Consider the following 115,343-nt stretch of genomic DNA (forward strand, 5'->3'; position numbering starts at 1 on the left):
CCAGGTCATCCACATGCGCTTCGTCGAGGAGAGGACGCAGGCACAGATCGGCGAGATCCTCGGCTGCTCGCAGATGCACGTCTCCCGGCTCATCACCCGGATCGTCGCCAAGCTCCGCACCGGCCTGACCACCGACTGACATACCGCCCTAGGCGGGCCCCCGGTCGGAGGCCGGCCACACGTACGGCAGGTCGTCGGGGACACCGGGGAAGAGCACGGAGTAGAACTCCGGGGCCTTGCGCACCAGTGCCGAGCGATGGCTTCGGTGGAAGGCGGGGTCCCCCAACCAGTCAGGCAGCTCGCCGGCATCGGCGAGCTGCTTCTGCGTGCGTACGGTGGTGGCCTCCGGGCGGTGCCGGGCGAAGTCCGTGCGGAGCGTGGCGGCACAGGTGTCGGCGCGGCCCTCGGCCACCCACACCGCGCACACGTCCAGGCCGTAGCGGACCAGGGCCTCCTCGTACCCGAGCCACATCCGGACCGCTGGGTGGTGGCGCCAGCCGTAGCCGGGCACGGTCAGCCCGCGCAGCACCTGGAGGGCCTCGACCCGCTGCTTGCCCAGACGGGCCCGGTCCAGGACGGCGGCGGAGCGCGTGAAGTCGGAGTACGGAAGAAAGGTCTGCACCCCCGCATGCCTACCGCGGCGGGGGCTCGCGCATACGGTGACCCGACCGGGTGGCCTAGGGCATGTTTCGAAAGTCCCGTCTGCCTGGCGGCGCCTGGCACGCACGCTCGCCGCGTTGTCGGGATCGCCCCGATACCACCAGTATCGGGGCGACCCTCCGCCTTGCGATCGCACGCACCAGACGTCGCCAGGCCCGCCCTGCGGGCGGACGACGCTACTTTCGAAACACGCCCTAGTACCGCAACGGTGCCCGCCGTGACTGCCGGGCAGCTCTTCCAGGGGGTCGAGGACCAGTCCCCTCACGGGACACGAGAAGGCGCCTGCCCGGGCAATTGGCCCGGTCAGGCGCCTTCTTCACGTTCCCGTGCGAGGCCTCTCAGGCGGAGGCTCCCGCCGCCTCGGCCATCCGACGGCGCAGGCTGAGCGGCCGCATGTCCGTCCAGATCACGTCGATGTGGTCCAGGCACTCCTGCTTCGTCCCGGACGTGCCTTCCGCCCGCCAGCCGCCCGGCAGCTCCCGATCGAGCCGCCACACGGAGTACTGCTCTTCCTCATTGCACACGACCTGGTAGCCGCTCTCACCGCTGGCACTCATCGCTTGGGCCCTCCCGCGTTCGATCGCCTCGACGTGCCCAGCCTGCCCCGAGGCCGGCGGCCGCCATAGAGACAAACGCGCAGAAGCCGCGGCGCCCCGCGCTGCCCGTCCTTCCCTACTGCCGCCGGCCGCGCACCGGCAGTGTTCAGGGAGCCAGGGTGACCCCCCAGACGGTACCCGGCGCGGAGTCAGTACCGCCTGGAAGGAGCTCCGCCATGACGGACCACCCGGACCACGTGCACCTGCCCACCGGTGGGTGGCGCCTGTGGGAGCATTTCGCCCTGCGCGGGCCCGGTTTCCCCGCCGAAGGGGTGCTGCGCATGGCGCCCCCCGGCCTGGCCGTGGCCGCCGACAAGTTCGGCCCGCACGACCTGCTGGCCGGCCCCGAGTGGGATGCCTTCACCGAGACCTTCGACACCGACGCCGTGCGCACCGCCGGACTGCTGCAGGAGATCGCCGCCGCCCCGCGCTTCCGCGCCGCGGTGGCCTGGCAGAACCGGACCGTGCTGCGCACGGGCATCGCACCGTTCCTGAACTGGACGCCGACCGCCGCGGGCCGCACCAGCATGCCCCGCCAGCGCGAGGAACTCGTCGCCCACTACTGGCAGCGGTTCTGCGTCAAGAACGACACCATCGGGTTCTTCGGGCCCGTCGGCTGGGGCCGCTGGGACCTCGCGAGCGAGGGCATCACCGTCGATCCCGGCGAAGGTCTGCTCGACGAATCCCGCGTGTACTTCGCCAGTTGGGCCATCGACGCACTCGCAAGGACCCTGGGCGCCGACCCGGCCATGAAGGCGTGGATACCGCCGCGCCGGGTGTCCTTCGTCCGCGCCGAGGGCCGGACGGTACGGCTGCCCGGGCGGCCGCCGCAGCCCATCACCGACGCGGCGCGGGCCGTGCTGGACCTGTGTGACGGCACCCGGCCGCTCGCCGCGATCGCCGCGGCCGCCGGGATCACCGAGGCGGAGGCCGCCGACACCGTCGCGTGGCTCCAGTCGAAGCGGTGGGTGCACTGGCGCCTGGAGGTGCCGAGCAGCACCTACCCCGAGCGGGAGCTGCGGGCCATCCTGAAGCGCGTCGGCGACGCCGGGTTGCGGGAGTCCGCGCTGGAGCGCCTCGCGGTGCTGGAGCGCGGACGGGACGCGGTGCAGGCGGCCGGCCTGGACGCCGACGCGCTGGGCGAGGCGATGGGCGCGCTGGAGGCCGACTTCGCGCGGCTCACCGATACCGACGGCCAGCGCGCCAAGGGCGCCCGGACCGCGCCCTGCCGCGGCCTGGTGTACTCGGACTGCCGTCGCTCGGCGACGGCCACGCTGGGCACCGCGCTGCTCGACGAACTGACCCCGCTGGCCCAGTGCCTGGCCTCGGCCCGCTGGATGACCAACCGGTTCACCGAGCGGGCCGGAGCGCGGCTGCGCGAGGTGTACGAACGCCTGCGCGCCGACGGCCCGGTGGACCTGGGCGCGATGTGGCTGGCCTGCCTGCCGTCGCCGTACCCGCAGGCGAGCGCCGATCTGGACGTCATCCAGGCCGAGCTGCGGGCGAAGTGGGCCCGCATCCTGGAGGTGCCAAAGGGCGCGCGCAGCGTACGCGTCTCCTCGGCGGACATCGCCGAGCGGGTGCGGGCGGAGTTCGAGGAGCCGGGCGCGGGCTGGTCCCTGGCCCGCTACTTCAGCCCCGACGTGCTGGTCCTCGCCGAGGACGCGGCGGCGGTGTCCCGCGGCGACTTCGCGCTGGTGCTCGGCGAGATGCACAGCGCGCTCAACACCATGGGCGCCTCGCTCTTCGTCCACCAGCACCCCGACCGGGACCAGTTGATCGCCGAGACGACCCGGGACTTCCCCGGGCCCAGGCTGCTGCCGATGCTCCCCAAGGAGCTGCCGCTGAAGTGGTCCACGCGCAGCAGGCCCTCCCTGGACCGGCCGCAGGACTACTACGTCTCGCTGGTCGACGACACGGGCGACCCGCACCGGCCGCGCACCTTCCTCGGTGCGGACGTCGCCGTGGAGGACCGGGAGGGGACCCTGACGGCGGTGCTGCCGGACGGGGCCGCCTTCCCGCTGCTCGACGTCTACGCGAACACCCTGACCCAGCGGGTCATGGACCGCTTCACCCTCCGCCCCGAGGGCGGCCACACCCCCCGGATCAGCATCGACAAGATGATCGTGGCCCGCGAGACCTGGTCCTTCACGGCGGCCGAACTGGCCTTCGCCGACGAGAAGTCGGAGGCCAGGCGGTACGTACGGGCCCGGCACTGGCAGCGGGAACACGACCTGCCGCGCTTCGTGTTCGTGGTCTCTCCCACCGAACCCCGCCCCTTCTACGTCGACTTCGAGAGCCCGGTGTACCTGACCATCCTGGCCAAGGCGGCGCGCAGGCTGGCCCGCAAGGACCCGAAGGCGCGGCTGAAGGTCAGCGAGATGCTGCCGACGCCGGAACAGGCCTGGCTGACGGACGACGAGGGCAACTCCTTCACCTCCGAGCTGCGCTTCGTCGCCGTCGACCAGACCGCCGTACGCCCCGCCGGGGACGGGGACGCGTGATGCGGACCTTCGTCGACGACATCGCGGCGCACGCGGCCCGCCACCCCGGCCGGGTGGCGCTCACCACCCCGGCCGGCGAGCTGACGTACGAGGAACTGGCCGCCCGGATCGACGCGCTCGCCGCAGTGCTGCGGGCCCGGGGCGCGCGTCCCGAGGTGGTGTGCGCGGTGGCCGTGGAGCGCGGGGTGGACGCCGTGGTCGCGGTGGCGGCCGTACTGCGGTCCGGCGCCGCGTTCCTGGGCCTGGATCCGGAGCAGCCCGCGCCGCGGCTGGCGGCGCTGGCGCGCAGTGGCGGCGCCTCGATGCTGCTGACCTCCTCGGAGCTGTCGGCACGCCTGGACCTGCCCATCGAGGGTCCGCGGGTGCTGCTGGACCGGCCCGGCGCCGTCGGGACGGGTGGCCCCCCGGCCGGGGCGCCGGACGGGCGTGGACTCGCGTACGTCAGTCACACCTCGGGGACCACCGGGGAGCCGAGCGCGGTGCTGGTCGAGCACAGGGGTCTCGATTCATACCTGCGTTTCGTCGTCCGCGACTACGGTCTCGGGCCGGACACGGTCGGCCTCCAGGTCGCGCCGCCGGGTTACGACGCCTCCGTGCGCGACACCTTCGCCCCGCTGCTGGCGGGCGGGCGCCTGGTCGTCGTGCCGCGCTCGGCGCTGCTGCGGCCGGAGGAGTTCGGGGAGGTGGTGCGCACCGAGGGGGTCAACACGCTGCTGAGCGTGACGCCGTCCTTCCTCTCGTTCCTGGCGGGCCGGCCGGGCGCGGCCGCGCTGCTGGCGGGGCTGCGGCTGGTGGTCTCCAGCGGGGAGTCGCTGCGGCCGTTCCTCGCCGCGGGCGGCCGGGCGCTGGTGCCGGGCGCGTTGGTCAACCAGTACGGCCCGACCGAGTGCACGATGACCTCGACCCGCTACGCCGTCCCCGCCGCACCGGACCCGGCGGCCGACCTGATCGGGACCCCGATCGACGGGGTCGTCGTGCGGCTGCTGGACGAGGGCCTGGCGGAGGTCCCCGACGGGACCGTCGGGGAGGTGTACATCGGCGGGATCGGCGTGGCCCGGGGGTACCGGGGGCTGCCGGGCCGGACCGCCGAGCGTTTCGTGCCCGACCCGCTCGGGCCGCCCGGCGCCCGGCTGTACCGGACCAGGGACCTGGCCCGGCGCGGGCCCGGGGGCCTGAGCTACGTGGGCCGCGGGGACCGGCAGGTCAAGATCAGGGGCTACCGCGTCGACCCGGCGGAGGTGGAGGGCGCGCTGCTGGCCCACCCCGCGGTGACGGGCGCGGTGGTCACCTCCGCGGCCGACGCCCAGGGGCGGGTGTTCCTGACCGCCCACCTCACCGGCGACAGCGGTGTTCCGGACTCGGCGCTGCGGGCCCACCTGCTGACCACCCTGCCGCCGCACCTGATGCCGCGCCGGTTCGTCCGGCTCGACGCGCTGCCCACCACCCGCGGGGGCAAGGCCGACCGGCGCGCCCTGGCCGAAAGCGGAGGCACCCGATCATGAACGTCACCATCGACACGCTGGGCCCGGCCGACGTCGCCCGGGCCGCCGAACGGCTGGCGGGGTACGTACGGCGCACCCCGCTGCTGCCCGGTCTGGCCTCGCCGGGGCGGCTGCTGCCGGACTGCTCGCTGCTGCTGAAGGCCGAACACCTCCAGCACGGCGGCTCGTTCAAGGTGCGCGGGGCCGCCAACGCGGTCCTGGCCCTGGGCGCGGACCGGATCGTCACCGGCTCCTCCGGGAACCACGGCATCGCGCTGGCCCGGCTGGCCGCCCCGCTCGGGGTGCAGGTCACCGTGGTCATGGCGGCCGGGGCCAGTGCGGCCAAGGCCGCGCTGATCCGGGCGCTGGGCGGGCGGATCGTGTCCGTGCCGGGCGGGGTGGCCGAGCGGGACCGCCGGGCCCGGGAACTGGCCGGGGAGACGGGCGCGGTCCTCGTGCCCTCCTCGGACCACGAACTCGTGGTCGCCGGGCAGGGCACGGTCGGGGCGGAGGTCCTGGCCGAAGTGCCCGACGTCGAAACGCTCTACGTGCCGACCGGCGGGGGCGGGCTGCTGGCCGGGGTCTGCCTGGCCGCCCACGGCCACCGGGTCAGGGTGGTGGGCGTCGAGCCCGCCGCGACACCCCGGTACGCCCGTTCGCTGGCGGCGGGCCGCCCGGTCCGGCTGCCGCCGAGCGACACCGTCGCCGACGGGCTGCGCGCCCAGCAGCCGGGGACGGTGACCTTCCCGCTCGTCCGGGACCGGGTCGACGACCTGATCGCCGTGTCCGATGCCGAGATCCTGGCCGCCGCGGCCTTCCTGCGGCGGCTCGGGATCGAGGCCGAGCCCACCGGGGCCGTCGCCCTGGCCGGGGCGCTGCGCGCGGGCCGGGGCACCGGCCGCGCCGTCGCCATCGTGTCGGGCGGCAACTCCACCGCGGCGCTCACCGCCGCCGCGGCCACCGAACCGCTTCTGGAGGAGATCTCATGACCACGTCCCTGAACCCGACCCCGACCGCCGCCGGACTGACGGATCTGGTGCTCGGCATCTACCGCGACACCTTGGGCGAGGACCTGCACGAGGACAGCGACTTCTACGAGTGGGGCGGGGACTCGCTGACCGCCTTCCAGATCACCGCGCGGATCGAGGAGGCCCTGGGGGTCGAGGTGCCGGTCGCGCTGGTCTTCGCCTACCCCTCGCCCGCCGACCTCGCGTCCGTCGTCGACGCCGACCTCGTCCGGGCATGAGGGGCAGACCATGAGCGAGAACCATCTGCCGGGCGGCCGCTGGCGGCTGTGGGAGCAATTCGCGCTGCGCGGGCCGGGCTTCCCGGCCGAGGGCGTGCTGCGGCTGGCCCCCTCCGGACTGGCCGCGGCGGCCGACAAGTTCGCGGAGGGCGAGCAGCTCTCCGGGGAGCGCTGGGCCGAGTTCAAGGAGGTGTTCGCCGAAGCGGCCGTGGCGAACGCGCACGCGCTCCAGGACATCGCCCGGCTGCCCGCCTTCCGGGAGGCCGTGGCCTGGCAGAACCGGCCGGTGCTGTCCTCCGGGATCGCGCCGTTCCTGAAGTGGACGCCGAGCGCGGCGGGCCGCACCAGCATGCCCCGCCAGCGTGAGGAGCTCGTCGCCCACTACTGGCAGCGGTTCTGCGTCAAGAACGACACCATCGGGTTCTTCGGACCCGTCGGCTGGGGTCGCTGGGACCTGGGCGCCGACGGCCCGCGGGGCGTCGCCGTCGATCCGGGCACCGGGCTGGTCGCCGCCTCGCAGGTGTACTTCGCCAGCTGGGCCATCGACGCCCTCGCCGAGACGATCACGGCCGATCCGCGGCTGCGGGACTGGCTGGCCCCCCGGCGGGTGCCCTTCGTCCGCCTCCGGGACGTAGGGAGCGACCGGGACGACGGGAGCGGGGCCGGCGACGGCGCCGAGGTGCTGGTGCCGGGCCGCCCGCCGCAGCCCGCGGGGGCGGCGGCCGCGGCCGTACTGGCCCTGTGCGACGGGGTGCGGACCGCGCGGGAGATCGCGCAGGCGCTGCCCGGGACGGACGTGCCGGCCGAGCTGACGGCCCTGGTGGCCCGCCGGTGGGTGGTCTGGAAGCTGGAGGTGCCCGCCGACGCCCGGCCCGAGCGCTACCTGCGGGGCTGGCTGGAACGGATCGGGGACCCCGTGGTGCGCGGGCGCGCCGTGGCCGCCCTGGACGTGCTGGAGCGGGGCCGTGACCTCGTGGCGGCGGCCGAGGGCCCCGACGCCCTGGTCGAGGCGATGACCGCGCTGGAGGGCGAGTTCGTCGCCCTGACCGAGACCGCGGCCGTCCGCGAGAAGGCGGCCGGTACGGCGCCGTGTCGGGCTCTGGTGTACTCCGACTGCCGGCGCTCGGCGAGTGCCCGGCTGGGTGCGGTCGTGCACGAGGCGCTCGCCCCGCTGGCGCCGCTGCTCACCAGCGCCGGCTGGCTCACCGCGCGGCTGGCCGCCGCGGTCATGGCCAGGGCGAGCGAGGTGTACGAACGGCTCGCCGCGCGGGGGCCGGTGGACCTGGCCGCGTTCTGGTTCGCCTGCATGCCGATCCTGCACGGGGCGGCGCGCACCGAAACGGAGGCGCTGCAAAGGGAGTTCCGGTCGCGCTGGGCCGCGATCCTGTCACCGCCGCCGGACGCCCGGCGGGTCCAGGTGTCGCTGGCGGACATCGAGGGGCCGGTGGCCGAGCGCTTCGGCGCGGACTTCGGGGAGGGCGGGGGCGCGCGCGCCACCGGGGTGCGCGGTGGCTGGACGGCCGCCCGCTACCTCAGCCCCGACATCATGATCGCCGCTACCGGGGCGGACGCGGTGGCGCGCGGCGACTTCGCACTCGTACTGGGTGAACTGCACCTGGCGGCCAACACGCTGGGCTCCTCGCTCTTCGTCCACCAGCACCCCGACCCGGCGGAGCTGACGGCGCTCACCGACCGCGACCACCCGGGGCCCCGACTGATGCCGCTGCTGCCCAAGGAGCACCGCTCACGACTGTCCGTCCGTACCCGGCACGCCCTGGTGCGGCCGGAGGACTACCACGTGGCGCTGGTCGACTTCACCGCCGACCCGGCCCGGCCGCGCACGGTCCTCAGCGCCGACGTGGTGGTCGGCCGGGAGGACGACGGGGAGCTGTGGGTCACCCTGCCGGACGGCGCGCGGTTCGCGGCGGTGGACGTGTTCGCGCACGTCCTGACGACGCTCGCGATGGACCTGTTCCAGATCCTGCCGGACGACGCGGAGCACTCCCCGCGGGTCTCCGTGGACCGGCTGGTGGTGGCCAGGGAGACCTGGCGGCTGCCGCGGGAGAAGATCGACTTCGCGGATGAGAAGGACGAGGCCCGCCGGTTCGTGCGGGCCCGGCGCTGGCGCGAGCGGCACGGGCTGCCGCGGTTCGTGTTCGTGGTCCTGCCGAGCGAGACCCGTCCGTTCTACGTGGACTTCGACAGCCCGGTGTACCTCACCATCCTGGCCAAGGCGCTGCGCAGGATGGCCCGCAACGCCCCGGACGGACGCGCCGTGTTCACGGAGATGCTGCCCAGTCCGGAAGAGGCCTGGCTCACCGACGACCAGGGCTCCGTCTACACCTCCGAGCTGCGCTTCGTGGCGGTGGACGAGGGATAGGCATCTCGTAAAAGCGGCGTGGCCCACGGCGGCACGCCCGGCACGGTCGACGTGCCCGGGCGGGGCCGCCGTTGCGCGTTCTACCCCCGGCTGCTGCGCGCGCGGCTGCGTCTTCTTCCCTACTGACAGGCCTGCTCAGACAGCAGTGTTGAGGAAAACACCGCTTGGAGGCCCGCAGTGAAGGCATCATTCGCGCAGCGCAGGCTGTGGTTCCTCGACCAGCTCACCCGAGGGTCCACCGACTCCCTGCTTCCCCTGGCGCTCAGGATTCGGGGCGCCCTCGACGTCCCGGCCCTGGAACGCGCCCTGACGGGGATCGTCGCGCGGCACGAGGTGCTGCGCACCCGCTTCACCGCGGTGGACGGGGAGCCCGTGCCCCGGGTGGACCCGGCCGGCCCGGTCACCCTGGAGCGGGCGGAGGCGGCCGACGCCGCCGAGGTCTTCGCGCGGGAGCTGTCCCGGCCCCTGGACCTGGCCACGCAGCACCCGCTGCGCGCCTGCCTCGCCCGGCTCGGCCCCGAGGAGCACCTGCTTCTCGTCGTGGTCCACCACATCGCGGTCGACGGCTGGTCCTGGGCCGTGCTGCTGCGCGAACTGGACGCCGGCTACCGCGGGGAAGCGGTCGCCGCCCCCGAACTCCAGTACACCGACGTGGCCGCCGCCGAGGCGGAGCGGCTCAGCGGCCCGCGCATGGAGCGGCTGCTCGGGTACTGGCGCGAGCGGCTGGCCGGGGTGACCCCGCTGGCGCTGCCCGCCGACCGGCCCCGGCCCGCCTTCTGGGACGGCTCGGGGGACGTGGTCCGCTTCGAGCTGCCGGCCGCGCTGGTCGCCGAGGTCGACCGGGTCGCCCGGGAGCACCGGGCCACCCGCTACATGCTGCTGCTCGGCGTCTACCAGGCACTGCTGGGCCGCTACTCGGGCCGCCACGACATCGCCGTGTGCACCACCCTCGCAGACCGGGGACGGCCCGGTGTGGACGCGCTGATCGGCCCCTTCGTCAACACCATCGTGCTGCGCACCGACCTGTCCGGCGACCCGGCGTTCGGGGAGCTGCTGGCCCGGGTGCGGACGGGGGCCCTCAAGGACTTCTCGCACGCCGAGGCCCCCTTCGACCGGGTGGTCGGCGAGGTGGTCAGCGAGCGCGACCTGTCCCGGCACCCGCTCGCCCAGGCCTCCTTCACCCTGCTGAACAACGCACCCGCCGAGGCCCGGCTGGCGGACCTGGACGTGGCGCTCGTCCCCACTCCGCTCGGCGGCACCGGGCTCGACGTGTTCCTCGACCTGAGCCTGCGCGCCAACGGCGACATCGCGGCCCTGCTCCAGTACTCCACCACCCTCTTCGACGACGCGACGATGGAGCAGTTCGCCGCCGGTTACGTCGCCCTGCTGCGCGCGGTGGTGGCCTCGCCCGGGGCCTCGGTGGCCGCGCTCGCCCGGGAGCTGGAGCCGCTGCCCGGCTCGGAGGCCCGGCGCCTGGCCGCGCTGGCGGGCGGCCCGGGGGCCGGCGCCACCGCGTCGGATGGTCCGGCGGCGCCCTTCACCGTGTCCGGCACCCCGGATTCCGTGGCCCTGGTGTGCGGGGAGGAGTCCCTGACCTACGGGGCGCTGGACACACTGACCGGTGACCTCGCCGCGGCGCTGGCCGGGTCCGGGGTGCGCCCCGGTACCCCGGTGGGCGTGTGCATGCGGCGCGGGATCCCGTCCGTGGCGGCGATGGCCGCGATCTGGCGGGCGGGCGGGGTGTTCGTCCCGATGGACCGCGGACTCCCGCTGGAGCGCCTGCGGTTCATGGCCGCGGAGGCGGGGGTCGGGTGCGTGCTGACCGATGCCGAAACGCGCGGGACGGCGGAGGCGCTCGACAGGCCCGTGCTGGCCGTGGAGAGCGTACGGCCCGGTTCGGGTGCGCAGAGCGGTGCGCCGCGGCACACCCCGGACCCGCGGGAACTCGCGTACGTCATCTTCACCTCGGGTTCCACCGGCCGCCCCAAGGCGGTCGGCGTGGAGCACGGCGCGATGGCCGCCCATGTGGCGGCGGCGCGCGCCGAGTTCGGGATCACCGCGGACGACCGGGTGCTCGCCTTCTCCTCCTTCTCCTTCGACGCCTCCTTCGACCAGCTGCTGACGGCACTGGGCTGCGGGGCGAGCCTGGTCGTGCGGCCCGACGAGCAGTGGCTGCCCGGCCGGGTGCCCGGGCTCGTCGAGCGGTACGCGATCACCGTGCTGAACCTGCCGCCGACGTACTGGGCCGAGCTGGCCTTCTCCCTGACCGATGCCGACGCCACCGCGCTGGCCCGGCTGCGCCTGCTGATCCTCGGGGGCGAGTCCGTGCCGGCGGGGGCGCTGGCGGCCTGGCGGTCCCGGGTCCCCTGGGTGCGGGTGGTCAACGCCTACGGACCGACCGAGACCACCGTGACCGCGACGGTCCACGACATCACGGCCGAGGCCCCCGCCGACGACGGCGCGGGCGCTGCCCGGGTGCCGATCGGCCGCCCGCTGGGCGGGCGCCGGGCGTACGTCGTGGACGAGCGGGACGAGCAGGTCCCCGAGGGGGTCCCGGGCGAGCTGCTGATCGGCGGCCCGGAACTGGCCCGCGGCTACCTCGGCCGGCCGGCCCTGACCGCGCGGACGTTCGTCCCCGACCCGTTCGGCCCGGACGGCGGCCGCCTCTACCGCACCGGTGACCTGGTACGCCGACTGCCCGGCGGGGAGCTGGAGTTCCTGGGACGGACCGACGACCAGGTCAAGATCCGCGGATTCCGCATCGAACTCGGCGAGGTCGAGTCCGTCCTGCTCCAGTGCCCCGGAGTGGTGGCCGCCGCGGTGGCCACCGGGGAGGACGCCCAGGGCGGCACCACCCTCGCGGGCTACGTGGTGGCCGCCGACGGCCCCGTTCCCGCGGCGGTGCTGCGCGCCTTCTGCGCGGAGCGGCTGCCGCACCACGCGGTGCCGGCCGACTTCGTGACCCTGGACGCGCTCCCCGTGAACGCGTCCGGAAAGTTCGACCGGGCCGCGCTGCCCGCCGTCCGCCCGGACCGCGAACGCGCGCTGGGCGGGACCGAGTTCATCGCCCCGCGCAACGAGACCGAACGGGTCGTCGCCGAGATCTGGGCCGAGGTGCTGGGCGTGGACCGGGTCGGCATCGACGACGGGTTCTTCGACCTGGGCGGCCACTCGCTGCTGGCCACGATGGCGGTCTCGCGGATCGCCGAACGGCTCGGCCGCGAGGTGGAGCTGCGCACCCTGTTCGAGAACCCCGGCATCCGCGCCTTCGCACCGCTGGTGGCGGCGGCCCGGCAGGCCGGTGCGAGCGCGGTGGTCCCGGTGGACCGCTCCGGGCCGTTGCCGCAGTCCTTCGCCCAGGAGCGCATGTGGTTCCTGGACCGGATGTCGGACGCGGGCGACACGTACGTGCTGTGGTTCTCCTGGCGGATGCGCGGCGGCCTGGACCGGGCGGCCTGGCAGGGCGCCCTGGACGAGGTGGTCGCGCGGCACGAGGCCTTGCGCACCGCGCTGTCCGAGCTGGACGGGCGGCCCGTGCAGCGGGTGGTGGAGGGGATCGGCGTACCCCTGGAGTGGCACCAGGCCCCGCCGGGCGAGGAGTTGGCCCGGCTCGGGGAGGTCCGTGACCTGGCCTTCGCCTTCGCCACGCGCCGCTTCGACCTGGAGCGTCCACCGCTGGTACGGGCCGGGGTGTGGGAGCTGGGGCCCGAGGACCACGTCTCGGTCCTCTCCTTCCACCACGCGGCCACCGACGGCTGGTCCAAGGACATCATCATCGGCGAGCTGTCGGCCGCCTACCGGGCCCGGCTCGCCGGAGAGCCGTCGGCGCTGGCGCCGGTGCCGGTGCAGTACGGCGACTACGCGGTCTGGCAGCGCGACCGGCTGACCGGGGAGGTGCTGGACCGGCAGCTGGACTACTGGGAGCGGAACCTCGCCGGGCTGCCCGCACTGGAACTGGCGACGGACCGGCCGCGTCCGGCGGGCTGGTCGGGCCGCGGCGGCGCGGTGGAGGTGGACCTGCCGGCGGAGCTGGCGGCCGGGCTGGGCGAGCTGACCCGCCGGTTCGGGGTGAGCCGGTTCATGGTGCTGCTCGCGGTGACCCAGATCGTGCTGTCCCGCTGGTCGGGGCAGCGGGACCTGGCGGTGGGAACCCCGGTGGCGGGGCGCGGCCAGGCGGAGCTGGAACGGCTGGTGGGACTGCTGGTGAACACGGTCGTGCTGCGGGCGGACCTGACGGGCGAGCCCACCTTCGAGGAGTTCCTGGGCCAGGTCCGCGAATCGGTGCTCGGCGCCTTCGACCACCAGGAGGTGCCCTTCGAACGGCTGGTGGAGCAGCTGCGCCCGGAGCGCGACCCGTCGCGCAATCCGCTCTTCCAGGTGATGTTCGACGTACAGGAGAGCGCGACGGGCGGTCCGCGGGTCGAAGGACTGGAAGTGGAGCACTTCGTCCTGCCGTGGCGCTCGGCGAAGTTCGACCTGACGGTCACCTTCCTGCTCTACCCGGACCGGTTCGCGCTGAACGTCGAGTACGCGAGCGACCTCTTCGATCCCGGGACGGTGACGCGGTTCGCCGGGCACGTGGGCCGGGTCCTGGCCTCGGCCGCGGCGGACCCGGGACGCCCCGTGGCGCGCCTGGAACTCCTCTCGTCCGCCGAGCGCGCACAGCTCACCGGGGTGCCCGGAACCACTGCGACGGTGGCGCAGGCGCCGCCGTTCACGGTGCGGGGCGAGGCCGACGCGGTGGCCCTGGTCTGCGGGGAGCGGACCGTGCGCTACGCCGAACTGGACGCCCTGACCGGCGGACTGGCCGGCGCGCTGGCCGCGGCGGGAGCCGCGGTGCAGACCCCGGTGGGGGTGTGCCTGCGGCGCGGCACCTGGTCGGTCGCGGCGATGGCCGCGATCTGGCGGGCGGGCGGGGTGTACGTACCGCTGGATCCGCACCTGCCCGAGGAACGGCTGCGGTTCATGGTGGAGCAGGCCGGGGTGCGGTACGTCGTGACGGACGGCCCGACCGCCTCCCTGGCCGTAGCCCTGGGCCGGCCGGTCCTGCGGGTGGAGGACGTGCGGCCCGACCCGGACGGACCGCGCCGCGCGGCCGATCCCCGCGCGCTGGCCTACGTCATCTTCACCTCCGGCTCGACCGGCCTGCCCAAGGCGGTCGGGGTGGAGCACCACGCGCTGGCCGCGCACGCGCTGGCCGCCCGCGAGCGGTTCGCGCTCACGGCCGAGGACCGCGTGCTGAACTTCGCCTCCCACTCCTTCGACGCCTCCCTCGAACAGATCCTGCCCGCCCTCGGCGCGGGGGCCGCGGTGGTGGTCCGTCCGGACGAGGTGTGGACGGTGGAGGAACTCGCCGAGCAGGTGCGGGCGCGGGGCGTGACCGTCATGGAGGTCACCCCCTCGTACTGGGAGGAGATCGCCGCCCGCCTCGACACGGTGGCCGGGGACCTCAAGAGCCTGCGCCTGGTGGTGACCGGCGGGGAGGCACTCCCCTCGGCGCCCCTGGCGGCCTGGTTCGCCCACCTGCCGGACGTGCCCGTCGAGAACACCTACGGGCCCACCGAGTCCGTCATCTCGGCCACCTCCCACCGGGTCACCGGGCCGGTCGAGGGCCGGGTGCCGATCGGCCGGGCCTGGGGCGGGCGGCGGCTGTACGTCGTGGACGCGCACGACGAGCCGGTGCCGGTCGGCGTACCGGGCGAACTCCTGGTCGGGGGAGCGGAACTGGCCCGGGGCTACCTCGGCCGGAGCGCACTGACCGCCGAGCGGTTCGTGCCCGATCCGTACGGCGGCACGGGCGGCCGGCTCTACCGCACCGGGGACCTGGTGCGCCGACGCGCCGACGGGGAGCTGGAGTTCCTCGGCCGGACCGACCAGCAGGTCAAGATCCGCGGGTTCCGCATCGAGCCCGGCGAGATCGAGGCCGTCCTCGAACAGCACGGGGGCGTGCGCGGCGCCGCCGTCCTGGTCCGCGAACTCCGCGGCGACCGTGCCCTGGTGGGCTACGTCGCCGGGCCGGGCCTGAACCCCGAGGAGCTGGCCGCGTGGTGCCGTGACCGGCTGCCCGGCTACATGGTCCCGGCCGCCTTCGTGGTCCTGGACGCCCTGCCCCTGACCGTGCAGGGCAAGACCGACACCACGGCGCTGCCCGACCCCGAACTGCCCCCGCCGACCGCGTCCGTGGCCCCGAGGACCCCCACCGAAGAGGTGACGGCCCAGATCTGGGCCGAGGTCCTCGACCTGCCCGGGGTCGGGGTGTGCGAGGACTTCTTCGCCCTCGGCGGGCACTCCCTGCGCGCCGTCGCGGTGGCCTCCCGGCTCCGCGCCGCGTTCGACTGCCCGGTCCAGGTCCGCGACCTGTTCGAACACCCGACGGTCGAGCTGCTCGCCGCACTGGTGGAGCGCCGATTGTTCGAGGAGATCGCCGCAATGAGCGATGACGAGATCGACCTGTCCCTGACGGCTGACTTCTGAGACGAGATAGGACCGCATTGCCATGACCACTTCCCAGGTCGAGACCTCCACCGTTCAGCCCGGACTCTCCTCCGCCGCACGTGAGTTGCTGGAGCGCAGACTGCGGGGCCGCGCCGGCGCCCCGGCGGGCATCCCCCGCGTCTCGCCCCGTCCGGACCGCGTCCCGCTGTCCGCCGCGCAGCAGGGCCTCTACTTCCTCCACCGGCTCGACCCGCGGGGCACCGAGTACCTGATGCCCGCCGCCTGGCGGTTCACCGGCCCCCTCGACGTCCTCGCACTGGACGCGGCCGTCGGCGACCTGGTCGTGCGCCACGAGCAGCTGCGCGTGGTCTTCCCGGACGTGGACGGCGTACCGGCGCAAGAGGTGCGGTCCGCCGACGGCAGCGGCCTGGACCTGGTGGAACTGCCCGCGGGAGCGGATGCCCGGACCGTGGCCGAGGCCGTGCGCTCGGCGGCGCTGCGCCCCTTCGACCTGACCGTCGAGCCCGGTTTCCGGGCCACCTTGGTCCGCGTCTCGGCCGAGGACCACGTGCTCATCCTGGCCCTGCACCACATCGTCGCCGACGGCTGGTCCCTCGACCTCCTCATGCGGGACCTGCGCGCCTTCCACCGGGCCCGGTCCGAGGGCACCGCGCCGCCCGCCGACCCGGCGCCGATCGCCTACGCCGACTACGCGATCTGGCAGCGCGGCCGCGACGAGAGCGCCGACCTCGCCTACTGGCGGGCGGCCCTGGCCGGTCTGGTCCCGCTCGAACTGCCCCTGGACCACCCGCGCCCGGCCACCCGCTCCTACGCCGCGGCCGTGCACACCGTAGAGCTGCCCGAAGAGCTGACGCGGGCGCTGAGGGAGGTGGGCCGGCGGACCGACACCACCCCCTACATGACCACGATGGCCGCGTTCCAGGCCGCGCTGGGCTTCCACAGCGGACAGGACGACGTCGCGATCGGCACGGTCGTCGCCAACCGCGAACGGCCGGAGACCGAGCAACTGGTCGGGTTCTTCGTCAACACCCTGGTGGTACGGGCCGACCTGACGGGCGACCCGACCGGGGACGAGCTGCTCGCCCGGACCCGGGCGAGCGTGCTGGGGGCGCTCTCGCACCAGACGCTGCCCTTCGAGCGGGTGGTCGAGGAGCTGAGTCCCGAACGGGACCTGTCGCGCAACCCGCTCTTCCAGGTGCTGTTCACGTACAGCACGGCCGAGCGGGGCGAGTACGCCCTCGGCGGCGCCACCGGCACGGCCTTTCCGATCGACCTGGACACCGCCAAGTTCGACCTGACGCTGGACGTCCTGGACGACGCGGGCCGGCTCGGCCTGCGCTTCGTCTACCGCCCCGACCTGTTCGCGGCACAGTCGATGGCCCGGCTGGCGGAACACACCGTGGCGGTGCTGCGGGCCTTCACCCGGGCCCCCGCCCTCCCGCTGAGCCGGATGGAGCTGCTCACGGCGCCGGAGCGGGCCGAGCTGCTCGGCCCCGACGGCCCGGCGAACCGGCCCCTCACTACGGCGGCGGACGGCGCGGCCACCGCGCCCCGGCTCGCCTGGGAGCGGCTGAGCGAGCACATCGGCCGGACGCCCACCGCGGTGGCCGTCTCCGGCGGCGGCCGCTCCCTGACCTACGCCGAGCTGGACGCGGCCTCCCTGGCGCTGGCCGGGCGGCTGCGAGCGGCCGGGATCGGGCCGCGGTCCCTGGTCGGGGTGTGCCTGGGCCGGTCGGTGGACCTGGCCGTGGCACTCCTCGGGGTGTGGCGTGCCGGGGCGGCGTACCTGCCGCTGGACCCGGCGCACCCGCGGGCCCGGCGGGAGTTCACCATCGCCGACGCGGGGGTGGAGTGGGTCGTCACCGACGACACCGGGCGCGCGGCCGTGGAGGGCCTCGCGGTCGGGGTGGTCCCGCTGACGGACACCACCGCGACCGCCGGCGCCGGCGCTCCCGACGCGGCGGACCTCGCGTCCGTGGTCCCGGGCCCGGACTCGCTCGCCTACGTGATCTACACCTCGGGATCCACGGGTCAGCCCAAGGGCGTCGAGGTCACCCACGCCAACCTGGCCTGGCTGCTGGGCGCGGCCGACCACCACTTCGGCTTCGGCGCCGACGACGTGTGGACCCTGCTGCACTCCCCGGCCTTCGACTTCTCCGTCTGGGAACTGTGGGGTCCGCTGACCTCCGGCGGGCGGGTGGTGGTGCTGACCGAGGACGAGGTCCGCGACCCCGCCGCGGTGCACGCCGTCCTGCGCGACGAGCGGGTCACCGTGTTGAATCAGACCCCGGCCGCCTTCAAGGGGCTGCGGGGCCATCTGGCCCAGCGGGGCGAGGACTTCGCCGCCCTGGCCCTGCGGACGGTGATCTTCGGCGGGGACGCCTTCGACGCCCGGGACTACCGCGACTGGTTCGCCGGTCCCGCGGCCGGGCGGCCCGCGCTGGTGAACATGTACGGGATCACCGAGACGACCGTGCACGTGACGTACCGGCTGATCACCGAGGAGGACACGGTCTCCCCGGTGTACTCGCCGATCGGCCGCCCCCTCGCCGGCCAGCACGGGTACGTCCTGGACCGGCACGGGCGTCTCGCGCCCCGCGGCACGGTCGGCGAACTGTACGTGGCGGGCGGCGGGGTGGCCCGCGGCTACCGCAACCGGCCCGAACTGACGGCCGAGCGCTTCCCGTCGGACCCGTTCGCCCCGGGCGACGGCGCCCGGATGTACCGCACGGGCGACCTCGTCCGCGTGCTTCCCGACGGACAGCTCGCCTACGCGGGCCGCGCCGACCACCAGGTGAAGATCCGCGGCTTCCGCATCGAGCCCGGCGAGATCGAGACCGCGCTGCGCTCCCTGCCCGGCGTCCGGGACGCCGCGGTGGTGGCCCGGCCCGACGCGCACGGCGGCGCCCGCCTGGTCGCCCACCTGGTGCTGACCGAGGGCCGCCCGCTGGACGCGCCGGACCTGCGCGACCGGCTGCGCCTGACACTGCCCGAGTACATGGTGCCCGCGCTGTTCGTCCGGCACCCGAAGCTGCCCCTCACCTCCAACGGCAAGGTGGACCGCAAGGCCCTGGTGGCGGTGGCCGTCGAGGGGGCCGCGGCGCCCGCCGGGCACGTCCCGCCGACGGGTGCGGCCGAGGAGGCGCTGGCCCGCATCTGGTCGGACGTGCTGGGAGCCGAGCGGATCAGCCGTACGGCGAACTTCTTCGACCTGGGCGGCGACTCGATGCTGGCCCTGCGCGTGATCGGGCAGGCCCGCTCCGCGGGGCTGGGCCTCAGCGTCCCCGACCTCTTCCGGGCCCGCACCCTGGGCGACCTGGCCGCGCTGGCGACACGGACCGCCGAGGACACCGGCCCCGCACCCGTGGAGCCCTTCTCCCAGCTCGACCCGGCCGACGCGGCGCGGCTGCCGCAGGGCCTCGACGACGCGTATCCACTGACCATGCTCCAGGCCGGCATGCTGCACGAGATGCTCGCCGACCCGAGCCGAGGCGCCTACCACAACGTCACCGACCTCAAGATCACCGTGCCCGAGGGCTTCGACCTCGCCGCTTTCCAGGCGGCCGTGGACACCGTCGTACGGGGCCACAGCATCCTGCGGTCCTCCATCGACCTGGTCTCCTTCTCCGAGCCGCTCCAGCTGGTGCACGCGACCGCCGCGCTGCCGGTGGGCTACAGCGATCTGCGCGCGCTGACCCACAAGGAGCAGTGGGCGTCCGTACGGGCCTACGTCGAAGCCGAGTTCTCCCGGCGCTTCGACCTGGCGGCCGCGCCGCTGGTCCGGATCCACCTGCACCGGCTCACCGACCAGGAGCTGCGGCTCACGCTCACCGACTGCCACGTGGTGCTCGACGGCTGGAGCCTCACCTCGCTGATCGCGGACCTGCTCGACCTGCACCGGCAGGCCGTGGCGCACGGCCGGACCCCGCAGCTGCCGAAGGCGCCCCCGTACGCCGAGTACGTCGCGCTGGAGCGGGCCGCGCTGGTCGACGAGGAGGGCCTGGAGTACTGGCGCTCGGCGCTGGCCGACCTCAGCCCGGTCCTGTTCAACCGCCGCGGCACCCAGGCCTCCGACAGCGGTCAGTTCGTGCACGAGGTGCGGCGCTCGTACGCGTCCTTGGCCGAGCCGATCGGCCGGCTGGCCCGGCTGGCCAGGGTGCCCCGCCGCACCGTCCTGCTCACGGCGTTCCACCACACCATGAGCCTGTTCGCCGAGCGCGACGGCTCCGCCGAGGGCCACTCGGTGGGCCTGGTCACCAACGGCCGGCCCGAGGTTCCCGGCTCCGACCGGATGCGCGGCCTGTTCCTCAACACCGTGCCGTTCGGGGTGCGCCGCCCCCGGGGCAGCTGGCTGGAGTACCTGAAGGCGGCGTTCGCGGCCGAGCAGGAGATGCTTCCGTACCGCAGGGTGCCGTTGGCGCGGATGGCGCAGCTGAGGTCCGGCGCTCCGCGCGTGGCGGACACCCTCTTCAACTACGTGAACTTCCACCGGCTGTCCGGGGACAGCTGGGACGACTCGCTGGAGATCGCCCGCACCGCGTTCCCGCTGATGCTCAACGCGAGCGTGGAGTCCCTCACCCTCGACGTTGACCCGGACTACCTGGCGCCCGCCACCGCCGAACAGCTCGCCGACCTGATGTGCGGGGTGCTGGAGGCGATGGCCACGCGCCCGGAGGACCCGGTCACGGCGCCGGCACTGGCCGGCGAGGCGCGGATGCGGGCGCTGGAGGAGTGGGGCCGCGGCCCCGACCTGCCGAGCACCTCGCTGATGTTCCACGAGTGCGTGGCCGAACACGCCGTGCGCACACCCGACGCGGTGGCCGTCCGACAGGGTGACCGGGAGGTCACCTACGCCGAACTCGACGCCTCCGTACACCAGTTGGCGGACCGGCTGCGCGCCCTCGGGGTCGGACCCGAGGTGCCCGTCGGCATCTGCCTCGACCGGGGTCCGGAGCTGGTCCGGGCCGTGCTCGGTGTGCTGCGGGCGGGCGGCGCCTTCCTGCCGCTGGAGTCCCAGCACCCCTCCGACCGGCTGAAGTTCATCGTCGAGGACAGCGGCATGCCGGTGCTGATCACCCAGTCCTCGCTGCTGGGGACGGTGCCCTTCGACGGCCCGACCCTGGTCGTGGACGATCCGGCGACCTGGGCGGAGCCCGTCGAGGTCCCGGCGCCGAGGCTCGCCGTCACCGCGGACAACGCGGCCTACGTCCTCTACACCTCGGGCTCCACGGGCACGCCCAAGGGCGTCACCATCCAGCACCGCAGCCTGACCAACATGCTGGAGGGACAGCGCGACCTGTTCCCCGTGACGCCCGAGGACCGGGTGCTCCAGTTCGCCTCGCTCAGCTTCGACGTCTCCATCATGGACCTGACCTGGGCCCTGGCGAACGGCGCCCAGCTGTGCACCCCGACGAGGGAGGGACTGCGCCCCGGCGCCGACCTCGCGAACACCCTGCTGGAGTACGGGATCACCGTCGCGATGCTGGCCCCGAGCGCCCTGGCGGCCCTCGGCGAGGACCGCTTCCCCGCGCTGCGGACCCTCCAGGTGTGCGGCGAGGCCTGCCCGGCGGAACTGCCCCAGAAGTGGGCGCGCGGACGGCTCTTCCACAACGTCTACGGGCTCACCGAGACGACCGTGTGGTCCGTCTCCGCCCCGCTCGGGCCCGACTGCGGGCGCCCGCCGATCGGCCGGCCGATCCGCAACACCCAGGTCTACGTGCTCGACGAGGACCTCCAGCCCGTTCCCGTCGGGGTGCAGGGCGAGGTCTACCTCGGCGGGCGGGCCATCGGCCGCGGCTATGTGAACCGCCCCGGCCTGACCGCCGCCACGTTCGTCCCCGACCCGTACGGCGCCCCCGGCGACCGGCTGTGCCGTACCGGAGACATCGGCGTCCAGCTGCCCGACGGCGCCGTGGAGGTCCTCGGCCGCCGCGACAGCCAGGTGAAGCTGCGCGGGTTCCGCATCGAGCTCGGCGAGATCGAGCACGGGCTGCGGGAACTGCCCGAGGTGCAGCAGGCGGTGGTCCTGCTGCGGCGGGACCTGCCGGAACCGGCGCTGGTCGCGTACGTGGTGCCCGAGGAGGGCGTGCGGCCCGTCGTCGAGCCCTTCCGCCTGGCGCTGCGGGCCAAAGTGCCCGCGTACATGGTCCCCGCGCGGTTCGTCTTCCTCGACGCGATGCCCGTCAACAGCAGCGGCAAGGTCGACAAGAAGGCTTTGCCCCTGCCCGCGGCCGACCGGCTGGGCAGCGCCACCGAGTACGTCGCGCCGGGCACCCCGGCCGAGGTGGCACTCGCCGAGGTCTGGCGCACGGTCCTCGGCATCGCGCGGGTCGGCGTCCACGACGACTTCTTCGCCCTCGGGGGGAGCTCCCTGTCCACCGTCCGGGTCGCCGCGCAGGCGGCCGCACGCGGGCTGAGCGTCTCCGTACGGGACCTGCTGGAACTGCCCACGATCGCCCGGCTCGCCGCCCGCGCCACCGAGGCGGCGGAGCGTGCGGCCGGCGCCGACGCCTCGCGGGCAGCCCCCGGCCCGAAGGCCGTCACCTCCGAGGTCCGCCTGCGCGAGGGCGACGGCACCCCGCTGTGGTGCGTGCACCCCAGCGGCGGCAGTGGCGCCTGGTACGTGCCGCTCGCCCGGGCCCTGCCGCCCGGTCAGCCGGTACGGGCCTTCCAGGCCCGCGGCCTGCTCGGCGGGGTGGACCCGACCACGATCTCCGGGATCGCGGCCAACTACGCGGCCGAGATCACGGCCCACGGCGGGGACGGCCCGCACGACCTGCTGGGCTGGTCCATGGGCGCCAACATCGCCCTGGAGATGGCCACCCAGATGCACGAGGCCGGTCACACCGTCGCACCCCTGACACTGATCGAGCCGCACCTGCCCCACCCGGCGGCCTGCGAACGCCTCGCGGCGGTGGGCCGCGACATGGAGCGCGGGCTGCGGATGCGCGACCGCCTCCGTGAACTGCCGCCGTCCCCGGAGCGGGACGCGGCCGCGGCCGAGCTCACCACCCTGCTGCTGGGCGCCGGGATGAGCCCGGGCGAGGCGGCCCTGGTGGAGCAGGCCCCCATCGAGGTCTGGCACTCGCTGCTGACCGCCCTGTCCGACTACGTACTGCGCCCCTACCCCGGCCACGTCCACCTCCTGGTGGGCAGCGCGGCCGCGGAACTTCCCGACGGGGAACCGATGCCCGGGCTGGACGTGGACTTCCGCACCTACGTCGCACGCTGGCGCGAGATCGCGCTCGGCGGGCTGACCGTCCACGTCACCGAAGGCGACCACATGTCCATGATGTCCGAACGGCTGATGCACAAGACCGCTGCTGTGCTCGGCCGGATCCAGTCGGAGGCACGCCGATGACCGTCCTGACCACGCACACGCCCACCGACCCGAGCGCTCCCGCGGACCTCTCCGCCCCGGTGTGCCCCATGTCCGGGCGGACCGCCCCGCCGGCCACGGCGCCCCGCACGGCTCCGCCCGCACCGCGGCCTCCGCGGGCCCCCTTCACCGAGCGGTACCTGCTCGACCCCGCCGTCAACGCGGACCCGTACCCGTACCTCAACTCCCTGCGCGAGCACGACCCCGTCCACTGGTCCGCCATGCACCGCGCGTGGCTCGTCACCGGCCACGGCCACCTGATGCACTGCCTGCGCGACCCGGCGGTCTCCGCCGAGCGGGTGGGCCCGCTGATGGACGCCGTCCCCGAGGGCGCCCGGGAGGACACCGAGCGGGCGTACTCCGTCCTCTCCCGCTGGATGGTCTTCAACGACGCTCCGCAGCACCGGCGGCTGCGCCAGGTCTTCCAGGAGCAGTTCTCGGCGCGCTCCATCGGCCGCTACCGGACGTTCGTCGAGCGGGCCACCCGGGCCATGCTGGCCCGGCGCAGCGTCCCCGGCAGCCGCGGGGACCTGCTCGCCGACATCGCCCGGCCGCTGCCCGCGCTGGTCTTCGCCCGCTGGCTGGGCGTCCCCCAGGCGCACGGCCCCTCCTTCTGGTACTGGAACGCCCGGGTGGGCGACCTGGTCCTCGGGGCCGCCCAGGAGGAACGCGAGTACCGCACGTCCCTCCAGTCCCTGGTGAAACTGGACGACTACCTCGCCGGTCTGGTCCGCGAGCGCCGCGCCGACCCCAAGGACGACCTGATCAGCTGCGTGCTGGCGGGCGGCCAGATCGGGAAGTCGGTCAGCGAGGAGGAGTTCGTCGGGATGCTGACCCAGATGGCCTTCGCCGGCGGCGAGACCACCAGCAACCTGATCGTCAACACCGTGCTCGCCCTGCTGCGGCACCCCGCGCAGCTGGCGGCGCTGCGCGCCGATCCGGACCTGGTGCCGCTCGCCGTCGAGGAGGCGATGCGCTACGACGGCCCCTCGAAGATGTCCATCCGCAGCGCGGCGCGGGACTTCGACCTCGACGGACGCCCGGTGCGCGGCGGTGACCGGCTGTTCCTGGTCACGGCCGCCGCCAACCGGGACCCGGAGCGGTTCGCCGACCCGGACGCCTTCGACGTCGCGCGGGGCAGCGCCTCGCACCTCGGGTTCGGCTTCGGCGCGCACTTCTGCATCGGGGCCGCGCTGGCCCGGCTGGTGGCCTGCGCGGTGGTCGGCGTCCTCGTCAGCGAGTACCCGGACCTGGCCCTGGCCACGGACCGGCACACCTGGCAACCGTCCCTGCTCAACCGCGCCCTGACGGCGCTGCCCGTCCACTACTGACGCGTGGCCGTCCGCCACCGCACCGCGGCCGCCCCGGCGGCCCGACGAAGGGTCCGATCATGGCCACCACGCTGACCAGCGCGGGAACGCGGCTGCGCGCACCCGCCAAGCTGCCCGCCTTCCGGATGCTGTGGCTGGGACAGTCACTGTCCCTGCTGGGGGACGGCTTCAGCTACATCGCCTTCTCCTGGATCACCCTGAGCCTGACGCAGTCCACCCTCACCCTCGGCTACGTCCTCGCCTTCCAGGCGGTGCCGCGGGCACTGCTGACCCTGGTCGGCGGCTCACTCAGCGACAAGTGGTCCCCGCGGACCCTGATGACGCTCTCCAGCTGGGCCCGGGCCGTGCTGATGGGGGGCGTCGGGCTGATCGGGATGACGGGGTCGCTGACGGTGGCGATGCTGTGCTGCGCCGCCGCCGCGTTCGGCGCCGTCGACGCGTTCTTCCAGCCGGCCCGGGCCTCGATCCTGCCCTCGGTGGTGGCCAAGGAGCAACTGGCCCCGGCCAACGCGCTCCTGGCGGTCGGCACCAAGGTGTCGTCCGTCCTTGGCCCCGCCGTCGGCGGCATGGTGGTCGCCCTCTCGGACGCGCCCGTCGCCTTCCTCGTCGACGGAGTGTGCTTCGCGCTCTGCGGGCTGTGCGTCTCGCGGATACGGACGGCCGCGGCGCGGGACGAGCCGGGGGAGGCGGCGCCGGCTCCGGCCGCGCCGGAGGCCGGGGACTCCCTGTTCACCCGGATGCGGGCCGGGTTGCGCTACGCCCTGGAGGACCCGCGGATCCGCTCGATCCTCGTCATCGACACGGTGATGACCTTCTGTTACGCCGGTACCTTCACAGTCGGCTTCGCGACCCTCGCCAAGGTGGACCTGCACGGCGGGTCCGCGGCCCTGGGCCTGCTCAACGGCGCCCTGGCGGGCGGCGCGCTGCTGGGCACACTGGTCGGCGGATCGCTCAGCGGCCTGCCCCGGGTGGGTCTTTTGATCGCCGGGCTCGCCGGATGGCTCGCGGCGGGCATGGCGGTGCTGGGGCTGACGGACAGTACGGTGACCGCGTTCGTGACCGTACTGGTGATGGGCTTCGGCATCGGCTTCCAGGGCGTCTTCGGCCTCAGCTGGATCCAGCGCACCATCGATCCCTCGGTGCTCAGCCGGGTGATCTCCATCGACATGGTCCTCGGCTACGCCATCGCGCCCGTCTCCCTGATCCTGTGCGGGGGCCTGGCCCAGAGCGGCAGCGGCCCGATGTTCGCGGTGTCGGGCGCCCTCCTCGCGCTGACGGCGGTGGGTCTGCTCAGCTCCCGGGCGGTGCGGGGGATGCGCTGAGCGGGCGGTACCGGGTGCGGTGGACAGGGCGGGGCGGACCCCGCCGCGGCTCGTCGGGCCCTACGCCCGCAGGGAGGCCGAGAGTTCGCACAGGGCGGCCCGGTTGCCGCGGCCCGTCTTGGCCCCGAGGCTGGCGATGTGCTTCTCCACCGTGCGGGGCGAGATGTAGAGGCGGTCGGCGATGTCCTTGTTCCCCAGCCGCTCCGCGAGCAGCCGGAAGACCTCGTACTCGCGGACCGTGACCCCCTGGGTGCGCAGGACGTCCGGGATGTCGCCCGAGCCGCTGCGCCGCTGGGCGACGGGAGCGCCCATCCGGCGCAGGGCGGCCCGGCAGGCGTTGGCGACCGGGGCCACCTGCTGCTGGTGGAAGTGGAGTTCGGCGCGGCGCAGCCAGGCCACCGGCTCGCCCCAGCCGTCCTCGTGGGCCGACTCGGCGATCAGCCGCAGGCCCAGGTGCAGGGCGGTGGCGTACGGCTCGGCGGTGCGCAGGGCCTCGTTGACGGCCGCGGCCGCCAGGTCGGGTCTGCCCTCCCGGCCGAGCAGCACGGCGCCCGCGAAGTGCACGAACTGCCGGTTCCAGCGCATCCGGCCGGGGGCGGTGGCGGCGATGTTCTCGTAGGGGCCGCGGCCTGCCTCGCCGGAGAGCACGTCCAGGAGCAGCCCGACGCCGTACCGGCCGCTGAGGTAGTAGGTGCTGGGGTTGGTGTTCTCCAGCTCGGCCACGGCGTGCAGTTCGTCGACGGCGGCGGGCCGGTCCTCCTCCAGCAGCGCGCAGAACGCGCGCGCCAGGCCCCGGGTCAGCGGCTCCTCCTGGGAACCTCTGCCGTCCCACTCGGCGAAGGCGGCGAGCGCCCCTTCCATGGCCGCCCGGTCGCCCTGGTGCGCCGCGAGGGTCGCCTTGGCCATCAGGACGTAGCGGGTGACGGGGGCCAGGCGCAGCCGCTGTACGACGGCCAGGCACTCCTCGGCGCCCTGCGCGGCGGCGGCGAAATCGGCCCGCAGCGCCGCGTCCAGGATCATGATGCTGTCGATGGTGTACACGATGGTGGCGGAGCCGAGCCGCTGGGCCTCGCTGCGGGCCGCGAGGAGCGGGACCGTGTTGCCCTCGGTCAGCCAGTTGTTCCCGCCGATGCGGGTGAGGGCGTACATCCGCTGGAGCGGCAGCTGGTGCTGCTCGGCGGTGTGCAGGGCCGATTCCAGCAGGGCCGTGGCCTCGTCGAAGTCACGCTCGCGGGCGAGGGTGGCGAGCAGTTCCCAGGCCTGGCAGACCACCGTGGGCAGACCGTGCCGTTCGGCGGCCTGGAGCGCCGAGTAGGCGAGCTTCTCGGCGAGTTGGGTGCGGTCGGGGCCCGGGGTGTCGAGGGCGAGATAGGCGGCCGTGACGTCGATGGAGGCCGTGCCGCACTCGTCGGGGTGTTCGGCGAGCAGGGCTCTGGCCTGGGCTATCTGCCGGTTCCCGTCCTCCCAGCGCCCGGCGGTGTGGGCGACCTTCGCCAGCCGGGTGTGCAGGGCGGCGAGGCGCGCGGCGCTCAGGCCGCTGCCGCCGAGGGTGTGCAGGTTCTCGGCGAAACCGAAGGCCTGGGCGAAGTCGCCGGCTTCGGCGAGGGCGGGCAGCAGGGCCTCCATGGCGGTGGTACGGCCCGCCGCGTCCCCGCTGGCCGCGAGCAGCCGCTCGGCCCGGCCCAGCAGGGTGACCGCCGAGCCGATGGCGCCGGCTCCCAGGGCCCGCATTCCCGCGACGGTGAACAGCCGCCCCGCTTCCCCGTCGTCCCCGGCCTGCGCACGCAACTCCGCGACCAGCGGGCACCATGCGCCCTCCAGGTCGGGATAGAGCGCCTGGACCGCGTCGGCGGCGCGCCCGGACATCTCCGCCCGGTTGGTGGGCGTGAGCTGGGTCAGCAGCGCCTCGGCGGTGAGCGAGTGGCGGAACGCGTACCAGTCGGGGGCCGGTTCGTCGTGCACGACGAGCTGCGCCGCGACGCCCGCGTGCAGGTGGCTGAGCAGGCTGCGGTCGTCGATCCCGGTCATCCGCTGCAGCACGGTCAGCGGGAACCGGCGGCCGATGACGGCGGCGGCCGACAGCAGGGTCAGGCCTTGGGGAGCGAGGCGGTCGACGCGTCGCAGGATGCCGCGGGCGAGGGCCGTGGAGACGTCGCTGCGCAGGTCGCCGACGACCCGCCAGCCGTCCTCGGCGCGGACCAGGGCGCCGCTGCCGATCATGCCCTGGAGGAGTTCCTCGACGAGGAAGGGACTGCCCGCGCTGTCGTCCCAGAGCCGGTCGAGGGCCGCCTCCGGCACGCCGTCCGGTTCGGTGTCGAGCTGCGCGGCGATCACGGCGCGGACCTCGGGGCGGGTCAGCGGGGCCAACTGGAGGACGGTTCCCACCCCGCGGCGGCGCGCCGATTCGGCCATGTCGAGGGCGTCGCAGGATTCGGTGCGGATCGTGACCAGGAGGACGACGTTGGTGTATTCGAGGTTGTCCACGAGGTACTCGACGACCGCGAGGGTCTCGGGGTCGGCGTCGTGCAGGTCCTCCAGCAGGAGGAGCTGGCCGTCCTCCCGGCCGGTGGCGATGAGCAGCCGCAGCACGGCCTCGCCGAGGATGACCATCGAGCTGTTGTCCTGGGCGTCGCTGCTCCAGTCCGGGATGATCCGGCCCAGCGCGGGCCGGTAGGGCCCGAGCGGCAGGTCGTCCAGGGACGGGCCGCCGCTCGGCCCGCCGCGGAACAGCGCCATGAGCGCTTCGGTCAAGGGCCGGAAAGGCACGGTGGGGCCGGTGGTGCTGCTCCGGCCCCGCAGTGCCCGCATTCCGGCGGTGAAGGCCATTCCGACGGCCTCGGCGGCGAGCCGGGACTTTCCGATGCCCGCTTCGCCGACCAGGAAGACGACCCCGCCCCGTCCGTCCCTCGCCTCGGTCAACGCCTGCTTGATCTCCAAGAGGTGTGCGTCACGACCGATGATGTACCGCGTACGGGGCATGTGCGCAAATCTAGTTCATGCGCAGGTCGGCCGTGCACCCAAAGTCGGCCTCTCCCTCGTGCCCTCCCGCGCGATCGCGGCGCGAACAGGTCTCCTACCAGGTGACGTTCGGGGCCGAGACGCTGGTGTCCATCTGGCTCAGCGTGACCACGAGTCCGCTGGTGAGCACGAGACCGGCCAGGGCGCGGGCCCGCGCGCACGCTCTGTTGCGGCCCGACAGGGTGATGCCGCCCGCGGGGTCCTCGGCGGGAGACGCGGTGGTGGCGTCGACGGCGTCGGTGGTGATGTCCGCGGTGGCGTTGACCTGGAGCTCGCGCATGGTGGTGAGTCCCTTTCTCGGAACCTGAAGTGGAGTGTGGTGCTCGGAACGGCGGTGGGGACGGGGTGGATCAGTGGAGCAGGAGGACGGACGGGACCGTCCCCGGGAAGCCCAGCCTGAGCAGGGCGTAGCCGATGCCGGACAGACCCGTGAGGAGTCCGGGTGAGGGGACGTGGTCGGGGGTGCCGCAGCGGTGGCCCTGGTCTTCGAGGCGGCCGAGGACCTGACCGGCCCGGTGGGTGAGGGCGGTGGCGGCGCCGGCGTGGCCCTGGTCGGCGAGGACGCTGAGCAGTTCCAGGGAGCCGAGCGTGCCGTGGCCCAGACTGAGGTCGTCGAACTCGGCGGCCTGTGTGGACCGGCCGGCCGCGGCGGGATCGCCCAGCAGCGCCGCGCACCGGGTCAGTTCGGCCTCGGGCACCGGCCGGCCCGCCCGGGCCAGCGCGTCGGCCGCGGCGAGCGCGGTGCCCGCAAGACCGGAGTACCAGCCGAGGTCGGCCGGGTGGCGCAGCGCCGCGTCCAGTGCGGGCCGCAGCAGCGCGGCGCCGGTACGGGCGCACTCCTCGGCCCGCGCGGTGGTGGCCGTGGGGCCCCGCTCGGCGGCGGCGTGGCGCAGCAGGGCCCAGCCGATGCCCGCGTCGCCGTGGGCGAAGCCGGGATCCGCGAGGCCGGCTCCGGCGGCCGGGCGCCGTGCGGCTCGGTCGAGCAGCCGGTCGGCGAAGGCGTCCGCGAGGGCGGCGGCGCCCGGCATCCCGGTGAGGCGGTGCACGGCGACGGTGGCGGCCAGCGCTCCGGCGAGGCCGTCGGCCAGGTCGGCCGGGCCGTCGGGGTCGGCTTCGACGGCCAGGGCGAGGGCGGTGAGCGCGTCGGGCAGGGCGGCCCGGAGCGGACCGGCCCCGGTAAGGCCACCGCTCGCGGCCCCGTCCCCGTCGCCCGGCAGGACGGCGAGTCGGGCCACGGTGTAGACGATGCCGCCCAGTCCGTGCAGGGCGCCCGGCCCCACGGCGGCGCTCAGCGCCGGGCCGGCGGCCAGCGCGGCCAGCAGCTCCGGCAGCGGGGCGGCGGCCTGCCGGGCCAGCGCGGTATAGCGTCCGGCGCCGGTCAGCGCGCCGAGCTGGGCCAGGAAGAGGGCCACTCCGCAGTAGCCCTGGGCGAGTCCGCCACCCATCGGCAGGACGGCCCAGTGCTCCCCGGCGACCTGCTCCAGGCCGAGCCAGTTGACGCGGCCGTCCCCGTGCACGGCGCGGGCCGCGATCTCGTCGGCGATCCCGCAGGCCGCGGTCAGCAGCCGGGAGGGCTCGGGCACGACGGCGGGGGCCGGGTGCCCGGCCAGCGCAGAACGGGGGCGGCCCCCGGTGAGGTTGGCACCGGTCACCGCGAGGGTGGCCGAGATGATCCACTCCTGGTCGTGCCGGTCCACCTCGCCCATGGCGGCGATCTTGTCGAGCGCCGTCCGCAGGCTCGGCGCGGGCAGCACCCCCTCGACGCACGTGCCCCGCGAGGTCCGCACCACGGTGTCGGCCGGGTGGTGGAAGAAGAGCGGCACGTCACCGGCCCACAGATCGGCGGTCTCGTCCTCGATCAGGCGCCGGCGGGCCGGGTCGTTCTCGGACTCCGCCCACAGGACGGCGAAGAGCGCGTCGCGGGTCAGCGCGTCGCCCAGCACGTCGGGGTGCGTCGACTCCTCCAGAAGGGTCGTGTAGAGCCGGGTGGCACGGGCGATCAGCCGGCCCGGGCTGGTGGCCCAGCGGACCAGCAGCCCGTCTTCGCCGAGGAGTTCGGACCGGTGCGCGACGATCGCGTCGTAGCCCGCCCGGAAGCCTTCGAGCAGCGCGGCCCGGTGGTCGCCGTGATCGGCGGCCGGGCCCCGAGGGGCCGGCCGGTTTTGCCCGGCCGGGGTCTCGACGCGACCGCGCCGCACCCGCATCTCGTCCGTTCCGGCGCCTTCCCAGCTCATCCCCTCGCTCGGGTAGGAACCGCCCTCGCCGCCGCCGAAGGCGGAGATGTCCATGGCGCCGTGCTCGCCGATCAGCAGGCTCGGCAGCAGGCAGGTGCGGTGGACGGAGGCGGACAGGGCGGCCGCGGCCGGGTCGGATCCGCAGGTCACGGCGGCGGGCAGACCGGCGTGGAGGAGGGTCTCGGCGTCCACCAGGACCGGCTGGTCCCGGCAGGCGATGACGTTCTCGTAGTGCATGTCCACGCCGTCCACCGCGTACAGCAGGGCGAGCAGCGCGCCCTGGCGGCGGTAGAACCGGTCCAGCTCCGTGGGCGAGGTGCACCAGGCGTGCTCGATGAACTCCAGCCAGCCGTATCCCGGCCGGCGCACCGAGCGCGGGGTCCGCAGGCCGAGGCCGGCGACCTTGCCGTTCGTCCAGGCGATCGCCTGGCCGAGGAGGACGTGCTGGTCGAGCGGGCGGGGCTTGTACACGACGGTGGCGCCGTCGGCGAAGCGCAGCAGGGCCACCGCGCGGTTGCCCTGGTGGACGTCGCCGCGGCCGAGGTCGATCCGTACCAGCGCTCCGGGTTCGGTGCCGCCGAGCAGGCCGCGGACGAGCGCGGCGCGGTCGGCGGTGTAGCGCCGGACCAGTTCCACCGTCGCGTCCGTGGCGTGGAGGCAGGACTGGGCCAGCATCCGGGCCAGTACCGGGTAGGCGGCGAAGAGCGCGGCCAGGCCGTCCCGGGTGCCGAGCCGGCCGAGGAAGTCGGCGAACCGCTCCCGCGAGGTCCTGCCCGCCAACTGCCCGGCGGCGCGCGCCGTGTGCAGTTCCCTGACCAGGGTCCGTGCGCTCTGGCGGATCAGCCGGTCGCCGAGCCAGCCCTCGAACGCGGTGCGGACCGGTGCCAGTTCCGACTCCGACAGCTCGATCCGCGCGGCCGCCTGCGTCCAGGCCGCCTCGGTCAGGGGGCGCAGCGCGGGCAGGAACACCGCGGCGCCGCCCGCCTCTTGGGAGCCGGCCGCCGACGCGGCAGTGCCTGCCTCGGGCCCGGCCGGGGCCGAGGCCACGATCCGTTCGATGTAACCGGCCCACTCCGGCTTCTCGGCGCGGGCGGCCAGCTGCCAGGAGCGCTCCGCCGCGAGGGCGTAGCCGGTGTCCTCGGTGGCCCCCAGGCTCGCCATCCGGGCCGCGAAGCCCTCGGGGTCCCCCTGGGCCCAGGAGGCGGGCCGGGAGTGGGGAGCGGCGGGCCGTGCGGGTGCGGGGGCACCCGGGGCGTCGAGCCGCTCCCGTAGGTTCAGGGCCTGCGCCCACCAGGAGTGGGTCAGGCCGCCGACCTCGGTTTCTGCGGCGGCGGTTTCAGTCACGAGAAGGAGACTCGCAGAGGCGCCCGCCCCGCACATGGGGGCACGTCCCCCATATTCCGCGCGGCGGCCCCCACCACCCGCCGTCCGCACCGCCCGGCACCCGCCGCCGCGGTGCCCGGCCCCGGCCCGGCGCACCCCCTCCCACCCGCCACGACGCCCGCCGGGGGCGATCAGGGCGGCGCCCTTCACCGGCTCCGACGCCCGTGACGCCGGATCCGACGCTCGTCACGCCGGGCCCGCACAAATGTGGGGGCGGGGGCCCGATGCCCCGCCGCACGGCCGCCCCCACTCTGGAACCAGCGCCCCCTCCGCCGGCCCGACACCCGGTAGGCGGATGACTTTCGGAGGATCCGGTGGGAGAACCCGTCCCTGTCCACGTCGTCGCACTCGATCCGGTGCTGGAAGCCGGCACCAAGAGCGCCCTGCTCACCTGCCCCGAGGTAACCCTGGCCGCCCCGGGTGGCGGACCCCGTGTCGTGGTCATGACCGTGGACCGCGTGGGCCCCACGGAACTCGACGTACTGCGCTCGATCCGGGACACCCCGTCCCGGCCCGACGTGGTGCTGGTGGCGGGGGAGTTGGAGCCCACCGACGCCCTGCACGCCATCGCGGCGGGGGCCCGGGGGCTGCTGCGCCGCCGCGAGGCGGATCCCGTCCGTCTCGCCCGGGCCGTACGGGCCGCCTCCCGCGGTGACTGCACGCTGCCGCCGGACCTGCTGGACCTGCTGCTGGAACACGCCGGCGGCCGGGGCACGGCCGCCGACGCGGTGGCCGGTCCCTGGGACGCGGCCGGGCTCGACGACCGGGAGCGGTCGGTCCTGCGGATGGTCGCGGACGGACACGAGACCAGCGAGATAGCCGAACGGCTCTGCTACTCACCGCGGACGGTGACCACCGTGGTCCAGAACATCACCCGGCGCTTCCGGTTGCGCAACCGCGCCCACGCGGTCGCCTACGCCCTCCGGGCAGGCATCCTGTGAGCGCCCTCGCCGCACCGCCGCGCTCGTCCGCCCGCGGAGTCGGCCGCCCGGCCACCCGCCCGGCCACCAGAGAACCCGCCCTCGAAGCGGCCCTTGAAGCGGGCCGGCTGAACCGGATGCTGGCCCAGGTCGCCACCGGTCTCGCGCCCGCCCCCGAACCGGCCCCGGACACCGTCGAGATGCCCTACCCGGACCTGGTCCGACTGCTCGGCGGTCACACCGCGCTGCCCGCCCCGCGCCCCGAACCGGCCGCGGTCGCGCCCCGACTGACCGCCCGCCAGACGTCGGTGCTGGCCCTGATGGCTGAGGGCCATGGCAACGCGGTGATCGCGCGGACCCTGTCCTGCTCGGAGCACACCGTCAAGAACGTCATCTACGAGCTGATGTCCCGCCTGCACGCCCGCAACCGCTCGCACGCGGTGGCCTGCGCGGTCCACTACAGCCTCATCTGAGCGTGGGCGGCCCTCGGCGGGTGGCGCAGCGGGGATGCCCGCCGCGGGCCGCTCGCGGGCTACAGGGTCCGCTCCGCGGTCGCCGCCGGTGTCGTCCGTGTCGTCATCTCGGCGGTCCGGGCCTCGATCGCGTGGAGCACCGCGACCATGTCCTCGCCGCCGTGCCCCCGCCGTACCGTCTCGTCGTAGAGGGCGTGGCAGACGTCGAGGAGGGGGGACGCCAGAGCAGCCTTGCGGGCGGCTTCGGCGATCAGCCGGTTGTTCTTCAGGACGTCCGCGGCGGCCGCCTGGACCGAGAAGTCCCGGTCGAGGAGCTTCGGCGCCTTGACGCGTGAGACGGCGCTGGCCAGGGGGCCCGCGTCCAGCACAGCGCGCAGCAGGCCCTGGTCGAGGCCGTGCCGGTCGGCGAAGTGGAAGGACTCGGCGAGTCCCGTGACCACGGTGATCAGGAACAGGTTCACGGAGTACTTCATGAGCAGCGCCCCCGGCACGGCCCCGCAGGCGAAGGTCTCGCGGCACATCGGGGCGAGCAGCGCCCGTACGTCCGCCACGGCGTCCTCGTCCCCCGCGAGCATCCCCACCAGCTCGCCCCGTTCGGCGGGGACCCGGCTCCCGGAGACGGGAGCCTCGACGTACCGTCCGCCCGCGGCCCGGATGTCGTCCTGCAGGGCGCGGGAGTACTCGGCCGAGGTGGTGCCCATGTGGACGACGGTGCGGCCGGCGACGTGCGCGGCGAAGGACGGGGTGCCGCGTGCGAGGACCGTGTCGACGGCGGCCTCGTCGGCGAGCATGAGGAACACGGTGTCCGTTCGGCGGAACACCTCCTCGGCGCTCACCGCGACCTCGGCGCCCGCGGCGCGCAGCGGTTCGCACCGCTCGGCCGTGCGGTTCCACACCAGGAGCCGCGTCCCGGGGGCACGGGCCAGGTTCAGCGCCATGGGCTGCCCCATGACTCCCAGGCCGATGAAGCCGACGCTGCCGACGTCCATGACGTACCGCCCTTTCCGCCCGCCCGAGAGCCGGGCGGCCGCCGAGACCTCCGACTGTGACAGCGGTCATGGTAGCGGCGATTATGACGGCGGTCATAGTGTGCGGGCGGTCGTGGTGCGAGGGCGGTCGTAGGGTGAGCCGGCGACACAACACCTACGACTGGGATGACGGAGGCCGGCGATGACCGAGGAGGAACGGGGGCCGCGCGAACGGATGGTCTTCAGCGCCGCCCAGCTCATCCGGCGCGAGGGAGTCCTCTCCACCGGTATGCGCGAGGTCGCCGCCGACGCCCGGGCGCCTCGTGGTTCGCTCCAGCACTACTTCCCCGGCGGGAAAGCGCAGTTGGTCACCGAGGCGGTGGGCTGGGCGGGTGGTTACGCGGCGAAGCGGGTCGCCCGCTTCCTGGCGGCCCTGCCCGAGCCGACGCCGAGCGCTCTGTTCGCCGCGATGGTCCGCCAGTGGACCGACGAGTACGAGACGGCGGGCTTCGCCGGGGGCTGTCCGGTGGCGGCCGCCACGGTGGACTGGGCGGAATCGGTCCCCGCCGCCCGGCAGGCCGCGGCCGCCGCGTTCCGCACATGGACCGGAGCGGTGGCCGAGGCCCTGACCGGGATGGGCGTGCCGCAGGAGCGGGCCGGCGGGCTGGCCACCCTCATGATCAGCAGCCTGGAGGGGGCCGTGCTCCTCGCCCGGGCCGAACGGGACGTCCGCGCGTTGACCACCGTGGTCCGCGAACTGGGCCCCCTCCTCGACGCGGCGGTCGACACGAAGGGCGACTGAGCGCGGGGGAACCACCGCGCGGGGCGACACAGCGACCCCGGGAGAGCCTCAGGCGCGAGGAGCACCCGGCTCGGCCCGCCCTCGGCCACGGCCCGGAGGGCCCCCCTCCCCGCGCCACCGTCCTGCTCACCTCCTCGGAGAGGGGCCCTGCCCAGGCAGCTCTGGCCGCCGCCGTCGACGTACGCAGCGCCCGGCGCTGTCCCGTCGGGGCCCTGCTCCCCGAGGCGGACGCCCGGGCCGGACAGTCCACGCTAGGCCCCCGCCCACTGGAAGCCCGGGTGGCACGGCCCGGTCGTCGAGCCGCCAGACGGCTACCGGCTGGGTCCCGCCGCGGCTCTCCGGAATCGTCCCGGCGGCCACCAACACGGCCTAAGCACCTACGGGTGGGGCGCTTGGCAGGACCTCGGCGCCTGCTGACACCCCACGCCTCCCCGACCCCGGGTACGACCGGGCGGGCGGCAGTACCAGGGCGTGCGGGGAAAGTCCCGTCTGCCAGACGCCGCGAGCCCGGCAAGGTCCGGAAGAGAGACCCTAGGGCAGGGGCCCGCCGCGGGCCGTGACCCACAACGTGTACCACTCCTCGTGGGTGAGGTCGGGTTCGCGGATGACCGCGTCCCGGCAGGCGCGCAGTCGTTCGGGGCGACTGGTGCCGATGACGGGGGCGATCCGGGCGGGGTGGCGTTGGAGCCACCACAGCAGGACCGTCTCCGGGGTGGTCTGCTTGCGCTCGGCGAGGTCGGCGAGGAGACGGGCGGTCGGTGAGTCGGTGGCGCCGCTGTAGTGGCCCTTGGCGAGGGCTCCCCAGGCCTGGAGCTGGATCTTGTGGGCCTGGCAGTACTCGACGGTGCCGTGCGGGAAGCCGTTCGCCGCCGCGGCCGGGGTGTTCACCAGGACGCCCGCCTCGACCCAGTCTCGGCTGCGCAGGCTCATCTCCAGCTGGTTGGCGATCAGGGGGACATCGACGTACGCCTGGAGGTGGGCGATCTGCGGCGCGCTCATGTTCGACACGCCGAAGCGGCGCACCAGCCCCTGCCCGTGCAGGGACGCGAACGCCTTGGCGATGTCCTCGGGGTCGGCCAGCGGGTCGGGCCGGTGCAGCAGCAGGACGTCGATCACGTCGGTGCGCAGCCGGGTGAGGCTCTCCTCCACGCGCCGGACGATGCCGGGCCCGCGCAGGTCGTACATGCCGGGCAGGTCGCCGTCGGCCGGGCGGATGCCGCACTTGGTCTGCACGACGACACGCCGGCGCAGATCGGGGGCGCGGGCGAGCAGTTCGCCGAAGACCGCCTCGGACTTGCCGTGCCGGTACATGTCGGCGTGGTCGAAGGTGGTGATGCCGATGTCCAGCGCGGCCTGCACGGCGGCCTCGGCGTGGGCGATGTCCGCGGCCGTGCAAGGAGCGGTGTCCCAGGTGCCGCCGAGCCCCATGCACCCGTACAGCGGCCGCCCGGGGGCGGGCACGTCGGTCTGCGCAGTCATGTCTCTCCCTCGCTTCACGCCTGTGGTGCGGCTGTCACGCCTGTAGTACGGCTGCCAGCATCTCGGCTGCGGCGAGCACCGGCAGCTGGGTGTTGGCCGCCGGCACCGTCCGCAGGATCGAGGCGTCCACCACCCGCAGACCGCGCACGCCGCGCACCCTTCCTTCCCCGTCGACCACCGCGTCCGGGTCGTCCGGCCCGCCCATGGCGCAGGTGCCGACGGGATGCCAGTACGTCCCTACCCGGCTTCGCAGTCCGTGATCCGGGAGGTCCTGAAGCGAGGGGCCGGGGGCCGGTTCCGCCAGGGACTTCAGCGGGGCGGTGGCGGCCAGCTCCTCGGCCGCCCGCAGGCCCGACCGGAGCACGGCGACGTCGTGCCCCTCGGGGTCCGTGAGGAAGGCGGGCTCGATGTCCAAAGGGGCGGCGGGCTCGGCCGAACGCAGCCGGACCCGGCCGCGCGACCTGGGCTTCATGAGGAAGGCGGAGACGCCCGCCTCGTACTGGCCGGACGGCAGCGAGCCGAACAGGGGCGGCCCCGCGGTGGGGTTGACGTGCAGGTCCCAGGAGCCCGGCGGGCAGTACGGGCTCGCCGCCCGGATCAGCATCCGGCTCACGTACAGCTCACCGCGGCCCTGCTGCGCGGCCAGCTGCTCGTTCAGCTCGGCCGTCGGGCGCAGCGGCAGGAAGACGCCGGGCTGGTCGATGAGGTTCGCGCCGACGCCCGGCAGGTCCAGGACCGGCCGCACACCGCTGCGCGCCAGCTCGGCGGCGGGCCCGATCCCGCTGCGGAGCAGCACGGCCGGCGACCCGAACGTGCCGCAGGCCAGCAGGTAGGTGTCGGCGCTCAGCGTCACGCGCCCGTGCCGGGTGCCGACGTCGGCGCCGTGCACCCGTCCCGCGCGGACGGCCAGCCGGTCCACGGTGGCCTCGGCGAGGATCGTCAGGTTGGGCCGTGCGCGCGCCTCGCCCAGATAGGCGAAGGCGGCGTTGTACCGGACGCCGTCGACGGCGTTGAGCAGCGGAGTCCCGTAGCCGGGGCCGCCCGGGGCGGCCATGTCCACCTCACCGTGCCCGAGTTCGCGGGCGGCCGACAGCGCCGCGCGGCTCCACGCGGAGAACTCACGCTCCGGTACCCGCCGCATCCCCATCTGCCGCTCCGCCCTACGGCGGAAGGGCTCCATCGCGGCGGCCGTCCACCGGGGGCCGCCCGCCCGCGCCCACTCGGCGTGGTCCGCCTGGGAGCCCCAGGTGTTCCAGCAGCCGTTGACGCAGGACGAGCCGCCGAGGACGCGGGCGCGAACGCGGTGGACGGCGGTGCGGCGCTCCCACACGTCGTCGCGGGGCAGGGCGCGCGCGTCGAGCACCTTCGAGGGCCAGTCGCGCTGTCGCGGGCCGTAGTCGCGGCCGGCCTCCACCAGGCAGACCGAGCGGTCGGGGTCCTCGCTCAGGCGGGCCGCGAGGACGCAGCCCGCGACTCCTCCGCCGAGCACGACGACGTCGTACCCCTTCGCGGGAGCCGCGCCCGTCATGCCCGGCCCTCGCCCGCGGCGGGCGCGTCGAGCGGGCCGGGCGCCGGGCGGCCCGCCACCGCGGCCGCCCTGGCGAGGAGTTGGTCCCGGCGGATGACGTCGGTGCGGGTGGCGGGCACGGTGCAGGCGTGGGCGCCGGCGACGGAGCCGTACAGGGCGCAGCGCCGGGGCGGCTCACCGGCCAGCAGACCGAAGAGGTAGCCGGAGGCGAAGGCGTCGCCCGCTCCGTTGGAGTCCACCACCGGCGCCGGGGGCGCCACGGCCGGGACGTGGGTCAGGTGGCCATCGGCCAGGAGGTACGCGCCCGCCGACCCGGCCGTGGCGACCACCACCTCGGCACGGCCCCGCGCGGCGATCCGCCGCATGGTCCGCTCCGGGTCGGACAGCTTGGCCGTCGACAGGAACACCACGTCGGCCTGGTGGGCGAAGGCCTCGTGGTAGGGCTCGGCACCGTCCCAGTCGTGCAGATCGGTCGAGATGGACACGCCCGCCGCCCGCAGGGCGGGCAGGGCGTGGGCGCAGGGCTGGGTGAGGGAGACGTGTGCGTGCCGGCTCGACCCGGCGAGGGCCGCCACCGTGGCGGGCGGCAGCCGGTCGGTCTCGTGCGAGCGGGTGTTGTCGTACAGCGAGAGGCGCCGGCCGTCGGGGGCCACGAGGTTCACCGCGCGCTTGGTCCCCGCGGCCAGCGGCACCTCGGTGAGCGGGATGCCCCGGTCGCGGTGCAGCGCGCGCACCAGCTCGCCCGGGTGGTCGTCGCCGATGACGTCGATGTGGTGCGTCCGCAGTCCCAGCGCGTGGACGCCCATCGCCACGAAGTCGCCGGTCTGCCCGGCCCGCATGTCGATGGAGGGGACCATGTGGCTGTCGGCGAAGGGCAGCGGCAGTTCGGGGACGTACACGATCGTGTCCACCCCGGCACCCCCCAGGACGAGCACGTCGATGTCAGTGGGCACAGATCCTCCTGGGCGGGGGGCCGGCGGGGCTCGGCCGGGCTGGTCCGCCCCGACCGGAGTGCAGTCAAGCACGACGGCCGATCCCGATGGAAGAGGTTGTGCAATTTGCTGGCATAGATTGCAAGCGGGGTGCCCAGGTGGCGCCACAAGGTGGGCATGCCTGTCGTGAGTTGGCGGTGCGTGGGTCGCAACTCGCCTGCTTTTTGGGGCAGTTCGCTCATAATTGTGCGGTTGACCCGCTCGGAGGCCGGCCCTAGGGTTCCCTGCAAATACTTTCCGCAAGCCAGCAGGAGCGCCTGCCCCGGTTGCTCCGACGACCCCGAAGGAGCGCACCCGTGAACCCGGCCCGCTTAAGATCCGCAGCCGTACTCGCCCTCGCGCCACTGGCCGCCCTCCTGCCCGCGACCCACCCCACAGCCGACGCCGCGCCCGCCCCGCCGCCGCCCTCCGACGCCGTGCTCGCCGCGCGGCCCACCCGGCACGACCTCACCCGCGAGCAGTTCTACCTGGTGATGCCCGACCGCTTCGCCAACGGTGACCGCGGCAACGACCGAGGAGGGCTCACCGGGGGACGGGAACGCACCGGCTTCGACCCCAAGGACCCCGCCTTCTTCAACGGCGGCGACCTGAAGGGCATCACCGGGAAACTCGACTACATCAAAGGGCTCGGCACCACGGCGATCTGGCTGACCCCGGTCTTCGAGAACCTGCCCGTGCAGGACCGGGGCGGGCACCTGACCGCCAACTACCACGGGTACGCCATCACCGACTTCACCCGCGTCGACCCGCACTTCGGCACCGACGAGGATCTGGGCGACCTCATCGACAAGGCCCACGCCAAAGGCATGAAGGTCTTCTTCGACGTCGTCACCAACCACACGGCGGACATCGTCCACTTCGCCGAGAACACCTACGACTACCGGTCCAAGGGCGCCCACCCCTACCTGGACCCCGAGGGCCGCCCCTTCGACGACAGCGCGGGCATGCGCCCCGTGGACCGGGACAGCTTCCCCTACACCCCCCGGATCGAGGACGCCGACCGGCACGCCCGGACGCCCGCCTGGCTCAACGACCCCACCATGTACCACAACCGCGGCGAATCCGCCTTCGCCGGGGAGAGCGGCCTCAACGGCGACTTCATGGGCAACGACGACCTGTGGACCGAGCGCCCCGAGGTCGTCGCGGGCATGAAGCGCATCTACGAGCGCTGGGTCGGGGACTTCGGCATCGACGGCTTCCGCGTGGACACCGCGAAGAACGTCAACATGGAGTTCTGGACCGAATGGGCCCGCGCACTCGACGCCTACGCGGCCACCAAGGGGAACCGTGACTTCCTCATCTTCGCCGAGGCCTTCTCCGCGGACCCCGCCATCACCGCCCCCTACGTGACGCGCGGCGGCCTCGACGCCACCCTCGACTTCCCCTTCCAGGCCATCGCGCGCAACTCCGCCTCGCGCGCGGGCCCGCCCGGCGACCTGTCCCGCCTCTACGCCCAGGACTACCGCTACACCACCGGCAAGGCCAACGCCTACGAGCAGGTCACCTTCCTCGGCAGCCACGACATGGGCCGCATCGGCGGCATGATCGCCCAGGACAACCCCGGCGCCGGCGACGCGGAACTGCTACGCCGGGACCGCCTCGCCCACGAGCTGATGTTCCTCGGCCGGGGCAACCGCGTCGTCTACGCGGGCGACGAGCAGGGCTTCACCGGCGCCGGCGGGGACAACGCCGCCCGCCAGCCGCTGTTCGCCACCGACGCCCCCGCCTACCGCGACGACGACCAGATCGGCACCCGCCGCACCCACGCCCAGGACGCCTACGACCCCGGGCACCCCCTGTACCGGGCCATCGCCCGCCTCTCCGAGCTCACCCGGCGCCATCCGGCCCTGCGCGACGGCGTCTTCACCGAGCGGTACGCGGGCCCCGCCGACCGACCCGGCGTGTACGCGTACTCCCGTACGGACCCCGCAAAGCGCGTCGAGTACGTCGTGGCGCACAACAACGCCGCCGAGGCGAGGACCGTGCGCATCCCCACCGGAGCCGCGCACCGGCGCTACACCCCGCTGTACGGCGCCATCGGCGCCCGGCCGAAGAGCGGCGCCGACCGGCACCTCACCGTCACCGTCCCCGCGCTCTCCTCCCTGGTGCTGAAGGCCGACAGGCCGCTGCCCGGGCCGCACGCACGGCCCCACGTCACGCTGCGCGCACCGGAGAAGGGCGCCACCGGCACCGTCGAGCTGACCGCGGACGTCGACGGCGGCGAGCTGAACCGGGTCGTCTTCGCCGCCCAGCAGGGCACGGGCCCCTGGCAGGTGCTCGGCACCGCCGACCACGCCCCCCACAAGGTCACCCAACAGCTCGACGCCACACTGCCCGAGGGCACCGAACTGCGCTACAAGGCGGTGGTCGTGGACAGCCGGGGCCGCACCGCGCACTCCCTCGCCACCAGCACCGCGGGCCGCACACCGCCACCCGCCCCGCCCGTCCTCGAACGCGCCTACGCCGTCGTGCACTACCAACGGCCCGACGGCGACTACGACGGCTGGCGGCTGCGGACCGGCGCCGACGGCGCGGGTGCCGCCTTCACCGGCCGGGACGCCTACGGGGCCTTCGCCTGGGTCGAACTCGCCGAGGGTGCCACGACGTTCACGTACACCGTCGAGAAGGACGGCACCACCGACGGCCCCGCGCGGTCCGTCGACCTGAGCCGCACCGGCGAGGTGTGGATCGCCGCGGGGGCCGACGGCCAGCGCGAACAGCGGCCGGACGGCGCCTACCCGCCGACGGACGGCTCCACGGCGGTCCTGCACTACCACCGGCCCGACGGCGACTACGAAGGCTGGGGCCTGCACGTGTGGGACGGCGCCGCCAAGCCGTCCGACTGGGACGTCCCCGTACGGCCGACGCGCACCGACGCCTTCGGACTCGTCTTCGAGGTGAAGCTGCGGCCCGGCGCGCGCAGCCTCAGCCACACCTTCCACAAGGACGACGAGAAGGACGTACCCGATGACGAGGCCCTCGACATCGCCCTCTACGGCAACGAGGTGTGGCGGGTCGCCGGCGAGCCGGCGTACCTGACACCGGCACTCGGCGGCGCGCTCGGCCTCGACCTGTCGGCCTCCCGGGTCCGATGGCTCGACGAGGACACCGTCGTATGGCCCTCCGGCGGCGCGGGAGTCGCCTCGCGCCAGCTCCTCTACGCGCCCGGGGGCGGCATCACCCTGCGGGACGGCGTCCTCTCCGACGAAGGGCACTGGCTGCGCCTGCGCCCCGCCGCACCCCAGGCGGCATGGCGGCACCGGCTCGCGGCGGGGGAGACGGCCCTCACCGTCGACCCGCGCGACCGGGACCGGATCCCCGACGCCCGCCGCGCCCGGCAGCTCCTGGCCACCGAGCGCGCCGCCGACGGAGCGCTCATCGGCGCCACGAGCGTGCGCTGACCCCTGAAGCGGGGTGGGGGAGGGCTTCCTACGACGAGGCGAACACGGCCGTCAGGTCGTGGGCGCCTTCCACCACCCCGCGGATCGGGATGTCCCGGGTGGCGGGCAGCGTCCCCAGCAGGTCGCCGGCCAGACAGGCGTTGCGCGGCCGGGACGCGTAACGGCTCCCGGCCTTCGGTACGGGCACCACCAGAGCGGCCGGCAGGCCAAGGCTCCGGGCGATCACGGTGGCCCACTCGGCGCGGCTCACCCGGTCCGGACCGCCCAGGTGCAGCACCGGCGGCAGCGGGGTCGGGCAGGACAGCAGCGCGGCCACCACCTCCGCCACGTCCTCGACGTGCACCGGGGTCGTCCACTGGTCGTCGGGGGCCTCGACGCGCTCCCCGGCACGCAGCCGATGGGCGCAGGCGGCGAAGTAGTTGAGCCACTTGCCGGCGTCGGCGGGTTCGTGGCCGTAGACGAGGCTCACGCGCAGGGCGAGCGCGTCGGCGGCGCGGGCCAGCAGCACTTGCTCGGCGCGGTGCTTGGCACGCCCGTAGGCGTTCGCCGGGGAGACGGACGTGGCCTCGGTGTTGCGGGGCGACGTACCGTCGAAGACGTTGTCCGTAGAGATCATGACGACGCGGGCGCGCCCACCGAGGCCGGCGAAGGCGGCCGCGACCGAGGAGTGCGCGAGCTCCGCCTCCGCGGGGTGTGCCTCGCACCAGGTGACGTCCGAAGGGCCGTGCACGAGGACGATCCGGCGCGGCCGCAGCCGGGCCACCAGACGCCCGCAGGCTCGCGCGTCGGTGGCGTCCAGGGCGGCCCAGCGCGCCCCGTACTCCTCCGGCGGATCGGCGGGGCGGCCGCGCGAGACGAGGGTGACCGCGTCGCCGGCGGCCACCAGGCGGCGGGCGATGCCCGTACCCACGAAGCCGCTGCCGACGACGAGCGTGGACACGCCCCTCACCGCGCGCCCCCTTCGGTCCGGGCCGGATGGCGGGCGGTCAGCAGGCGGCCCGCGCCGATCAGGCCGTGGTCGTCGTCGGACGCGCCGAGCGTGACCATGGCGTCGATCCGCTCCGGGGTCAGCCCGAAGCAGCCCTGCCGCACCAACTCCGCGACCAGGAGCCGCCGATAGCGCTCCCCGACGGCCAGCGCGAAGCCGCCCACGACGATGTAGCGGCACACACCCACCGAGGCGAAGACGGCACCGATCGCCTGGGCGAGAGGGGCGAGGGCGCCGCGCAGCACACGGGTGGCGAAGGCGTCGCCCTCGGCCAGCGCCTTGGCGAGGGCCGGATTCTCGACGGGGCCCCCGCTCAGCTCCGCGAGGCGGGAGCGGGCGAACCCGTCCGGGTCGGCGGCCGCCGCGCGGCGCGCAGCGGCGAGGACGCCCCGGCCCGAGGCGACGGCACCGAGATGGCCGCGGCCACCGCAGTCGCACAGCGGCGCGTCGGGGGAGAGGTCGCACACCCAGTGGCCCAGCTCACCGCCGTGGCCGGCGGGGTCGAGCAGCACGTCGCCGTCCCGGAAGACCTTGTTGCCGATGCCGGAACTGACGGTCAGCAGGCAGAACGGCTCCGGTTCCGAGGCCGCGTAGCGCCAGGCGGCCGCCGTCAGATCGTTGACGACCGCGACCGGGGTGCCGAGCCGCTCGGTGAGCAGCCGGGCGAGCGGCAGCGGGTCCCCGCGCCGCCCCCACACGGTCGGCGCCGCGAGGACCAGACCGTCGGCGGAGATCGGGCCGGCGAACGCGACCCCGACCGGCCCCGGGGGCGGGCCGGCCGTGTGCCGGGTCACCTCGCGCACGATCTGCTCCACCACCCGCTCCTGGAGCACGGGCACGGGGGCCTCGGGGTCACGGGCCATGCCGTCGACGGGCATCCGGCGCACGCGCGACAGCTCGCCGGTGGCGGGCGTGTACGTACCCACCCGCAGTGTGGTGCCGCCGACGTCGACGACGGTGTGGGCGGGGTCAGCCGTGGTCATGGCCGTGGGCACGGAGCTCCTCCTCGAAGACCAGCAGGCGCAGGTCGGTGTCGCGGTCGTTGCGCAGCCCGTGCTCGCCGTGGGGCCGGTTGACGACGACGTCCCCGGGACCCACCCGGAACTCCTCGCCGTCCCGGTACATCAGGCCGTGCCCGGCGAGCACCACATAGGTCTCGTGGTCGGCGCCGTGCCGGTGGCGGCCGATGGAGGTGCCGGGCGGCAGCACGGCGAGGTCGATGAAGTCCGCGCCGGGGCCGCCGGGTGCGCGGGCGAAGACGCGGTGCGCCAGGATGGTGCCGATCCCACCGTGGTCGTGTTCCTTGCCGACGAGCAGGTCGCGCAGGTTCGGTACGTGTCTTTCCGTCATCGCGCATCGCCCTCCCGGCCGGTGAGGGGAGCGGCGGCCCCCTCGTCCGGGGAGGTGCGCGGGGCGCGGGCGGCTCGGGTGGCGAGCGCGTCGAGGGCCGCGCGCAGGGTCTCCTGCGGGACGTCCTCCAGCTCGTCGACGAAGCCCGCCTTGCCCACCCCGGTGGGCACGACCAGGTGGAGCTTGCGGCCCCGGCGCTGCCAGGACGCCCACAGCGCCTGCGTCATCCGGTCGGGCGTGCAGGTCGCGGCGTCGTGGACGGGCAGGCCGATCCGCTCCAGGAGCGCGACGATCCGCTCGCAGGTCTCCGCGTCCACGAGACCGAGGAGCCGGGCGAGGTGGGCGGAGAGCGCCATGTCGACGGCGACCGCCTCCCCGTGTTCGAGGCGATGGCCGCCCGCCGTCTCGATGACGGGGCTGAAGGTGTGGCCGAAGTCGACCAGCCGCGCGAGGTCCTTCTCGCGCAGGTTGGGGCAGAGCTCCTCCATCATCAGCCGCATCGACGTGCGGATGACGTACGTCTCCAGCTCCGCGCCGGCCGAGTGCCCGGGGCGCCGGAAGACGTCCGGGTGCCGCTCCAAGGTGCGGAACAGGTCGCCGTCGAGGATCACCGCCATCTTCACGATCTCGGCGAGCCCGCAGCGGATCTCGCGGGCCGGCAGGGTGGCCAGGAGCGCGGGGTCGTTGAGCGAGGCGTGGGCCGGGTGGTAGGCGCCGAACATGTTCTTCGTGTGCAGGCCGTTGACCCCCGTCTTCACGCCGACACCGACGTCCACCTGGCCCACCAGGGTGGTGTTGACCTTGATGTACCGGATGCCCCGGGAGTACATGGACGCGGCGAACCCGACGATGTCCGCGACGATGCCGCCGCCCACCGCCAGCATCACGCCGTGCCGGTCGAGCCCGGCGGCCTTGGCGGTCGCGCACACCCTCTCGGCCGAGGTGAGCGACTTGTTGTGCTCCCCCGAGGGGATCGGGTGGACGCTCCAGCTGCCGGGCTCCAGGTGCGCGCCCAGATAGGCGCGCACCTGCTGTCCGTAGAGGCGGTCGACCGTCGGCCCGACGAAGGCCACCACGCGCCGCCCCTCCAAGTAGTGGGCGAGCAGCGGGTTGTCCGGGTGGAAGACCCCCTCGGTGACGTCGACCCGGTAGCCGGTGCCGTCCGGTGCGTGCAGGTCGAAGCCCCCGGCGTCCTCACGGACACCCGCGGCCTCGGCAAGAACCTGGCCTGCCATCTCTCTCCTCGGTCTTCGTTCGGTTCAGCTGTTCGGATCGTCGTTCGGGCCGCTGCCCCGGAGCGTCGACGGCGTCGTCGACCGGGTCCCGGGTGGCGCGGTGGCGGTGCGCGGAGGAGCGGCCAGGCCGGCGAACACGCCGGTGACCGTGCGCAGCACAGGTGAGGCGGGCAGCTCCTCCAGCGGGACGGGCCGTCCGTCCGCGTCGGCCACCGGCAGCCGCCAGTTGGGGTGCACCACGGAGGTGCCGGGCAGGTTCTGCGGGCGGCGGTCGCCCGTCGCGTCCGGCAGCCACACCCCGAGCAGCAGGGCCGGGGTGAGCGGCAGGAACCGGTGCAGGGCGGCCACCTCACCGTCCGGCGAGGGCAGCAGGCCGAGCCGCGTCAGCTCCGCGAGCCAGCCGTCGCGCTCCGCGGCGGCCGCCGCTTTCTCGTCGTGGACGGGGCGGGTCAACAGGCCGAGCCGCTTTCGCAGTTCGACGTGTTCCCCGGAGAGCCAGGCCGCGGTCGTCGGCAGGTCGTGGGTGGTGAGCGTGGCGAGGCAGTCCGCCCGCCACCGGTCGGGCGGCAGCGGACCGTGCCGGCCCTCGCTGCCGCCGAGATACTCGAACCGCTGCACCGAGGTGCCGAGGATCCCGTGTCCGGCCAGCTCCTCGCGCACGCCCCGCTCGACCGTGCCGAGGTCCTCGCCGATGACGCTCGCACCCGCCCGGTACGCCTCCAGGGTGAGCACACCCAGCATGGCCCGCGCGTCATACCGTACGTACGTGCCCTCGGCCGGCGGGCGGCCCTCGGGCACCCACCAGAGCCGGAACAGGCCCATCACATGGTCCACGCGCAGGGCTCCCGCGTGCCGCAGTCCCGCGCGCAGCAGCTCCGCGAAGGGCCGGTAGCCCTCGGCGGCGAGCGCGTCGGGACGCCAGGGCGGCTGGCCCCAGTCCTGGCCGAGCGGGTTGAAGTCGTCCGGCGGCGCGCCGACGCTCATCCCCGGGGCCAGACAGTGCCGCAGGGCCCAGGCGTCGGCGCCGCCCGGAGCGACCCCGACGGCCAGGTCATGGACCAGGCCGATCTCCATCCCCGCGTCCGTCGCCGCCCGCTGTGCGCCGGCGAGCTGCTCGTCGGTGATCCAGGCCAGCCAGCGGTGGAACGCCACGCTCTGAGCGTGCTCCCGGCGGGCCCGCGCCACAGCGGGCGAGCGCACGTCACGCAACTCCACCGGCCAGGACCGCCAGTCGGCGCCGTGCGCCTCGGCCAGCGCGCACCAGGTGGCGAAGTCGGTGAGACCGTGCCCCTCACGCGCGGTGAAGGCGGCGAAGGCGGCCGCGCGGCCGGGGGAGAGCGGCACCGCGTGCACGGCGCGCAGCGCCCGGTGCTTGAGGTCGCGGACCGCCTCCCGGTCGATGAGCGAACCGCCGTCGAGCACCGCGTCGTTGAGCGCGCGGGCCCGGACGGCCAGGGCGTGCACGAGGTCACGTCCCGCCGGGTCCAGGTACGCGTACTCCGGCACGGCCTCCACCCGCACGTGCATCGGATCGGGGAAGCGGCGCGAACTGGGGCGGTACGGCGACGGATCGGGCAGCGGCCCCGGCACAGCGGCGTGCAGCGGACCGAGCTGGACGAAGCCGGCGCCGAGCTCCCGCCCCGACCAGGCGGCCAGTTCCGCGAGGTCCGCCAGGTCGCCCATGCCCCAGGAGCGGCGGGAGAGCACGGAGTACAGCTGCACGAGGAAACCCCACGAGCGGCGCTCGGGCACGGCCACACGGTCGGGCACGGCGAGCAGCGGGGCCTGGGCCTCCCGCTCACCCACGCGTACCCGCAGGATGTGGTGGCCCGGCGGCAGCGCGTCGGCCGGGGAGGCGGTCCCGCCGCCCTCCAGCTCCACCTCGGCGACGCCCTGGGCGGGCGGTATCAGGCCCTTGCCCGCCTCCGCCACGACACAGGGCGGCAGCAGCCGTTCCGCCCGCACCCGCCGGTGGAGGTCCAGGGCCGCACGCGCCGCCTGCGGGGTGGTGGCGTCCACCCCGCAGGCGCCGAGGACGGCGACGAGGGTGTCGGCCGGGACCGCGACCCGCCGTCCCCGGTCGGTGGCGTACTCGGTCGCGACGCCATGGGCACGCGCGAGTTCGCGGAGCGCCTCAGCCATGGGTGGCCTCACCGAGCGCCGGCAGCGGGGAGACCGTAGGGGCGAAGACGCGTTCGAGGACCGCCGCGACGCCGTCCTCGTCGTTGCCCGGCGCCGTCTCGTCGGCCATGGCCCGCAGCTGCGGGTGCCCGTTGGCGACCGCCACGCCGTGCCCCGCCCAGGCGAGCAGCGGAATGTCGTTGGGCATGTCGCCGAAGGCGATGGTGTCGGCCCCCGTGAAGCCGAGGAGCCGCGCCGCCCGGGCCACGCCCGCGCCCTTGGTGACGCCGGGCGGCAGCACCTCCACCATGCCCTGGACCGAATGCACCACGGACACCGCGTCACCGCACAACTCCCGTACGGTGGCCGCCACATCGTCCTCGGGGACCCGCGGGTGATGCAGCACCAGCTTGTCGATGGGGGAGTCCCACAGCAGCGCGCGGTCGGCGGTGACGTCCCAGCCGTGACGGACGCGCTCCCCGAACCGGGGAGTGACCTTGAAGCGGCTCTCGGGCGCCGCCGTGACCACGCCGAGTTCCAGGGTGCCGAGCACCGCCTCGACGCGCTCCACCACGTCGCGGGCCAGCTCCCGGTCGAGCGGGGCGGAGTCGAGCAGCCGGTCGGCGGCGGCGTCGTAGAGCTGGGCGCCCTGTCCGCAGACGGCGAGGCCCCGGTAGCCGAGCGCGGCCAGGAACTCCTTGCAGGCCGTCGCGGGCCGCCCGGTGACGACCAGGTGGTGCGCGCCCGCCCGCGCGACCAGGTCGAGGGCCCGGCGCGTGCGCGCGGAGACGGTCAGGTCGCTGCGGAGCAAGGTCCCGTCCAGGTCCGTGGCGACGACACGGAACGGCGGCTCGAGCACCGGCACGGTGTCCCAGGTGACGCGGCCCGACCGCGACGTCAGCATCAGCACCAGGTCCTGGCCGGGCGGCGGCCCGCCCACGCGCCCCCGGAAGACTCCGTCGCCGACCGGTTCGAGACCCACGAGCGCGGCCCCGCCGGCGGGCACGGGTTCGTCGGAGGCCAGGGCCTCACCGACGGACTCACCCGCGCGGGTGGGCTCCGCGAGGGCGGCACGGGAGGTCGTGTGCGTGGTGTCCACGCTCCGCGCGGCGACCACCTCCACCCGTTCCAGCCCCGGGTGGCGGTAGGTCACCGTCAGCGTGCCGTCCAGGGCGCGCGCGATCCAGGAGCGGTCGCGGAGCAGGTCCAGCAGGTCCGGGCGCCCGGCGGCACGGGCCACCTGGGCGCAGCGGGCGAAGTCGGCGCGGGCGTGCGCGGCCTCGAAGAGACGCTGGTAGGCGGCCGCGTCCAGCGGGGCGACCCGCTCGTAGGCCGCGACGTCCCCCCGTTCGGCGGCGCTCCGCGCGATGAGGTCACGGTGCTCGGCCCAGGCGTCGTCGGGCAGCCGGTCGAACCAGCCGCACCGGATCGCCTCCTCGTCGGGGAAGTGCACCGACTCGCCCCGCAGCAGGGTCTCGAAGGCCGCGAGCCGGTGCCCGGCGGCCCGCTCCCAGGTGAACGACCTCGCCACGCGGCGGGCGTTCTCCGAGAGACGGGCGTGGACGCGCGGCTCCCGACGGAACAGGGCGGCCGCTTCCCTGATGCGCTCGGCCAGCTCCCGGGCCAGCGCCGGATCGTCGTCGCGGAACGAGCCGCGCACGGCGAACCCCGTCGCCGCCGGGTCCGTGAGCGGCAGCGTGTGCAGGAAGTGCGCGGTCACCTGCTGCGCCGTGCCGATCGGCACCGCCCCGCACGCCATGGCCTCCGCCTGGGCGATGAGGAAGCCGTCCAGCTCGAACTTGGAGGGGTAGACGCAGAAGTCCGCGCAGGCGGCCTGCGTGAAGAGTGTCTCCTCGTCGGCGAGGCGCCAGTCGAGGTGGACCTGGCCGGGATGGCGGTCGGCGACGCGCTGGAAGTACGCGTTGGCGGCGCCCGCCGGCTCCTGACCGCCCCGGCTGAGCGAGCAGCGGATGACGAAGCTGATCCCGGGGTCGGTGCCGAGGACCTCCTCGACCGCCCGCATCAGCTCCAACTGGCCCTTGTGGTGCACCGCGTAGCGCGCCGCGTGGTAGAAGACGGGGCGCGCGGGATCGAGCCCGAGCGCGCGCAGCACCGCGTCGCGGTCGACGGCGGCCGGGTCGCGGGCCAGCCAGCTCCCGGCGATGCCGCACCCGCCGAGCAGCAGCTTGTGGGCCTGCTCGCGCAGCTGCCGGGAGACCGGCAGCCGCTGGAAGAGCGCTTCCATGGGGGTGTCGCGGAAGGTGCTGTAGTACGCGCGCTGCCCGGCCGACACGAAGTCGACGAGGTCGGCCTCGGCGGCGATCAACGGGAAGAGCCCGACGTGGTCGGGGCCGTACTCGTCGTGCATACGGGTCCCGGCAAGGGCCCGCGCCATGACCGCCGTGGCGCTGCCCTCGGCGGGCGGCGGCGCGTCGAGCGCGTCCAGGTCGACGCGGTCGCGGACCCCGAACAGGGCGAGCAGCCGCTCCACCTGCGGCCGGTAGAGCTTCTGCGTGACGGGGCCGTTGGCCGCGACCGTGACGGCGGTGCGCAGCTGTGCCTCGGCGCCGAGCACCGGCGGCAGCAGCCAGGCGTAGTACGGCTCGAAGCCGTGCACGACGGCTCTCTCCTCGCCGACCAGCTCACCGAGGAAGCGCAACGCGTCCACCTGGAACACCAGCGGCTTGAAGTGCGCCAGGTCGCGCCCGACCGTGCTCGGCGGCGGGTAGAGGCGGTCCGGGAGCAGATCCAGGTGGGCGTTGGACAGAAAGTACACGTCGACGCCGTGCAGCCGCAGCCGGTGGGCACGCGTGGTCAGGTCGAGGGAGAGTTCGCCCGGATGGTCCGGCCACGCCTTCGGGTCCAGGACCAGCGGCACGGTGTGCGTGCGGCGGTAGGGCGTCTCCTCGATGGCGAAGTCCTCCCGCAGGGCGTCCAGCAGACCGTGCGCCGGGGTGATCACCGAGACGCGGTGGCCGCGCGCCGCGTAGGCACGCGACAGGTTCCACACGAGCGGCGACAGGCCGCCGCGCATCAGGCGGTGGTCGAAACCGCCGCACTCGAAGGAGACATGGATGATGTGCACGGTGGAAGCGCTCCCTCACTGTGCGGGCACGGCGCGCGCCGAGGCGGCGCGCGGTCCCGACCGGTCGATGTGTGCGATGCGGCGGCCCGGGCGGCGTCCGCGCGGACGCGGCGCGCTCACGCCCGTACTCCTTCCGGCACCCGCTGCACCGTGCCGTCCTCCAGGACCACCGCCGAGTCGATGTCGGCGCCCGGCGGCACGGCGGCGCCGGGCAGGAGCACGCTGCGGCGCACGCGGGCGCCCGCGCCGATCCGGGCGCCGGGGAAGAGCACGCTGTGCTCCACCAGCCCGTGGTTGACCAGGTCGGCGGGCACCACCGAGTCCCGTACGCCCGGCGCGCGGGCGACCCGGCGGCGCGCCACCTCCGGCGCGATGGTCCACGGCATCCGCTCGACGGGCAGACCGGGCGGACCGGATGGACCGGGTGAATCCGGCGGGCCCGGCTCCGGGGAGGCCAGTGCGAGGTGCGCCCGGTGGTAGCGCTCGACGGTGCCGATGTCCTGCCAGTGGCCGGTGACCTCGTGGCCGCGGATGTGCTCCCCGGCCGCGAGCATCGCCGGGATCACGTCCCGGCTGATGTCGTGCTGCCACCGCGTGCCGTCGAGCCGCTCCAGGGTGCGCCGCAGCACCCGCGCGTCGAAGACGCAGAACGCGGCGAAGACCAGGTCGCCGGTGGGGTTCTCCGGCTTCTCCACGAACGCCGTCAGATGCCCGGTCGCGTCGAACTCGACCATCCCGAACAGAGGGACCCAGCGCGGCTCGATGCGCTGGTACGCGAGGGTCAGCGCGGCCCCCGACGCCCGGTGCTCCTCGATCAGCGGCCCGTAGTCGAAGCGGTAGACGTGATCGGCGTGGAGCACGAGCACCTGCTCGGCGCCGCCCCCGAAGACGTACGCGCTCTTGCGGATCAGCGCGTCGGCCGTCCCGCGCTCGCGCGGCCAGGTCCGCTCGGGCAGCTCGCGGGGCAGGCCGCCCCCGGCCGAGCGGTAGACGTGGTCGTACGGGCCGAAGTGCACCCGGAAATCCGCCGCCGTGTTCCACACCCGGTGCAGGTCGTCCATCAGCCGCCGCTCCTCGTACTGGGAGAGCAGCAGCACTTCGCCGAGTCCCGAGGCCCGCGCGTTGGCCAGGCTGAAGTCGATGAGCCGGCAGGCCCCGCCATACGGCATCAGCGGCTTGAGGCGCCCGGCGCCCAGGGGGCCCATGCGTCGGCCCTCGCCGCCCGCGAGCAGCACGGCCCGGACCGCGCCCGCCTCAGCCATGCCGCACCTCGTCCCACGTCACGCGCCCGGACGACAGGGTCAGCAGCAGCCACGCGCCGGGGCGGTCCGGCGCGGGGCCCGCGAACTCACCGGGGGCGGTGCGGGTCAACGGCCGCACCCGCGGCCGTGCGCGGCCCGCCGCGTCGGACGGCGCGGGCAGGACCAGTTCCACGCGGTCCGCGTGCGCGAACCGGTAGCCGAGCCGCCCGTCCGGCAGCGGCGCGAGGCGGGCGCGCAGCCGGGCCACGTCCTCGTCCGGCACCGCACCCGGCCGGCGCTCCACCACCTTCTCGCAGGTGGCGAAGTCGGCGCGCCGCCACGCGGCGTCGAAGAAGAGCCGCGCGGCGTCGTCGTCCAGCGGGGCCCGGCGCTCGTACGCGGCGAGGTCACCGTGTTCGACCGCCGCCCGCGCGGTGAGCAGTTCGTCGGGGAGCAGGTCCGACCAGCCGTGCCGCAGGGCCCGTTCGGCAGGAAGCCGCGCGGGCTCGCCGCGCCAGAGCCGGGTGAAGGCGGCCAGGTGCAGGTCGGCGCAGTGCTCCCAGGTGAAGGCGTGTGCCACGGCGGCCGAGCGGCGGGCCAGCTCCCGGTAGCGGCCGGGGTCCTCGCGCCACAGGGTCACCGCCTGTCTGATCCGGGTGCTCAGCGCGGCGGTGAGCAGCTCGTCGTCCTCGGCGAACGACCGGTTCACCGCGAAGCCCGTCGTGGTCCGCGGCCCCTCCGCGTGCCGGAAGTGGGCCATGCCCCGCTGGTCGGTGGCGATGGGGACCGCGCCGGCCGCCATCGCCTCGCCCTGCGCGATGAGGAAGGTGTCCATCTCGAACTTGGAGGGGAAGAGGCAGAAGTCGGCGGCCGCGGCGTACTCGAAGACGCGCCGCTCGGGCACCCGCTCCCACTCCAGGTGCAGCCGCCCCGCGTGCCGCCGTGCGACCTCGTGGAAGAGGGGGTCGTCGATGCCGGCGCCGGAGATGCAGCGCACCACGAAGTTGGCGGCGAGCCCCTCGGACAGGACGCGGTCCACCGCGCGCACCAGCTCCACCTGTCCCTTGTGGTGGACGGCGTAGCGCGCGTTGTGGAAGAACGTGGGCAGCGCCGGATCGAGGCCGAGACCGCCGAGCACCTTGTCCCTCTCGACGGCGGCCGGGTCCCAGCCGAGCCACTCGTCGGAGATCGCGCACCCGCCCACGAACATCTTGTGCGCGTTGCGCCGCACCACGTCGGCGATCGGCAGCCGGGCGAAGAGCTGCTCGAAGGGCGTGTCCCGGAAGGACGCGTAGAAGTCGAGCTGCCCCTCGGAGAGGAAGTCGATCAGGTCGGCGTGCTCGGCGGTCAGTTCGTAGACCGCCACGTGGTCGGGCGGGTAGTCGTAGTGCAGATGGGTCAGCTGCTGGTACTGACGCGGCGCCAGGGGAAGCGCGTCGGCGGTGTCCGGGCCGGGCAGCGCCACCGCCACGCCCAGCTCGTCGAACAGCCGCCGCACCTTGGGACCGTAGACCTTCTTGGTGATCGGCATGTTGCTCTGCACATTGCTGACGACCAGCTTGGACGGGTCGTCGCGCAGCGCGGCGGGCAGCAGGTAGTGGTAGTACGGCTCGTGGGCGTGGACGAGGGCCTTCTCGTCGCCGAACCAGGTGCGCAGGAACCGCACGCTGTCCACCTGGAAGACGAGCGGCTTGAAGAACACCAGGTCGTGGCCCTTGGCGGAGTACGGCGGATAGAACGTGTCCGGGAGCCGGTCCAGGTAGTCGTCGGCCAGGAAGTACAGGTCGACCCCGTCGAGCCGGATGCGGTGCGCGGTGGTGCGCAGCTCCAGGCCGACCTCGGCGGGGAAGCCCCGCCACACGTCGGGGTCGAGGACGATCGGCACCGTGTGGACGTCCTCGTAGGGCAGGTCCTCGACCTCGTACCGCTCGCGGAGGTCGGCCAGCCTGCCGTGCGCCGGCGTGACGATGGAGACCCGGTGGCCGCGCGCGGCGAACGCCCGGGAGAGGTTCCACAGGTACACCGAGGTGCCGCCCTGCAGGAAGGTGTGGTCGAAGCCGCAGCACTCGAAGTACGTCTCGATGATGTGCAGGCGCGGGTCGGTCGGCTCGGTCACGGTCACGTCCTCGCGGAGATCGGGGCGGAAGCGGAGGCGGGCGGGGAAGGGGGCGCGAGAGCGGGGGAGAGCGCCGGGGCGTGCGCGGCGTCGAGCGCCAGGGCATGGCGCAGGTCGATCGCCGCGTGGTAGGGGCGGGCGTGGGCGCAGTTGTAGGCCAGCTCGTGGAGCAGCCGCCGCAGATACAGCAGGCGTCGCAGCGGGCTGTCGGCGACCGGGCCGAGCAGCAGCCGCAGCACGCGCCCGCGCCACAGGTCGGCCGTACGGAACACCTGGCGCAGCACGGCCCGGTCCCCGGCCGCCCAGCCGGGGGCGCCGTCGAGGGCCCCGCGCATCGTCTCCAGCGAGTCCACGCCGAGGCGTTGGGCGCTCTCGAACGCCGCCTCGTCGGCCGCGAAGTACTCGAGGGCGCGCTGTACGGCGACCAGGTCCTGGAGCGGTGACTGAGCGGCCCATCCGGGCTCGTCCGGGCCCAGCGCGGGCGTGGACAGGTCGATCACGCTCATCCGCCACCCGTCGCCGACGCCGGGACCGCACAACAGGTGCGACAGATGCAGGTCGCCGTGGCACGGCCCGGCCCCCGGCACCCCCTCCCGGCCGTCGAACTCGCTGGAAAGCGCGGCCACTTCGGACTCCAGCGCGGCGAAGGCGGCGCGCCAGGAGGCCGCGGGCAGCGACACCTCGGCACCGGCCAGCGCCGTGCGCCGCTCGGCGGCCCGCGCCAGCACCTCCCGCGCGGGATACTCCGCGGGGGCGGGGCCGCCGAGCCGGGTGGCCAGGTCGCGGTGGAAGGCGCGCAGGAAGTCACCGGCCGCGCGGAGCCGGTCCTCCAGCGGCAGCAGATGCGGTCCCACCACGGCGTCGGGCGACTGCCGGGTGTCGGTGAGGCGCGGCCACAGCGACCGCAGGTTCTCCCGCAGCGGCAGGTCGATGCCGTCGCCGGGGGCGTAGCGGTAGATCACACCCAGCGGGTGCCGGGCGCCCGTGCCGGGATCCGTGTACGTGTAGTCGCCGACCCAGGTGGGGGTGTGCCCGGTGCCGCTCATGCGCCGCAGCAGTTCCGGTTCGCGGACGGCCTCGTCCAGTCGGCGGTAGGTCTTGTGGATGTGCGGGACGCCCGCGATGTCCACCAGGGACAGGGCGTTGGAGGACCAGCCCTGCTCGAAGGGGAGCCGGCGCACCTGGGGCACGGGCCCGCCGGCGCCGCGGAACCGCACGGTGCCGCCGCGCGCGGTGGCCAGCTCACCGCCAGAGCAGGCGCGGGCCACCGCGGCGGCGTCGAACTCCGTACTGCCGTGCGCCTCCTCGATGCCCCGCGCGCTGCCCGGACGTACGGGGAGGAAGAACCGCTGCCCGGCCGCCGGGCCGCCGACGGCGGCGACCACCAGGAGCAGGGCGGCGGAGCCGAGCACGGCGTGATCGACGCGTTCGTACCGGTCGGCCCGGCGGCCGTCCTCGGACATCCAGGGCGCGGTGCGCAGCAGTGGTTCCAGGTCTTCGTCGCGGATCATGCGGCGTCTCAACTCCCGGTCATGTCGAATCGGTTGATGCCGCGCCGCCACAGGGCGAGGGCCGTGAGCACCGCCCCGACCGTCACCACGGGCAGCCACATCAGCAGGCCCGTCCCACCCCGCAGGAGGTAGACGCACGGCACGTACGAGGTGAAGGCGAACGGCAGCACCCAGGTCAGCAGGGCGCGCAGCGAGGAGTGGTAGATGTCCAGGGGATAGGCGGCGAACTCCGAGACCTGCGTGGCCGCGTACATCGCGGGCAGGCTGGTCACGGTCCAGAAGGACAGCGAGGCGAAGAACAGCTTGACCGCGGTGTGGAGCAGCGCCCCGCACAGCACGAGCAGCGGCGCGAGCGCCCACTGCGCCGGGCTCGGGTCGAGGCCGAGTTCGCCGCCCGCCCACGTCACGAGTGCCGCGCCGACGACCAGTTCGCCCAGGCCGTCGGGGTGGAAGAAGCGCTCGGACAGCAGGGCGAAGAGCGGGTTCACCGGCCGGATCAGATAGCGGTAGAACTCGCCGCGCTGCACCAGCTTGCGGCCCAGCTCCCACAGCTGGTCGGTGAAGAGGTGGTCGAGACCGCGCGGCAGCAGGGAGAAGCCGAGCAGGAACAGCACCTCGTGGTACGACCAGCCGCCCACCGCGGGCACCTGGCGGAACACCAGGCCCACCACGGCCGTCTGGATGCCGACCCGCACCAGGAACGCCCCCGCGCCGAGCGCGAAGTCCAGCCGGTAGGCGATGAGCCGGTGCAGGCCGACACCGCCGAGGAACAGGGACAGACGCAGATACCGCAGAGCCGTGCGTGTCATCCGCCGAGCACCTCCAGCCGCCCGGTCGCGGCCCGCCACAGCGCCGCGGAGAGCCCGGACAGGACGATGACCCAGACCGCCTGCCGGCCCAGCACGTCCAGGGCGCCCGCTGCTCCCTCGTACCGTCCGAGGAGCAGCGTCAGCGGGCCGTCGACCATGCCCTGGAAGGGCAGCGCCCGGGCGACGGCGGCCAGGGGGCCCGGCATCAGCGCGATCGGCACGAGCTGGCCCGCGAAGAAGGCGACCACGCTCTGCTTGAGCATGCGCACCCCCCAGGTGTTGGTGGTGACGAAGCCGGTCATGCCGGTCAGCAGGTTCACGCAGAAGGCGATGAGCACCGACAGCAGCGTGGAGAGGGCAAACAGCGCGGCGTCGGCGGGCCGGGGCGCCGTCACCGGCACGAGCAGGGAGAACAGCAGCAGCACGGGCACCCCGACCAACAGCGCGTTCGCCGCCACCACCGGCAGACAGGCCGCGAACCGCACGAGCGGATAGCTGACGGGGCGCACCAGCATCACCGCCACGTCGCCGCGGTAGACCTCGGCGGCCACCTCGTCGTCGACGCGGTTGGCGTGCAGCACCTGGAGCACCTGGCCCACCAGCAGATACGTGGTGATCCCGGCCGACGTGAAGCCGCCGGGCCCCGCGCCGGGCGAGCCCGCGTACACGGCCCGCCACAGGAAGACCGTCACGGCCGCGCCCGCCGCCGCGGTGACCCCCGTGACGAAGAACATCGAGCGGTACTGGAGCAGCGACTGCAGGCTGCCGGTGGCGAACGGCAGGTAGCGGCGGGCCCGTCCCGCCCGGCTCACCCGGGGCCTCGCGGCCACGGCGCTCACGCGGCACCGCTCTCGGCGCGGCCGGCCGGCCTGACGTGGGGCGAGCCGCCCGCGTCACCGGCCCCTTCGTAGACGCGCCGCAGCACGTCCTCCAGGTCGGGCTCGGGGGCGTAGCAGTCCGTCAGGTCGAAGTGCTCCAGGAGGAAGGCGAGCACCTGCCGGGAGGTGAAGAGCTCCACCGGGTACTCCACCCGGACGCGGCCGCCCTCGTCCTCGCCGGCGCGCGCACCGGGCAGGCCCCGCTCGATCCGTTCCAGCACGGCGGACACCGGCAGCGGGTCGCGGTGGTCGAAGGTGACACTGCGCCGGTCGGCGGTGCGCAGCAGGTCGTGGAGGGTGCCCTGGTGGACGACCCGGCCGCGGTCGACGACCAGGGCGGTGTCGCAGATCGCCGCGATGTCACCGATGTCGTGGCTGGTGAGCACCACGGTGGTGCCCAGCTCCCGGTTGGCGCGGTTGACCAGGACCCGGACCGCCTCCTTGAGGACCATGTCGAGCCCGATGGTGGGCTCGTCCCAGAAGACGACGGCGGGATCGTGCAGCAGGCTCGCCGCGATCTCGGCTCGCATCCGCTGCCCGAGACTCAACTGCCGTACGGGGGTGGTGCCCAGGGCGTCGATGTCGAGCAGGTCGCGGTAGAGCGCCAGGTTGCGGCGGTAGACCGGTTCGGGGATGTCGTAGATCCTGCGCAGGATGCGGAAGGAGTCGGGCACCGACAGGTCCCACCACAGCTGGCTGCGCTGTCCGAAGACGACGCCGATGGAACGGGCGTTGCGCTGCCGTTCGCGGTAGGGCTCCACGCCGGCGACCAGGCATCGCCCGGAGGTGGGCGTCATGATGCCGGTCAGCATTTTGATCGTCGTGGACTTGCCCGCTCCGTTGGCCCCGATGTACGCGGTCCTGGAGCCGGCGGGGATCTGGAAGGAGACGCCGTCCACGGCGCGGACCAGCCGGTGCTCGCGGGTGAAGAGGGTGGCGAGCGAACCGAGCAGCCCGGGCCGGCGTTCGGCGACGCGGAACTCCTTGGTGAGACTCTCCGCGATGATCACGGGATCCGGACCGCTCACGAGGACACCCGTCCGATGGCCTCGGCGAGGATGTCGACACCGTGGTCGAGCTGCTCGTCGTCCAGGGTGAACGGCGGCGCGAGCCGGATGATGTGCCCGCCGACCGCGGTCCGCAGGCCGAGGTCGAGGGCCGTGGTGTGGACGGCGCGGGCGAACTCCGGTGCCGGGCATCGGCTCTGGCGGTCCGTCACGAATTCCAGCCCGAACAGCAGCCCCGCCCCGCGCACGTCCCCGAGCTGCTCGCACCCCGCCCGTAAGGCATGGAGCCGCTCACCGAGCAGCGCGCCCAGCTCCCGCACCCGCGCGGTGAGCCGGTCGCGCTCGATGACGCCGAGGGTGGCGCGCGCGGCGGCGATGCCGAGGGGGTTGCTCGCGTAGGTGGAGGCGTACGACCCGGCCGCCGCGGCGGCGGGGGAGCGCAGCAGCTCGCCGCGTCCGGCGAGCACCGCGAACGGAAAGCCGTTGGCCATGCCCTTGGACAGGACCACCAGGTCCGGCTCGATGCCGAGGGCCTCGCTCGCCAGGAAGGAGCCGGTGCGGCCACCGCCGGTCAGCACCTCGTCGGCGACGAGCAGCACCCCGTTCGCCCGGCAGGCCTGCGCGATCTGCTCCCAGTAGCCGGGGGGTGGGGTGATCACGCCGGCCGCGCCGAGCACCGGCTCGAAGACGAGCGCGGAGACGTTCGGCTTCTCGGCGATGTGCTTGCGCACGAGCGAGGCGCAGCGCACCCCACATGAGGGGTACTCCAGTTCGAGCGGGCACCGGTAGCAGTAGGGCGCGTAACCGAGCACGCTGTTGCCGGCGAACGCCTGGTTGCCGATGTCCCAGTGCACCAGCATCCGCGCGCCCATCGTCTTGCCGTGGAAGCCGTGGCGGAGCGCGCCGAGGCGGTTGCGGCCCGGGGGAGCGGTCGCCTGCACCACGCGCAGGGCCGCCTCGACGGCCTCGGCGCCGGTGGAGAAGAACGCGTACGTGTCGAGGTGGTCGGGCAGCAATCGCGCGAGCAGGTCAAGGAGTTCGTCGCGGCCCTCGGTCGCCGCGTCGTGCACGTTCCACAGCCGGGCGGCCTGCGCGGTGAGCGCGTCGACGACCTCGGGGTGGCAGTGGCCGAGCGACTGCGTCAGGGTGCCCGCAGCGAAGTCGAGGTAGTCGTTGCCGTCCAGATCCGTCAGGACGGCACCACGTCCGTGGGTGAAGACGCGCTGTCCGAGGGCGGTCTCCTCCGAGGCGCCGGGCGCCAGGTGGGAGGCCTCTCTGGCCAGCTGTGCGCGCTGGCGATGACCTGTCACTGCTGCCCCCAGTCATTGTCCGGATCGCCTGCCAAGTGCGCGGCGCGGAACCGAAGTTGGGCGGGGATTCCGGCGGCACGGCCCCGAGTCAAACAAGCCGCCGCCGCGTTGGCAAGAGCTTTCAGAAAGTTTCAGACAGAGCTTGCGAGCCCCGGGTCGACTCTGCTTGAGTCGTGGAGCCGCTTCGAGTGCATGGAGCCGCTTCGAGTACGAGGAGGGAACCGTGGAAACGCACCCCCTTGCCGCCCCGCCCAGCGGACGGCTCTCTTGAAAGCTCTGGTCCTGGCGGGCGGAACGGGCAGCCGACTGCGCCCGTTCACCTTCACCAGCGCCAAACAACTGCTGCCCATCGCCAACAAACCCGTCCTCTTCTACGGCCTGGAGGCCATCGCCGCGGCCGGCGTGGAGGAGATCGCCGTCGTCGTCGGCCACCACGGCGCCGAAGTCCGCGAAGCCGTCGCCGACGGCGCCCGGTTCGGACTGCGGATCACCTATCTGCACCAGGACGAACCCCTGGGGCTGGCCCACGCCGTGCTGCTCGCCCGGGAGTTCCTCGGCGACGAGGACTTCCTGCTCTACCTCGGCGACAACTACCTCCAGGAGGGGCTGACCGGCTTCGTCCGGCGGGCTGTGGCGGACCCGAGCGCCGCCCGGCTGCTGCTCACCCCGGTCGCCGATCCGACCGCGTTCGGCGTGGCGGAACTCGACGCGCGCGGCGACGTGCTGCGCCTGGAGGAGAAACCGGACCGGCCGCGCAGCGACCTCGCCCTCATCGGGGTCTACGCCTTCGGACCGCAGATCCACGCGGCGGTCCGGGCGATCAGCCCCTCCGGCCGCGGCGAGCTGGAGATCACCGACGCCGTGCAGTGGATGATCGAACAGGGCCTGCGGGTGTCCGCCGAGACCACCGAGCGGCCCTGGCGCGACACGGGAAGCGTCGAAGACCTCCTGGAGGTCAACCGCCAGGTCCTCGACGGCATGACGGGCCGCGTCGAAGGCAAGGTCGACCCGGACAGCACCCTCGTGGGACGGGTACGGGTGGCCGAGGGCGCCGTCGTGCGCGGCTCGCGCGTGGTCGGCCCGGTGGTGATCGGCGCGGGCACCGTCGTCAGCGACTCCAGCATCGGCCCCTACACGTCCATCGCCGAGGACTGCCGGATCCAGGACAGCGCCATCGCGCACTCCGTGCTGCTGCGCGGAGCGCACGTCGAGGGCGCCTCCCGCATCGAGTGCTCGCTGATCGGGCGCGGCGCCGCCGTGTCCCCGGCGCCCCGGCTGCCCGGCGCCCACCGGCTCGTCATCGGAGACCACAGCAGAGTGCAGCTCACCTCATGACCCCGACCCCCATCACCGGCCCCCGCCGAGGCCCCCGCATTCTCGTCACCGGTGGCGCCGGCTTCATCGGCTCCGCCTACGTCCGGGCGCTGCTCGGGCCGCAGAGCCCGGCCGCGGCCGTGACCGTCCTGGACGCTCTCACCTACGCCGGCAGCCTCGCCCGGCTCGACGCGGTGCGGGACGACCCCCGCCTGACCTTCGTGCGCGGCAGCGTCTGCGACGCGGAGTTGGTCGACGCGCTCGTCGCCGACCACGGGCAGATCGTGCACTTCGCCGCCGAGTCCCACGTGGACCGCTCCATCGCGGACGGCACCGCTTTCATCCGCACCAACGTGCTCGGCACCCAGACCCTGCTCGACGCCGCGCTCCGGCACGGCGCGGGCCCCTTCCTCCACGTCTCCACCGACGAGGTCTACGGCTCCCTCCCGCACGGCGCCGCCACCGAGGACTCCCCGCTCGCGCCCAACTCGCCCTACGCGGCGTCGAAAGCGGCCGCCGATCTCGTCGCCCTCGCCCACCACCGCACCCACGGCCTGGACGTCCGCGTCACCCGCTGCTCCAACAACTTCGGGCCCCACCAGCACCCCGAGAAGCTCATTCCCCGCTTCCTCGCCGCCCTGCTGGAGGGGGAGAACGTGCCGCTCTACGGCGACGGACTCCACCTACGGGACTGGCTGCACACCGCGGACCACGTACGCGGACTGGAGCTGGTGCGCGCCGCGGGCCGGCCCGGCGAGATCTACAACATCGGCGGCGGCACCTCCCTGACCAACCTTGAGCTGACCCACCGGCTGCTCGCCCTGTGCGGGGCCGGGGCCGACCGCATCACCCACGTCACCGACCGCAAGGGCCACGACCGCCGCTACGCCGTGGACCACACCAAGATCAGCGCGGAACTCGGCTACCGTCCCCGCGTCGACTTCGACGAGGCCCTGGCCCGAACCGTCGGCTGGTACCGCGAGAACCGCGCCTGGTGGCAGCCGCTGCTGACCCGCCCCCGTTGAGCGGCGTGTCCGTCAGGCGGAGCGGCGGTCCTCCTGCCGCCCCGAGGCGGTCGACTCCCGTACGACCAGCTCGGGCAGGAACACGAACTCGTTGTGCGGGGCGGGCGTGCCGCCGATCTCCTCCAGGAGCGTACGGACCGCGGCCTGGCCCATCGCCTGGACGGGCTGGCGGACGGTGGTCAGCGGCGGGTCGGTGAACGCGATGAGCGGGGAGTCGTCGAAGCCGACCACCGAGATGTCCCGGGGCACCTCGAGACCGCGCTCGCGGGCGGCCCGCACGGCACCGAGCGCCATCATGTCGCTGGCGCACACGATCGCGGTGCAGCCCCTGCCGATCAGGGTGCCCGCGGCGGCCTGACCGCCCTCCAGGGAGTACAGGGAGTGCTCGACCAGCTCGTCGGAGTCCTCGACCCGCATCCCGAGACGCTCGCGCATGCCGACCTGGAACCCCTCGATCTTGCGCAGCACCGGCACGAACCGCCGGGGGCCCACCGCGAGGCCGATGCGGGTATGGCCGAGCGAGGCGAGGTGGGTGACGGCCAACCGCGCCGCGGCCCGGTCGTCGGTGGAGACGAAGGGCGCCCGCACCTTGGGGGAGAAGCCGTTGACCAGGACGAACGGCACGCCCTTGCCGCGCAGCACCTCGTAGCGCTCCATGTCGGCGGTGGTGTCGGCGTGCAGCCCGGAGACGAAGATGATGCCGGAGACACCCCGGTCCACCAGCATCTCGGTCAGCTCGTCCTCGGTGGAGCCGCCGGGCGTCTGGGTGGCGAGCACGGGCGTGTATCCCTGGCGGGTCAGGCTCTGCGCGATGACCTGGGCCAGGGCCGGGAAGATCGGATTGTCCAGCTCGGGGGTGATCAGACCGATCAGGCCGGCGCTGCTGCGCTGCCGCAGCCGCGAGGGACGCTCGAAACCGAGCACGTCGATCGCCGCGAGGACGGATTCCCGGGTGGCCGCTGCGACACCGGGCTTGCCGTTCAACACCCGGCTCACGGTGGCTTCGCTGACCCCTGCCTGCGCTGCGATGTCGACGAGCCGTGCGGTCATGGGGGGACTGTACCTGTCATCCGCGCGATTGCACACCAGCGGTGCAAGCTTGCGGAAAGCAGCCGTTCCTGCAAGGAACTTGCAGAGTTCACGGAGAGGCCGCCAGGGGATGAGGCCTCCTCACAGCGGTGTCAAGCATCCTGACGGCAACCGTAAGGACACACGGCAGTAACGATCAGCAACCCTTGCAGAAATCTTCCGCAAGCTCTTTCGGTCGCTTTTCAATCCTGTTACGTTCCCTGGCAACCCGGCGCCGCGTCCAGTGCGGCTCACCGGAGGCGCACCCCGTGCGAGGGGCTCCGCCTCCCCTTTTCCGGGATCAGTCGAAGGAGTTCACATGCGGCGTGGCATAGCAGCCACCGCGCTGGTCGCGGCCCTGACCATGACGGCGGCGGCGTGCGGTGGAGACGACGGTGACAGCGGCGGCAAGGGGTCCGGCAAGCTCTCCGGGACCGTCACCTTCTGGGACACCTCGAACGACGCGGAGAAGGGGACCTACCAGAAGCTCGCCAAGGGCTTCGAGAGGCTCCACCCCGACGTCAAGGTGAACTACGTGAGCGTCGCGTTCGGCGAGGCCAACGCCAAGTTCAAGAACGCCGCGGGCGGCAACTCCGGTGCCCCCGACGTGATGCGCACCGAGGTCGCCTGGGTCGCCGACTTCGCGAACCTCGGCTACCTCGCCCCGCTGGAGGGCACCGCCGCCCTCGACAAGCCGGACGACTACCTCCCGCAGGCCGCGGCGAGCACCAAGTTCAAGGGCAAGACGTACGCCGTCCCGCAGACCATCGACAGCCTCGCCCTCTTCTACAACAAGAAGATGCTCAAGGACGCCGGCGTCAAGGTGCCCACCACCTTCGACGAGGTCGAGGCCGCGGCGAAGAAGATCAGGGACAAGTCCGGCAAGACGGGATTCTACCTGCGCGGCGACGACCCGTACTACTACCTCCCGTACCTGTACGGAGAGGGCGGCGACCTGCTCGACACCAAGAACAAGAAGATCACCGCCGACGACCCCGAGGGCGCCGCCGCGTTCAAGGTGATGAAGGACCTGGTCGACTCCAAGGCCGCCACCACCGACGCGAGCGACGGCTACAACAACCAGCTGAACGCCTTCAAGGACGGCGAGGTCGCCATGGCGATCGACGGCCCGTGGTCCATCGAGGGCGCCCTGCAGGGCAAGCAGTTCAAGGCGGACAAGGACAACCTCGGCGTCGCCCCGGTCCCCGGCGGCAGCGACCGGCAGGCCTCCCCGCAGGGCGGCTGGAACCTCGCCGCCTACGCCGGTTCCAAGAACCTCGACGCGAGCTACGAGTTCATCAAGTACATGAGCTCGGCCAAGGTGCAGCAGCAGACCACCGAGCAGCTGAGCCTGCTGCCCACCCGCAAGTCCGTCTACGACGTGAAGTCCGTCAAGGACAACCAGATGGTGCAGTTCTTCAAGCCGGCCGTGGACAAGTCCGTGGAGCGGCCCTGGATCCCCGAGGCCAACTCCCTCTTCGAGCCGATCCGCCTGCAGATGGGCAAGGTGCTCAGCGGCAAGGCATCGCCGCAGGACGCGGCGGACGGTGTCGGCGACGCCTACCGCAAGCTCCTCAAGGACTACAAGTAAGCAGCGGGAACGGGAAGAAGAGGAGGGCCGAGCGCCCCATGGCTGTCGAGAGCGGCCAGTCGGTGGTGAAGGCCGCGGGTGCCACGGGCATCCGCGGCCGCGGCCACCGCACCGGCAAGAACCACCGGACCGGCAAGACCCCGGGCCGCCTGCGCAGGGCACTGTCCACCCACTGGTACGCCTGGAGCATGGTCGCTCCCGTGGTGGTCGTGATCGGCGTGATCGTCGGCTATCCGATGGTGCGCGGCCTCTACCTGTCGACGACCGACGCCAACGAGGCGAACGTCGAGCGCACCATCGGCGTCAACCACATCCCCGCGACCTACGAGTCCGTGGGCCTCGACAACTACACCGCGATCCTCTCCGACGGCGTCTTCTGGGACCGGCTCACCTGGACCGTCATCTGGACCGTGTCCTGCGTCGCCCTCTCCTTCGGGCTCGGCCTGGTCCTCGCCAACATGCTCAACCGCAAGCTGGCCGGACGCTCCTTCTACCGGATGGCGCTCATCCTGCCGTGGGCGGTGCCCGCCTTCGTCTCCGTGTTCACCTGGCGCCTGATCTTCAACGAGAAGAACGGCATCCTCAACAAGCTCCTCGCCGGCGGCGGCATCGACGCCGTCCCGTGGCTGAACGACCCCACCTGGGCCAAGCTCTCGGTGATCACCGTCAACGTCTGGCTCGGCGTGCCGTTCATGCTGGTCGCCATGCTCGGCGGACTCCAGTCCATCCCGGGGGAGCTGTACGAGGCCGCCGAGATGGACGGCGCGAGCCCCTGGCAGCGCTTCCGGCACATCACCCTGCCCGGCCTGCGGTCCGTCAGCAGCACGGTGATCCTGATCAGCAGCATCTGGACGTTCAACATGTTCCCGGTGATCTTCCTGCTCACCCGGGGCGGCCCGGGAGACGCCACCGAGATCCTGGTGACGTACGCCTACCGGCTCTCGTTCGTCGTGAGCCCCCGCGACTTCGCGGGATCCGCGGCCTGGGGCGTGATCATTCTGCTGCTCCTTTCGCTCTTCGCGGTGGTCTACCGCCGCGCGCTCCGCAAGCAGGGAGAAGTCTGGTGACGACCGTGACGAACCGCCCGACCACGCCGGGCACGGCGCCGAAGGCGAAGGCCAGGCCGCGCGGCGAGCGCGGGCGACTGGCCTCCGTGGGGCTGCACGCGACCCTGCTCATCGCCTCGGCCATCGCGGTCCTGCCGCCGCTGTGGCTGCTGGTCACCTCGTTCAAGCCGCAGAGCGAGGCGTTCTCCACCGCCCTGGTGAAGGACTTCACGTTCGGCAACTACGACCACGTCCTCAACGACACCGAGTTCCCGAGCTGGGTCGCCAACTCCCTGCTCGTCGTCGGGGTGACCACGGTGATCGGCGTCCTCATCTCGGCGACCACCGGCTACGCGGTCAGCCGTTTCCGCTTCCCCGGCATGCGGCCGCTGATGTGGCTCCTGCTGATCACGCAGATGTTCCCCGTGGCGGTGCTCATCGTGCCGCTGTACAACCTGCTCGCGAACCTCGGCCTGCTCAACCAGCCCATCGGTCTCGTCGTCACCTATCTGACGATCGCGGTGCCCTTCTGCGCCTGGATGATGAAGGGGTACTTCGACACCATCCCGGTGGAGATCGACGAGGCCGGCCGGGTCGACGGACTCAATCCGTTCGGCACGTTCTGGCGGCTCATCGTGCCGCTGGCCAAGCCGGGGCTGGCCGTCACCGGCTTCTACACCTTCATCACCGGCTGGGCCGAGGTCGCCTACGCCTCGGCCTTCATGACCGGCGAGGAGAACCTCACCCTCGCCGGCGGCCTGCAGACCTTCGTCAACCAGTACACCAGCGACTGGGGCTCGCTGACGGCCGCCGCGGTGATCGTCGCGGCTCCCGCCGCGGTGATCTTCGGCCTCGTCCAGCGTCACCTCGTCGCCGGACTGACGGCCGGCGCCACGAAGTCCTGACCGCCCGGCTCCCGGCCCACGGCCCCGCACCCACTCCCGCCCCACGCAATCTCCCGGCCCATCGATCTCTCGATCTCTCGATCCCAGGGAAGACATGACCCAGCATCTCGCTGCCCCAGCCGCCCCCGCCGCCGGCACCCACACGGACTGGTGGCGCGGCGCGGTGATCTACCAGGTCTACCCGCGCAGCTTCGCCGACGGCAACGGCGACGGCATGGGCGACCTGGCAGGCATCCGTGCCCGGCTGCCCTACCTCAGGGACCTCGGCGTCGACGCCGTCTGGCTCAGCCCGTTCTACTCGTCCCCGCAGGCCGACGCCGGGTACGACGTCGCCGACTACCGCGCGATCGACCCGATGTTCGGCACCCTGCACGACGCCGACGCCCTGCTGCGCGACGCCCACGAGCTGGGCCTGCGCGTCATCGTGGACCTGGTGCCCAACCACTCCTCCGACCAGCACGAGTGGTTCCAGCGTGCCCTGCGCGAGGGCCCCGGGTCACCGCTGCGCGAGCGCTACCACTTCCGCCCCGGCAAGGGCACCGACGGCGAACTCCCGCCCAACGACTGGGAGTCCATCTTCGGCGGCCCCGCCTGGACCCGCACCCCGGACGGCGAGTGGTACCTGCACCTCTTCGCCCCCGAGCAGCCCGACTTCAACTGGGAGCACCCGGCCGTACGCGACGAGTTCCGCTCCATCCTGCGGTTCTGGCTCGACATGGGCGTGGACGGCTTCCGCGTCGACGTCGCCCACGGCCTGGTCAAGGCCGCGGGCCTGCCCGACATCGGCCGGCACGACCAGCTCAGGCTCCTCGGCAACGACACCATGCCGTTCTTCGACCAGGACGGCGTGCACGAGATCTACCGGAGCTGGCGCGAGGTCCTCGCGGAGTACGCGGGCAACGCCCTCGGGCCCGCCGGCCCGGCCGCGCGGGAGACGGGCGGACGCATCCTCGTCGCCGAGGCGTGGACGCCCACCATCGAGCGCGCCGCCGCCTACGTGCGCCCCGACGAGATGCACCAGGCCTTCAACTTCCAGTACCTCGGCACCTCTTGGGACGCCGCGGAGCTGCGCGAGGTCATCGACTCCTCCCTGGCCGCCATGCGCCCCGTCGGCGCCCCCGCCACCTGGGTCCTGTCCAACCACGACGTCACCCGCCACACGACGCGGTTCGCCAACCCGCCGGGACTCGGCACCCAGCTGCGCACCGCCGGCGACCGCGAACTCGGCCTGCGGCGCGCCCGCGCCGCGACGCTGCTGATGCTCGCGCTGCCCGGCTCGGCCTACGTCTACCAGGGCGAGGAGCTCGGTCTGCCCGACGTCACCGACCTGCCCGACGAGGTGCGCCAGGACCCCTCGTTCCACCGCGCCAGCGGGCAGGACGGGTTCCGCGACGGCTGCCGGGTGCCCATCCCGTGGACCGTCGAGGGGCCGAGCCACGGCTTCGGCGCGGGCGGCAGCTGGCTGCCGCAGCCCGCCGGCTGGGGCGAGCTGAGCGTGCAGGCGCAGACCGGCGACCCCGACTCGACCCTGGAGCTGTACCGGCGCGCGCTGGACATCCGCCGCACGCAGCCGGGCCTCGGCGCGGGCGACTCGCTGGAGTGGCTCGACGCCCCCGAGGGTGTCGTCGCCTTCCGCCGCGAGTCCTTCGTGTGCACCGCGAACACGACCGGCGCGACGGTGCGGATACCGGCCCCCGGCCGGGTCCTGCTCGCCAACACCCCCGTGCAGGTCGTGGACGGCAAGGCCGAACTGCCCGCCGACACCACCGTCTGGTGGGCGGTGTGACCCTCCCCCCGTCGCAAGCCTCCGACTGGGCGGCCCGCGGTGCTCCGCGCCTCGCGGACATCGCGGTCCAGGCCGGGGTGAGCGAGGCCACCGCCAGCCGGGTCCTCAACGGCAGACCGGGGGTGGCGACGGGCACGCGGCAGCGGGTGCTCGCGGCCCTGGACATCCTGGGCTACGAGCGCCCGCTGCGCCTGAAGCGGCACAGCGCCGGCCTCGTGGGGCTCATCGTCCCCGAGCTGAGCAACCCCATCTTCCCCGCGTTCGCCCAGGTCATCGAGCAGGTGCTCGCCGGGCACGGCTACACCCCGATGCTCTGCACCCAGATGCCGGGCGGCGCGACGGAGGACGAGCTGGTCGAGCAGTTGGAGGAACGCCGCGTCAGCGGCATCGTGTTCCTCTCCGGGCTGCACGCCGACGCCACCGCGGACCCCGGCCGCTACCTGGAACTGGCGGGCCGCGGAGTGCCGTTCGTACTGATCAACGGCTACAACGAGCACATCCCGGTGTCGTTCGTCTCGCCCGACGACCGGGCGGCGGCCCGGATGGCGGTGCGCCACCTGGTCGACCTCGGTCACGAGCGCGTCGGCCTGGCCATCGGCCCCACCCGGTACGTCCCCTCACGCCGCAAGGCGGAGGGGTTCATCGGGGCGCTGCACAGCCTGCTCGGTCTGTCACAGGGGGAGGCCGAGCAGCTCGTGCAGCGCACTCTGTTCACGGTCGAGGGCGGTTACGCGGCCGCCGGCGCGCTCCTGGACCAGGGGTGCACGGCGATGGTCTGCGGCAGCGACATGATGGCGCTCGGCGCGGTCCGGGCGGTGCGCCGCCGGGGGCTGACGGTGCCGGGGGACGTCTCCGTCGTCGGATTCGACGACTCGCCCCTGATCGCGTTCACCGACCCGCCGCTGACCACGGTGCGCCAGCCGGTGCAGGCGATGGCGACCGCCGCGGTGGGCGCCCTCCTGGAGGAGATCCAGGGAAACCCCGTACAGCACACGGAGTTCCTCTTCCAGCCGGAGCTGGTCGTGCGGGGCTCCACGGCGCAGTCGCCGCGCTGAGACAGGCTCGGGAGGGAGAGCCCCGGCGCCGGCCCGGTCGGGGCAGCGGGGAAACGATGTGGCGCCGGGGCCTCCCCGTTCCAGAGACCCGGCCCGAACGGCCGGGCGCGTGGGGCCCGTTGCTCAAGGCCCCCGGCCGCTCGGACCGGAGTCGTGGTTGAACGTAACACCGTCGCAATGTCTTGCGAAAGGTCTTGCGGCGAATGAAGTCCCGGGAGCCGCAGCTGAAGCCCCGGGAACCGCAGTGTGACACCCAGTTGTGCCGGAAGGGTTGACCATGGTTCCGCGGGACCGTACGGTCCTGACCGAAATCGGCGTTGAAATGTTGCTGCAACATCCTTCAACGGCCTGACGGGCACGGCGCGTTGCCGGACAAGGCCATCCCTCACCGACGCAGGAGGCCCCCATGGCTGCCCGGAAGACCCCAGCCCGCAGAGCGCTCGTCGCCGCCCTCGCCCTCACCGCCGCAGCCGCCGGCAGCCTCGTCGCGGGAGCCCCGCGGGCGCAGGCCGCCCCGCCCGGCGGCAAGGACGTCACCGCCGTCCTCTTCGAGTGGAAGTTCGAGTCGGTGGCCAGGGCGTGCACGGACCAGCTCGGCCCGGACGGATACGGCGCCGTCCAGGTCTCGCCGCCCCAGGAGCGCCTCCAGGGAGAGGCCTGGTGGGCCGCGTACCAGCCCGTCAGCTACCGGATCGCCACCCGGCTCGGCGACCGCACCGCGTTCCGGGACATGGTCCGCACCTGCCACTCCGCGGGCGTCAAGGTCATCGCCGACGCGGTGATCAACCACATGACGAACGCCTCCGGCACCGGCTCCGCGGGCTCCCGCTTCACCAAGTACGACTACCCGGGCACGTACTCGGCCGCCGACATGAACGACTGCCAGGCGGCCATCAGCGACTACCAGGACCGCTGGAACATCCAGAGCTGCGAGCTGGGCGGTCTGGCGGACCTCGACACCGGCGAGGAGTACGTCCGCGGCAGGATCGCGACCTACCTCAACGACCTGCTCTCCCTCGGCGTCGACGGCCTCCGGATCGACGCGGCCAAGCACATCCCCGTGGGCGACCTCAAGAACATCAGGTCGCGGCTGACCAAGCCGGACGTCTACTGGAAGCAGGAGACGCTGTACGGCGCGAACGAGGGGGTCTCCCCGAGCGAGTACACCGAGACCGGTGACGCGCAGGAGTTCCGCTACGCCTGGGACCTCAAGCGCGTCTTCAACGACGAGAAGCTCGCCTACCTGAAGAACTACGGCGAGGGCTGGGGCTACCTGCCCGGTTCCAAGGCGTCCGTCTTCGTCACCAACCACGACACCGAACGCCACGGCCGGAGTCTCAGCTACAAGGACGGCGCCAAGTACACCCTCGCCCACGTCTTCATGCTGGCCTGGCCCTACGGCTCCCCGGACGTGCACTCGGGGTACGAGTTCAGCGACCCGGACGCGGGCTCGCCCGACGGCGGCCACGTGAAGGCCTGCTACAGCGACGGCTGGAAGTGCCAGCACGCCTGGCCCGAGATCCGGAGCATGGTCAAGTTCCGCAACACCGCGCGTGGCACGGGCGTCACCAACTGGTGGGACAACGGCGACGACGCCATCGCGTTCGGCCGCGGGAACAAGGCGTACGTGGTCATCAACCACGAGGGTGCCACCGTCGACCGGACCTTCCAGACCTCCCTCGCCCCGGGCAACTACTGCGACGTCCAGAGCGGCAGGAACGTCGTGGTGGACGGCTCGGGCCGGTTCCGGGCCGCCGTCGCGCCGGACACCGCGCTGGCCCTGCACGCCGAGGCCAGGAAGTGCTGACCCCCACTGCCCCCGGTATGGCACCGCCGGCCGCCCTCCGACACCGCTGACCGCCGCCACTGACTGCCAATCGGCACCGCTGATCCGCGCCCGATCCCCCGATCCCCGCGACACGGGTCGCCCGGCCCCGGCCTCCCCGGCCGGCGGGCGGCCCGTCCGCTGCTCCGGGTCCCCACCCCCGGACCGCCCCGCGAACACCGCAAAGGTGCACCGCCCACCCGGAGCCCGTACCCCGGACCTGCGATCCGCCAGCCGCCACTCCTGAGGAGAAGCCCCTTGACCGGCTCCCCGCGCCGCCGCACCCTCGCCACCACCGCCCTCGCCCTGCTCGCCGCGCTCGCACCCCTGACGCCCTCGGCCGCCGCGTCACCCAGAGCGCCCGCCACCACCGCCGAAGCGCCCGACGAACTGGACCTGACCAAGTCCCGGGCCCAGTGGATCGACCGGAGCACCCTCGCATGGGACCTCCAGGGCGGCGCCGCGACCCACGAGTTGGTCTACTCGCTCGACGGGCGGCTCGCCGTGCGGGACGGCCGGCTCTCCGGTGAAGGCCGCCGCATCCGCCTGCTCCCGGCCCCCGGCGGTCTCACCGACGCCCAGCGGAAGAAGTACCCCCATCTGAAGGAGTACGAGGCCTTCACCGTCGACCCGCGCGACCGCGAGGGCATCCGCCGGGCCCTGACCGGACAGCTCGTCGCGGTCCGCCAGGACGCCGACGGCAAGCTGCTCACCGCCACCGGCGTCCAGACCCACGGCGTGCTCGACGACCTCTACGGCGCCACCGCCACCAAGACGACGCTCGGCCCACGCTTCCACCACGGCCGCACCTCCCTGGCCGTCTGGGCCCCCACCGCCCAGTCCGCCGCTCTCGAACTGGACGGCAGGCGCGTGCCGATGCGGCGCGACGACGCGAGCGGCGTCTGGTCCGCGACCGGCCCCGGCGACTGGGCGGGCAAGCCCTACCGCTACGTCGTCAAGGTGTGGGCGCCCAGCGTGCGCGAGGTCGTCACCAACAAGGTCACCGACCCCTACTCCACCGCCCTGACCGCCGACTCCGGGCGCAGCCTCGCCGTCGACCTCAGTGACCCGAGACTCGCCCCCAAGGGCTGGGACCGCCTGAGGAAACCCCGGGCGACACCTCTGCGCGCCGCGCAGATCCAGGAACTGCACATCCGCGACTTCTCCGTCGAGGACCACACGGCGCGCCACCCCGGCCAGTACCTCGCCTTCACCGACACCGCGTCCGACGGCATGAAGCACCTGCGGGAACTGGCCCGGGCCGGCACCTCGTACGTCCACCTCCTGCCCGCCTTCGACATGAGCAGCGTTCCGGAGCGCGCGGCCGAACAGGAGCGGCCGGCCTGCGATCTGCGGGCGGCGGCTCCCGACTCCGAGGAACAGCAGGCGTGCGTGGCCCGGAGCGCCGCGAAGGACGCCTACAACTGGGGCTACGACCCGCTGCACTACACCGTGCCCGAGGGCAGCTACGCGAGCGACCCGGAAGGACCCCGGCGCACGGTCGAGTTCCGGCGGATGGTCCAGGGCCTGAACGGCGCGGGACTGCGGACCGTGATGGACGTCGTCTACAACCACACGGTGGCGAGCGGACAGGACGACAGGTCTGTCCTCGACAAGATCGTGCCCGGCTACTACCACCGGCTGCTCGCCGACGGCACCGTGGCCTCCTCGACCTGCTGCGCCAACACCGCGACCGAGAACGCCATGATGGGCAAGCTCGTCGTCGACTCCCTGGTCACCTGGGCCAAGGAGTACAAGGTCGACGGCTTCCGCTTCGACCTGATGGGGCACCAGCCCAAGGCCAACGTCCTGGCCGTCAGAGCAGCCCTGGACGCGCTCACGCCCGACAAGGACGGCGTGGACGGCAAGAAGATCATCCTCTACGGGGAGGGCTGGAACTTCGGCGAGGTCGCCGATGACGCCCGCTTCGTCCAGGCCACGCAGAAGAACATGGCCGGCACGGGCATCGCGACCTTCTCCGACCGCGCCCGCGACGCCGTGCGCGGCGGCTCGCCCTTCGACGGGGACCCCGGCATCCAGGGTTTCGCGAGCGGCCTCTACACCGACCCCAACGGCTCCCAGGCGAACGGCACCCCCGCCGAGCAGAAGGCCCGGCTCCTGCACTACCAGGACCTGCTCAAGGTGGGCCTCACCGGCAACCTCGCCGCGTACACCTTCACGGACTCCGCCGGCCGTGAGGTCAAGGGCGCACAGGTCGACTACAACGGCGCCCCCGCCGGATACGCGGCAGCCCCCGGCGACGCGGTCTCCTACGCCGACGCGCACGACAACGAGTCCCTGTACGACGCCCTCGCCTTCAAACTGCCCCGGGACACCACACCGGCCGAGCGGGCCCGCATGCAGGTCCTCGCCATGGCGACCGCCACCCTCTCCCAGGGCCCCTCGCTCTCCCAGGCCGGCAGCGACCTGCTGCGCTCCAAGTCCCTCGACAGGAACTCCTTCGACAGCGGTGACTGGTTCAACGCGATCCACTGGAGCTGCCGGGACGGCAACGGCTTCGGCCGCGGGCTGCCGCCGGCCGCCGACAACAAGGACAAGTGGCCCTTCGCCCGCCCCCTCCTCGGCTCCACCACCCTGACCCCGGGCTGCCGGCAGATCACCGGCACGTCGGCCGCGTACCGGGACCTGGTGAGGCTGCGCGCCGGCGAACCGGACTTCTCCCTCAAGACGGCGGGCCAGGTCCAGTCCCGCCTGTCCTTCCCGCTCTCCGGCACCGCCGCGGAGACGCCCGGCGTGGTCACCATGGTCCTCGGCGACCTCGTCGTCGTCTTCAACGCGACGCCGGATGCGCGGACGCAGCGAGTGGCGGCCGTCAAGGGCACGCCCTACCACCTGCACCCCGTGCAGGCGAAGGGCGCCGACGCCGTGGTCAAGGCGGCCTCGTACCAGCGCGACACGGGAACCTTCGAGGTCCCCGGCCGCACCGTGGCGGTCTTCGAGCGCCGCTGAACCAGCCGCGACACCGTGGGGGCCTGTTGCCTGCCCCGTGTGTCGGACGGGGCGCGACGTGGTGCGTGGGCCGATGGTGGGCAGGTGGATCACATGACTGACGTCGGCTTTTTCACCCGCCGGTACGGGCCCCCACCCCGCACGGACCGCCCCGCCGCGGTGCTCGTACACGGACTCGGACTCTCGGGGCGCTACTTCGTGCCGCTCGCGCGCCGGCTGGCCGCGAGCGGCACGCCCGTGCTGGTGCCCGACCTGCCGGGCAACGCGCGCTCGCGGGCCGCCGCACCCCGCGCCCCCGAGATCGGCCGGCTCGCCGACGCCCTGGCCCGCCTGCTCCAGCAGCGGTCCATGGGCCCGAGCACGCTGGTCGCCAACTCGGTCGGCTGCCAGGTGGTCGCCGCCCTGGCCGCCCGCCACCCGCACCTGGTGAGCCACCTGGTGCTGATCGGCCCGGCGCTCGAACCCGGCGTCTCGGGCACGCGCCAGTTCGGCCGGCTCGTCGCGGACGCGCCCAGGGAACCCCTGAGCCTGCTGGCCCTGGCCGCGTTCGACTACCTCGTGACCGGCCCTCTGCGCTGTGCCGCCTCCTTCCGCCACGCGCTGCGGGACGCGGCCGAGTCCTTCGAGAGCAACCTGGCCCAGGTCCGCGCGCCCACGCTCGTCGTCCGGGGAGCGGGTGACACCATCGCCTCCGGCGCCTGGACGCGGCGCGTGGCGGGCCTGGTCGCCGACGGACGCGCGCGGGACCTCCCGGGCGCGGCCCACGCGGCCCACTACGCCGCGCCGGACGCCATGGCCGCACTGATCGAGAAGTTCACGGAGGGAGAGCACGGATGAAGCCCTCGAAGACGACGCCCTCGAAGCCGGAGCCCTCGACGCCGGAGACCGCGAAGACGGCCGACCACGCGTCGTCCGGGCGCGCGGAACGCCCCTCGCCCTGGCTGCGCCTGCTGCCGGGCATCTCCCCGAAGCGGCGGGGTTTCATCCTGGCGTGGTGGGGGTTCACGCTCACCTTCGGCGGGATGCGCCTGCTGACCTGGCTCATCCACATCGACGTGGCCGGGGTCGGCGACATGCAGGCGGGCGGGGTGCACCTGCACCACTACGTGTGGGGCATCGTGCTGCTCATGGTGGTGGGCGGGGCGGGCCTGGCCGAACGCTCGGCACGGGCACGCGCCTGGATGGGGCTCGCCTACGGCGTCGGCCTGGCGCTCGTCATCGACGAGGCGGCACTGCTGATCAGCCTGGAGGACGTGTACTGGGACACGGAGGGCGGAGTCAGCATCGCCCTGGCCATCGCCCTGATCGCCGTGGTCGGCAGCGTCCTCGCGGTCACCCGCGGGCGGCGCGCCTTCGCCGACGACCAGAACGACGACAAGGACTGAGCACGAAACGCGGACACGGGCCGTACGCCGGATCCCTCGAACTCCGGACCGGCCTGTGGAGCGATGGACGGAGATTCCTCCTCCTGCCCGCGGGCGGAAGGAGGAATCTCCGTGGGCCATGCGGGCCGGGGGAGTGTTCAGTCCTGGTGGAGTTCGTTGCGGCCCGGGCCGCCGGAGAGCTTGTCGGTGCCTGTGCCGCCCCACAGGACGTCGTCACCGCTGTTGCCCCACAGGGTGTCGTCGCCCGCCTCGCCGTACAGCTTGTCGTTGCCCTTGCCGCCGTAGAGGACGTCGGGGCCGCCCTTGCCGTGCAGGACGTCGTCGCCGTCCTCGCCGTGCAGGGCGTTCGCCTCGCCGGTGCCGGTCAGGGAGTCGTTGCCGGGGCCGCCGAAGCAGTCCTGGCCGCAGTGGGTGAGGGTGTCGTTCCCGGCGTCCCCCCACGGCCCGAAGCCGAACGGACCGCCGCCGCCGTCGAGGCGGTCGTCGCCGTCACCGCCGTGCGGGAGCGCGGACGGCGACGCCTTGATGACGTCGTCGCCCTTGCCGCCGTAGATCCCGGCCCAGGCCTGGCCGGCCGGCGCGACGGTGGCGGTGTCGTTCCCGTCGCCGAGGTCGATGTCGTAGCTGTCGGAGTCGTCCGAGTTCTCCGGGATCTTGACCGCGCACCGCACGGCGGTCCGGTCGCCCTGCTCGGGGTCCGCGCATTCGTCCCACTCCGCCGCGTCGGCGGAGATGGCGATGTCGTACCGGTCGTGGAAGGTGAGGACGTAGTAGGAGTCGTGCTCGCCGCGGTGGTCGATCTCCTCGTCCACCGTCAGCTTGTTCTGCTGGCCGGGCGCAGCCTTGTACCAGAGCTCGCCGTCCGCGACGACGACGGAGGCCGTGGCCGGGGCGGCCTCGGCGACCGACGCCATTAAGCCGGCCGCACCGAGACTCAGGGCAAGGGTGGCGATGGCTGCGGTGGTCCGGTGGATACGCATACGGAAGTGCCCCTTCAGGGTGTGCGTGAGCAGTGGTGCTCCTGGTCACCCGGTGAGACAAGAGGCGCAAGAGGGGCGTTGCCCCGCGGCGCGTGAACAGTGGCGGACACCGCGGTGACCGCCACATGACCACCGCACCGCCGCTTCGGCCGGAACAGAAGGGGAGACTCGCCCGGCCGGGACGCCGACCACCCGGATCCCGGACGAATCCCGATGCCCTGACAACCTCCCCGGCCCCACGGACCTCCTTAACGTCAACGGCCCTCGCCGACCGAAAACCTGACCAGAGGGCCGGGGACAAGGAGGGGAACTGTGCGTACGCACAGATGGACGAGTGTGGCCGTCGCGACCGGCGTGGCCGGAGTGCTCGCGGCCACGGGAGCCACGGCCATGGCGGAGACCGGTGGCCCGGAGGCACCGCTGAACGTGCCCGATCTGCGCGCCGATGTGAACCGGGACGGCAGCGTCGATGTGGAGGGCACGAGCGACTCGGCGGGCGAGAACACCTGGACGGCCCGGCGCGGAGCGATCGTCCTGCCGAACATCGACGACGACGCGAAGCGCTGTCCGGTCAAGGACGCCCAGGGCAGGCCCCTGCCGGACGCGAAGCTGGCCCGGTGCAACGACGGGTCCGACACCCGGGTCAACGGCGCGCGTGACGCGGACGATCTGGCCCGCCTGAAGACCGTGCCGCTGACCGGGGCTCCGGCGGGCAGCCACGGCATCGTCAAGGCGGTCGGCGCCCACGCCGGGAAGTCGCACCTGTTCATCAAGCGGGCCGGCCGCTGGTCCCCGCTGCGCCCCGCCGACCGGCTCTCCGCCGAAGAGCTGCGCACCGGGGTCGAGTTGGGCGTCGAGGCCACGGACGTGGTGCGCGACCGGCAGAAGTGGAACGGAGAGGTGAAGGTCCGGTTCACGCTCACCGGCGGCGGCACGTCCCGCTCCGACGACGTCGTCCTGCGCACCGCCCCTGTACTGACCCACCATCAGCTGCAGCGCGCCGAGGAGGTCCTGGTCACCAAGGTGAAGGGCGCCGGTGCCTACGGCCGTGACCAGCGCAAGTTCGTCGCGGAACTCGCCAAGCAGGTCAAGGACGCCGGCATCGCCAAGCCGCTGACCACCTTCACCAAGTACGGCGACCCCTGGGCGCAGGACTTCGTCGAGCCGGCTTACGCGAGCATGCCGGGCCCGGACGGCGGGCAGCACACCATGAGGGTCATGATCCGGTCGGCGCAGCCGGACCGGGACGCGGGCCGCGAGCTGTTCGAGAAGCTGCGCGGCCCGGACGTGGGCGTGGTCCAGGTCGGCAAGCCGACGGTGCGCGAGGAGTGGACGCTCAACTCCATGGGCAACCTGGAGACCATTCCGCCGTACACGCTCAACGGCAAGAGCTACCCGGCGGGCCGCATCATCCAGGGTTACCGCGCCGACTCCGGCTCCAAGCCCGCCAAGTCGATGCGTACGTTCCTGTCCTCGCAGGGCGTGCAGGCGCCCCTGCTGCTCGACACGTCGTGGCTGGCGGTCGGGCATGTGGACGAGTTCATCCAGTTCCTGCCCGCCGACACCGAGCGCGGCTGGCGCATCGGTGTCGCCGACCCGGCCGCCGGGGTGGAGCTGCTGCGCAAGGCGAAGCGGGAGGGGCACGGCGGCTCGAGGATGTTCTCCGTCCCGCGCGGCAGCGACATCCCCGCGCCCAAGGAGACCATCGACCAGGTGCTCGCCAAGGCCTCGTTCCACGCCGACAACAAGACGGCGGCGGCACGCATCAAGGCCAACCTGGACATCCTCAGGCGCGAGACCGGCGTCACCGACGCCGAGATAGTGCGGGTGCCCGGCCTGTACACGCGGGACTCCGACGAGGGCGCGGGCCTCAGCGGCAGCCGCAAACTGCGCCGCATGGGCCCGGAGTCCCTGGAGAAGTTCAGCCAGCTGCGCGGCGCCGACCAGAGCCCCCGCGCCCGGGACGCCGCAGGCGGTGCCGGAGCCGGCGCCACCGCCGTCCGGCCGAACAGCGCCTACATACCGGGCGCGGTCAACGGCGTCCTGCTGAGCCCCACCCGCTATCTGGCACCCCGCCAGTGGGGGCCGGTCATCGGCGGCCGGGACATCTTCACGCAGGCGGTGAACTCCGTATACGCCAAGGCGGGATTCACCACCACCTACATCGACGACTGGTACACCTACCACCTCGGCATGGGGGAGGTGCACTGCGGCACCAACACGCTGCGTGACGCCCGCGCGCCGTGGTGGCCGACAACGTAACGCCTCGGGGCGGGCCCGGCACACCCCCACGGACACCGGCCCCGCCCCCACCCCGGCCTCTCCATTAGCGTCCGACCACATGAAGGACAACGTGTACGTGGGCAACGCGGGCAAGGACGCGGCACTGGACCAAGGATGGCTCCTCGGGCACTTCAAGGACGCCGACGACCCGCGCCACAGCGAGGCCGTGGAGATCAAATGGGGTGTCCACCCCCGCGCCGACGAACGCGCGCAGTGGGTGAAGGGCGAGGAACGCACGGCTCTGCTGGTTCTCATCAGCGGCCGCTTCCGCGTCGAACTGCCCGGCCGCAGCGTCCTCCTCCAAGAGCAAGGTGACTACGTCCTGTGGGGGAGCGGAGTCGATCACTCGTGGTTCGCCGAGGAGGAGTCGGTGGTACTGACGGTTCGGTGGCCGTCCGTGCCCGGCTACGCTGTGGCGGAGAGAGACCAGGCGCACTCGCGGAGCTGACCCGCGCAGGCGAGGTGCAAAGCAGCCGCGGGCCCGTTCTTCGACAACCGGGGCGTCCGACGGGCCGAGGTCGACCCACTCGACGGGCGGTCACGCCCAGGGGTCGGTGATCTCACGCAGCGACGCCAGCGACTCCCGCAACTGCTTCATGCGCCGCTTGCCGAGATGCGCCTCCCACTCCTGCTCCACCTCGGCGACGACCGCGTCGGCGACCCGCTTCGCCGCCCACGCCCTGTCCGCCCCGCACACCAGCCGGGCCCGCTTGTCGGTGGGGTCCGGCACCCGCCGCGCGTAACCGGCTTTCTCCAGCTGGTCGACCAGGAAACCGGCCGTCTGCTTGGTGATCTGGGCTTGGGCGGCCAGTTCCGTCAGCCGGGTGCCGTGCGGACTGACCCGCTGCATGACCCTCGCCTGGGCGGCCGTGAGGTCATCGAACCCGGCTGTCGCGAGCGCGGCGAAGACACGGTCCTCCAGAGCCCGGTACGGGATGAACAGGAGCACGCCCGTGTTGAGCTCGCTCTCCTCCGCCATCCTCGACTCACCCCCGGTTGAGATCGGCCATACCCTTGACTTAAGTAAGCCTCTCTGACTACTTTGGTCAGTGAAGCTTACCACTTGAGTGGGTGATCCCCATGGCCGCGATCCTCGGGACCGACGAACGCTGGCACATCGTCGACCGTGAGCGGACGGGTTTGACGGAACTGCTCGAAGGCCTGAGCCCCGAGGAGTGGGAAACGCCGACCCAGTGCGGGGACTGGCGCGTGCGGGACGTGGCCGCGCATCTGACCATCACGGCCCGCTCCACCTACCGCTGGGCGCTTCGCGAGTTCGTACGCGCCCACGGCGACCTCGACCGCATGATCCACGACTCCGCGATCCGCGAGGCCGAGCGGCCCACCGCCGACATCGTGGCCAACCTCCGCGCGATCACCGGCTCCCGCCGACTCGCGCCGGGCACCACACCTCGCGAGCCGCTGCTGGACATCCTCGTCCACGGCCAGGACATCGCCCTCGCCCTCGGGCGCGACCGCCAAATGCCCCCACGGGCCGCCCGTGACGCCGCCGACCGGGTGTGGACCATGCGCTTCCCGCCCCGCCCGTGGCCCCTGCCGAAGGCCCGCCTGATCGCCATCGACATCGACTGGACCCGCGGCCAGGGGGAGGAGATTCGAGGACCGATCTCCGCCCTGCTCCTCCTGCTCACCGGCAGGACAGCCGCAGCCGAGGACCGACTGGAACGCACCCCACTGCGACCGGCCCCCCAGCCGCCGAGCAGCGGTTCGAGCGGTACCTGGGCCGGCGGATGCACATCGATCCCGCCGGACTCGCGGTGATGGACCACCTCGTCGGCACCGGCCCGGCGACACCCAGCGAGCTGGCACGCGAACTCAGCACCTCGACGGCGGCGATGACGCTGGTGATCGACCGCCTGGTCGAGGGCGGGCACGTGAACCGCCGACCGCACCCCAGCGACCGGCGCAAGGTGCTCGTCACGCCCGCGGAGCACTGGGAGCAGGCCGCCTTCGAGCACGTCGAGCCCCTCGTCACGGGCATCGCCGAGATCACCGGGTCCATGACGGCGGAGGAGCGGGCCACAGTGGCGACGTTCCTCGAACGGGCGGTGGCCGCCTACGACCGGGCGACCAAGATGTAGGTGCTCCGCCTCTCCCGTAAATCCCCCGGGCTCTTGCTGTGCCGAGATCCCGGGACTGTCTCGAAAGGGTGCGCCCATACCCTCGGTGGTGCCTACACCCTTGTCGGAGGGCATACGGAGAATGCACGGCCGTTGATCAGTTCCGGGACGGCGTCGGTGGGGGCGCGGAGGGGCCACCAGCTTCCCCTCTCGCCGCCGGCTGCAACCATGACGGCGCCGACCATGAGAGGCGTAACGACCGCTCAGGAGAGCTTTTACGGCCACGTGGTCGCGCCCCCCGCCCCCCTCGTGCGCCGCGAAAGCTTCCATATCACCTACTAGGTGGGTTATTCCGGCATACCCTTGTTTTTCCGTTCTCGGCATCCTGCAATGGAATAGCCGAACCGTCCTTGTGGCGGTTTCGCAGTGCAGTGCGCAACGAAAAGGAAAAAGAGACACGCGAGCGAAAGGGCGGAAACAATGCAGCCGACGAACCAGCCCATCGAGATCGACGGCGAATCGCTGTTCGAGGAAATGGCGATTTCGGAGTCGGAGGAGGCGTTCGCGGGCCACAGCTGCCTGTCCTGGGCGGCCCCGAACTCCATGGACGTGCTGACCACCACGTCCGGGGGCTCCTGAGGCTCCGCGCCCCTGGCCGCGCGCGACGGCGGCCAGGGGCACTTCACGCGCGACGACGACCGCGACGCTTCGAGCCCGCGACGCCGGTCAGCAGCCTTTCGTGGCCGCGACACCGGCTCATGCCCCTTCGCGCCCGCCACGGCGACCAGTGATGCTTCGCGCGCCCACCCCCGCCGCCTAGGGTGCTTCGCGCACTGCGGCGCCTGACCTCGTGGGTGCTCCACCCGGCGCCGAGCCGAGCGTGTCCTTCTCACCCCTCCCGGAAGGCGGCCCCATGGATGCCCATGCCCACACCGAGCTGCGGCCCGACGTGCGCCTGGTACCGCGCGGCGACCACCTCTACGTCTGCGCGAGCACCGGAACCCTGCGCGTTCCCGTCCGCGTACCCGCTCCCGGGACCGGCAGCGACGCCGTGCGGGCGGACGCCGTTCCCGAGCAGGTGGTCGGCGGTCTGCGCGCACGCGGGCTCGCGCACGAACGCGGGCAGGTCGTGCATCCGCTGTACGGAGAGATGACGGCACTCCGCACGGGCAGTCCGGTCGCCGTCACCCCGCGAGGGGTGGGCGCCGAGGTGGGAGCGTTGCTGGAGCGCGCCGGCGTGCCGACGGTGCCCGACGACCAGGCGCCGCGGGCGGCCGTCGCGCTCCTGCCGCTCTCGCTCCCCGAGGAGCAGCTGGTGCGGCGCGTCACCTCCGCCCTGGAAGCCGGTACGCCGCTGGTCACCTACCTCGACACCCCCACCCGGCTGTTCTACGCCACCCTCAACCCGCCCCACACACCCTGCCCGGTGTGCCTGGTACGCCGACTCCGCGCCAACCACATCTGGCAGCCCATCGCCGACCTCCCCCTGGACATCCTCTACGGCGAACTCGGCGAACTCGGCGAACTCGACGGAGATGGCGGGCCGGACGCCGGTGCATGGCCGAGCACGGCAGTCTCCTCGGGCCTGCTCGCCCACGAAGTGCTCACCCTGATGTGCCCCGGACCCCGGCACGACCAGGCAGCAGACCACGGAAAGGCGCCGGAGGACGAGCCTACGCAAAGGCGCGCCAAGCTGACCGAGATCGAACACGGCTCCCTGACGCGCACCGAACACGAGCTGTTCCACCTGCCGGGCTGCCCCGCCTGCGCCGCACACGCCGTGCCGCCCCCACGCAAGGGCGAGCCGACAAAGATCGACAACACAGCCAGTTGGGAGCGCATGCGCGGTGCGGTGGACCCCCTCACCGGCATGGTGCTCCGCCTGCTCGTGGACGAACGGGACGGCGCCCTGGGAGAGGCGACCTACGCCCGCACGGCAGGGATGACGAAGACGCACTGGTTCTCCCCGGTCACGGCCGAGGCACGAGGCGGCGCGGTCAAGAACGACCCGGTGACGGCCCGCGTGTGCGCCGTCGGCGAGACCCTGGAACGGTACGCGGCGGGCGTCTACGACCCGCGGAGCCTGGTGCGCGCCAGCGCGGCCGCCCTCGGCGAGGAGGCGGTCGACCCTCGCACCCTGCCCCTGGGGTCGACGGCGGAGTACGCCCGCCACACCCGTCTGGCCCCCTACGACCCGGACGCGGAGATCGACTGGGTGCCGGGCCGCTCGCTGCTCACCGGCCGCACCCGATACGTTCCCGCGTGCGCGGTCTATCTGCCCTACCGCTTCCCGCCCGGCCACCGGGCCTGGTACGACCCGATCTCCACCGGCCTCGCGGCGGGCGGCAGTTACCACCACGCCGTGCACGGCGGTCTGATGGAGGCCGTCGAGAGGGACGCCTCCGTGATCTTCTGGGAGAACCGGCTCGTCCTGCCCACCCTCGACCTGGACGGCTTACCGGGAGGCCCGGCCCGGCGCATCGTCGAGCACATGCGCGCCCAGGGCGTCACGGTCACCGCCAAGGACCTGACCACCGACCTGGGCATCCCGGCGGTGGGCGTGCGCTTCCTCCGGCACACCGAACGCCGGCCCGTGGTCACCCACGCCGCGCGCGCCGACCTGGACCCGCACGCGGCCCTGCTCGGCGCCCTGGAAGAGGGCTGTCTGGGCTGGGCAGGCGCCCGGCTCTGGCAGGAGAACCTCGACGCGGGGGAGTCGATCCCCGAACCGGACGCCGTGCTGACCACACTGAAGGAGTTCTCCCTCTTCTACTGGGCGCCCCACCGGCTCGCCCACCTCGCCTTCTGGGACGAGGGACCGCTGCGCCCCGTCGCGGCCCCGCGCCCCTCCGCCGGACTGCCCGCCGACGTCACGGAGGCCGTGCGGCGACTCGCGGCGCGAGGGCACGAGGCGGTCGCCGTGGACATCACCCCGATCGACGTGGCCGAGTGCGGCGTGACGGTTGTCAGGACGGTGGTGCCCGGACTCTGCCCGATCACTCTGCGCAGCGACTTCCACCGCCGAGGCGGACCACGGGTGTTCGAGGCGCCGCTCGCCATGGACGTACGCGAGACACCGCTGACGGAGGTACAGCTCAACCCACTGCCCCTGCCGTTCCTGTGAGCCGCGGCTCCGATACGGCGTCAGGCCCTCCCTCGCCCGCAACAACCGCGCCGCGGCCACCGTCTCCGGAGCACCGAAACCGCACACCCACCACCACCCCCCACACACAGGCCCCACAGAGAGGCGTCGAGGAACGTTGAAGCCCCGTGCCGCAGAAGCCCCCACACCCCCGACACACCGCACAGGCGCGAGCGGCGTCGACGACGGAGGCACGCCCCACCCCGTGCGCTACCGGCGCAACCCCGACCTGCTCCTCGAATGGCAGGACGAGGCGGGGCCGGTCCTCGTCGACTGCCGCCGGTGGCGCAGGTTCACGGCGCGCCCCCGACTCCTTGCCCTCCTCAACGAGCTGGACCGCCCGCTCACGGCCGAGGAGGCCCACGCGCGATGGCGCGGGCCCGTCCCGAACACCGACGGAAGCGGCGCGGCCGACCTCGCGGCCACCCAGCGGGCCCTGGACCAACTGGCCGCCGCCGGAATCATCCGCTCCTCGGCCCACCCGACCCCGACGGCGCAGGGGTTGACGCCCTACGAACTCGCCGCCCACGCCCGCGCCGGCCAGGGGCCCGCCGCGCACACGCAGCAAGGCTCGCCGCCCCCGGCGCGGCTGCGCCACCCCGAGGCGGCGGAGACCATTCGGCTCGCCGACCACGACGAGCTGCCCAGCCGACCGCTGCGCGAGGTACTGACCGAGCGGCGCAGCATCCGCGCCTTCGCACCCTCACCGCTGCCTCTCGGCCACCTCGGGGTGTTCCTCGCCCGCTCCGCCCGCGTCCGGGCCCCGCTCGGCCCCCTCTGGTTCCAGCAGACACAGCGCCCGTCCCCGTCCGGCGGCGGACGGCACAGCCTGGAGGCGTACGTGATCGCCCGGGACGTCTCCGGACTGGCACCCGGCGCCTACCACTACGACCCGTTCGACCACACCCTGAACCGGCTCGCCCCGTGGGACGACGAACTGGCGACCGTCCTGAACACCACGGTCACCACACCGGCCTACATGGAGCATCCGCCGCCCGCGAGCCTCCTGCTCGCCTCGCACGCCGCCCGCACCGGCTGGAAGTACGCGGGTCTGGCGCTGAGCCTCATCTACCGGGACACCGGATGCCTGTTGCAGACGCTGTGCCTGACGGCGACCGACCTCGGCCTGGGCGCCTGCCCCACCGGCACCATGCGCCCCACCAGTCAGATCGCATTCCTCAAGGGCCGGCACGAGGAGTTGCTCCACGTAGGCAACCTGGCCCTGGGACTCCCCGGTCCGGAAGGCAGCGGCGAGGCGCCGACGCCGAGCCGGGAGACCACCGGAAACGACCAGGGAATCAGTGCACATGGTCCGGTGAATGGGGGGTAGAGGGCCGAAGTGAAGTCGGGGAGAACCGTGACATCTGGGGAGGTCGAGCGGTTCTCCCCGAATTTTTTCGGGCCGGGCGCGGTGTACCTGCGCGGACCCCGCCCGACGCGCCCTCGCACGGAATCGGCCGTAGCGTTTCAGCCATGTGCTGGAGTGCGACGGCGGATCTGGTGGCGGGCACGGGTATCGCCGCCGTGGGAATCGCCGGAGTGACCCTTGCGGCTCGGCACCCCCGTGACCTGCCGCTGGCCGCGCTTCCGCTCCTTCTCGGCGCGCATCAGATCATCGAGGCCGCGCTCTGGCGCAACGGTGGCGGGACGGGGCCCGCCACCGTCGCCTGGGCGGTGATCGCGCTCCCGCTGCTCGCGCTATGGGTTCCGGCGGCTGTGCTGTGCGCGGCGCCACCGGACGCCCGACGCCGCCTGCTCATCCCCCTGGCCGCGGGCACCGCGACGTCGACCGTACTGGCGTACACACTGGCCAGGCGTACGGTGACGGCCGAGATCCGGGGCCACACGGTCGGCTACTCCCTCGGCCTGCCGCGACCGGGGCTCGTCGTCGCCGGCTATCTGCTCGCCACCATCGGCGCCCTGCTCCTGTCGGGCGACCGCGGCCTCGGGCTGTTCGGCGTGCTGGTCGCCGTCGGGGCCGGGGTGTGCGTGGTGCTGTGGCGACAGGAGTACATCTCCACGTGGTGCGCCTTCGCCGCCGTGTGCTCGGTGCTCTTGCTGCTCTGGGTCAAGAAACGTCGTCCACCGGTCACCCGCCCGCCAGGTTGAGGCACCCGGGCCCGGCCGAGGATCGACCTCGCCGGTCCGCCCCGCGTTCGCCGGGGAGGTGCGGAGTGAGCAAGACGCCAATGAGCCCCTGGCGCCGCCTTTCGGCGGCGCCAGGGGCTCAGTCGTGACCGTTCAGAGAACTCCGCGCGTGGCGCGGGTCAGGGGACCCTGGGCGCGCCTCACATTGGCGCCTCCCAGCGCGTACGCGCCGGCGAGCATGGCGACGGCACTACTGCCGACGCCCACCGCGATCGCCTTGCGGTTCTTGAGCACCGTCCACGTCGTCGTCGCCGCTTGCAGCGTCTTTCCCGGCACGTTGGACAGGAGTTCGCCTCCGGCCTTCGCCTTCTCGCCGAGCGTGGCGCCCAGCGACGCCGCGCCCTCGCCCGCCTCGGCGACCGAGGACTTGACGCCTCTGGCCGCGGAGCCGGTCTTGGCGGCCGCTCCAGAGGTGGCCTTGGACGCGGAACGGGCCGCGCCTCCAGCCGCCTTGGCCGTCGTGGCCTTGGCATCCTCCGCCTTGGACCGGTCGGTCTTGCCGCCCGCCGAAGCGTTACTCACAGGGCTGGTTCCGTTCTTCGCCGATTCACTCATGCCCTCCGTCTGACCCCGTCTCATTGTTCGAAACACACCCGTATTCGCTCGGCGCTCACCGAACCTCGGCAACGCCTCCCCACCGCGAGGTCCGCCAGGCCTCACACGGTCGGCGGCCCGGCCCGGAGGAGGTAGCCGACCAAAGAACCGCGTGCATCTGGACCCCTTTCGCACATGTCGCGGCCAGTGTCCTGCGCTGTCTGCTTAAGATCGGATCGTGGCTGACATCACCGATGCTCTGATCAAGCTGGAACGCTCCGCAGAGGAAGAACGCGCCCGACTCGCCGGCCTCGACGGCGACGAGTACGCGGCGCAGTGGCGCCGCTGGGGCGAAGCGGCGGAGAATTTCCAGACGGCCGTCACGGCGCACGCCGAGGCAACGGGGCAGGCACGCCACGAAGTCGAGATCGCGACGAAGAAGGCCGCACGGCACGCCGACGAGGACCCGGTGGAGTAACAGGCCCCGCATCGCGGGTTTTGACCCGAGCGGATCGAGTGGCCGGGAGGCCGGCCGGACGCCCGGGCAAGGTGACCGCCCAGACGGCCCTCTCCGTCACGGGCCCCGGCGGCTCCGGCCGCGCCGTAGCAGGAGCGGATGCCGGGTCGTTGCACCCGGCATGATCTCTTGGCGTACCGCTACCACGACCGTGACCCTGACGGCTCTCCCGCTATCGGCACCTCCTGCGCCAACTTGCTCACCGGCGCGGGGGCCGAGGGCGCCACGATGCACGGCACCGGCGCCGACGGCAACGTCGCCGGGCTCCCCGTCGGCTTCGCCCTCAACCAGTGCGGCGGCGCCGACGCACCCGCCGCGGCCGAGGACGCGATCGAGGCCATCGCAGCCCAGGACTCCGTGAAAAACCTCAACGTTCTGGGCGTGGCCGTCCAGGAACAGGTTCCCGCCCGAACCAGCCCACGACGCCACGTACGAGGGTCGCGTTCGTGCGAGGTGACAAGGCGGTTGGCAGCGGCCTACGTCACGAGGGGTGCGCGGACCCGCTCGCGTCGCCCGTCGATGAGGCCCGCCGCCGGGCCCGATAGGCCGCGGCCTTGACGCGGTTGCCGCATTCCTCCATTCCGCACCAGGTACGACGCGCACCGCGTGAACGGTCGAGGTAGATGCGCGTGCAGCGGGAGCGGCCGCACTCCTTGAGGCGTGCGGCGGGATCGGCGAGTACGGCCATACCGCTTCGAGCCACGTGGGAGAGGGCTGCCCGAAGGTCACCGGAGAGATGGAGACCTTCGTTGCTCAGCCTGACCGTGATCGTCGGGCCGGCAGCCGCGGAGTTGACGACCTCCAGGCTGTCTGGATCGAAGGGGCGAGTGAGCACGCGGTCGAGCGCGAGCCGATAGATCGCTTCCCGCAGTGCCAGAGCGGACCGGAAGGTCGACAAGTCCGCGCGAACGCGGTCGGGAAGCTCCTCGCACGCCCCCACCCACCGTTCGAGGTCCGCCGGTGCGACCAGCGAGTCGACGGGCTCATCCCGGCGAAAGCCGACAGTACCGGCCAGATCGAGGGCCGAGTTGCCACTCACGAACGCGAAATCCACGTCACCATCTTGACCGGTGACGGTAGCGACGGCAACATCGTCACCAGTTGAACAGGTGACGCGAGTGCCGACAGGAGGACACATGACCGGGATCCAGGACATAGAGGCCGATGGCATAGAGGTCGTCGTCTTCGACGTCCTCGGCACGCTGGTCGACGAACTCTCCGGACTCCGGGCGGGGATACGGGAAGCGGCTCGGTGGTGCGATGAGGCGTCCCTCGACGAACTCACTGCCCTGTGGCAGGAGCATGTCGCCCGGGAACAGGAGCGCGTCATGCAAGGAGACCGTGCCTACGCCGGCAGCGGGACCGTCGATCGTGAGGCGGCTCGGCGGGTCGCGGACCGTGCCGGAGTGACCGATGCGGCGACGGTCGACCGGCTGGCGACGGCGGGGCAGCGGCTGTCCCCCTGGGAAGACTCCGTCGCGGCCCTGGAGCGACTGGCGCAGTGGTATCCCGTCCTGGGCCTCTCCAACGCCGACCGCACCGCACTGCTCCGCCTCAGCGCCCATGCGGGCCTGCGCTGGCACCAAGCCCTGTCGGCCGAGGCCGTCCAGGCCTACAAGCCGGCCCCAGAGGTCTACCGACTGGCGGTGGACACGGCCGGATGCCCGCCGGAGAGGATCCTCATGGTGGCGGCACACGCCTGGGATCTCCGTGGAGCACAGACCGCGGGGTTGCGCACCGCTTACGTGGGGCGACCGGGCGGAGACCCACCAGAGCGTTCGGATGTTTTCGACTGGCAGGGCGAGGAACTGGACGAGCTGGTCACGGCGTTGGCGCCGAAGCAGCGCTGAGAGGAGCACGTACGTCGACCAGGAGCGGCGTGCCGGCTGCGCCGGATACTGGGCCGGGGGTTACACCTTGCCCTCGCCGTAGAAGCGTACGTAGTCGACCGTCATCCTCGCGGGCGACGGCGTGGAGGCATCGGGAGGGCCGGGCCAGTCACCTCCGACGGCGACGTTGAGCAGCAGGTGCATGTCCTGCTCGAAGACCCAGTCGCGCTTCGCGGGCAGCTTCGACGGGGTCAAGGTGAAGTACGGCTCGCCGTCCACGGACCAGGTGATGCGGTGCGGTCGCTTTTCGACAGCGTAGGTGTGGAACGCCCGTGACGCGTCGGCGGGGAGCGTGGTGGAGCCGCCGATGCCCTTCTCGTTGTAGTACGTCGGCCCGTGCGCGGTGCCGTACACCGTCCGCGGTTCACCGCCGACCACCTCGCAGATGTCGATCTCACCCTGTCCGGGCCACTCGACTCCGTTGTCACCCAACATCCAGAGTGCCGGCAGTAGTCCCGTGCCGGTGGGTATCTTGGCGCGGATCTCCACGCGTCCCCGGGTGAGGGCCACCTTTCCCTCCGTCGTCAGCCGGGCCGAGGTCCATGGACAGTGCTTTCGCGTGTGGCAGGGGAGCTTCGCCCCGGCGGGGGAGGGCCGCGCAGAGATCACGAGGTGCCCCGAGCCGTCGAGTGCGGAGTTGGCCGCGTCGTCGGTGTAGTACTGCAACTCGTTGTTGCCCCACCCCTCGGCGTCCCGGTTCCCGATCTCGGTGTTCCAGAACTTCTCCGAGGGTCGGACGGCTGCGGCCCCATCGAACTCGGCGCGCCAGAACGGCTTGTCCCCTGACGAGGGGGCGCCCTCGCCCACCGGGGCGGAGCCGCATCCGGACAGCAACCCGCTCAGCGCCAACAGAAGGGCCAGACGGGTACGTCGGTTCATCGCGCTACTCCTGAAAGATCGTGCGTACTGCACGAACCTTACAAAGCGCCATCTCCGGCGCCGAAGGGCGGCGGCCCGGACGGCGCCCACGTCGTCGGCTCGATGTGACACCGTCGCACCGGACGCAGTGTTCGAGGGCGAAGACACCCAACCGGACGGCGCACGCCATGGTGCGCAGGGCTTCGTTCACGTTCAGCGGCAGCGTTCGTTGATGAGTTGCAACAACAGTTGGCGACCAGTGCGCTCGCAGATGCCCATGGGAACTCGCCTCCCGGTCCCCGGATTAGCTCATGCTGGGGCATGATCCCACCATATGGCGGAGGGTATCGAGCATGGACCTAGGCAACCTCGTGGCGATCATCGCCCTTGGCGGCATCCCCGTTACCGCTTTGGTGGGCCACTGGCAGAAGCGGGCTGTGCTGGCACAGGCCGAGGCTGCACACAGAACGGCGATGGCGCAAGCAGAAGCCGCCCATCGAACTGCGATGGAGGTCGCGGAAAAGACCCACCAAAGCGCCTTAGAAGTTCTGCGCCGCCAGAACCGAGCGGAGACGGAACGCCGAAAACGTGAAGAACGGCACGCCAGGTATATGGGCATGCAGAATGCGCTATCGGAGATGCGGGAGGCTGTGTTCGCTGAACCGTTCGACCAGTTGCAGGTCAGAGCAGCCGGAAGCCATGTGCATCGTGCGGAGCACGCCCTCGCCATTCATGCGGTAAGCGAAAGGGTCGCAACCCTGGCTCGCAGCGTTACGTACGTGGCCTTGGGCATCATCTGGCCCCGGCACGCACGCTCCTCGATCAGCGCGGCGGATGCTCCACGCTACTGGGCCGAGGTGGTGGCGCCGCTTCGGCGTGAACTCGATGAGGCGATCAGAGACGAGCTGGAGGCGGAAGTGGAAACGGAGAATCACACTCCGGACACCCTCTAGAAGCCTGTCTTCGCCCCCTGCGAAGCGGCGGGAGTTCAAAGACGGCCTCAAGTCAGGCTTCGCTGGCGGGGCAGGGCCACTGGGCTTCTCCCTCACGTCCGTGGCTACCGCTGGTAAGTCGGCTTCGGAGCAGTTGGTCATCGGGGCACCGACGGCAGAGGTCTGGTGTCCGGCGGAAGGTGGGCCAGCCGCCACTCATACAGGGATGTGTCGGTTGCCGACGGCTGTCCGCAAACCGTCGGGAGGGCCGTCCCGACGGGTGCTCGTCCTCTGCACGGGCGGCTTTGAGGGCCTCCAGAGCGACCGCGTCGGCGGTGAGGTGCCGGGTCAGCGGCAGGACGTCGACCAACGCCCTGCTGCCGTCCCACTCGCCGGGAACCTTGCGGGCTACGCCCGCGGCATGGAGATGTACGCCCACATCCACTCTGCCTTCGGCTTCCGTCTCGGCCGGCAGTTCGGTGGCCGCTTGGGCATCGAGGTCGTGTGACTCGGCTTCCATGCCGGGGCACCGCCCCCGCCCCGCCACCCGTACCGCCCCTGCTCCAGAGGGGCCGTCCACCTGAAGACCTTGCCCCCGGCGTCCCATTCCGCCGTTCCAGGGCTGCCACAACACCGCCGGTCAGCAACTGGTCCGGCGTTCGAGCGTCCCCGATCGCCCGATTCCGCTGGCCGGCGGGACGGAGCGCCCTCAAGACTCTGGGCGTTTCCGATCTCTGAACGGAGAGACGCATCATGCGGTTATCACCGGTGCCACGAACGAGCACCACATCCCGATCCGGCCCGCGCAGCTCACGGTGGGCAGCGGTCCTCACCGCGCTGCTGACCGTCGGCCTGCTCGTCGGCGTCGTACCCGGGCCGGGCGGTCAGGCGGCGCGGGCGAACGGGAAGCCGGCGGGAACGCCGCGGCAGGCCGCCGACAGGGCCCCGTCGTTCGCCACGTACAACATGGAGGGATCCAACCGCGGGCAGCGCTGGACCGGTGAAGCCGGCCCGTTGACGGAGCAGCACGAAGTCCTCGCCCTCCAGGAGGTCGGCAGCGGCCCGCCCACCGACGCGCACGGCACCCAGCCCGAGTCGATCCCCATCCCGATGGACGTGACGCGGCCCGCCGGCCTGCCGCGCTCGGTCAACCACTCGCGGTGGCAGTACGGTCGGTCGACCGGTGACGGTGGCCGGCCACCGCGCCACGTGTACTACCTGCAGACCGACCCGCAGCACAGCAGCACGACAGGGCGGGACGCGTGGACAGGCGGCCGGGTCAACCTCGCGATCGTCACCGCCGAACAGGCCGACGAAATCCGCGTCATCGAGAACCCGATGTACAACCCGAGCGAGACCAACAACGCGTACCGCTTCCGCCGGGCCCTGGGCGTGCGGATCGGCAACACCGTCTACTACAACGTGCACGCGCGCGGCGCGGACGTCGGCGGACTGCTGCGGGGCATCCGCGACGCGACCCGGCCCGGTGAGCGGTGGGTCATGCTCGGCGACTTCAATCTTGACATCCGCCACCGCAGTGACGAGCAGGCCCGGAACCAAAGTCTCCACCTGCGCGCCGGCGAACAGCTGGTACGGCCGAACAGGGCCACGCACCAGAACGGCGGCGAGCTGGACTACGCGATCACCTACGGCATGCCCCGGTACACCGCGGGCTTCCCTTCGGGGCGCGGCGCGGACCACTACCCGGTGCAGTTCGCACCGCACCCCGCTCCCGTGACGCCCGCACCCGCCCGCGCGACCCACACCTTCTCCTCCGCCTTCGAGAACGCCCGGACCGGGTGGGTCATGAGCGTGACGAACGACGGCCGTGTGATCAGCGGCAGCGACCGGTTCGACGACCGGCAGCGGTTCCGCATGGGAACCGTCGAGGGACACTGGTACCGCTTCAACTACGGTGACAGCCCGCCCGGCGCCTCCGCCGCCCGCGGCGTCCTCGCAGACCGGGCGGCGAGGCCCCGGGGATGCCCCGGTCTCAACCCGTGGCTGCCGCTGCAGGTCCTGCTTCTGCCGTGCGAGTCGAAGAACGCCCAGTGGCAGCCCGAGTCCCCCGAGGAGCCGGACGGCACGCTGATCTGGCGCAACTCCGCCCGCCCGGAACTGTGTCTGACCGGTACGCCGATGCTGGAACGCGTTCTGGCCCTCCCGTGCGACGGCAGCCAGGCCCAGCGGTGGTGGGACAACTCCCGAGCCGTGGAGGAGAGGACCTGGGAGCCCGGGGAGAGCAAAACCCGGTTGCGCGCGTCGAGCGGCCTCTACCTCTCCGCCCGTGACGGGGGCAAGAGCGACGAGACCGAGCTGACCACCTACAGCCATGGGGACACCTCGCGCTGGGACATCGAGTACGCCGGTCCCGGTGACAACATCGCGCGGATCAAGGGGATCGACAGCGGCAAATGCGTCGACGTCCTGGACAGCGACGATTCCGGTATCGGCACCACTTCCGTACTGGGTGACTGCGGTACCGGTAACAGCAGGAACGACGGTACGGGTCGCCGCTGGCTGGTGGAGACCTACGTCGACGGCTCCGTCCGCCTGCGCAACGAGGCCAACCACCTGTGCCTCGTGGCGCCGCTGAGGGAGACGGAGGACGTGACGGTCGACGAATGCGGCCCCGAAGCGCGTCAACGCTGGACGATCGCACCGTGACGCCGTAGCGGCGAAGGATCCGTAGTCACGACACAGGTCAGAGCCCGGCTGTCGGGTGGCGGCGTGGCGGGTCGCCGGGCGGCGGTTCTTCGAGCCCGGCGGCCTGCACGTGCCGGCATTTGGCCTTCGTCAGGACAGAAAAGCGAGCAGCCGCTCGTTCAGCTGCTTCGGCTCGGTGAGCGGCAGGGAGTGATGAGTCGCCCGGGGGAGTACTGCCACCTCTCCCTGGGAGAGCATCCGGCGGGCCCGGTCGGCGACCTTGGCAGCGTGGTGGGCCCGGCTGTGTTCCGCGAGCAGGACCAGGACCGGCATGGAGAGGTCGGTGGTCCGAGGCCGGGCACCGGTGACCAGCTTCCGGCCGGGCACGGTGGTGGCCAGCGCGTAGAGGCGCTGCCAAGCCTCGTCCGGGTGTGTGCCTGCCGTCTCCCAGGCCAGGAAGGCGCGGGCGCGGGCCTCGCTCGGACGGATCAGGGTGGGCAGTGCGCGCAGCAGGTAGCCGAGGCGGAATCCGGCGAAGACCTGGGTGGGGTCCACCAGGACGAGGTGGTCCACCCGCCGTGGTGCGTGCAGTGCGTACCGGGCGGCCAGCCAGGCACCGTACGAGTGACCACACAGGTGTGTGCGGGCGAGCCCGAGGCCGTCCAGCAGCGCGTCCAACCAGACCGTCAGATCGTGGGCGCTCTTCAGCGGTGTGCCCCGGCGTTCGGTACGACCGGCGTCGCCCAGCAGATCCACCGCGTGAACCCGGCATCGCTCACCCAGAGCCGGCGCGTTGGCGAACCAGGCGAGACCGGTGGCGGAGCCGCCCGGCAGCAGCACCAATGGACTGCCGTCCACCGGGCCGTACACATGGACCCGCGTGCGCCCGCACGGCGTGGGGACGTCGCGCTCCTGTGTGGACTCGGGCCAACGGGCGCGAAGTTCGTCGTAGGCAAGGTCGAAGGCGGGCAGGGACACGGGCATTCCTCTCGCCAGGCGATATTCTCGTTCAGCGAGATATTACGAGTTCGATTCGAGGAGGGCGCATGGGCGATCAGAGCCCGGCGATGGGATTGGTTCATCTGCTGCGCGCGGTCACCGTGGAGTTCGACCTGCTCGGTGCCGAGTTCGCCGCACGGCACCAGCTGCATCCCACCGATGTGCGCGCGCTGATCCACCTGCTGGACGCGGCACGCACCGGTACGCGGGCCACGCCCGGGTGGCTCGGCGAGCAACTGCGACTGAACTCCGCCGGGACCACTGCCCTGGTGGACCGGCTGGAGCGGCTCGGACTGGTCCGGCGCAGCAGGGACACGGCGGACCGGCGACGCGTGCTGCTGGAGGTGCGGGAGAAGGCCACGGAACTCGGATGGGCCTTCTTCGGACCGGTGATCAACGAGGTGGTGGCGGTCGCGGAGGATTTCGAGGCGGACGAGTTGGAGACGGTACGTCGCTTTCTGACTGCGGTACTGGAGTCCGCAGGGCGGGCAGGTTCGGACTGAAGGGTTTCGGCGTGACCAGTACGTCCGTTCAGGCGAGGGCCGAGGATGTTCCCTAGGGCCATCGAGCCGGTTCGGCCAGTGGGTCAGGGCCCGGAACCGGGATCTGGATGCACGGGCCTGGTGATGCCGGCTCGTACCGCCTCCAGTTGGGCCGCGAAGGCCACACCCAAGAAGAGCGCGACGCCGGCCAGATTGGCCCAGAGGAACAGGGCCATCAGGGCGGTCAGCGGCCCGTACAACGAACCGAAGGACCCGCTGTGCCCCACGTAGAGGGCCAGCAGCCAGGTGGTGGTGATCCACAGGACGAGCTGTACGGCGGACCCGAACGCCAGCCAGGTGTAACCGGGTTGGTCGCGCCGGGGCGCCCACCGCAGGACGACAGTCGACGCGATGCAGGCGAGCACCACGCCCACCGGGACCTTCCCCCAATCCCACCAGCTCAGCCACGCCCCGGGCCAGTCGAACACCTCCGCCAGCGCCTTGCCCACCGCCCCGCCGGCCACCGTCACGAGAAAGCCGAGCACCAGAGGCCCGCCCGCGCCGACCGTCAGCAGTAGGCTGCGGCCGTACTTCTCCAGGAAGGGCCGGTCGCGTTCGATCCCGTAGATGCGGTTGCAACCCCGCTCGACCTGGCCCATGGCCGATGCGAGGTTCAGGAGGGCGAAGGCGAGACCCAGCCACATGGCCACGGTGCCCGCCGTGCCGGCACCGGCATGCGAGCGGGTGGCCACCAAGCCCTCGCGCACGAGCTCGTGGCTGGCCGCCGGAACGATCTCGCCCAAGGTCAGTTCGATCAGCCGTCCGACGCTTTGGGTGTGGACGGCCGCAGAGACGCCGACCAGGGCGATGGCGAGCGGCACCATTCCGATGACCAGCTGGAAGGCGAGGGCCCGCGCGAAGCTGAACCCGTCGGCGTAGCGGAAGCGCAGGAACGCGTCGGTCACCAGCCGGCGTCCCCCGTAGCGGCGCAGGGCGCTCCAGGCTTCGTCGCCGGACAACTCGTCACCGATCATGTCTCTCGTCTGCGGTACCCGCACCACTGTTCCCATGCAGGAGATGTGCTCCGCCGGCCGGTTTCCATGCGGCCGGGGAGCCATCGTGTGCAGGGGACTGCGCTGCGGTTCTCCACAGCGCTAACCGATGTCATCACCGACCCCGACATCGGCACCGATATCGACCGTGGAGGTCACCTCCGCGACGGAGCTTCGCTGCGCGGACACGCACCCCCCACGACGACCCAAACGAAACCGTCTAACTGGCGACGATGGCACCGAGGATCATTCCGCCGATCAGGCCGACGGCACCGACTATCAGGGCGATGGTGGAGAGCCGTTCGTGTCGAGCGAATTTGGCGATGACGGCCAGGATCAGCCCGCCCAGCCCGAACACGATCGGCAGGAAGAGAAAACCGATCGCGCCCAGCACGATCGCGATGATGCTGAGAACGTTCTCGCTGGCACCGCTCTTGGCCGGGGTGTGGTGCTGCCCGACGGGCTGGTTGCCGTACGGCGTAGTCATCTCTCGCTCCTTCGAATCGGTCGCTCCTGGATCCGACCCCAAGCTGATCGGCCTCCTAGCGTCCGACTGCCCCGAAATCCCCTCCGCAGACGTTGAGTTGACTACGTAGCTGCCCACTGCACCCGGCTCGGCACAAGCGCACGTGCACAGCACGCCGCGTGTGTCAGGCCAGCAGTGCGGCGGCGTGGCAGCGTGCCTGGTGCAACCAGGAGGCGCGGGTCTCATCGGAGGAGTCGGTGAGCGTTCGGAAGACGAACCGGCGAACGTCGCCAACTCCTGCGTAAGGCAGGATGCATGACGCCCAGATCCTTTGCAGCGGGTCTCCGAACTCGGCCTCTTCGCGGTCGGCGGGGGTATCCGAGGTGTTCAGGACGAGGGCTCGGCCCGCTCTCAGCAGCCCTTCGGGCTCCCCCTCTGGGGTTCCCAGTTTGTAGGCAACACCGGGCGCGAGGACACGCTGCACCCATCCTGCGAGGACAGCGGGTGGCATGCCCCACCAATTCGGGTGCACGAACACCAAGGCGTCAAGTGTGGCCACCTCCGCCCGATGAAGAGCCACCTGCGCATCGTGAGTGTGGGTGGCGGACCGGACCGTATCCGTCTCGTCGGCGGTCAACTCAGGTGCGAATTTCTCGGCGTAGAGGTCATGTGCGAGGACCTCGCATCCGAGGTCGCGCAGGTGTCGCACAACGGTGTTGTACACGGCGTGGTTGAAACTGCCAGGCCGTGGGTGCGCGAGGTAGACCCCAATACGCGGCATTCGTCCCCCAAAGAACATCGGTGTCGTCAACCGAGCGGGGGATTGCAGACGCTCCCGCTCGGCTGATCATCATGGCCGGTGAGGACTGCTCATGGAACCGGTTGACAAGATCCGCGTGAAACACATTCAGGTATAAATCGAGTGCGGGCGTGCCGGTGCGTGTTCCGCCCCAGCTGGAGCTCCTCCGCGCCGCGTACTGCCACCCCGGTTTTCCGGGGCCCGGTCGCCGCGATCACCTGCGTTCGAAGCCCGCTCTCCGGAACGATGGCTGCGGGGGAGACTTCGAGGGCGGGCGCGCAGGACGGCGTCGACGGCCCCTCGCTGACACGGGTACAAGCTGTTCACGCCTACCCCCACGCTTTGCGCCACTCAAGCGGCGCTTACCCTAGCCGCGGTATCAGCGCGTACGGGTCGACATCGTCGGCTTCGGCGGCCCGGGCGTCTACGTGGCCCGCAACCTCCTCCGCCACTTCAGAACCCGGTAGTCCCCGGGGCGGTCAGCCCCGGTGCGCAGCCGGGCCCCGACGCGCGCCGGTCCAACGCACGCCGGACGGACGTACGCCGGACGGGCGCGCACCCGACCGACGCACGCCCGTCCGGCGACCGCCGACACCCAGACCTTCCGTGACTTCTTGAGATCAGCCGGGACCGCCTGCCCCAGGCGGTCGTCCAGCGGTGAAGGGACGACGATGAGCACCCCCCAGAAGGCAGCCAACGACGACGAGCGGTCCGACCCGCCCATCAGCACGATCGCGGGCACCGGGGCCGCGGGCTTCGCGGGGGAGAACGAGCCCGCCCTGACGGCCCAGTTGAAACCACAATTGAACAAGCCGTACGGGATCGCGATCGACAGCACCGGCATCCTCTACATCTCCGAGTACGCCAACCACCGCGTCCGCAAGGTCACGGCGGACGGAACGATCAGCACGGTCGCCGGGAAGGGGACCGCGGGCTTCGGCGGTGACGGCGGTCCAGCCACCGCAGCCCAGTTGAACGCGCCGTTCGGGCTCGCGGTGGACTGCGTCGACGCCCTCTACATCGCCGACCACATCAACCACCGACTGCGCAAGATCGCGTCGACGAAGATGGCCGGGCTGCCCGATTCGGGCACCGTGGTCGCCTGGGCCAATGTCCGCAGCAGGCTGCGGATGGGGGTCCTGCGCGAGTCGATCAAGGACGGGGCCGAGGTCCACCAGACCCTGGTCGCCCCCGGAGACCACCAGCGGTGGCGCCTGGTCGCGGCGGGCCAGGACAACGGCGAAATCCTGTACAGGATCGAGAACGTGCGAAGCGGCAAGGCCCTGGAAGTCGTCGAGGCGCAGGAGTCGGCCGGGGCGGTGGTCGCACAGCGCGCCTACGAGGGCGGCGGTGCGCGTCACCAGCAGTGGCGCCTGATCCCCGTGGGACCGGCGACCGACACACCACGGGTGTTCGAGATCGCCAACGGGAACAGCGGGCTGCTGCTGCGGGTCGGCACCAACGCGCGCACGGTGATCAAGCAGGCCGGCGCCGAAGGCGACCACCGGGGCCGGCAGTGGCAGCTGCACCCCGCGTGAGCCCCGTGGCCCACGGCCCCGGTGCCGACACCGCTCAACCGCGCTCCCTACTGGCCCCGAGGCGCCCGGCGGTGTGGAAGACCGCCGGGGCTCCGCGGGTGCCGTCACGGTGGGCAACCGACTCCCGAAGGACAGGTCAGCAGGCCCCGAGGTCCTGCCACACCCCCCACTCCCCGGTCGTCCCCGGCTCCTCGCCCGTCGTCCACCACTTGGCCTTCCAGGTGTGCCCCTGGTGCGAGACCTGCTGGCCGCCGGTGTAGACCGTCGACTTCGCCCACGGAGCGGCCGTGCACTCGGGGACACCGCCGGTGACGGTCAGGACGTACGGCGTGGAGTGCAGGGCCGATGAGCTGGTCCCGGTGATGTTCAGGGTGTACGTGCCCGAGACGGTGGCCGCCGTGGTCTTGACGGTCAGTGTGGAGGAGCCGCCCGTCGTCACGGAGGCGGGGCTGAGGGTGGCGGTGACGCCGGCCGGTGCGCCGCTGACGCTCAGGTTCACGCTCTTGGCCTGCCCCGCCGTCACCGCGGTCTTCACGGTGGAGGTCGTCGAACTTCCCGCCGTGACCGACCCGTTGGCAGGGGTCGCCGTCAGCGAGAAGTCGTCGGCCGGCGTGGTCGTACCACTGGTGAACGGCGCGAAGATGTGGGTGAAGTCCCAGGTGTCCTGGGGGATCGACGAGCAGCTGTCGTTGGCCGGGGCGCCTGGGCAACGCCCGTTGTCCCGTTGCAGGGCCCAGAAGGAGAGGGTGTTGATGCCTTTGGCGACGGCCCAGTCGTAGACCTGGGTGGCGTTGGCGAGGGTGAAGGTCTCGGCCGGGCCGAAGTCGTCGACGCCAGGCATCTCGGTGACGCCGATCATGCCCCACAGCTGGGCGGGCGTCTTGGCGGGATAGAGCTTGGCGAGCTGGTTGTACAGGCCCTGGGCCGCGGTCTCGGTGTCGTTGGCCATGTTGTGGGTGGCGTTGTCGTAGTAGTCGAAGGTCATGAGGTTCGCGACGTCGACCCGCGCGCCGTTGGCCACGGCGTTCTTCAGGACGGCGAGACCGCTCGCCGCCAGGCCCTTGGTGGTCGTGGGGAGCGTGTACGAGAACTGGACCTGACGGCCGTTCGCCGCCGCCCAGTCCTGGACGATCTTGATGGCCTTGTTCCTGCGGTCCACGCCCGCCGCGTTGTCCAGCGAGTCGACCTCGATGTCCATGTCGAGGCGGGAGACGTCGTACGTGGTGATGACCTTCTCGTAGACCGCCGCGATCTGGTTGACGTCCGTGCAGCTGTCGGCGATCTCGGTGCCGGTGGTGTCGGCCGTGTAGCCGCCGAAGGAGGGGATGACGTCGCCGCCCGCCGCCTGGATGGCCTTGATGTCGTTGCCGAAGGAGGAGGCGGCGATGGGGGTGGAGGTGTCTCCGTTCCAGAGCGCGGTGCAGGACCCGGCCTTGGCGGTCTGGATGAACGCCATCGTCAGGTGCTTGGCCCCGGACTGGGCGGCCAGTGCGGCGGGGCTCTCGCCGGTCCAGGACTCGAAGTACGGGGCGAAGACGCGGGCGGGGAGCGGGGACGCGGCCTGCGCCGTACCGTCGGCTTTGCCGGCGTCGGCGGCCTGGGCCGTGCTCAGTCCGGTGGCGGTGAGGCCCGCCGCGGCCAGCGTGACGACGGCGGTGGTGAACAGGGCGCGGACGGAGCGTCTGCTTCTCATGGCGGTCCAAGGTGTGGGGGACGGGTGCCGGCCTCTCTGCGGTGCGGCGGCAGTGACTAGGGAATAGCCCCGCCGCCAGGGGCCGGTCAATGGCCTGGACCAATACAGGACTAGACCAATCTCGGCCCGGTCGCCCGCTCCGGCGGTCGCCCGCAGGCAGATGCGCGGCCGGTGAACTGGACCACTTCTCTACGGTTTTGCCATCCCGTGAGGGTACGGACACCCGCAACCGGACCGCCCCGCGCCCCCGCTACGACCACCGCGTGCCCAACACCGGTCTGCCGACGGTAGATTGAGGATCAACGACAGGCGGGAAGTCCTGTCGCCGGGGGAGGCACGAGGATGCAGGGGACGGTCCTGGACGGCCGGTACACGCTCGTGGAGCGCATCGGCGCGGGCGGTATGGGCGAGGTGTGGCGGGCAGAGGACTCGCGGCTCCAGCGGCGCGTCGCCGTCAAGGTCCTCAGCACGCCGCGCGGCACGACGCAGGCCGAGGCGGAACGCTTCCTCGCCATGTTCGTGCGCGAGGCGCGGGCCGCCGCGGCCCTGGACAGTTCGTACATCGTGCCGGTCTTCGACCACGGGTCGGCGAGCGGCGTCCCCTATCTGGTGATGCCGCTGCTGTCCGGCCGTACGGTACGGGAGCTGGTCCTGGACGCCGGTCCCCTCACGCCACAGCGGGTCGCCGTCATCTCCGCGCAGGTCTGCCGGGCCCTCGCCACCGCGCACCGGGCGGGCATCGTCCACCGCGACATCAAACCGGCGAACGTGATGGTGACGGACGAGGACACGGTCAAGGTCCTCGACTTCGGCATCGCCAAGTTCCTCGACGCCACCACCACGGCCGGATATCTGACGGGCACCGCCGACGCGCCCGTCGGCACCCTGCACTACATGGCCCCGGAGCGCTTCACGCGCGGTGCCGACGACGGCTCCTGCGACGTGTACTCGCTGGGCTGCATGGTGTACGAACTCCTCACCGGCGCACCGCCGTTCGACGCCGACTCCGCCGCCGCGCTGATGCACGGCCACGTGTACGAGACCCCGGACCGGCTCTCGGCGCGCCGCCCGGATCTCGCCCCCGAGTGGGACGACCTGCTCGGCCGGATGCTGGCCAAGGAGCCCGGCGACCGGCCGGACGCGCGGGAGGCCAGGGACGCCCTGCAAGCCCTGAGCGAAGTGGACCCGAGAGCCGCGGCCCAGCACCGGCCGGCCGCCCCCGGCTCCTACCCCCTCGCGCCGCCGCTGCCCCCGATGCCGCAGGCTCCGCCGCCCGCGTCGGCCGTAGAGCCGTCCCCCGCGCCCTGGGCCCCCGCCACCGGCCCGACTCCGTTCACCCACACATACCCCTCCCCGCCTTCGCCTGCGGACGGCCGCGTCCCACCCCCTGCCGGCTTCGGACCGCCCTCTGCCCCCGCCACCGGCAGATCGCGGGCCAAGGTGTGGGGCATGAGCGCCGTCGCGGTGCTGGCCGCCGGCGCGCTGGTGACGACTTTCACGCTCCTCGATCCGTTCGGGGACGACGAGAAGAGCGGCCGGAAGGAGAACCAGAGCCAGGGCGAGGGCGGATCCGGTGGCCGCGGGATCCGGGCCGACAAGGTGACCGAGGCCAAGACGCAAACCCTGAGCGTCGGCACGGCCGCCGACTCCAAGGGCCCCGCACCAGCCGTCGCCGGCGCCCGCAGAGGCGGCCGGGTCACCGTGCTCGAACCGGCGGAGTTCGCCTCGCTCGATCCCGCCCTGATGTGGCCCGGCGGCGCCGACGAACAGCTCGCACACCTCGTCTACCGCAGCCTCACCGCCTTGCGTACCGATGCCGAGGGCCGCGTCAAGGTCGTCGGTGACCTCGCCAAGGACGCCGGGCGGACGACCAACGGCCGCGACTGGACGTTCAAGCTCAAGAGCGGGCTCACCTACAACGACGGCAGACCCGTGCGCGCCGAGGACTTCCGGTACGCCATCGAGCGCACCTTCGCCTCCGACCTGGCCGGCGGCGACCGGACCCTGCGCACCTTCCTCTACGGACCCAAGGGGGCGGACGCCAAATCCGCGAGGAAGAGCGCGATCGAGACACCCGACGACCGCACGATCGTCTTCCACCTCGCCGGCTCCCACCGCGACCTCGACGTCATCCTCGCGGGTCCCTCGGGGACACCGCTGCCGGAGGGGACCACCGGCGGCCTCGGCGGCCTCAAGGCGCTGCCGTCCACCGGCCCCTACCAAATCAGTGACCCCGTAGACCCCAAGAACCTCACCCTCACCCGCAACCCCGAGTGGCGCAAGGACACCGATCCGGTACGCGGCGCCTACCCCGACGGCTACCGCATCCAGACCGGCCTGGGCGTCGAGGAGATCCGGCACCGCATCGGCGCGGCGCGCAAGGGCGAGGCGCTGATGACCTTCAGCGGCACCGACCAACCCGTCGGCATCCAGGGCCCGGCGGGCACCGCCGAGTCCGTCGAGGCACCCACTTGGCACACCCAGTCCTACGTCATCAACACCGAGCGGGTGAAGAACCTCAAGGTGCGCAAGGCCATCGCCGCCGCCCTGCCCAGGGACCCGATCCTCAAGGCGAGCGGCGGGGAAGGGAAGCTGATCTCCCACTTCCTTCCGCCGGGGGTGCCCGGCTCGACCGGCTTCGACGGCGACGACCCGCGCAAGGACGGCGACCCGACCAAGGCCCGGCTGCTGCTCCAGGAGGCGGACGAGCTGGGCTACCGCCTGACCCTCGCCCACCCGGAGACCACCACCGACAAGCAGCGCGCGGAGGCCGCCGAACAGGGGCTGAAAAGGGCCGGCTTCGAGGTGACGGTCAAACAGGTGCCGACCGCCTCCTTCTGGAGCGGCGCGGCGAGCGGCAAGTACGACATGTTCCGCATGGCCGTCGGCGGCGGTATGCCCACCGCCTCCAACTACCTGCCCGACTATTTCGACGGACGCAACACCACCGGGAAATCGAGCAACTACAGTCGGCTCGACGACAAGAAGGTGAACGCGGCGATCGACGCCGCGAACGCCGCGAACGATCTCAAAGAGGCGGGCGAGCGGTGGTCCGAGGTGAGCCGCCTGGTGATGGAGCAGGCCGCCACCATCCCGGTCTACGTACCGAAGCGGACCTATCTGTACTCGCCGGCGCTGCGCGGGCTGCGGGTCGACCTGAGCGGGCTCTCGCCGATCAACGCCTACGTACGAAAGTGAGCCCGACCGCTGCTCATGAACGCCATGGCCAAGATGTTCGTCACGCAGGAACTTTTGGAGGGGGACAGCACACATGAGCCACAACCAGCCCGGCCCGTACGGCCAGCAGCCGCCGCAAGGCCAGCAGGGGTGGGGCCCGCCGCAGCCTCCCGGCCCCTACGGACAGCAGCCCTCCTCCGGTCAACAACCCCCCTACGGGGGCGCGCCAGGCGGCTTCCCACCCCCGCCACAGACCCCCAAGAAGAAGACGGGCCTGATCGTCACCGGCGCGGTCCTCGCCCTCGCGGTGATCGCCGGCGGCGCCTACTTCCTGCTCGCCGATGACGGCGACGGAGACAGCGCGAACAACAGCGCCGTGTCCGAAAGCACCAAGGGCTACACGCTCGTCGCCCCCGAGTCGGTCGACGACTACCGGAAGACGGGCCCCGGCACCACGTCCGGTGAGCTGACCGCCGAACAGAAGAGCAAGGCCGAGGACCTCGGGGTGAGCAACCCCCAAGGCGTGTCCGGCATTTACAACGCGCCCAGCACCGACCCCGACGACCTGACGAAGACCGGCGGCAAACGCCTGACCTTCGACGGCCTCTACGGTGACATCGACAACCCCGCCGAGGCACTGGACAACTACTTCGCCCGCCTCGACGAGCAGAGCCCCAAGGGCGGCGCCAAGGTCAAAGGGATCCAACTACGCCCCGTCGGAAACCCCGAGACCGTGCGTCCCACCGGCTTCAAGGGCGCGCTGATGAAGTGCCAGGACGTGAAAGTCACCTTCGACAAGGGCGCCTCGCCCGCAGGGAACGCGGCCAAGGAATACCAGTTCCCGGTCTGCGCCTGGTCCGACTACTCCACCCTCGGCGGCGCCAACGTCTTCGCCCTGGCACAGTCGATGACGGGCGGCAAGGCCGCCTCACAGAACGAGGTCGCCGCCCTGACCGCCAAGCTCTACAAGACTGCCCGCCAGAAGACCTGACAACACCCGGCTCACCTGTCCAAACTGCGGCTGTGCAAGGTCTGCTCACGCGTCGGCGAACACCTGAGCCAAGCGCCCCTCGCGTCCGGGACACCTCGTGAACGCTGTTGTAGCCGACCGAGGCCACGGCCGTGGCGCCGGGATGGACGGCCCTGCCCGTGCCGCCCACGGCTCGAACGAGACCTGGGCGGCCGGGTTTGAGCACGCCGCCGACGGATGCACCCACCGGTGGGACGACAAGGCGCGGACCCGCGACACGCCCTCCCGGACACCGGTGACCGGGGCGGGCCCGGCAAGATGCACTTCATCGGCGGCGGAGTGGAGTGTTCTCGCCCTGCCCCTGGACCCTGCAGACCTACCAGGACTTCGCCGCCGTGCCGGCGCCGCGTGGATCGTCGGCGAGAAGACCTCCTTACTTACGACGCCTCTGGCAGCGCCGGGATCTTGAGAAGGAGAATCGGTTCCAGTACTGGCTCTACCGGGATGACGCAGTCCACATCAGCTCGCCCTGACCAATCAACGGTGCGGACGGCCGCGACGACACCGGCCGGACGGTCGCCCCGCAGCAGCTGTCAGTCGGCAAGAGGACGCGATACGACCGCACCCCCACGGCTCCGCCGCCGTGGCCGACGACCGCCATGGACGATTGGCGCCGCAACTACGCAGATGAGCCGGTCCGCCTGAGCATCACCGCTATGTTCAAGAGCAGCGAGGGGATCGTGCCGCTAGAAGTCCCCGTCACCATCGAGGGCACAGCGGGTCGGGGGTCGGTGATGTGGTCGCAGCCGCTCAGCATCGGCGCCAGCTCCCGCGCGCACCCGCACAGCGCGCACAGCCGCGTCCCCGGGGTCTCCGCGACGTCCAGTGCCTGCTCCACACCGAGCAGCGGTGCGCCCAGCGGCGCTTCATCGCAGTCCGGCGCGTGCAACAGCCTCCGGGCCGGGCCCGTCCCTCGCGAACCTTCGTCGTGCCAGCACCTCAGAAAATGCGAACTCAGGCGCTCGACAAATGCGGAGACCGGCCGGCGGCCTGTCGAAAGTTGGGGGAACGGTGTCCTCGGCGCGGGTCCCTGTCACTCACAGGGATAGCTGGTGATGCGGACGGTGTACGCCGAGGAGACCCAGCGGTTGGTGCTCACCTGACGGAATCCGTTGGTGGTGGACGCCGACGCGAGGATCGTGGAGCCGTTGGCGTAAGACCCGACGACCGAGTAGCTGGTGCCGGGACCGCTACGGATCAGCAGACCGCCGCTGGCGTTGACCCTGTAGTAGCACCGGGTGGCGAGCGGACCGGCCGGCGCGAGCTCCACGGCCGCGCCCGTCGTCCGGGCGGGTGCGGCGGCCTGGGCCGTGAGACCGCCACCGAGCAGCGCGGCGGCGGACAGGGCCGTCACGGCCGCCGTGCGAGCGACGGAGCGACGCGGTGACATGGTGCGGCGTGCTGCTGCGACCGTCATGGAATCGATTCCCCTTGCGTCATCGGTTCTGGGTGCGGAACACGTACGTAGGAGCAGCCCGGGCCGCCGAGCGGTGTCACCTCTCAACGTCGGATACCGGAGCCGCGCACCACGCTAGCGCCGTCGGGGCGAAGTCAGCCGCCTGGCCCATGAGAACTCCCCAACCGGAAGGGTGGACGTTGCCCGTTCTGGTTCCGGTTGGAGAGAAGGAAGTACCGAAGGCGCTGGGGATCTTCCAGGGGGCATTCGCGGAAGACCTGTTGCGGATGCTACGCCTCACCGACTCGCACGACCGGTGCACGAGGGACACCCTTAACGCCCTCAAGGGCGAGGGGAGGTCTGAGTGGAGATGCGGCTGGAGGCGAACCAACAGCTGTGGGTGCTCACCGAGCGAGGACACAAGGAAGCGGGGGGAACTGCTTTTGGAGGTCGACCGCGTCAACGAGCTGATGGCGAAGCTGCGCCGCTACACCGACTGGTTCGAGCTCCTGGCGCCGAAGGCCGACCCGACCAGGGAGAAGGCGGGGCGGGCGGCAGGATGCGGCGGTGCACGACTGCTGACTGTGGTCCCGGGCCTATCCGGCGACCGGCGAGAGGGGTACGTACCGGTGGCGTTCGTGTTCACGGGGAAGACCGCCGCGCAGCCCGAGAGCCGGATGCGGTACCTAGAGTGGAGCGCCCGCCGCTACTTCGCTGCCCCCCCCGCACCCGTGGGCTCAGTTCACGGCCGCCGACGACCACTAGGACCTGTCTCCTCGATCACGAGCGGAGCCAGATGAGGAGTGCAGCGGCGGTGACGGTGCCCAGGTAGACGTATCCACGCTTGTCGTAGCGGGTAGCGACGCCTCGGAACTGCTTGATCTTGTTGATCGCCCGCTCGACAGTGTTCCTCGCCTTGTACCGGGCCTTGTCGAAACTGGGCGGTCGGCCTCCGTCTGAACCTATGCGTCGTCGGACGGACTTGGTGTCGCTCTTCTCCGGGATGACGTGCCGGATCCCGCGTCGTCGCAGATAACGGCGAATCGGTCCGTTGCTGTACGCCTTATCGGCGCCGACGCTGTCTGGCATCTGCCTCGGCCGGCCCGCGCCGAGCCGGGGGCCCCGGATCTTGCCCATGACCGGCTCGAACTGGGTGCAGTCTGCCCGCTGACCGGGCGTGACAATCAGCGAGAGAGGGCGGCACCTGCCGTCCACGCTCAGGTGGACCTTTGTGGTCAGTCCGCCGCGGGAGCGGCCGAGTGCTTCGCCTGCCGCACCGCCTCCGCCAGGAATGGGCGCAGGCGCAAGTGCGCGCGCACGTGAACTGATTTTTGCGCGGCCCCCTTTGAGGAACTCGGCGGTGCTGGTGGCAGGCCTATCGGAGCCCCTGCTGCGTGCGGGTGAGCGCGGATCGAGGTGGAGTCGATGTTGATGTTCCAGTCGATGTCGCCCGCTGCGTCGGCGATGGCCTGGACGTGCTGGAGCAGCCGCTCCCAGGTGCCGTCGGCCGACCACAGCGCATGGCGTTTACGGATGGTCTGCCACGGGCCGAAGCGTTCGGGCAGCTTGCGCCACTGGCAGCCGGTGCTGAGCCGGTGGATGATTCCGTTAATCACCTGGCGGTGGTCGCGCCACCGGCCGCACCGGCCGTTGCTCCCGGGCAGCAGCGGCGCGAGCACCGCCCACTCGCCATCTGTGAGGTCCCCCCTGCTGAGCATGACCAGATCAACGAGTCACTGACCATAGAGACACCTTCGCGCCGAGGCGGTATGCACCAGCCCGCTCGAATCCACAGCCTGCCGTGCCAGCTGTGGGGGCGACCAAGCGACGGCGCTCATGCTTCCAGACGATCCAGCCAGGCGTCCTGGCCGTCCGCCAACGGGAAGGCCAGGGGCAGCGGCTCGAAACGGCAGTGGAACGTCATGCCGTTGTCGCCCCCCGCGCCCGTCACGTGGTGGTCCCACGCATCCGGGACGTCTGCGTCGGCGTCCACCTCCAGTTCGAAGAAGGTGGTGTGGCGGGGGAAGCGGCGGATCGGGTGCGGGGTGTGCTCCTCCGCGAGAGGGCGTAGCACCCGCACGCAGGTCAGCCCGCACTCCTCCGCGACTTCCCGCAACACTGCCTCTTCCAGTGGCTCCTCCGGGGCCACACCCCCCGCCGGGATGTGCGTGCCGGGCGGCAGGTCCGCGTCGTGGTCGAACACGAGCAATTGCACCGAACGTCCCGCGCGTCGGCGCAGGACGTAGGCAGCAACCCGGATACGCAACGTCAACTCCCGCATTCCCGCAGCGTAGGGGTTACACATCCCTCGATCGCGAGGGATCCCCCTAGATCGAAGAGACAGGCCCTAAATGAAAACAGGCCTCTCGTCCGGTAAAGCCCCAGCTCAGGAAGTGTCGCCCCCGCGCTCGCGGGGATGAACCGGCCGGTGAGACGGCCGCCGAGTACGACAAGGAGTCGCCCCCGCGCTCGCGGGGATGGGCCGATGCAGTCGAGACCACAACGTGGGGCAGAGGGTCGCCCCCGTGCTCGGGGATAGACCGGCACATCGGTGTGCGTCATCATGAGTCGCCAGGTCGTCCTCGCGCTCGCCTTGCTGGCCGGCAGCTCCTGTCTCAGCGCCGGGCCGCGCCCGTTCAGCACCTGCTCGATCGGCGCCGCGCTAACCAGGTTCAGCCACACCGCTGCTCCATGGTGCGGTGCTGGGCGGCGATGCCGAAGGCCCGCTCGACGCGCTCGGTCGCACCCGATGTCACGCGGTCGATGTGTCGTGCCTCTTGCTCGGGAAGTGCCGTGAACGGCCCCGAGGCGTGGGTGGTGCGGGTGAGGAGCCACAGTGCGGCGTACGGCGCCGTCCTGCGCCCGGTGTACCGCCACCGCCGCGGATCGAGCGTGCCCCCGGACGCGAGGACGTTGCGGCGCGCGGTCGGCGGCCGGCCTCGCGCGCGTAGCTCGTCGGGAGTGCGGGACGACGACGGCGCGCGCGGTCGGCGGTCTCGACAAGGACGGCCTCAGTGGCGCGCATCGTGTCGTAGATGTGGAGGTGGGCGGGGACGGGGTGGACACCGATCTGCCCGCGTTGCCGGGCTCGGCGCCCGCAGGGGTCGAGCCGGCGATCTGCCGTGTTCGCGGATACGTATGGTGACCGCTCGCTGGCCCTGCGGCTGGGGGATGCCCTAGGTCTCGTCCGGGAGGTTCCTCCGCCTTCGTGAGGCCGGTCGACTACCTGGTCCTGGCGTTCGCTTTGGTGCGGGCCAGCCGGTAGGCCTCGGTGCCGGTCTCGATGAAGGGGGCGTTGAAAGTGAGTCGGTCGACGATGGCCGTGCAGAGCCGTGGATCGGTGAACGTCTTTGAGCAGCCGGTGAACGCCTTGAGGCGGTCTGTTTGGCTTGTCGCTCCTTTCGGCCGCTTCTGTTTCCGCCCGCCGGACGGCAGGATTCACCGATGTCGATGAGTGAGACGGAACTGCTGGCTCTCCTGCGTGAACTCGACGACCCCGAGCGGCTGGAGTGGCCGCTGAACTATGACCGCGCCGCAGCGAGCCTCGCGTTCGGCAGGCTGGTACGCCGGCTCGAGACGGAGTTCGGGACCCGGTGCGAGTTCGAGCAGGACACACAGGACGCCAGCGAGTACGGGCGTGTTCGCGTGCCGGCGGATGCGACGACCTGTGGAACGCGGATCGTGGTCTGCGTGAGCAAGTTCGGTTCGCTCGCCGAGGTCTGTGCCGACAACCCGGGGGCCTTCCTGGGCACGGAAGAGGCCCGCGAGGGAGGGGCACTGGACCTGGCCAAATCCGATGGCTGGCAGCTCCGGGGCGGGCACGTCCTCCTCGATGGCGGTGTGGTCGGGCAGGAGGTCGGCGACGGCGGTACGGATCGCACCGCGGCTGACACCATGGTCACGGACGAGGGCGGCGATGGAGCGGCCTTCCAGGTACGCGGTGCGTACGTCGTCGGTCTTCGTGGCCGCCCCGGCGGGGCGGTGACCACCCTTGTTGCCCCGCCGCATCGGACCTCGGGTGTCATCTAACCCTGGTGCCAGCCACCATCGGATCGGAGCCGCTGTCAGGTCCCGAAATCACTGGGTTCATTGGGCGACCGCCGCCCCTGTGGTCATTTGATGGCCTCGGGAGCGGACGCGGCGCGGGTGGACCCCGAGGGGGGCGCGAGGAACCCGGTGCGCCTGAACTCGTGCAGGTAGGTGTCGAGCAGTTCGGCATCGACGGGCGGGCAGACGAGTCCGCTGTCCGCGAGTGCGGCGTCGGTGTTGCGGCGGCTGAAGGTGGGGAAGACCCCGTCGGTGTACATCTGCTTGACCGAGACCTCGCTGTCACGAGCCGGTTCGACGAACATGGCGACGTATGGGGCCATGGGGTGGTCGGGTATCCGTGCCGTCAGGTCGGTGAGCATCTCTGTCCATGTGTCGTAGGGCACGGTCCGCACCGGGTAGCCCATGGCGGTCAGGCGTTCAACGAGCAGGGGCAGACGGGCTGCGCGGGGGTTGGTGAGGTGGTACACGCGTCCGTCGGGGTCCTGGTGGGTGATGATGTGGGTGATCGCGTCGGCGGTGTAGTCCACCGGCACGAAGTCCAGCGGCAGGGCCATGTCCGGGGCGAGGGCGGTTTCGGCGACGGTGCGGAACAGGGCGCACATCATGGTGTCGGTGTTCCACACGCCCCGGCCCACGGTGCCGGTCACCTCGTAGGGGCGGTGGACGGCCACCGGCAGACCGCGCCGGCCGGCCTCGGCAACGAGGTTTTCCGCGACCCATTTGGTCTCGGGATAGCCCAGGGACAGGCGGTCGGCGTGGTCGAGCGGGGTGTTCTCGTCGACGTGTCCGGCGCCTGCGGTGCCGAACCCGGCGATCACCGCGATGGTGGAGATGTAGTGGAGCGGTTTGGTGGTGTGCTCGCCCGCCAACTCCAGCACCGTGCGGGTGCCGCCCACGTTGACCGGCGCGAGCGCGCCGTAGGGGTAGGCGAAGTTGACCCGGGCGCCGCAGTGCACGATCAGGTCGGTCTCACGGGCCAGCCGGTCCCAGTCGCCTTCGGACAGACCGAGGTGCGGCTCGGCCAGCTCTCCGGGTACGGGGACGACACGCCCCAGCAGCGGTTCGGGGTCGAGCCCGTAGCGCCGCATCCTGGCGGCCAGCCGCGCGAGGGCCTGCGGTGGATCGTCGGCGCGAATCAGACAGTGCACGCGCTCCACGCCTTCCCGCAACAGCCGGTCTACGAGATAGCCCCCCAGGAACCCGGTCGAGCCGGTCAGCAGAACCTGCCGAGGCGCCCGCGGAGCGGCCGTCGCGGGCGCGGTGTACCGCAGGTCCGCATCGAGTCGGCTCTCGGCCGCGAAGTCGATGTCCGCGCCGGCGGACTCCTCGTGGCCGTCGAGCAGGTCCCGCACCGTCGCGGCGAAGTCCCGCAGGGACGGGTCGGCGACCAGGCTGCGGATCATCGCACGCCCGAACCCGGCCGGTACCTTCAGCCGTTCGCGTACCGCGGCGGTGACCTGAGTGGCCCGCAGCGACGTACCGCCGAGAGCGAAGAAGCGCATGTCGCGGGCGACTGTGTCCTCGTGGAGAACATCGCGCCACACATGGGCGAGGATTTCCTCCACCTCTCCCCGGGGCGCCTCGGCACGGGCCGCCGACATGGCGGGCGTGGCAAGGGCGGACAGCGACCTGCGGTCGACCTTGCCGCTTGAGGTGAGGGGGAGCGCGTCCACCAGGGCGATCCGCGTCGGCACCATGTAGCTGGGCAGCCGGTCGCGTACATGCTCATGCAGGCGAGCCACGAGGGCCTTGTGCTCACGTCCACCCTGCGCCACGACAGCGGCCACCAGCCGCTGTCCCGCCCCCTCTCCGACGACGTCGACCGCCGTCTGACGCACATGCGGATGTGCCGACAGTACCGACTCGACCTCGTCCAGCTCGACGCGGTAACCGCGGATCTTGACCTGGCGGTCGCGCCGCCCGAGGAACTCGAGCGCCCCGTCCTCGCGCCACCGTGCCATGTCGCCGGTGCGGTAGAGCCGTCCGCGTATTCCCTCGGGACTCCACCGGTCTTCGAGGAAGCGTTCCGCCGTCCTGCGCGGGTCGCCCAGGTAACCCAGCGCCACCCCGTCGCCGCCGACCCACAGCTCGCCCGTCTCGCCGGGGGCGGCGACCGTGCCGTCCTCACGCACCACGTAGGCGGTCGAGCCGGCGACCGGCACCCCGATGGGCACGTTCTCGGCCTGCGGTGCCAGGTGGTCCACCCGGCACACGGTGGACAGGGAGGAGTTCTCGGTGGGCCCGTAGCCGTTGAGGAAGGCACCCGGCCGGCCCTCCGCTAGTACGGCGCGTACCGCGCGGGGGCTGAGCACGTCGCCACCCGCGATGAGAAGACGCAGCCCGGCGAAGAGGTGCGGTGCGAGGTGGACGTGCTGGTGGAAGAGGCCCGCGCTCAGCCACATCACGCTGACGTGCCGACCGCGCACCACGTTCTCCAGTGCCTTGGAGTCCAGCAGGTCCGAGTCCTGGGTGAGGAGGAGGCAGGCGCCGTTCAGCAGGGTGGCGAAGATCTCGAAGCAGGACACGTCGAAGGTCAGGTCGGTGGTGGCGAGAACGCGGTCGTCGGGCCGGATGCGCAGCTCCCCCGCCCCGCGGGCCAGCCTGGTCTGGCCGCGGTGGGGACACACCACGCCCTTGGGGGTGCCGGTCGATCCGGAGGTGTAGATGACGTACGCCGCCTCACCGGCGGCGCGTTCGCGCCACCACTGCGGATCAGCCTCCTCGGGAACGGTGAACAGGTCGTCGGCGCGGACGGCGGTCGTGGCGTCCGGTACCTCTACGGGCCCGTCCGCGCCGTGTACCGCCACCCGGACTCCGGCGTCGCGCAGCATCAGGGTCAACCGGTCGGCGGGCTGGTCCGGACCGACCGGGAGGTAGACCCCGCCCGCGTGCAGGATCGCGAGGATGGTGGCCACTGCCGCCGGTGACCGCCGCATGACCACCGCGACCACGTCCCCGGCACCCACTCCGCATGCCCGCAGTGCCGTCGCGCCGCGCCGGACCTGTACCGCCAGCTCGCGGTAGGTCCATGCACCGTCCGCCCACTCCACGGCCGTTGCCTCGGGCCGGGCGTCTACCTGTTCCGTGAAGAGGAGCGGGATGCTGGCCGTCCGGGGATGGCCGGTGGATACCTGGTTCCAGCTACGGGCATGCTGGGGTAGGGGGGTGGGGGTGATGTCGTTCGGCATTGCCACGCCGACTCCTCTGGTTCGTTTGGGTGGTCAGGTCGTTGTCCTGGGGCGTCACCCCGACAGGGGGCCGGCGTGGTGACGGGGATGGTGTGCGTGCCGGCCCGCCGGGGGCCCGCGCGGAAGCGTCAGGAGCGAAACACCGGACCGCGCACGGCGTCGCCGTGCCGAGGGGAGTCCCACTCCGCCGCCCGGGCGGGCCCCTGGCGCGGTGCTAAGGGACACCGGTACCGGCTGTCCTACGCGGGGCTCCTCTCGGCGACGATGCTGTGGGCCGAGGCGTCCTGGCGCAGCAGGGCGACGGCCAGATCCGCGGCCATGCCCCGGATCGCCTCCAGAGGCGGGCTCGCCTTCTCGGGGAAGTGGACGTCGATGTTGCTCTTCAGCTCCAGCACCCACCGGGCGGCGTCCTCCGGGCAGGGCAGCACCCGGTCGTCCCGGATCCGGAATCCGCCGTCCCGCAGGACCTCGGTGACGTAGCGCAGCGACTTGCGGTGCCGCAGCGCCAGATGGTCCGCGTTCGCGGGCAGATCCGGCTCACGGTCCAGGAACTCCTCGGTGTAGAGCGTCTCGGAGACGACGAACAGGGACCCTGGCCGCATGCGGCGGGCCAGCGCCTCGACTGCGGTTTCGTACACCTGTGGGGGGAGGTGCGTGATGACTCCCCGGGCGATCACGAGGTCGTAGGGCTGCTCCCGGTCGGGCAGCTCGGCGATGTCGGCGGCGTCGCACAGATACAGGTGGACACGGTCCGGCCGGGGCACGTCGCGCACGAAGCCGGCACAGTGGGCGAGCTGCTGGGCGCTGATGTTCATGCCGTCCAGGCGCGGGCAGTCGGGATAGACCTGCGCGAGGTGCCTGAGCGTCGCCCCCCATCCGCACCCGATGTCCAGGATGCGTCGCGGGGTGGTCTGGCCGGAGCCGTCACCTGTGGCGAGGGCGAGTTGCCGTTCCAGGTGCCTGCGTCCCGCCTCGTCGAGGGACACGGGGCGAGGGGAGTCCGGGTGGCCGAAGACGCCCCACTGGAAGTGCAGTTGCTCGCCCAGGACTTTCTGCCAGTCGCCCGGGGAGTCCTCATAGGCCCGGACCACGTGAGCGCGGAACGGGTCGCTGCGGTGGCTCGGCAGTACCTCATACGCCGGTTCGTCGATGCCGTTCATCGGTTGCCTCCTTGTCGGACAGGCGGTGTTGGACAGGTGACGCGGTGCCGGGGCGGCGGCCCCGGCACCGGGGTGTCACGGGCTCAGACCGTGTCGGCCGCCGCGGCCTTCCAGACGTCCAGCAGTGCGT

The 115,343-nt window shown here is 72.6% G+C and carries 80 protein-coding genes and 5 pseudogenes (1 of these 85 running past the window's edge); 44 read left to right on the forward strand and 41 right to left on the reverse strand.

What is annotated here, in order from left to right; translation table 11 throughout:
* The coding region (locus tag ABZ385_RS25390) for a sigma factor-like helix-turn-helix DNA-binding protein (protein ID WP_358913424.1) at nucleotides 1-139 on the forward strand (139 nt) is incomplete at its 5' end.
* A gap of 9 nt (nucleotides 140-148) precedes the next feature.
* On the opposite strand, the gene ABZ385_RS25395 is transcribed toward ABZ385_RS25390, so the two are convergent.
* On the reverse strand, nucleotides 149-622 hold the full coding sequence (locus ABZ385_RS25395) for an MSMEG_6728 family protein (RefSeq protein ID WP_358700683.1): 474 nt from the start codon (nucleotides 620-622) through the stop codon (nucleotides 149-151).
* Nucleotides 623-998: 376 nt separating this feature from the next.
* The gene (locus ABZ385_RS25400; protein ID WP_358589972.1) at nucleotides 999-1,217 is read right to left on the reverse strand and encodes an MbtH family NRPS accessory protein; all 219 of its coding nucleotides are present in this window, start codon (nucleotides 1,215-1,217) and stop codon (nucleotides 999-1,001) included.
* Nucleotides 1,218-1,432: 215 nt separating this feature from the next.
* Here ABZ385_RS25400 and ABZ385_RS25405 point away from each other — a divergent pair, with 215 nt between their 5' ends.
* The 9 genes from ABZ385_RS25405 to ABZ385_RS25445 all read left to right on the forward strand — a co-directional run bounded on the left by ABZ385_RS25405 (nucleotide 1,433) and on the right by ABZ385_RS25445 (nucleotide 25,354).
* Nucleotides 1,433-3,760, forward strand: coding sequence for a lantibiotic dehydratase (locus tag ABZ385_RS25405; protein ID WP_358913319.1), 2,328 nt, complete (start codon nucleotides 1,433-1,435; stop codon nucleotides 3,758-3,760).
* A complete protein-coding gene (locus tag ABZ385_RS25410) occupies nucleotides 3,760-5,262 on the forward strand; it encodes an amino acid adenylation domain-containing protein (RefSeq protein ID WP_358913321.1) in 1,503 nt (500 codons plus the stop codon). Before ABZ385_RS25405 ends, ABZ385_RS25410 begins: the two co-directional genes overlap by 1 nt.
* Complete coding sequence (locus tag ABZ385_RS25415) at nucleotides 5,259-6,230, forward strand: pyridoxal-phosphate dependent enzyme (RefSeq protein WP_358913323.1); 972 nt, start codon at nucleotides 5,259-5,261, stop codon at nucleotides 6,228-6,230. Before ABZ385_RS25410 ends, ABZ385_RS25415 begins: the two co-directional genes overlap by 4 nt.
* On the forward strand, nucleotides 6,227-6,487 hold the full coding sequence (locus ABZ385_RS25420; protein WP_358589981.1) for an acyl carrier protein: 261 nt from the start codon (nucleotides 6,227-6,229) through the stop codon (nucleotides 6,485-6,487). Before ABZ385_RS25415 ends, ABZ385_RS25420 begins: the two co-directional genes overlap by 4 nt.
* Before the next feature lie 10 nt (nucleotides 6,488-6,497).
* On the forward strand, nucleotides 6,498-8,867 hold the full coding sequence (locus tag ABZ385_RS25425; RefSeq protein ID WP_358913325.1) for a lantibiotic dehydratase: 2,370 nt from the start codon (nucleotides 6,498-6,500) through the stop codon (nucleotides 8,865-8,867).
* A gap of 177 nt (nucleotides 8,868-9,044) precedes the next feature.
* Entirely contained in the window at nucleotides 9,045-15,341 is a 6,297-nt protein-coding gene (locus ABZ385_RS25430) for an amino acid adenylation domain-containing protein (protein WP_358913327.1), read from the forward strand.
* A gap of 22 nt (nucleotides 15,342-15,363) precedes the next feature.
* Nucleotides 15,364-22,683 carry an amino acid adenylation domain-containing protein gene (locus ABZ385_RS25435; protein ID WP_358913328.1) on the forward strand — a complete coding sequence of 2,440 codons (7,320 nt, stop codon included), beginning with the start codon at nucleotides 15,364-15,366 and terminating at the stop codon, nucleotides 22,681-22,683.
* Entirely contained in the window at nucleotides 22,680-24,032 is a 1,353-nt protein-coding gene (locus ABZ385_RS25440) for a cytochrome P450 (protein ID WP_358578805.1), read from the forward strand. Before ABZ385_RS25435 ends, ABZ385_RS25440 begins: the two co-directional genes overlap by 4 nt.
* 59 nt (nucleotides 24,033-24,091) lie before the next feature.
* Entirely contained in the window at nucleotides 24,092-25,354 is a 1,263-nt protein-coding gene (locus ABZ385_RS25445; RefSeq protein WP_358700114.1) for an MFS transporter, read from the forward strand.
* Nucleotides 25,355-25,414: 60 nt separating this feature from the next.
* Here the strand turns inward: ABZ385_RS25445 and ABZ385_RS25450 are convergent, their stop codons facing one another.
* The 3 genes from ABZ385_RS25450 to ABZ385_RS25460 all read right to left on the reverse strand — a co-directional run bounded on the left by ABZ385_RS25450 (nucleotide 25,415) and on the right by ABZ385_RS25460 (nucleotide 31,950).
* Nucleotides 25,415-28,333, reverse strand: coding sequence for an AAA family ATPase (locus tag ABZ385_RS25450; protein ID WP_358913330.1), 2,919 nt, complete (start codon nucleotides 28,331-28,333; stop codon nucleotides 25,415-25,417).
* A gap of 94 nt (nucleotides 28,334-28,427) precedes the next feature.
* The gene (locus ABZ385_RS25455; protein WP_358578813.1) at nucleotides 28,428-28,652 is read right to left on the reverse strand and encodes a hypothetical protein; all 225 of its coding nucleotides are present in this window, start codon (nucleotides 28,650-28,652) and stop codon (nucleotides 28,428-28,430) included.
* A 70-nt stretch (nucleotides 28,653-28,722) separates the two neighbouring features.
* On the reverse strand, nucleotides 28,723-31,950 hold the full coding sequence (locus ABZ385_RS25460; RefSeq protein WP_358913332.1) for a type 2 lanthipeptide synthetase LanM family protein: 3,228 nt from the start codon (nucleotides 31,948-31,950) through the stop codon (nucleotides 28,723-28,725).
* A 353-nt stretch (nucleotides 31,951-32,303) separates the two neighbouring features.
* Here ABZ385_RS25460 and ABZ385_RS25465 point away from each other — a divergent pair, with 353 nt between their 5' ends.
* Both ABZ385_RS25465 and ABZ385_RS25470 read left to right on the forward strand, forming a co-directional pair.
* Complete coding sequence (locus ABZ385_RS25465; protein ID WP_358578817.1) at nucleotides 32,304-32,930, forward strand: response regulator transcription factor; 627 nt, start codon at nucleotides 32,304-32,306, stop codon at nucleotides 32,928-32,930.
* Nucleotides 32,927-33,382, forward strand: coding sequence for a helix-turn-helix transcriptional regulator (locus tag ABZ385_RS25470; protein ID WP_358913334.1), 456 nt, complete (start codon nucleotides 32,927-32,929; stop codon nucleotides 33,380-33,382). Before ABZ385_RS25465 ends, ABZ385_RS25470 begins: the two co-directional genes overlap by 4 nt.
* Before the next feature lie 59 nt (nucleotides 33,383-33,441).
* Here the strand turns inward: ABZ385_RS25470 and ABZ385_RS25475 are convergent, their stop codons facing one another.
* Nucleotides 33,442-34,371: an NAD(P)-dependent oxidoreductase gene (locus ABZ385_RS25475; protein WP_358913336.1), complete on the reverse strand. Its 930-nt coding sequence runs from the start codon at nucleotides 34,369-34,371 to the stop codon at nucleotides 33,442-33,444.
* A 181-nt stretch (nucleotides 34,372-34,552) separates the two neighbouring features.
* Between ABZ385_RS25475 and ABZ385_RS25480 the strand changes: the two genes are divergently transcribed.
* Nucleotides 34,553-35,152 carry a TetR/AcrR family transcriptional regulator gene (locus tag ABZ385_RS25480; RefSeq protein ID WP_358913338.1) on the forward strand — a complete coding sequence of 200 codons (600 nt, stop codon included), beginning with the start codon at nucleotides 34,553-34,555 and terminating at the stop codon, nucleotides 35,150-35,152.
* A gap of 531 nt (nucleotides 35,153-35,683) precedes the next feature.
* Here the strand turns inward: ABZ385_RS25480 and ABZ385_RS25485 are convergent.
* From ABZ385_RS25485 to ABZ385_RS25495, 3 genes are read right to left on the reverse strand one after another with little or no spacing between them, the layout of a single operon-like run.
* On the reverse strand, nucleotides 35,684-36,631 hold the full coding sequence (locus ABZ385_RS25485) for an aldo/keto reductase (RefSeq protein ID WP_358913340.1): 948 nt from the start codon (nucleotides 36,629-36,631) through the stop codon (nucleotides 35,684-35,686).
* 34 nt (nucleotides 36,632-36,665) lie between these two features.
* Nucleotides 36,666-38,159, reverse strand: a complete 1,494-nt coding sequence (locus ABZ385_RS25490) for an FAD-dependent oxidoreductase (RefSeq protein ID WP_358913342.1) — start codon at nucleotides 38,157-38,159, stop codon at nucleotides 36,666-36,668.
* Nucleotides 38,156-39,112 (reverse strand): adenosine kinase, encoded by a 957-nt coding sequence (locus ABZ385_RS25495; RefSeq protein ID WP_358913344.1) that lies wholly within the window; start codon nucleotides 39,110-39,112, stop codon nucleotides 38,156-38,158. The genes ABZ385_RS25490 and ABZ385_RS25495 overlap by 4 nt, the downstream gene beginning before the upstream one ends.
* A 335-nt stretch (nucleotides 39,113-39,447) precedes the next feature.
* Between ABZ385_RS25495 and ABZ385_RS25500 the strand changes: the two genes are divergently transcribed.
* Complete coding sequence (locus ABZ385_RS25500) at nucleotides 39,448-42,552, forward strand: alpha-amylase family glycosyl hydrolase (protein WP_358913345.1); 3,105 nt, start codon at nucleotides 39,448-39,450, stop codon at nucleotides 42,550-42,552.
* 28 nt (nucleotides 42,553-42,580) lie between these two features.
* On the opposite strand, the gene ABZ385_RS25505 is transcribed toward ABZ385_RS25500, so the two are convergent.
* The 13 genes from ABZ385_RS25505 to ABZ385_RS25565 form a co-directional block, all read right to left on the reverse strand.
* Nucleotides 42,581-43,492, reverse strand: a complete 912-nt coding sequence (locus ABZ385_RS25505) for a sugar nucleotide-binding protein (protein WP_358913347.1) — start codon at nucleotides 43,490-43,492, stop codon at nucleotides 42,581-42,583.
* A gap of 5 nt (nucleotides 43,493-43,497) precedes the next feature.
* Nucleotides 43,498-44,535, reverse strand: a complete 1,038-nt coding sequence (locus ABZ385_RS25510) for an ROK family protein (RefSeq protein WP_358913348.1) — start codon at nucleotides 44,533-44,535, stop codon at nucleotides 43,498-43,500.
* The gene (locus tag ABZ385_RS25515) at nucleotides 44,510-44,890 is read right to left on the reverse strand and encodes a cupin domain-containing protein (RefSeq protein WP_358578837.1); all 381 of its coding nucleotides are present in this window, start codon (nucleotides 44,888-44,890) and stop codon (nucleotides 44,510-44,512) included. Before ABZ385_RS25515 ends, ABZ385_RS25510 begins: the two co-directional genes overlap by 26 nt.
* Nucleotides 44,887-46,125, reverse strand: a complete 1,239-nt coding sequence (locus ABZ385_RS25520) for a sedoheptulose 7-phosphate cyclase (protein WP_358913350.1) — start codon at nucleotides 46,123-46,125, stop codon at nucleotides 44,887-44,889. The genes ABZ385_RS25515 and ABZ385_RS25520 overlap by 4 nt, the downstream gene beginning before the upstream one ends.
* A gap of 24 nt (nucleotides 46,126-46,149) precedes the next feature.
* The gene (gene malQ / locus ABZ385_RS25525; protein ID WP_358913352.1) at nucleotides 46,150-48,267 is read right to left on the reverse strand and encodes a 4-alpha-glucanotransferase; all 2,118 of its coding nucleotides are present in this window, start codon (nucleotides 48,265-48,267) and stop codon (nucleotides 46,150-46,152) included.
* Complete coding sequence (locus ABZ385_RS25530) at nucleotides 48,260-51,331, reverse strand: Cof-type HAD-IIB family hydrolase (protein ID WP_358913354.1); 3,072 nt, start codon at nucleotides 51,329-51,331, stop codon at nucleotides 48,260-48,262. Before ABZ385_RS25530 ends, malQ begins: the two co-directional genes overlap by 8 nt.
* 116 nt (nucleotides 51,332-51,447) lie before the next feature.
* The gene (locus ABZ385_RS25535; RefSeq protein ID WP_358913356.1) at nucleotides 51,448-52,593 is read right to left on the reverse strand and encodes a sugar phosphate nucleotidyltransferase; all 1,146 of its coding nucleotides are present in this window, start codon (nucleotides 52,591-52,593) and stop codon (nucleotides 51,448-51,450) included.
* Entirely contained in the window at nucleotides 52,586-54,688 is a 2,103-nt protein-coding gene (locus ABZ385_RS25540) for a glycosyltransferase (RefSeq protein WP_358699866.1), read from the reverse strand. The genes ABZ385_RS25535 and ABZ385_RS25540 overlap by 8 nt, the downstream gene beginning before the upstream one ends.
* A 2-nt stretch (nucleotides 54,689-54,690) precedes the next feature.
* Nucleotides 54,691-56,199 (reverse strand): phosphotransferase, encoded by a 1,509-nt coding sequence (locus ABZ385_RS25545; protein ID WP_358913358.1) that lies wholly within the window; start codon nucleotides 56,197-56,199, stop codon nucleotides 54,691-54,693.
* Nucleotides 56,200-56,207: 8 nt separating this feature from the next.
* Complete coding sequence (locus ABZ385_RS25550; protein WP_358913360.1) at nucleotides 56,208-57,008, reverse strand: ABC-2 family transporter protein; 801 nt, start codon at nucleotides 57,006-57,008, stop codon at nucleotides 56,208-56,210.
* A complete protein-coding gene (locus ABZ385_RS25555) occupies nucleotides 57,005-57,847 on the reverse strand; it encodes an ABC-2 family transporter protein (protein WP_358913362.1) in 843 nt (280 codons plus the stop codon). Before ABZ385_RS25555 ends, ABZ385_RS25550 begins: the two co-directional genes overlap by 4 nt.
* Complete coding sequence (locus tag ABZ385_RS25560) at nucleotides 57,844-58,914, reverse strand: ATP-binding cassette domain-containing protein (protein ID WP_358913364.1); 1,071 nt, start codon at nucleotides 58,912-58,914, stop codon at nucleotides 57,844-57,846. The genes ABZ385_RS25555 and ABZ385_RS25560 overlap by 4 nt, the downstream gene beginning before the upstream one ends.
* Nucleotides 58,911-60,203: an aminotransferase class III-fold pyridoxal phosphate-dependent enzyme gene (locus tag ABZ385_RS25565; protein ID WP_358913365.1), complete on the reverse strand. Its 1,293-nt coding sequence runs from the start codon at nucleotides 60,201-60,203 to the stop codon at nucleotides 58,911-58,913. The genes ABZ385_RS25560 and ABZ385_RS25565 overlap by 4 nt, the downstream gene beginning before the upstream one ends.
* A 267-nt stretch (nucleotides 60,204-60,470) precedes the next feature.
* Here ABZ385_RS25565 and ABZ385_RS25570 point away from each other — a divergent pair, with 267 nt between their 5' ends.
* Together ABZ385_RS25570 and rfbB are read left to right on the forward strand one after the other, a co-directional pair.
* The gene (locus ABZ385_RS25570) at nucleotides 60,471-61,538 is read left to right on the forward strand and encodes a glucose-1-phosphate thymidylyltransferase (RefSeq protein ID WP_358697255.1); all 1,068 of its coding nucleotides are present in this window, start codon (nucleotides 60,471-60,473) and stop codon (nucleotides 61,536-61,538) included.
* Nucleotides 61,535-62,542, forward strand: a complete 1,008-nt coding sequence (gene rfbB / locus ABZ385_RS25575) for a dTDP-glucose 4,6-dehydratase (RefSeq protein ID WP_358913367.1) — start codon at nucleotides 61,535-61,537, stop codon at nucleotides 62,540-62,542. The genes ABZ385_RS25570 and rfbB overlap by 4 nt, the downstream gene beginning before the upstream one ends.
* 12 nt (nucleotides 62,543-62,554) lie before the next feature.
* On the opposite strand, the gene ABZ385_RS25580 is transcribed toward rfbB, so the two are convergent.
* Nucleotides 62,555-63,592 carry a LacI family DNA-binding transcriptional regulator gene (locus tag ABZ385_RS25580; protein WP_358697251.1) on the reverse strand — a complete coding sequence of 346 codons (1,038 nt, stop codon included), beginning with the start codon at nucleotides 63,590-63,592 and terminating at the stop codon, nucleotides 62,555-62,557.
* 337 nt (nucleotides 63,593-63,929) lie between these two features.
* On the opposite strand from ABZ385_RS25580, the gene ABZ385_RS25585 reads away from it, so the two are divergent.
* The 9 genes and pseudogenes from ABZ385_RS25585 to ABZ385_RS25625 all read left to right on the forward strand — a co-directional run bounded on the left by ABZ385_RS25585 (nucleotide 63,930) and on the right by ABZ385_RS25625 (nucleotide 76,173).
* Complete coding sequence (locus ABZ385_RS25585) at nucleotides 63,930-65,201, forward strand: extracellular solute-binding protein (protein WP_358578870.1); 1,272 nt, start codon at nucleotides 63,930-63,932, stop codon at nucleotides 65,199-65,201.
* Between the two features lie 38 nt (nucleotides 65,202-65,239).
* Nucleotides 65,240-66,268 carry a sugar ABC transporter permease gene (locus ABZ385_RS25590; protein WP_358913369.1) on the forward strand — a complete coding sequence of 343 codons (1,029 nt, stop codon included), beginning with the start codon at nucleotides 65,240-65,242 and terminating at the stop codon, nucleotides 66,266-66,268.
* Entirely contained in the window at nucleotides 66,265-67,152 is an 888-nt protein-coding gene (locus ABZ385_RS25595) for a carbohydrate ABC transporter permease (RefSeq protein WP_358578875.1), read from the forward strand. Before ABZ385_RS25590 ends, ABZ385_RS25595 begins: the two co-directional genes overlap by 4 nt.
* Nucleotides 67,153-67,246: 94 nt before the next feature.
* Entirely contained in the window at nucleotides 67,247-68,938 is a 1,692-nt protein-coding gene (locus tag ABZ385_RS25600) for a glycoside hydrolase family 13 protein (RefSeq protein ID WP_358913371.1), read from the forward strand.
* Complete coding sequence (locus tag ABZ385_RS25605) at nucleotides 68,926-69,993, forward strand: LacI family DNA-binding transcriptional regulator (protein ID WP_358578880.1); 1,068 nt, start codon at nucleotides 68,926-68,928, stop codon at nucleotides 69,991-69,993. The genes ABZ385_RS25600 and ABZ385_RS25605 overlap by 13 nt, the downstream gene beginning before the upstream one ends.
* Before the next feature lie 406 nt (nucleotides 69,994-70,399).
* A pseudogene (locus ABZ385_RS25610) lies at nucleotides 70,400-71,797 on the forward strand (alpha-amylase family protein); the annotation flags it as partial.
* Between the two features lie 279 nt (nucleotides 71,798-72,076).
* Nucleotides 72,077-74,788 carry a pullulanase-type alpha-1,6-glucosidase gene (pulA, locus tag ABZ385_RS25615; RefSeq protein ID WP_358913373.1) on the forward strand — a complete coding sequence of 904 codons (2,712 nt, stop codon included), beginning with the start codon at nucleotides 72,077-72,079 and terminating at the stop codon, nucleotides 74,786-74,788.
* A gap of 93 nt (nucleotides 74,789-74,881) precedes the next feature.
* On the forward strand, nucleotides 74,882-75,625 hold the full coding sequence (locus ABZ385_RS25620; protein ID WP_358578885.1) for an alpha/beta fold hydrolase: 744 nt from the start codon (nucleotides 74,882-74,884) through the stop codon (nucleotides 75,623-75,625).
* Entirely contained in the window at nucleotides 75,622-76,173 is a 552-nt protein-coding gene (locus ABZ385_RS25625) for a hypothetical protein (protein WP_358913375.1), read from the forward strand. The genes ABZ385_RS25620 and ABZ385_RS25625 overlap by 4 nt, the downstream gene beginning before the upstream one ends.
* Nucleotides 76,174-76,310: 137 nt before the next feature.
* Here ABZ385_RS25625 and ABZ385_RS25630 read toward each other — a convergent pair whose 3' ends face one another.
* Nucleotides 76,311-77,153, reverse strand: a complete 843-nt coding sequence (locus tag ABZ385_RS25630; protein ID WP_358913377.1) for a calcium-binding protein — start codon at nucleotides 77,151-77,153, stop codon at nucleotides 76,311-76,313.
* A 390-nt stretch (nucleotides 77,154-77,543) separates the two neighbouring features.
* Between ABZ385_RS25630 and ABZ385_RS25635 the strand changes: the two genes are divergently transcribed.
* On the forward strand, nucleotides 77,544-79,415 hold the full coding sequence (locus ABZ385_RS25635; RefSeq protein WP_358913426.1) for a protein-arginine deiminase domain-containing protein: 1,872 nt from the start codon (nucleotides 77,544-77,546) through the stop codon (nucleotides 79,413-79,415).
* A 79-nt stretch (nucleotides 79,416-79,494) separates the two neighbouring features.
* Complete coding sequence (locus ABZ385_RS25640) at nucleotides 79,495-79,884, forward strand: signal peptidase I (RefSeq protein WP_358696384.1); 390 nt, start codon at nucleotides 79,495-79,497, stop codon at nucleotides 79,882-79,884.
* A 90-nt stretch (nucleotides 79,885-79,974) separates the two neighbouring features.
* On the opposite strand, the gene ABZ385_RS25645 is transcribed toward ABZ385_RS25640, so the two are convergent.
* Entirely contained in the window at nucleotides 79,975-80,415 is a 441-nt protein-coding gene (locus tag ABZ385_RS25645) for a MarR family transcriptional regulator (RefSeq protein ID WP_358578894.1), read from the reverse strand.
* 101 nt (nucleotides 80,416-80,516) lie between these two features.
* Between ABZ385_RS25645 and ABZ385_RS25650 the strand changes: the two genes are divergently transcribed.
* From ABZ385_RS25650 to ABZ385_RS25675, 6 genes are all read left to right on the forward strand, one after another.
* Nucleotides 80,517-81,218, forward strand: a complete 702-nt coding sequence (locus ABZ385_RS25650) for a maleylpyruvate isomerase family mycothiol-dependent enzyme (RefSeq protein WP_358696387.1) — start codon at nucleotides 80,517-80,519, stop codon at nucleotides 81,216-81,218.
* The gene (locus ABZ385_RS25655) at nucleotides 81,188-81,538 is read left to right on the forward strand and encodes a MarR family transcriptional regulator (RefSeq protein WP_358913379.1); all 351 of its coding nucleotides are present in this window, start codon (nucleotides 81,188-81,190) and stop codon (nucleotides 81,536-81,538) included. The genes ABZ385_RS25650 and ABZ385_RS25655 overlap by 31 nt, the downstream gene beginning before the upstream one ends.
* Nucleotides 81,539-81,997: 459 nt before the next feature.
* Nucleotides 81,998-82,156, forward strand: coding sequence for an azolemycin family RiPP peptide (locus ABZ385_RS25660; protein WP_358578900.1), 159 nt, complete (start codon nucleotides 81,998-82,000; stop codon nucleotides 82,154-82,156).
* A gap of 274 nt (nucleotides 82,157-82,430) precedes the next feature.
* Complete coding sequence (locus ABZ385_RS25665) at nucleotides 82,431-84,641, forward strand: YcaO-like family protein (protein WP_358913380.1); 2,211 nt, start codon at nucleotides 82,431-82,433, stop codon at nucleotides 84,639-84,641.
* Nucleotides 84,642-84,864: 223 nt separating this feature from the next.
* On the forward strand, nucleotides 84,865-85,989 hold the full coding sequence (locus ABZ385_RS25670) for a SagB family peptide dehydrogenase (protein WP_358696392.1): 1,125 nt from the start codon (nucleotides 84,865-84,867) through the stop codon (nucleotides 85,987-85,989).
* A gap of 143 nt (nucleotides 85,990-86,132) precedes the next feature.
* Nucleotides 86,133-86,768 carry a DUF6629 family protein gene (locus ABZ385_RS25675; protein WP_358696393.1) on the forward strand — a complete coding sequence of 212 codons (636 nt, stop codon included), beginning with the start codon at nucleotides 86,133-86,135 and terminating at the stop codon, nucleotides 86,766-86,768.
* Nucleotides 86,769-86,900: 132 nt separating this feature from the next.
* Here the strand turns inward: ABZ385_RS25675 and ABZ385_RS25680 are convergent, their stop codons facing one another.
* A complete protein-coding gene (locus tag ABZ385_RS25680; protein ID WP_358578908.1) occupies nucleotides 86,901-87,329 on the reverse strand; it encodes a hypothetical protein in 429 nt (142 codons plus the stop codon).
* 250 nt (nucleotides 87,330-87,579) lie between these two features.
* Here ABZ385_RS25680 and ABZ385_RS25685 point away from each other — a divergent pair, with 250 nt between their 5' ends.
* Nucleotides 87,580-87,819 (forward strand): hypothetical protein, encoded by a 240-nt coding sequence (locus tag ABZ385_RS25685; protein WP_358578911.1) that lies wholly within the window; start codon nucleotides 87,580-87,582, stop codon nucleotides 87,817-87,819.
* 520 nt (nucleotides 87,820-88,339) lie between these two features.
* Here ABZ385_RS25685 and ABZ385_RS25690 read toward each other — a convergent pair.
* A complete protein-coding gene (locus ABZ385_RS25690) occupies nucleotides 88,340-88,912 on the reverse strand; it encodes a CGNR zinc finger domain-containing protein (protein WP_358578913.1) in 573 nt (190 codons plus the stop codon).
* 82 nt (nucleotides 88,913-88,994) lie between these two features.
* Here ABZ385_RS25690 and ABZ385_RS25695 point away from each other — a divergent pair, with 82 nt between their 5' ends.
* Nucleotides 88,995-89,708 carry a haloacid dehalogenase type II gene (locus ABZ385_RS25695; RefSeq protein WP_358913382.1) on the forward strand — a complete coding sequence of 238 codons (714 nt, stop codon included), beginning with the start codon at nucleotides 88,995-88,997 and terminating at the stop codon, nucleotides 89,706-89,708.
* A 60-nt stretch (nucleotides 89,709-89,768) separates the two neighbouring features.
* Here the strand turns inward: ABZ385_RS25695 and ABZ385_RS25700 are convergent, their stop codons facing one another.
* Nucleotides 89,769-90,626 carry a glycoside hydrolase family 16 protein gene (locus ABZ385_RS25700; protein ID WP_358913384.1) on the reverse strand — a complete coding sequence of 286 codons (858 nt, stop codon included), beginning with the start codon at nucleotides 90,624-90,626 and terminating at the stop codon, nucleotides 89,769-89,771.
* Nucleotides 90,627-90,958: 332 nt separating this feature from the next.
* Between ABZ385_RS25700 and ABZ385_RS25705 the strand changes: the two genes are divergently transcribed.
* The 3 genes from ABZ385_RS25705 to ABZ385_RS25715 all read left to right on the forward strand — a co-directional run bounded on the left by ABZ385_RS25705 (nucleotide 90,959) and on the right by ABZ385_RS25715 (nucleotide 94,204).
* Complete coding sequence (locus ABZ385_RS25705; RefSeq protein WP_358913386.1) at nucleotides 90,959-91,558, forward strand: hypothetical protein; 600 nt, start codon at nucleotides 90,959-90,961, stop codon at nucleotides 91,556-91,558.
* A 259-nt stretch (nucleotides 91,559-91,817) separates the two neighbouring features.
* Nucleotides 91,818-92,045, forward strand: coding sequence for a hypothetical protein (locus ABZ385_RS25710; RefSeq protein ID WP_358913388.1), 228 nt, complete (start codon nucleotides 91,818-91,820; stop codon nucleotides 92,043-92,045).
* Between the two features lie 260 nt (nucleotides 92,046-92,305).
* On the forward strand, nucleotides 92,306-94,204 hold the full coding sequence (locus ABZ385_RS25715; protein ID WP_358913390.1) for an endonuclease/exonuclease/phosphatase family protein: 1,899 nt from the start codon (nucleotides 92,306-92,308) through the stop codon (nucleotides 94,202-94,204).
* 129 nt (nucleotides 94,205-94,333) lie between these two features.
* On the opposite strand, the gene ABZ385_RS25720 is transcribed toward ABZ385_RS25715, so the two are convergent.
* The gene (locus ABZ385_RS25720; protein WP_358913392.1) at nucleotides 94,334-95,167 is read right to left on the reverse strand and encodes an alpha/beta hydrolase; all 834 of its coding nucleotides are present in this window, start codon (nucleotides 95,165-95,167) and stop codon (nucleotides 94,334-94,336) included.
* A 62-nt stretch (nucleotides 95,168-95,229) separates the two neighbouring features.
* Here ABZ385_RS25720 and ABZ385_RS25725 point away from each other — a divergent pair, with 62 nt between their 5' ends.
* A complete protein-coding gene (locus tag ABZ385_RS25725; protein ID WP_358696402.1) occupies nucleotides 95,230-95,685 on the forward strand; it encodes a MarR family transcriptional regulator in 456 nt (151 codons plus the stop codon).
* 83 nt (nucleotides 95,686-95,768) lie between these two features.
* Here ABZ385_RS25725 and ABZ385_RS25730 read toward each other — a convergent pair whose 3' ends face one another.
* The 3 genes from ABZ385_RS25730 to ABZ385_RS25740 all read right to left on the reverse strand — a co-directional run bounded on the left by ABZ385_RS25730 (nucleotide 95,769) and on the right by ABZ385_RS25740 (nucleotide 97,981).
* Nucleotides 95,769-96,734, reverse strand: a complete 966-nt coding sequence (locus tag ABZ385_RS25730) for a YihY/virulence factor BrkB family protein (protein WP_358696404.1) — start codon at nucleotides 96,732-96,734, stop codon at nucleotides 95,769-95,771.
* Between the two features lie 202 nt (nucleotides 96,735-96,936).
* Nucleotides 96,937-97,203, reverse strand: a complete 267-nt coding sequence (locus ABZ385_RS25735) for a hypothetical protein (protein ID WP_358696405.1) — start codon at nucleotides 97,201-97,203, stop codon at nucleotides 96,937-96,939.
* 163 nt (nucleotides 97,204-97,366) lie between these two features.
* Nucleotides 97,367-97,981 (reverse strand): NAD(P)H-dependent oxidoreductase, encoded by a 615-nt coding sequence (locus ABZ385_RS25740; RefSeq protein ID WP_358913428.1) that lies wholly within the window; start codon nucleotides 97,979-97,981, stop codon nucleotides 97,367-97,369.
* Nucleotides 97,982-98,691: 710 nt separating this feature from the next.
* Between ABZ385_RS25740 and ABZ385_RS25745 the strand changes: the two are divergent.
* Nucleotides 98,692-99,519: pseudogene (locus tag ABZ385_RS25745) on the forward strand (RICIN domain-containing protein); the annotation flags it as partial.
* A gap of 136 nt (nucleotides 99,520-99,655) precedes the next feature.
* Here ABZ385_RS25745 and ABZ385_RS25750 read toward each other — a convergent pair.
* A complete protein-coding gene (locus ABZ385_RS25750) occupies nucleotides 99,656-101,212 on the reverse strand; it encodes a glycosyl hydrolase family 18 protein (RefSeq protein ID WP_358913394.1) in 1,557 nt (518 codons plus the stop codon).
* A 342-nt stretch (nucleotides 101,213-101,554) separates the two neighbouring features.
* Here ABZ385_RS25750 and ABZ385_RS25755 point away from each other — a divergent pair, with 342 nt between their 5' ends.
* Both ABZ385_RS25755 and ABZ385_RS25760 read left to right on the forward strand, forming a co-directional pair.
* On the forward strand, nucleotides 101,555-104,410 hold the full coding sequence (locus ABZ385_RS25755) for an ABC transporter substrate-binding protein (RefSeq protein ID WP_358913396.1): 2,856 nt from the start codon (nucleotides 101,555-101,557) through the stop codon (nucleotides 104,408-104,410).
* A gap of 73 nt (nucleotides 104,411-104,483) precedes the next feature.
* A complete protein-coding gene (locus tag ABZ385_RS25760; RefSeq protein ID WP_358913398.1) occupies nucleotides 104,484-105,380 on the forward strand; it encodes a hypothetical protein in 897 nt (298 codons plus the stop codon).
* Nucleotides 105,381-106,146: 766 nt separating this feature from the next.
* Here the strand turns inward: ABZ385_RS25760 and ABZ385_RS25765 are convergent.
* Nucleotides 106,147-106,332 (reverse strand): annotated as a pseudogene (locus ABZ385_RS25765) (DUF6233 domain-containing protein); the annotation flags it as partial.
* A 120-nt stretch (nucleotides 106,333-106,452) separates the two neighbouring features.
* The gene (locus tag ABZ385_RS25770; protein ID WP_358913400.1) at nucleotides 106,453-106,836 is read right to left on the reverse strand and encodes an SH3 domain-containing protein; all 384 of its coding nucleotides are present in this window, start codon (nucleotides 106,834-106,836) and stop codon (nucleotides 106,453-106,455) included.
* 179 nt (nucleotides 106,837-107,015) lie between these two features.
* On the opposite strand from ABZ385_RS25770, the gene ABZ385_RS25775 reads away from it, so the two are divergent.
* Entirely contained in the window at nucleotides 107,016-107,615 is a 600-nt protein-coding gene (locus tag ABZ385_RS25775; protein WP_358913402.1) for a hypothetical protein, read from the forward strand.
* Here ABZ385_RS25775 and ABZ385_RS25780 read toward each other — a convergent pair.
* From ABZ385_RS25780 to ABZ385_RS25790, 3 genes and pseudogenes are all read right to left on the reverse strand, one after another.
* Nucleotides 107,596-108,533, reverse strand: a pseudogene (locus tag ABZ385_RS25780) (IS5 family transposase). The gene ABZ385_RS25775 and the pseudogene ABZ385_RS25780 sit on opposite strands and share 20 nt — an antisense overlap.
* A gap of 116 nt (nucleotides 108,534-108,649) precedes the next feature.
* Nucleotides 108,650-109,096 carry an NUDIX domain-containing protein gene (locus tag ABZ385_RS25785; protein WP_358913404.1) on the reverse strand — a complete coding sequence of 149 codons (447 nt, stop codon included), beginning with the start codon at nucleotides 109,094-109,096 and terminating at the stop codon, nucleotides 108,650-108,652.
* 941 nt (nucleotides 109,097-110,037) lie between these two features.
* Nucleotides 110,038-110,187: pseudogene (locus tag ABZ385_RS25790) on the reverse strand (ATP-binding protein); the annotation flags it as partial.
* A gap of 72 nt (nucleotides 110,188-110,259) precedes the next feature.
* Here ABZ385_RS25790 and ABZ385_RS25795 point away from each other — a divergent pair.
* Entirely contained in the window at nucleotides 110,260-110,844 is a 585-nt protein-coding gene (locus ABZ385_RS25795; protein WP_358913406.1) for a hypothetical protein, read from the forward strand.
* 83 nt (nucleotides 110,845-110,927) lie between these two features.
* On the opposite strand, the gene ABZ385_RS25800 is transcribed toward ABZ385_RS25795, so the two are convergent.
* The 3 genes from ABZ385_RS25800 to ABZ385_RS25810 form a co-directional block, all read right to left on the reverse strand.
* The gene (locus ABZ385_RS25800; RefSeq protein ID WP_358913408.1) at nucleotides 110,928-114,053 is read right to left on the reverse strand and encodes an amino acid adenylation domain-containing protein; all 3,126 of its coding nucleotides are present in this window, start codon (nucleotides 114,051-114,053) and stop codon (nucleotides 110,928-110,930) included.
* Between the two features lie 239 nt (nucleotides 114,054-114,292).
* A complete protein-coding gene (locus tag ABZ385_RS25805; RefSeq protein WP_358913409.1) occupies nucleotides 114,293-115,213 on the reverse strand; it encodes a methyltransferase domain-containing protein in 921 nt (306 codons plus the stop codon).
* Between the two features lie 83 nt (nucleotides 115,214-115,296).
* On the reverse strand, nucleotides 115,297-115,343 hold the 3' end of the coding sequence (locus tag ABZ385_RS25810) for a hypothetical protein (protein ID WP_358913411.1). Its footprint extends 622 nt past the window's final position; the window shows 47 of its 669 coding nt (coding positions 623-669); its start codon lies off the right edge, out of view — the gene reads right to left on this strand; it ends in the stop codon at nucleotides 115,297-115,299.

Source organism: Streptomyces sp. NPDC005898, assembly GCF_040629635.1.
Lineage (GTDB): Bacteria > Actinomycetota > Actinomycetes > Streptomycetales > Streptomycetaceae > Streptomyces.

What these genes read in the sequence shown, in the direction of transcription:
- rfbB (WP_358913367.1), top strand. Translation starts at nt 61,535, where the DNA reads ATGACCCCGACCCCCATCACCGGCCCCCGCCGAGGCCCCCGCATTCTC.
- ABZ385_RS25455 (WP_358578813.1), bottom strand. Translation starts at nt 28,652, where the DNA reads ATGCGCGAGCTCCAGGTCAACGCCACCGCGGACATCACCACCGACGCC.
- ABZ385_RS25490 (WP_358913342.1), bottom strand. Translation starts at nt 38,159, where the DNA reads ATGACGGGCGCGGCTCCCGCGAAGGGGTACGACGTCGTCGTGCTCGGC.
- ABZ385_RS25785 (WP_358913404.1), bottom strand. Translation starts at nt 109,096, where the DNA reads ATGCGGGAGTTGACGTTGCGTATCCGGGTTGCTGCCTACGTCCTGCGC.
- ABZ385_RS25700 (WP_358913384.1), bottom strand. Translation starts at nt 90,626, where the DNA reads ATGAACCGACGTACCCGTCTGGCCCTTCTGTTGGCGCTGAGCGGGTTG.
- ABZ385_RS25585 (WP_358578870.1), top strand. Translation starts at nt 63,930, where the DNA reads ATGCGGCGTGGCATAGCAGCCACCGCGCTGGTCGCGGCCCTGACCATG.
- ABZ385_RS25760 (WP_358913398.1), top strand. Translation starts at nt 104,484, where the DNA reads ATGAGCCACAACCAGCCCGGCCCGTACGGCCAGCAGCCGCCGCAAGGC.
- ABZ385_RS25485 (WP_358913340.1), bottom strand. Translation starts at nt 36,631, where the DNA reads ATGACTGCGCAGACCGACGTGCCCGCCCCCGGGCGGCCGCTGTACGGG.
- ABZ385_RS25545 (WP_358913358.1), bottom strand. Translation starts at nt 56,199, where the DNA reads ATGATCCGCGACGAAGACCTGGAACCACTGCTGCGCACCGCGCCCTGG.
- ABZ385_RS25475 (WP_358913336.1), bottom strand. Translation starts at nt 34,371, where the DNA reads ATGGACGTCGGCAGCGTCGGCTTCATCGGCCTGGGAGTCATGGGGCAG.
- ABZ385_RS25795 (WP_358913406.1), top strand. Translation starts at nt 110,260, where the DNA reads ATGTCGATGAGTGAGACGGAACTGCTGGCTCTCCTGCGTGAACTCGAC.
- ABZ385_RS25805 (WP_358913409.1), bottom strand. Translation starts at nt 115,213, where the DNA reads ATGAACGGCATCGACGAACCGGCGTATGAGGTACTGCCGAGCCACCGC.
- ABZ385_RS25740 (WP_358913428.1), bottom strand. Translation starts at nt 97,981, where the DNA reads ATGTTCTTTGGGGGACGAATGCCGCGTATTGGGGTCTACCTCGCGCAC.
- ABZ385_RS25590 (WP_358913369.1), top strand. Translation starts at nt 65,240, where the DNA reads ATGGCTGTCGAGAGCGGCCAGTCGGTGGTGAAGGCCGCGGGTGCCACG.
- ABZ385_RS25435 (WP_358913328.1), top strand. Translation starts at nt 15,364, where the DNA reads ATGACCACTTCCCAGGTCGAGACCTCCACCGTTCAGCCCGGACTCTCC.
- ABZ385_RS25730 (WP_358696404.1), bottom strand. Translation starts at nt 96,734, where the DNA reads ATGGGAACAGTGGTGCGGGTACCGCAGACGAGAGACATGATCGGTGAC.
- ABZ385_RS25630 (WP_358913377.1), bottom strand. Translation starts at nt 77,153, where the DNA reads ATGCGTATCCACCGGACCACCGCAGCCATCGCCACCCTTGCCCTGAGT.
- ABZ385_RS25515 (WP_358578837.1), bottom strand. Translation starts at nt 44,890, where the DNA reads ATGACGGAAAGACACGTACCGAACCTGCGCGACCTGCTCGTCGGCAAG.
- ABZ385_RS25550 (WP_358913360.1), bottom strand. Translation starts at nt 57,008, where the DNA reads ATGACACGCACGGCTCTGCGGTATCTGCGTCTGTCCCTGTTCCTCGGC.
- ABZ385_RS25675 (WP_358696393.1), top strand. Translation starts at nt 86,133, where the DNA reads ATGTGCTGGAGTGCGACGGCGGATCTGGTGGCGGGCACGGGTATCGCC.
- ABZ385_RS25420 (WP_358589981.1), top strand. Translation starts at nt 6,227, where the DNA reads ATGACCACGTCCCTGAACCCGACCCCGACCGCCGCCGGACTGACGGAT.
- ABZ385_RS25650 (WP_358696387.1), top strand. Translation starts at nt 80,517, where the DNA reads ATGGCCGCGATCCTCGGGACCGACGAACGCTGGCACATCGTCGACCGT.
- ABZ385_RS25750 (WP_358913394.1), bottom strand. Translation starts at nt 101,212, where the DNA reads ATGAGAAGCAGACGCTCCGTCCGCGCCCTGTTCACCACCGCCGTCGTC.
- ABZ385_RS25580 (WP_358697251.1), bottom strand. Translation starts at nt 63,592, where the DNA reads ATGACCGCACGGCTCGTCGACATCGCAGCGCAGGCAGGGGTCAGCGAA.
- malQ (WP_358913352.1), bottom strand. Translation starts at nt 48,267, where the DNA reads ATGGCTGAGGCGCTCCGCGAACTCGCGCGTGCCCATGGCGTCGCGACC.
- ABZ385_RS25425 (WP_358913325.1), top strand. Translation starts at nt 6,498, where the DNA reads ATGAGCGAGAACCATCTGCCGGGCGGCCGCTGGCGGCTGTGGGAGCAA.
- ABZ385_RS25535 (WP_358913356.1), bottom strand. Translation starts at nt 52,593, where the DNA reads ATGGCTGAGGCGGGCGCGGTCCGGGCCGTGCTGCTCGCGGGCGGCGAG.
- ABZ385_RS25625 (WP_358913375.1), top strand. Translation starts at nt 75,622, where the DNA reads ATGAAGCCCTCGAAGACGACGCCCTCGAAGCCGGAGCCCTCGACGCCG.
- ABZ385_RS25450 (WP_358913330.1), bottom strand. Translation starts at nt 28,333, where the DNA reads ATGCCCCGTACGCGGTACATCATCGGTCGTGACGCACACCTCTTGGAG.
- ABZ385_RS25635 (WP_358913426.1), top strand. Translation starts at nt 77,544, where the DNA reads ATGGCGGAGACCGGTGGCCCGGAGGCACCGCTGAACGTGCCCGATCTG.
- ABZ385_RS25705 (WP_358913386.1), top strand. Translation starts at nt 90,959, where the DNA reads ATGGACCTAGGCAACCTCGTGGCGATCATCGCCCTTGGCGGCATCCCC.
- ABZ385_RS25660 (WP_358578900.1), top strand. Translation starts at nt 81,998, where the DNA reads ATGCAGCCGACGAACCAGCCCATCGAGATCGACGGCGAATCGCTGTTC.
- ABZ385_RS25645 (WP_358578894.1), bottom strand. Translation starts at nt 80,415, where the DNA reads ATGGCGGAGGAGAGCGAGCTCAACACGGGCGTGCTCCTGTTCATCCCG.
- ABZ385_RS25735 (WP_358696405.1), bottom strand. Translation starts at nt 97,203, where the DNA reads ATGACTACGCCGTACGGCAACCAGCCCGTCGGGCAGCACCACACCCCG.
- ABZ385_RS25480 (WP_358913338.1), top strand. Translation starts at nt 34,553, where the DNA reads ATGACCGAGGAGGAACGGGGGCCGCGCGAACGGATGGTCTTCAGCGCC.
- ABZ385_RS25695 (WP_358913382.1), top strand. Translation starts at nt 88,995, where the DNA reads ATGACCGGGATCCAGGACATAGAGGCCGATGGCATAGAGGTCGTCGTC.
- ABZ385_RS25520 (WP_358913350.1), bottom strand. Translation starts at nt 46,125, where the DNA reads ATGGCAGGCCAGGTTCTTGCCGAGGCCGCGGGTGTCCGTGAGGACGCC.
- ABZ385_RS25440 (WP_358578805.1), top strand. Translation starts at nt 22,680, where the DNA reads ATGACCGTCCTGACCACGCACACGCCCACCGACCCGAGCGCTCCCGCG.
- ABZ385_RS25445 (WP_358700114.1), top strand. Translation starts at nt 24,092, where the DNA reads ATGGCCACCACGCTGACCAGCGCGGGAACGCGGCTGCGCGCACCCGCC.
- ABZ385_RS25720 (WP_358913392.1), bottom strand. Translation starts at nt 95,167, where the DNA reads ATGCCCGTGTCCCTGCCCGCCTTCGACCTTGCCTACGACGAACTTCGC.
- ABZ385_RS25640 (WP_358696384.1), top strand. Translation starts at nt 79,495, where the DNA reads ATGAAGGACAACGTGTACGTGGGCAACGCGGGCAAGGACGCGGCACTG.
- ABZ385_RS25405 (WP_358913319.1), top strand. Translation starts at nt 1,433, where the DNA reads ATGACGGACCACCCGGACCACGTGCACCTGCCCACCGGTGGGTGGCGC.
- ABZ385_RS25400 (WP_358589972.1), bottom strand. Translation starts at nt 1,217, where the DNA reads ATGAGTGCCAGCGGTGAGAGCGGCTACCAGGTCGTGTGCAATGAGGAA.
- ABZ385_RS25655 (WP_358913379.1), top strand. Translation starts at nt 81,188, where the DNA reads ATGCACATCGATCCCGCCGGACTCGCGGTGATGGACCACCTCGTCGGC.
- ABZ385_RS25800 (WP_358913408.1), bottom strand. Translation starts at nt 114,053, where the DNA reads ATGCCGAACGACATCACCCCCACCCCCCTACCCCAGCATGCCCGTAGC.
- ABZ385_RS25770 (WP_358913400.1), bottom strand. Translation starts at nt 106,836, where the DNA reads ATGACGGTCGCAGCAGCACGCCGCACCATGTCACCGCGTCGCTCCGTC.
- ABZ385_RS25620 (WP_358578885.1), top strand. Translation starts at nt 74,882, where the DNA reads ATGACTGACGTCGGCTTTTTCACCCGCCGGTACGGGCCCCCACCCCGC.
- ABZ385_RS25755 (WP_358913396.1), top strand. Translation starts at nt 101,555, where the DNA reads ATGCAGGGGACGGTCCTGGACGGCCGGTACACGCTCGTGGAGCGCATC.
- ABZ385_RS25415 (WP_358913323.1), top strand. Translation starts at nt 5,259, where the DNA reads ATGAACGTCACCATCGACACGCTGGGCCCGGCCGACGTCGCCCGGGCC.
- ABZ385_RS25410 (WP_358913321.1), top strand. Translation starts at nt 3,760, where the DNA reads ATGCGGACCTTCGTCGACGACATCGCGGCGCACGCGGCCCGCCACCCC.
- ABZ385_RS25600 (WP_358913371.1), top strand. Translation starts at nt 67,247, where the DNA reads ATGACCCAGCATCTCGCTGCCCCAGCCGCCCCCGCCGCCGGCACCCAC.
- ABZ385_RS25725 (WP_358696402.1), top strand. Translation starts at nt 95,230, where the DNA reads ATGGGCGATCAGAGCCCGGCGATGGGATTGGTTCATCTGCTGCGCGCG.
- ABZ385_RS25665 (WP_358913380.1), top strand. Translation starts at nt 82,431, where the DNA reads ATGGATGCCCATGCCCACACCGAGCTGCGGCCCGACGTGCGCCTGGTA.